The organism is Sneathia sanguinegens (assembly GCF_001517935.1).
GTDB lineage: Bacteria > Fusobacteriota > Fusobacteriia > Fusobacteriales > Leptotrichiaceae > Sneathia > Sneathia sanguinegens.
Map to the genome: position 1 here is coordinate 57,672 of NZ_LOQF01000001.1, position 115,343 is coordinate 173,014.

At 27.4% G+C, this 115,343-nt stretch carries 91 protein-coding genes, 2 tRNA genes and 1 riboswitch (2 of these 94 cut by a window edge); of the genes, 56 read left to right on the plus strand and 37 right to left on the minus strand.

What is annotated here, in order from left to right:
• The 16 genes from AWT65_RS00275 to AWT65_RS00350 form a co-directional block, all read left to right on the plus strand.
• A protein-coding gene (locus AWT65_RS00275; RefSeq protein ID WP_066728143.1) for an Mbeg1-like protein crosses the window boundary here: on the plus strand, positions 1-398 show its 3' portion. 589 nt of this gene lie to the left of the window's left edge; 398 of the gene's 987 nt are visible here — the last part of the coding sequence; its start codon lies beyond the left edge, outside the window; its stop codon occupies positions 396-398.
• 11 nt (positions 399-409) lie between these two features.
• Positions 410-1,627 (plus strand): UDP-N-acetylmuramoyl-tripeptide--D-alanyl-D-alanine ligase, encoded by a 1,218-nt coding sequence (locus AWT65_RS00280; protein WP_066728146.1) that lies wholly within the window; start codon positions 410-412, stop codon positions 1,625-1,627.
• A complete protein-coding gene (gene mraY, locus AWT65_RS00285) occupies positions 1,627-2,715 on the plus strand; it encodes a phospho-N-acetylmuramoyl-pentapeptide-transferase (RefSeq protein WP_066728148.1) in 1,089 nt (362 codons plus the stop codon). Before AWT65_RS00280 ends, mraY begins: the two co-directional genes overlap by 1 nt.
• A gap of 11 nt (positions 2,716-2,726) precedes the next feature.
• Complete coding sequence (gene murD, locus AWT65_RS00290) at positions 2,727-3,977, plus strand: UDP-N-acetylmuramoyl-L-alanine--D-glutamate ligase (protein ID WP_066728150.1); 1,251 nt, start codon at positions 2,727-2,729, stop codon at positions 3,975-3,977.
• On the plus strand, positions 3,970-5,115 hold the full coding sequence (locus tag AWT65_RS00295; RefSeq protein ID WP_066728152.1) for an FtsW/RodA/SpoVE family cell cycle protein: 1,146 nt from the start codon (positions 3,970-3,972) through the stop codon (positions 5,113-5,115). The genes murD and AWT65_RS00295 overlap by 8 nt, the downstream gene beginning before the upstream one ends.
• Positions 5,112-6,164 (plus strand): undecaprenyldiphospho-muramoylpentapeptide beta-N-acetylglucosaminyltransferase, encoded by a 1,053-nt coding sequence (gene murG, locus AWT65_RS00300; RefSeq protein WP_066728154.1) that lies wholly within the window; start codon positions 5,112-5,114, stop codon positions 6,162-6,164. The genes AWT65_RS00295 and murG overlap by 4 nt, the downstream gene beginning before the upstream one ends.
• Positions 6,161-7,516 (plus strand): UDP-N-acetylmuramate--L-alanine ligase, encoded by a 1,356-nt coding sequence (murC, locus tag AWT65_RS00305; RefSeq protein WP_198142921.1) that lies wholly within the window; start codon positions 6,161-6,163, stop codon positions 7,514-7,516. The genes murG and murC overlap by 4 nt, the downstream gene beginning before the upstream one ends.
• 4 nt (positions 7,517-7,520) lie before the next feature.
• Positions 7,521-8,357 carry a UDP-N-acetylmuramate dehydrogenase gene (gene murB / locus AWT65_RS00310; RefSeq protein WP_232292767.1) on the plus strand — a complete coding sequence of 279 codons (837 nt, stop codon included), beginning with the start codon at positions 7,521-7,523 and terminating at the stop codon, positions 8,355-8,357.
• Between the two features lie 12 nt (positions 8,358-8,369).
• Entirely contained in the window at positions 8,370-8,816 is a 447-nt protein-coding gene (locus AWT65_RS06785) for a DnaJ domain-containing protein (RefSeq protein WP_066728156.1), read from the plus strand.
• 52 nt (positions 8,817-8,868) lie between these two features.
• On the plus strand, positions 8,869-9,534 hold the full coding sequence (locus AWT65_RS00320) for a cell division protein FtsQ/DivIB (protein WP_066728158.1): 666 nt from the start codon (positions 8,869-8,871) through the stop codon (positions 9,532-9,534).
• An 11-nt stretch (positions 9,535-9,545) separates the two neighbouring features.
• Entirely contained in the window at positions 9,546-10,607 is a 1,062-nt protein-coding gene (gene ftsZ, locus AWT65_RS00325; RefSeq protein WP_066728160.1) for a cell division protein FtsZ, read from the plus strand.
• A 16-nt stretch (positions 10,608-10,623) separates the two neighbouring features.
• Positions 10,624-11,253, plus strand: coding sequence for an adenylate kinase (locus AWT65_RS00330; RefSeq protein ID WP_066728163.1), 630 nt, complete (start codon positions 10,624-10,626; stop codon positions 11,251-11,253).
• 3 nt (positions 11,254-11,256) lie between these two features.
• Complete coding sequence (gene map, locus AWT65_RS00335) at positions 11,257-12,027, plus strand: type I methionyl aminopeptidase (protein ID WP_066728165.1); 771 nt, start codon at positions 11,257-11,259, stop codon at positions 12,025-12,027.
• A gap of 11 nt (positions 12,028-12,038) precedes the next feature.
• Entirely contained in the window at positions 12,039-13,433 is a 1,395-nt protein-coding gene (locus AWT65_RS00340) for a C69 family dipeptidase (RefSeq protein ID WP_066728167.1), read from the plus strand.
• A gap of 84 nt (positions 13,434-13,517) precedes the next feature.
• Positions 13,518-15,119 carry a glycoside hydrolase family 13 protein gene (locus AWT65_RS00345; RefSeq protein WP_066728169.1) on the plus strand — a complete coding sequence of 534 codons (1,602 nt, stop codon included), beginning with the start codon at positions 13,518-13,520 and terminating at the stop codon, positions 15,117-15,119.
• Positions 15,120-15,126: 7 nt separating this feature from the next.
• Entirely contained in the window at positions 15,127-18,153 is a 3,027-nt protein-coding gene (locus tag AWT65_RS00350) for a pullulanase (RefSeq protein ID WP_066728171.1), read from the plus strand.
• A gap of 40 nt (positions 18,154-18,193) precedes the next feature.
• On the opposite strand, the gene AWT65_RS00355 is transcribed toward AWT65_RS00350, so the two are convergent.
• The 9 genes from AWT65_RS00355 to AWT65_RS00395 all read right to left on the minus strand — a co-directional run bounded on the left by AWT65_RS00355 (position 18,194) and on the right by AWT65_RS00395 (position 27,483).
• Entirely contained in the window at positions 18,194-18,985 is a 792-nt protein-coding gene (locus AWT65_RS00355) for a Cof-type HAD-IIB family hydrolase (RefSeq protein WP_066728173.1), read from the minus strand.
• The gene (locus AWT65_RS00360) at positions 18,986-20,578 is read right to left on the minus strand and encodes a peptide ABC transporter substrate-binding protein (RefSeq protein ID WP_066728175.1); all 1,593 of its coding nucleotides are present in this window, start codon (positions 20,576-20,578) and stop codon (positions 18,986-18,988) included.
• Positions 20,579-20,589: 11 nt separating this feature from the next.
• On the minus strand, positions 20,590-22,185 hold the full coding sequence (locus AWT65_RS00365; RefSeq protein ID WP_066728177.1) for a peptide ABC transporter substrate-binding protein: 1,596 nt from the start codon (positions 22,183-22,185) through the stop codon (positions 20,590-20,592).
• Positions 22,182-23,114, minus strand: coding sequence for an ABC transporter ATP-binding protein (locus AWT65_RS00370; RefSeq protein ID WP_066728179.1), 933 nt, complete (start codon positions 23,112-23,114; stop codon positions 22,182-22,184). The genes AWT65_RS00365 and AWT65_RS00370 overlap by 4 nt, the downstream gene beginning before the upstream one ends.
• A complete protein-coding gene (locus AWT65_RS00375; RefSeq protein WP_066728181.1) occupies positions 23,114-24,211 on the minus strand; it encodes an ABC transporter ATP-binding protein in 1,098 nt (365 codons plus the stop codon). Before AWT65_RS00375 ends, AWT65_RS00370 begins: the two co-directional genes overlap by 1 nt.
• 11 nt (positions 24,212-24,222) lie before the next feature.
• Positions 24,223-25,173: an ABC transporter permease gene (locus tag AWT65_RS00380; RefSeq protein WP_066728183.1), complete on the minus strand. Its 951-nt coding sequence runs from the start codon at positions 25,171-25,173 to the stop codon at positions 24,223-24,225.
• Positions 25,173-26,144: an ABC transporter permease gene (locus AWT65_RS00385; protein ID WP_066728185.1), complete on the minus strand. Its 972-nt coding sequence runs from the start codon at positions 26,142-26,144 to the stop codon at positions 25,173-25,175. Before AWT65_RS00385 ends, AWT65_RS00380 begins: the two co-directional genes overlap by 1 nt.
• Positions 26,145-26,426: 282 nt before the next feature.
• The gene (locus tag AWT65_RS00390; protein ID WP_066728187.1) at positions 26,427-26,924 is read right to left on the minus strand and encodes a DUF1439 domain-containing protein; all 498 of its coding nucleotides are present in this window, start codon (positions 26,922-26,924) and stop codon (positions 26,427-26,429) included.
• Positions 26,925-26,961: 37 nt separating this feature from the next.
• Positions 26,962-27,483, minus strand: coding sequence for an HXXEE domain-containing protein (locus AWT65_RS00395; protein ID WP_066728189.1), 522 nt, complete (start codon positions 27,481-27,483; stop codon positions 26,962-26,964).
• Positions 27,484-27,692: 209 nt separating this feature from the next.
• On the opposite strand from AWT65_RS00395, the gene AWT65_RS00400 reads away from it, so the two are divergent.
• From AWT65_RS00400 to cdd, 10 genes are all read left to right on the plus strand, one after another.
• Entirely contained in the window at positions 27,693-28,049 is a 357-nt protein-coding gene (locus AWT65_RS00400; protein ID WP_066728191.1) for an OsmC family protein, read from the plus strand.
• A 1-nt stretch (position 28,050) separates the two neighbouring features.
• Positions 28,051-29,796 carry an excinuclease ABC subunit UvrC gene (gene uvrC / locus AWT65_RS00405; RefSeq protein WP_066728194.1) on the plus strand — a complete coding sequence of 582 codons (1,746 nt, stop codon included), beginning with the start codon at positions 28,051-28,053 and terminating at the stop codon, positions 29,794-29,796.
• A 66-nt stretch (positions 29,797-29,862) separates the two neighbouring features.
• On the plus strand, positions 29,863-31,380 hold the full coding sequence (locus tag AWT65_RS00410) for an ABC transporter ATP-binding protein (protein WP_066728361.1): 1,518 nt from the start codon (positions 29,863-29,865) through the stop codon (positions 31,378-31,380).
• Positions 31,377-32,456 carry an ABC transporter permease gene (locus AWT65_RS00415; protein ID WP_083497771.1) on the plus strand — a complete coding sequence of 360 codons (1,080 nt, stop codon included), beginning with the start codon at positions 31,377-31,379 and terminating at the stop codon, positions 32,454-32,456. Before AWT65_RS00410 ends, AWT65_RS00415 begins: the two co-directional genes overlap by 4 nt.
• Positions 32,456-33,316 (plus strand): ABC transporter permease, encoded by an 861-nt coding sequence (locus AWT65_RS00420; protein WP_066728363.1) that lies wholly within the window; start codon positions 32,456-32,458, stop codon positions 33,314-33,316. The genes AWT65_RS00415 and AWT65_RS00420 overlap by 1 nt, the downstream gene beginning before the upstream one ends.
• 68 nt (positions 33,317-33,384) lie before the next feature.
• A complete protein-coding gene (locus AWT65_RS00425) occupies positions 33,385-34,413 on the plus strand; it encodes a BMP family lipoprotein (RefSeq protein ID WP_066728195.1) in 1,029 nt (342 codons plus the stop codon).
• Positions 34,414-34,468: 55 nt separating this feature from the next.
• Complete coding sequence (locus tag AWT65_RS00430; protein ID WP_066728197.1) at positions 34,469-35,773, plus strand: thymidine phosphorylase; 1,305 nt, start codon at positions 34,469-34,471, stop codon at positions 35,771-35,773.
• A gap of 16 nt (positions 35,774-35,789) precedes the next feature.
• Positions 35,790-36,434: a deoxyribose-phosphate aldolase gene (gene deoC, locus AWT65_RS00435; protein WP_066728199.1), complete on the plus strand. Its 645-nt coding sequence runs from the start codon at positions 35,790-35,792 to the stop codon at positions 36,432-36,434.
• A gap of 9 nt (positions 36,435-36,443) precedes the next feature.
• Entirely contained in the window at positions 36,444-37,154 is a 711-nt protein-coding gene (deoD, locus tag AWT65_RS00440) for a purine-nucleoside phosphorylase (protein WP_066728201.1), read from the plus strand.
• A gap of 18 nt (positions 37,155-37,172) precedes the next feature.
• The gene (gene cdd / locus AWT65_RS00445; protein WP_066728204.1) at positions 37,173-37,577 is read left to right on the plus strand and encodes a cytidine deaminase; all 405 of its coding nucleotides are present in this window, start codon (positions 37,173-37,175) and stop codon (positions 37,575-37,577) included.
• A 19-nt stretch (positions 37,578-37,596) separates the two neighbouring features.
• Here cdd and lysS read toward each other — a convergent pair whose 3' ends face one another.
• The 18 genes from lysS to AWT65_RS00535 form a co-directional block, all read right to left on the minus strand.
• Complete coding sequence (gene lysS / locus AWT65_RS00450) at positions 37,597-39,075, minus strand: lysine--tRNA ligase (RefSeq protein ID WP_066728206.1); 1,479 nt, start codon at positions 39,073-39,075, stop codon at positions 37,597-37,599.
• A complete protein-coding gene (locus AWT65_RS00455) occupies positions 39,068-39,451 on the minus strand; it encodes a hypothetical protein (RefSeq protein ID WP_066728207.1) in 384 nt (127 codons plus the stop codon). The genes lysS and AWT65_RS00455 overlap by 8 nt, the downstream gene beginning before the upstream one ends.
• 3 nt (positions 39,452-39,454) lie before the next feature.
• A complete protein-coding gene (locus AWT65_RS00460; RefSeq protein ID WP_066728210.1) occupies positions 39,455-39,901 on the minus strand; it encodes a hypothetical protein in 447 nt (148 codons plus the stop codon).
• Between the two features lie 11 nt (positions 39,902-39,912).
• Positions 39,913-40,368, minus strand: a complete 456-nt coding sequence (locus tag AWT65_RS00465; RefSeq protein ID WP_066728367.1) for a 23S rRNA (pseudouridine(1915)-N(3))-methyltransferase RlmH — start codon at positions 40,366-40,368, stop codon at positions 39,913-39,915.
• Positions 40,369-40,426: 58 nt separating this feature from the next.
• Positions 40,427-42,085: a DNA mismatch repair endonuclease MutL gene (gene mutL, locus AWT65_RS00470; protein WP_066728212.1), complete on the minus strand. Its 1,659-nt coding sequence runs from the start codon at positions 42,083-42,085 to the stop codon at positions 40,427-40,429.
• 237 nt (positions 42,086-42,322) lie between these two features.
• Positions 42,323-44,050, minus strand: coding sequence for an aspartate--tRNA ligase (gene aspS, locus AWT65_RS00475; RefSeq protein ID WP_066728214.1), 1,728 nt, complete (start codon positions 44,048-44,050; stop codon positions 42,323-42,325).
• A complete protein-coding gene (gene hisS / locus AWT65_RS00480; protein WP_066728216.1) occupies positions 44,043-45,278 on the minus strand; it encodes a histidine--tRNA ligase in 1,236 nt (411 codons plus the stop codon). Before hisS ends, aspS begins: the two co-directional genes overlap by 8 nt.
• Positions 45,275-45,955: a dTMP kinase gene (locus tag AWT65_RS00485; RefSeq protein ID WP_066728218.1), complete on the minus strand. Its 681-nt coding sequence runs from the start codon at positions 45,953-45,955 to the stop codon at positions 45,275-45,277. The genes hisS and AWT65_RS00485 overlap by 4 nt, the downstream gene beginning before the upstream one ends.
• The gene (gene asnA / locus AWT65_RS00490) at positions 45,952-46,956 is read right to left on the minus strand and encodes an aspartate--ammonia ligase (RefSeq protein WP_066728220.1); all 1,005 of its coding nucleotides are present in this window, start codon (positions 46,954-46,956) and stop codon (positions 45,952-45,954) included. The genes AWT65_RS00485 and asnA overlap by 4 nt, the downstream gene beginning before the upstream one ends.
• Before the next feature lie 10 nt (positions 46,957-46,966).
• A complete protein-coding gene (gene ligA, locus AWT65_RS00495) occupies positions 46,967-48,958 on the minus strand; it encodes an NAD-dependent DNA ligase LigA (RefSeq protein ID WP_066728222.1) in 1,992 nt (663 codons plus the stop codon).
• Positions 48,958-50,418: an IMP dehydrogenase gene (guaB, locus tag AWT65_RS00500; RefSeq protein WP_066728223.1), complete on the minus strand. Its 1,461-nt coding sequence runs from the start codon at positions 50,416-50,418 to the stop codon at positions 48,958-48,960. The genes ligA and guaB overlap by 1 nt, the downstream gene beginning before the upstream one ends.
• Entirely contained in the window at positions 50,411-52,036 is a 1,626-nt protein-coding gene (locus AWT65_RS00505; RefSeq protein ID WP_066728225.1) for a uracil-DNA glycosylase, read from the minus strand. Before AWT65_RS00505 ends, guaB begins: the two co-directional genes overlap by 8 nt.
• A gap of 2 nt (positions 52,037-52,038) precedes the next feature.
• Positions 52,039-52,740 carry a tRNA (guanosine(46)-N7)-methyltransferase TrmB gene (gene trmB, locus AWT65_RS00510; RefSeq protein ID WP_232292768.1) on the minus strand — a complete coding sequence of 234 codons (702 nt, stop codon included), beginning with the start codon at positions 52,738-52,740 and terminating at the stop codon, positions 52,039-52,041.
• Complete coding sequence (locus AWT65_RS00515) at positions 52,740-53,531, minus strand: hypothetical protein (protein ID WP_066728227.1); 792 nt, start codon at positions 53,529-53,531, stop codon at positions 52,740-52,742. Before AWT65_RS00515 ends, trmB begins: the two co-directional genes overlap by 1 nt.
• A 26-nt stretch (positions 53,532-53,557) precedes the next feature.
• Positions 53,558-53,641: transfer RNA gene (locus tag AWT65_RS00520), tRNA-Leu, on the minus strand.
• Positions 53,642-53,676: 35 nt separating this feature from the next.
• The gene (locus tag AWT65_RS00525) at positions 53,677-54,441 is read right to left on the minus strand and encodes an exodeoxyribonuclease III (protein WP_066728229.1); all 765 of its coding nucleotides are present in this window, start codon (positions 54,439-54,441) and stop codon (positions 53,677-53,679) included.
• Complete coding sequence (locus AWT65_RS00530) at positions 54,435-55,148, minus strand: queuosine precursor transporter (protein WP_066728231.1); 714 nt, start codon at positions 55,146-55,148, stop codon at positions 54,435-54,437. Before AWT65_RS00530 ends, AWT65_RS00525 begins: the two co-directional genes overlap by 7 nt.
• A gap of 123 nt (positions 55,149-55,271) precedes the next feature.
• Positions 55,272-65,558: an autotransporter domain-containing protein gene (locus AWT65_RS00535; protein ID WP_066728233.1), complete on the minus strand. Its 10,287-nt coding sequence runs from the start codon at positions 65,556-65,558 to the stop codon at positions 55,272-55,274.
• A gap of 217 nt (positions 65,559-65,775) precedes the next feature.
• Here AWT65_RS00535 and mnmG (AWT65_RS00540) point away from each other — a divergent pair, with 217 nt between their 5' ends.
• The 20 genes from mnmG (AWT65_RS00540) (at position 65,776) to AWT65_RS00635 (ending at position 93,032) form a co-directional block, all read left to right on the plus strand.
• Complete coding sequence (mnmG, locus tag AWT65_RS00540) at positions 65,776-67,632, plus strand: tRNA uridine-5-carboxymethylaminomethyl(34) synthesis enzyme MnmG (protein ID WP_066728235.1); 1,857 nt, start codon at positions 65,776-65,778, stop codon at positions 67,630-67,632.
• Positions 67,633-67,963: 331 nt separating this feature from the next.
• Positions 67,964-69,292 carry a glucose-6-phosphate isomerase gene (locus tag AWT65_RS00545; RefSeq protein ID WP_066728373.1) on the plus strand — a complete coding sequence of 443 codons (1,329 nt, stop codon included), beginning with the start codon at positions 67,964-67,966 and terminating at the stop codon, positions 69,290-69,292.
• Position 69,293: 1 nt separating this feature from the next.
• Positions 69,294-72,275, plus strand: a complete 2,982-nt coding sequence (locus AWT65_RS00550; protein ID WP_066728241.1) for an alpha-amylase family glycosyl hydrolase — start codon at positions 69,294-69,296, stop codon at positions 72,273-72,275.
• On the plus strand, positions 72,272-74,161 hold the full coding sequence (locus AWT65_RS00555; RefSeq protein WP_066728243.1) for a M13 family metallopeptidase: 1,890 nt from the start codon (positions 72,272-72,274) through the stop codon (positions 74,159-74,161). The genes AWT65_RS00550 and AWT65_RS00555 overlap by 4 nt, the downstream gene beginning before the upstream one ends.
• 11 nt (positions 74,162-74,172) lie before the next feature.
• Positions 74,173-74,856 (plus strand): nitroreductase family protein, encoded by a 684-nt coding sequence (locus AWT65_RS00560; protein ID WP_066728245.1) that lies wholly within the window; start codon positions 74,173-74,175, stop codon positions 74,854-74,856.
• Between the two features lie 11 nt (positions 74,857-74,867).
• On the plus strand, positions 74,868-75,740 hold the full coding sequence (pdxS, locus tag AWT65_RS00565) for a pyridoxal 5'-phosphate synthase lyase subunit PdxS (protein ID WP_066728247.1): 873 nt from the start codon (positions 74,868-74,870) through the stop codon (positions 75,738-75,740).
• A 2-nt stretch (positions 75,741-75,742) separates the two neighbouring features.
• Entirely contained in the window at positions 75,743-76,306 is a 564-nt protein-coding gene (gene pdxT / locus AWT65_RS00570) for a pyridoxal 5'-phosphate synthase glutaminase subunit PdxT (protein WP_066728249.1), read from the plus strand.
• Between the two features lie 100 nt (positions 76,307-76,406).
• Complete coding sequence (locus tag AWT65_RS00575; protein ID WP_066728251.1) at positions 76,407-77,132, plus strand: endonuclease/exonuclease/phosphatase family protein; 726 nt, start codon at positions 76,407-76,409, stop codon at positions 77,130-77,132.
• A 12-nt stretch (positions 77,133-77,144) separates the two neighbouring features.
• Positions 77,145-78,935, plus strand: a complete 1,791-nt coding sequence (locus AWT65_RS00580; RefSeq protein WP_066728253.1) for an oligopeptide ABC transporter substrate-binding protein — start codon at positions 77,145-77,147, stop codon at positions 78,933-78,935.
• A 208-nt stretch (positions 78,936-79,143) separates the two neighbouring features.
• Positions 79,144-81,360, plus strand: a complete 2,217-nt coding sequence (locus AWT65_RS06445; RefSeq protein ID WP_066728255.1) for a hypothetical protein — start codon at positions 79,144-79,146, stop codon at positions 81,358-81,360.
• Between the two features lie 77 nt (positions 81,361-81,437).
• Complete coding sequence (rpe, locus tag AWT65_RS00590; RefSeq protein WP_066728257.1) at positions 81,438-82,076, plus strand: ribulose-phosphate 3-epimerase; 639 nt, start codon at positions 81,438-81,440, stop codon at positions 82,074-82,076.
• The gene (locus AWT65_RS00595; protein ID WP_066728259.1) at positions 82,069-82,734 is read left to right on the plus strand and encodes a MarR family winged helix-turn-helix transcriptional regulator; all 666 of its coding nucleotides are present in this window, start codon (positions 82,069-82,071) and stop codon (positions 82,732-82,734) included. The genes rpe and AWT65_RS00595 overlap by 8 nt, the downstream gene beginning before the upstream one ends.
• Positions 82,731-84,191 (plus strand): Rqc2 family fibronectin-binding protein, encoded by a 1,461-nt coding sequence (locus tag AWT65_RS00600; RefSeq protein WP_066728261.1) that lies wholly within the window; start codon positions 82,731-82,733, stop codon positions 84,189-84,191. The genes AWT65_RS00595 and AWT65_RS00600 overlap by 4 nt, the downstream gene beginning before the upstream one ends.
• A gap of 3 nt (positions 84,192-84,194) precedes the next feature.
• Positions 84,195-85,529, plus strand: coding sequence for a TrkH family potassium uptake protein (locus AWT65_RS00605; RefSeq protein ID WP_066728263.1), 1,335 nt, complete (start codon positions 84,195-84,197; stop codon positions 85,527-85,529).
• Between the two features lie 8 nt (positions 85,530-85,537).
• A complete protein-coding gene (locus tag AWT65_RS00610; protein ID WP_066728265.1) occupies positions 85,538-86,185 on the plus strand; it encodes a potassium channel family protein in 648 nt (215 codons plus the stop codon).
• Positions 86,182-88,071, plus strand: a complete 1,890-nt coding sequence (gene mnmG / locus AWT65_RS00615) for a tRNA uridine-5-carboxymethylaminomethyl(34) synthesis enzyme MnmG (RefSeq protein WP_066728267.1) — start codon at positions 86,182-86,184, stop codon at positions 88,069-88,071. Before AWT65_RS00610 ends, mnmG (AWT65_RS00615) begins: the two co-directional genes overlap by 4 nt.
• Positions 88,065-88,706 carry a 16S rRNA (guanine(527)-N(7))-methyltransferase RsmG gene (gene rsmG / locus AWT65_RS00620; RefSeq protein WP_066728269.1) on the plus strand — a complete coding sequence of 214 codons (642 nt, stop codon included), beginning with the start codon at positions 88,065-88,067 and terminating at the stop codon, positions 88,704-88,706. The genes mnmG (AWT65_RS00615) and rsmG overlap by 7 nt, the downstream gene beginning before the upstream one ends.
• Before the next feature lie 116 nt (positions 88,707-88,822).
• The gene (locus AWT65_RS00625) at positions 88,823-90,601 is read left to right on the plus strand and encodes an oligopeptide ABC transporter substrate-binding protein (RefSeq protein WP_083497773.1); all 1,779 of its coding nucleotides are present in this window, start codon (positions 88,823-88,825) and stop codon (positions 90,599-90,601) included.
• 24 nt (positions 90,602-90,625) lie between these two features.
• Positions 90,626-90,789: riboswitch (Lysine riboswitch) on the plus strand.
• A 54-nt stretch (positions 90,790-90,843) separates the two neighbouring features.
• The gene (locus tag AWT65_RS00630) at positions 90,844-92,328 is read left to right on the plus strand and encodes an ABC transporter substrate-binding protein/permease (RefSeq protein WP_232292769.1); all 1,485 of its coding nucleotides are present in this window, start codon (positions 90,844-90,846) and stop codon (positions 92,326-92,328) included.
• Between the two features lie 5 nt (positions 92,329-92,333).
• The gene (locus tag AWT65_RS00635) at positions 92,334-93,032 is read left to right on the plus strand and encodes an amino acid ABC transporter ATP-binding protein (protein ID WP_157055031.1); all 699 of its coding nucleotides are present in this window, start codon (positions 92,334-92,336) and stop codon (positions 93,030-93,032) included.
• A 35-nt stretch (positions 93,033-93,067) separates the two neighbouring features.
• Here AWT65_RS00635 and AWT65_RS00640 read toward each other — a convergent pair whose 3' ends face one another.
• The 7 genes from AWT65_RS00640 to AWT65_RS00670 form a co-directional block, all read right to left on the minus strand.
• Positions 93,068-93,997: a dihydrodipicolinate synthase family protein gene (locus AWT65_RS00640; RefSeq protein ID WP_066728275.1), complete on the minus strand. Its 930-nt coding sequence runs from the start codon at positions 93,995-93,997 to the stop codon at positions 93,068-93,070.
• Positions 93,994-94,836: an ROK family protein gene (locus AWT65_RS00645; RefSeq protein ID WP_066728277.1), complete on the minus strand. Its 843-nt coding sequence runs from the start codon at positions 94,834-94,836 to the stop codon at positions 93,994-93,996. Before AWT65_RS00645 ends, AWT65_RS00640 begins: the two co-directional genes overlap by 4 nt.
• Positions 94,833-95,531, minus strand: a complete 699-nt coding sequence (locus AWT65_RS00650; RefSeq protein WP_066728279.1) for an N-acetylmannosamine-6-phosphate 2-epimerase — start codon at positions 95,529-95,531, stop codon at positions 94,833-94,835. Before AWT65_RS00650 ends, AWT65_RS00645 begins: the two co-directional genes overlap by 4 nt.
• Positions 95,532-95,542: 11 nt before the next feature.
• Entirely contained in the window at positions 95,543-97,141 is a 1,599-nt protein-coding gene (locus AWT65_RS00655; protein ID WP_066728281.1) for a PTS transporter subunit EIIC, read from the minus strand.
• A gap of 12 nt (positions 97,142-97,153) precedes the next feature.
• A complete protein-coding gene (locus AWT65_RS00660) occupies positions 97,154-97,969 on the minus strand; it encodes a MurR/RpiR family transcriptional regulator (protein WP_066728283.1) in 816 nt (271 codons plus the stop codon).
• Positions 97,970-98,099: 130 nt separating this feature from the next.
• On the minus strand, positions 98,100-99,626 hold the full coding sequence (locus tag AWT65_RS00665; RefSeq protein ID WP_066728286.1) for a S1 RNA-binding domain-containing protein: 1,527 nt from the start codon (positions 99,624-99,626) through the stop codon (positions 98,100-98,102).
• A gap of 14 nt (positions 99,627-99,640) precedes the next feature.
• Positions 99,641-99,922 (minus strand): HPr family phosphocarrier protein, encoded by a 282-nt coding sequence (locus AWT65_RS00670; protein ID WP_066728288.1) that lies wholly within the window; start codon positions 99,920-99,922, stop codon positions 99,641-99,643.
• 111 nt (positions 99,923-100,033) lie between these two features.
• On the opposite strand from AWT65_RS00670, the gene AWT65_RS00675 reads away from it, so the two are divergent.
• Positions 100,034-100,108 (plus strand) — tRNA-Cys (locus AWT65_RS00675).
• Here AWT65_RS00675 and AWT65_RS00680 read toward each other — a convergent pair.
• Together AWT65_RS00680 and AWT65_RS00685 are read right to left on the minus strand one after the other, a co-directional pair.
• On the minus strand, positions 100,100-100,921 hold the full coding sequence (locus AWT65_RS00680) for a tRNA 2-thiocytidine biosynthesis TtcA family protein (protein WP_066728290.1): 822 nt from the start codon (positions 100,919-100,921) through the stop codon (positions 100,100-100,102). The two genes, AWT65_RS00675 and AWT65_RS00680, sit on opposite strands and share 9 nt — an antisense overlap.
• Positions 100,918-101,904, minus strand: coding sequence for a histidine-type phosphatase (locus tag AWT65_RS00685; protein ID WP_066728292.1), 987 nt, complete (start codon positions 101,902-101,904; stop codon positions 100,918-100,920). Before AWT65_RS00685 ends, AWT65_RS00680 begins: the two co-directional genes overlap by 4 nt.
• A 242-nt stretch (positions 101,905-102,146) precedes the next feature.
• Here AWT65_RS00685 and AWT65_RS00690 point away from each other — a divergent pair, with 242 nt between their 5' ends.
• The 6 genes from AWT65_RS00690 to AWT65_RS00715 all read left to right on the plus strand — a co-directional run bounded on the left by AWT65_RS00690 (position 102,147) and on the right by AWT65_RS00715 (position 109,484).
• The gene (locus tag AWT65_RS00690; RefSeq protein WP_066728294.1) at positions 102,147-103,241 is read left to right on the plus strand and encodes an ABC transporter substrate-binding protein; all 1,095 of its coding nucleotides are present in this window, start codon (positions 102,147-102,149) and stop codon (positions 103,239-103,241) included.
• Position 103,242: 1 nt separating this feature from the next.
• Positions 103,243-104,139: a branched-chain amino acid ABC transporter permease gene (locus AWT65_RS00695; RefSeq protein WP_066728297.1), complete on the plus strand. Its 897-nt coding sequence runs from the start codon at positions 103,243-103,245 to the stop codon at positions 104,137-104,139.
• A complete protein-coding gene (locus AWT65_RS00700; RefSeq protein WP_374041700.1) occupies positions 104,136-105,116 on the plus strand; it encodes a branched-chain amino acid ABC transporter permease in 981 nt (326 codons plus the stop codon). Before AWT65_RS00695 ends, AWT65_RS00700 begins: the two co-directional genes overlap by 4 nt.
• A complete protein-coding gene (locus AWT65_RS00705) occupies positions 105,085-105,840 on the plus strand; it encodes an ABC transporter ATP-binding protein (protein ID WP_066728304.1) in 756 nt (251 codons plus the stop codon). The genes AWT65_RS00700 and AWT65_RS00705 overlap by 32 nt, the downstream gene beginning before the upstream one ends.
• Positions 105,841-105,842: 2 nt before the next feature.
• A complete protein-coding gene (locus AWT65_RS00710; protein WP_066728307.1) occupies positions 105,843-106,553 on the plus strand; it encodes an ABC transporter ATP-binding protein in 711 nt (236 codons plus the stop codon).
• 120 nt (positions 106,554-106,673) lie between these two features.
• On the plus strand, positions 106,674-109,484 hold the full coding sequence (locus tag AWT65_RS00715) for a hypothetical protein (protein ID WP_066728310.1): 2,811 nt from the start codon (positions 106,674-106,676) through the stop codon (positions 109,482-109,484).
• 64 nt (positions 109,485-109,548) lie between these two features.
• On the opposite strand, the gene AWT65_RS00720 is transcribed toward AWT65_RS00715, so the two are convergent.
• Positions 109,549-111,045, minus strand: coding sequence for a hypothetical protein (locus AWT65_RS00720; protein ID WP_066728311.1), 1,497 nt, complete (start codon positions 111,043-111,045; stop codon positions 109,549-109,551).
• A gap of 480 nt (positions 111,046-111,525) precedes the next feature.
• Between AWT65_RS00720 and glmS the strand changes: the two genes are divergently transcribed.
• The 3 genes in view from glmS to AWT65_RS00735 are tightly spaced (at most 12 nt apart) and all read left to right on the plus strand, a layout consistent with a single transcriptional unit that may run on beyond the window.
• A complete protein-coding gene (gene glmS / locus AWT65_RS00725) occupies positions 111,526-113,286 on the plus strand; it encodes a glutamine--fructose-6-phosphate transaminase (isomerizing) (protein ID WP_066728312.1) in 1,761 nt (586 codons plus the stop codon).
• A 1-nt stretch (position 113,287) separates the two neighbouring features.
• A complete protein-coding gene (locus AWT65_RS00730; RefSeq protein ID WP_066728313.1) occupies positions 113,288-113,932 on the plus strand; it encodes a uracil-DNA glycosylase in 645 nt (214 codons plus the stop codon).
• Between the two features lie 12 nt (positions 113,933-113,944).
• Positions 113,945-115,343, plus strand: partial view of a UDP-N-acetylmuramoyl-L-alanyl-D-glutamate--2,6-diaminopimelate ligase gene (locus AWT65_RS00735; RefSeq protein WP_066728315.1) — the 5' portion only. The gene runs 29 nt beyond the window's last position; 1,399 of the gene's 1,428 nt are visible here — the first part of the coding sequence; the start codon lies at positions 113,945-113,947; its stop codon lies beyond the right edge, outside the window.

Here is a 115,343-nt window from a genome sequence, read left to right on the forward strand (position 1 = left end):
TACAAACAGTGCTAGATGAAGAAGGGTATATAGAAATATTAGATAAAATAGAAACAATTTTACCAACTTCAGCTTTTATAGGTTTGCTTTTAGAAAGAAAAGAAAAAGTAAAAATAGTTAATAGTGATAGTTTCTTTGTAATGCAACATGATATTTATTCATGGGAAGTTAAGGGAAAAGATTTTGCCTATTTGAAATCATTGACTAATATAAGTAAAACAATGAATAAGTCTATAGATATTTGGCTAAAAGAAATAAGCAAAGAAGAAAGAATGGAATTTATAGATAAACTATATGCTTTGGCTAAAGAAAAAAAGATAAAGAATATAAAAGAATTAGATTTAAGATTAGTATCAAAATTATTTAATACAGTTATAAAAAATATAAAATTTAGATAGGAATAGAAGACATGAAAAAAAGCGAGATATTTCAAGAACTTCTTGAAAGTAATTTTAATTTTAGTGGAACAGTATGTATAGATTCAAGATTACTAAAAAAAGGAGATATATTTTTTGCAATAAGAAAGGGTAATGCTTATGTAGAAAGTGCAATACAAAAAGGTTGCTATCCAATTTATGATGAGGGCGAATATATACAAGGTAAAAAAGTTGATGACACAGTAGCATATATGCAAAAGTTAGCTAGTGAATATAGAAATAGATTGAAAGCAACAGTTATAGGAATTACAGGTAGTAATGGTAAGACAACTGTTAAAGATGTTGTGGCATATTTACTAGAAAATTCATACAAAACTGAGGGAAATCATAATAATTTAATAGGTGAACCTTTGACTATACTTAATTGCCCAATAGAAGCAAAATATTTAGTTCTTGAAATGGGAATGAGTGCTATTAATGAAATAGATAGGCTAGCAAGTATAGCAAAGCCTGATTATAGTATAATAACAAATATAGGGGATTCACATTTAGAATTTTTAAAGACTCATGAAAATGTATTTCGTGCAAAATGTGAAATAATACCACACACAAAAAAAAGTGTAGTTGTTAGTGGAGAAGATAAGTATTTAAAGACTTTAGATATGAAAAATATTATAAAAGTAAAACTTGGAGAGTATAAAATAAGTGACTATGGTTCAGAATTTATTTTTTCTAATATAAAATATAAGACTAATTTATATGGTAGACATAATGCTTTAGATATTTGTTTGGCATTGGCACTTCTTAAAGAAATGAATGAAAAAATTGATAAGAAAAAAATAGAAAATTTAAAAATAACAGATATGCGATTTCAGATAATAGAAAAAAATGCTAAAACATATATTAATGATGCGTACAATGCTGCACCTAAATCAATGGAAAGTTCTCTTTTAACACTTAATGAAATATTCAAAGATAAGAAAAAATATTTAGTTCTAGGGGATATGTTGGAATTAGGTGAAAATGAAATTAAATATCATGAAGATTTAGCAAAAGTATTAGATAAAATAAATTATGAGAAAGTATATCTTTATGGACCTTTAATGAAACATCTTAAAGCAAAAAATTGTGTTTATGTAGCTGATAAAAAACAAATAAAAGACGAACTTGATAAATTAAGCAATATAATTGTATTTTTAAAGGGGTCAAGAGGTATGAGATTAGAAGAAATAATAGGAGATGATGATTAGTGCTATATTTTATACAACTTTTTTTCATAAATAATCTATCAATATTAAGAATATTTAAATCAATAGCAATAAGAGGAGCAGTAGCATTTTTTATCTCCCTTTTTATAATGCTGATTTTCGGACAAACATTTATTAATTATTTAAGAAAGAAAAAGATGGGTGATACCATTAGAGAAGAAGGACCTAGTACACATTTTAGTAAGGCTGGAACTCCAACAATGGGTGGTATAATGATAATTTTTTCAATAATAGTATCAATGTTAATAAGTGGGAATTTTACAAATAAATTTACAATCTTTTTGGTACTTATGACAATTCTATTTACTACAATAGGAGCTTATGATGATTATTTGAAGTTAACAAAGAGTAAAAATGGTTTATCAGGTAGAAAAAAACTTATAGGTCAATTGATTATGACTCTTATAACATATATCTTTATATATCATTTTGGTTTAGTTAATAAGACAATAGATTTTGCTATTATAAATCCCTTTATTAAATTATCATATTTGTACATAGGGCCTATAGTTTTCTTGATATTTATGGCAATTGTAATATTAGGTTCATCAAATGCAGTTAATTTGACAGATGGTTTAGATGGCTTAGTTAGTGGACCTATAATGATAGTTAGTATAATATTTTTAATGGTTTCATATTTTACAGGCCATAAAGAATTAGCACAGTATCTAAATATTTACTATATTGAAGGAGCTGGTGAAATAGCAGTATATTTATCTTCTGTAATAGGTGCAGTTATTGGCTTTCTTTGGTATAATTTTTATCCAGCTCAAGTATTTATGGGAGATACAGGTTCTCTAACCTTGGGTGGAATACTTGGAATGATAGCTATATTTGTAAAACAAGAGTTATTACTACCAATAGCAGGTTTTGTATTTATTATGGAAGCTTTGTCTGTAATTATACAAGTTGGATATTATAAGAAATATAAGAAAAGAATTTTTAGAATGGCACCAATACATCACCATTTTGAAATGGGAGGTCTAGCAGAAACTAAGGTAACTATTAGATTCTGGATAGTTACTATAATTACATGTATAATAGCATTTATGATACTTAAAATTAGATAGGAAGTAAGAAAATGAAGTATATAGTATTTGGTTTAGGAATTAGTGGTAAGGGAGCAATACAATTATTAGAAAAAAAGAAATTAGAATATATAGTTGTAGATGATAAATTAGGAATAAGTAGTGAAGAAGCAAAAAAATTAACAGCTAAGACTGATATTGTGATTAAAAGTCCCGGTATTTCATGGAAAAATACCTATTTACAATATTGTTTAGAAAATAAAATTAAGATTATATCTGAAATAGATCTAGCATTAAAATATATAAATCCGAATACAAAAATTATAGCAGTTACTGGTACAAATGGTAAAACAACAGTGGTTACTAAAATATATGAATTACTAAAATATGTAGGATATAAAGCAAGTTTGGGTGGAAATGAAGGACATTCATTAGCTAAAATTGTAGCAGATGGAAAAGATCAAGACTTTGTTGTGTTAGAGATGAGCAGTTATCAATTAGAAAATAAACCTACAATAAAGCCATATATTGCCTTGGTAACTAATTTAACACCAGACCATTTATTAAGATATGATAGTGTAGACGAATACTATAATACAAAGATGAATATATTTTCAAATCAAGATGAAAAAGATTATGCTATTATAAATCAAGAAGATAAAGAATTTAAAAGAATATTTAAAGGAACTCGTGCAAAAATAGTTGCAATGAATGCTAATAAGGACTTTTTAAACTTTGATACAGTATTAAAGGGAAAACATAATATTCAAAATATGTTAAATATTGTAACTGTAGCTAAGATATTAAATATAGATGAAAGTAAAATAAAAGAATTTTTACAAAAAACTAAACCTTTGGAACATAGAATGGAAGTATTTTTTAAGGTTAAAAATACTAGTTTCATAAATGATTCTAAGGGAACAAATGTAGAATCAACACTTTTTGCAATAGATGCATACAAGAATAAAAAGCTTTATTTAATTTGTGGAGGACAGGATAAAAAAATAGATAACTCAAAATTATTTGAAGCTATATATAAATATTGCAATTTTGTCTATTTGATAGGAGAAAATGCACACTTATATGAGGAAGATTTTAAGAAAAATTCATATAAAAACTATATTAATCTAAATAATTTAGAAAATGTGGTTAAATATATAAAAGAAAAAGTTGATTTAGATGAAGAAAAATATATACTTTTAAGTCCTGCTACAGCAAGTTTTGATCAATATAAAAGTTTTGAAAAAAGAGGAGAACATTTTAAAGAATTAGTTAAAAAATATTTTGGAGGAATAAATGAATGATATAGAAAAAAGAAAAAGGAAAATATTAATTTGCTTATTTCTTCTAACACTTATTGGCTTGATATTTGTTGGTAGTTTATCGCAACCAGATGCAGAGTACAATAGTGGAAATAAATTAAAATATTTTTATGCATATATTGCCTACATAGTTATAGGAGTAGGTATGGGTAGTATAACTTATGTTTTTAATTTTATTGTTGAAATTGTTGTAAAAAATAAATTTAAAAGAATTATTATATCAGGTCTATTTGGAGTTATTATAGTAGGTTTATCAATTTGGGTTTTATGGAAGGGAGTCAGTATTAACGGAGCAACTAGATGGATAAGAATTGGAAGCTTTACTATACAGCCTTCTGAATTAATGAAACCTTTAGTAATATATATTTTTGCTACCCTATTTTCTGAAACAAAATTATTAATAGATTGGGGCATTATTACTTTTAAGGAAGAAACAAAATTATTAATAGGTTGGGGCATTATTACTTTTTTTGTAGTTGGTATTGTAGTTTTACAAAAATCAAAGACTTCGGCTATTCAATTGGCTCTAATATCTTATCTTATGCTTTGTATTTGCAGTAAGGTGAAAGAAATAAAAAAATTTATATTTGGAGCTGTAGGTCTATTCGGCGGTATAATTGGTATAATGATTATAAAAGATTATAGTACAAATAGGTTGAATAATTTTTTAAATGGTAGCTCTGTTCAAGTAAATGCTGCTATTTTAGCAATAAAAAGTGGTGGTATTTTTGGTCGAGGTATAGGAAATGGACTTCAAAAATATTTCTATTTACCAGAAGCACATAATGACTATGTATTTGCTTCAATTTGCGAAGAAGGGGGCTTGATATTTGCTGCATTAATAATAATAATATTTGTAGTTTTAATATTTAATATGTTAGTAATAGCATTTAAAATGAAAGAATCTTTTAATAAATATTTGATTTATGGGGTTATATTTTCAATATTAAATCAAGCAATTTTAAATATTGGAATTAATCTTAATTGCCTACCATCAACAGGAATTACTTTACCCTTTATAAGTTATGGAGGAAGTTCTTATGTTTCTAATATGATTTGTATGGGTTTACTGTTTTCGGCAATAAATATAGCCCAAGCTAAGAAAGGAATGTATCAATGAAAAGGATAGCATTAACTACTGGAGGTACTGGAGGACATATTTATCCAGCACTTGCACTTGCTAAAGAAATGAGAAAAAAAGGTTATGAAGTAATCTTTATAGGAACTTCACATAGAATGGAAAAAGAAATAGTTCCTAAAGAAAAATTTAAATTTTATGGCTTAGATATTTTACCATTTAGTAGTATTAAAGCAGTAATTAAAGGTATAAAGGCTGTATTTGAAATTAAAAAAATTTTGAAAAATGAAAAAATTGATACAGTAGTAGGTTTTGGAAACTATATTTCTATACCTACAATACTTTCAGCAAAGTTACTAGGTTTAAATATTTATTTACAAGAACAAAATATAGTTATGGGAAAGGCAAATAAATATTGTTTACCTTTTGCTAAAAAAATATTTTTGGCTTTTGGTCAAAGTCTTGAACAAATAAAGAATAAGAAAAAATGTGTAGTAACAGGGAACCCTTTAAGACAAGAATTCTATAATATCACAAAAGAGGATGCAAGAGAAATTTTAGGTATACCTAAAAAAAATAAGGTAGTTTTAGTTATGGGTGGAAGTTTGGGAGCAAAAGTCCTTAATGAAGCTATTATAGCTAATATTGAATATATAAATAAAAAGAAAGATTTTAATTTATATTGGTCTACAGGTGAGAGCCTATATAAAGAAAGTATGCTTAGAATAAAGGATTTTAAAAATATAATAGTGATGCCATATTTTGAAAATGTTTATGAAATAATGGCAGCATCAGATTTAGTAATTTGTAGATCTGGAGCTTCAACAATATCAGAGCTATTACAATTAGAAAAACCAGCAATATTTATACCTTATGATTTTGTTGGGCAAAAAGAAAATGCAGAAATGCTAGAATATGCAAATGCTGCAAAAAGTTATTCAAATGAAGAAGCCAAAAATGCTGTAAAGGAAGCTTTAGCTCTTTGTGAACAACAAGAAATGCTTGATTTTATGAAAGGGAATATAAAAGAGTTGAATCCTGGAAATGCAATAAATAATATATTAAAAGAAATGGAAGATGATGCAAAGTGAGAAGAATATATTTTAGTGGGATAAATGGAATAGGAATGAGTGGAATAGCAAAAATACTTAAGCAACAAGGTAATATTGTTGAAGGATCAGACTTAGAATATAAAGATATTACAAAATCTTTGGAAGATTTGGGTATAAAGGTACATATAGGTCAAAGAGTGGAAAATATAGAAAATTTCAACGCTGATCTTTATGTTTATTCTACAGCAATAAAGACTACTAATCCAGAATATATTTATGCTAAAAGTAAAGGTATAAAGATGGAAAGAAGAGGACAAGTTTTAGCAGATATAGCGAATAAATTTGAAAATAGTATAGCTGTAGCTGGAACACATGGAAAAACAACAACTTCATCAATGCTATCTTTGTGTTTTTTACCTAAAGACCCTTATGTTGTTGTAGGAGGTATAGTTCCTAAGTTAAATAGTAATAGTAGACTTGGAAATAGTTCATATTTTGTAATGGAGGCAGATGAAAGCGATAATTCTTTCCTTTATCTTTATCCAAGCTATTCAGTAATTACAAATATAGAACCAGATCATTTGGAACATCATGGAAATTTTGAAAATTTAGAAGGTTCTTTTATTAAATTTATAGAACAAACAAAGAATAAGGTTCTTTTATCAGCAGATTGCCCTAATATAAAGAAACTTGATTTGGAAAAATATAAAGAAAAATTAATATATTATAGTATCGAAAAAGAAGCACAAATATATGCTAAAAATATTAGAGTTGTAGATGGTTTGACAAAATATGATGTAGTTATTGATGGTGAAAACTTGGGAGAATTTAGTTTGAAAGTTCCAGGTTTACATAATGTTAAGAATAGTTTACCAGTAATATATTTATCAAAACTTTATGGTATTGATATTGATTATATAAAAGAAAGTTTGAAAACATTTACTGGAGCTAAAAGAAGATATCAAGTTATTTATGATGAAGAAATTAAAGTTATAGATGATTATGCACATCATCCTACAGAAATTAAGGCTACTATAAAAGCAGCTAGATCAAATGAAGAAGGAGAATTAACAGTAGTTTTTGAACCACATAGATATACAAGAACACACTTCTTTATGAATGATTTTGCAAAAGCTTTATCGCTTGCAGATAAAATTATTCTACTTCCTATATACGCAGCTAGTGAAGATAATGTTCTTGGAATAAGTTCTGAAGATTTATGTGAAAAAATAAAGGAAATTGATAAAAATAAGGAAGTTTATGTTATGCTACCTAATGAAGTTATGGAATATATTTATTCAAATAGCAAGAAAAAAGATGTATATATCTTCATGGGTGCAGGGACAGTTTCAAAATTTGCTTATAGATTAGTTAATAAGATTAAGGAGTAGTAAGTTGATAGAAAAAGAAAATATTTCTATGAAAGAATTTTCAAATATGAAAATTGGAGGAATAGCAAAAAAATTAATTGAAATAGAAGATGAAAAAGAATTAATAAATTTATTTAAACCTAATGAAAGATACTATTTATTAGGAAATGGTACTAATACCTTAATATATGATGGATACTTAGATATTATTTTTGTTAGCCTAAAGAAACTTAATAAAATAAAGAGATTAGATGAAACTAGAGTATATGTTGAAGCTGGAGTTAATTTGACAGAATTTATGGCATATATGAGAGAAAATGATTTAGGAGGACTTGAAAATATTTCAGGTATACCTGGTTGTATAGGTGGCTTAGTTAATATGAATGCTGGAGCTTATGGTACAACAATATTTGATAGAATAGAAGCTGTAAAGGTATTGAAAGATAATGAAATAGTAACTCTTAATAAGGAAGAATTAGATTATAGATATAGAAGTACAAAAATTAAGGATAATAAATGGATAGTTATAGCAGCAATATTTAATCTAAAAAAAGGGTTTGATGTAGAAGCTAGTGAAGATAAATTGAATAAAAGACAACATAATCATCCCTTAGATTTTCCTAATTTAGGTTCAACTTTTAAAAATCCCGAAGGGCAATTTGCTGCTCAATTAATTTCTGACTGCGGTTTAAAGAATTTTAGAATAGGAGATATGGAAGTATCTTCAAAACATCCGAATTTTTTAATAAATCATGGAAAAGGTAAATTTTCAGAAGTTATAGAACTTATAGAGCATATAAAAAAAGTTGTTTATGAAAAAAAAGGGATACAATTAAATACTGAAATAATAATTCTTAAATAAGGAGATTAACTTATGAGTTTTTTTCTAATAATTCCATTTATACTGTTAATTTTATTCATGGTATTGATAAGCATAATTCCTTATTGGGTATATTTTTTACTAGCTATATTTTCTGTGATTTCAACAGGTAAAATTTTTAATATTTGGACAATTATATATTTTATAATAGGTGTGTGGCTATATTCTAGAAGAAATGTGTATCATAGAACTTTTTATTATAGAACAAATTATAATTTTGATGATAATTTTTCTTTTAATACAGTTAACAAAACTGAAAATGAATATGAAAAAGCTTGTGAGTATTTCGGCTTTAGTCCTGATACTCCTTATGAACAAAAAAAGAAAATATATAGAGAATTTGCTAAAAAGTATCATCCAGATATAAATAAGGATCCAGGAGCAGAAGAAAAATTCAAAGAGATTAATAATTACTGGGATATAATAGAAAAGTATGCTTGAATAGCATAAAAATATATGTTAAAATATATAAAATGTACAAAAAAGAGGGAATATGAAAGAAAGATTAAAAAAAGATTTAATGCTTTTAATATTTTTTTTAATAGTAATTTTTGGTTTGACATTAGTTCAATCTAAATTCTTTTATGTTACACAAATAGAAGTAGAAGGTAAAAATGAAATTTTGCAAAGAGATATAATTAGTAAATTATCTGAATTTAATAATAAGTCTATTGTGTATATTAATACTAATTTACTAGAGGAAGAAATATCAAAAGATGCAAGAGTAAAAACTGTTATAATAAAAAAAAGGTATCCTAATAAATTAATAGTAGAATTAAATGAAAGGGAACCAGTTGCATATATAAGTAAAAATAATGAACTTTATGTTGTAGATTCTGATTTAAATATATTTAGTAATTATAATGAAATGGTTAATAAGGCTTTACCACTTGTGTACTATGATGAAAAATCAGAAAAAGATATAACAAATATATTAAAAGTTTTAATCAAAAGTAATCTTTATTCTCTATCTTCTGAAATTTATAAAGAAGATAATAAATATGTTATCATTTTAAATGATGGTGTAAAAATATATATAAATAATTTAGTAGATACTAAAAAATTAAATCAAGGCTACATAGTTTATAACAAAGAAAAAGAGCTTAACAACACTATGGATTATATTGATTTAAGATTTGAATTTATAAGTGTTAAATAGTAGGAGGAACTATGAACGAAGAAAATGAAGTTTATGAAACAAAAGGGACTAAAATTAAAATCATCGGTATTGGTGGTGCAGGAGGAAATGCAATAAATGATATGATTTCTTCTAATATTATAGGTGTTGATTATGTTGCTATAAACACAGATGAACAAGATTTAAAAGGTTCAAAAGCAAAAACAAAAATAGCTTTGGGTCACTTAGGTGCAGGAGGTAATCCTGAAGTATCAAGAGCAGCTGCAGAAGATAATGCCCAAGACATAAAGAAAGTTATAAAAGGTCAAGATATGGTCTTTATTACAGCTGGTATGGGAGGCGGAACTGGTACAGGTGCTGCACCAGTAGTTGCAAAATTAGCAAAAGAAGAAGGAATTTTGACAGTTGCGATAGTAACAAAACCTTTCAGATTTGAAGGAAAGAAAAGAATACAAAGTGCAGAAAAAGGTTTAGATGAATTGAAAAAATATGTAGATACTTTAATAGTAATTCCTAATCAAAAATTGCTTGATTTGGAAGGAGCTAAACAAAAACCTTTTAAAGAACATTTAAAGACATCAAATAATATATTAACTTATGGAGTAAAAGGTATTTCTGAATTAATAACAAAAGAAGGAATAATAAACTTAGACTTTTCAGATGTTAAATCAATAATGGAAGATTCTGGAGTTGCTTTATTTGGCTTTGTAGAATCAAATGAAGGAGAATCTGTAGAAGATATAGTAGAAAGAACTGTAACTAATCCATTGCTTGAAAAAGATATTAAAGGAGCAACTAAGATACTTGTTAATGTTACTTCAGGAGATAATGTTACAATGGATGATGTTATTAAGATACAAGAATTAATTTCACAAAAGGCTTGTGGAACAGATTCAGATGTTGAAAATTTAATCTTTGGTGCTATTTATGAACAAGATAGAACTAATATAGTATTATCAGTTATAGCTACAGGTTTTGATGCTGAAAATAATGAAGAAGAAAAAAAAGAAGAAGAAACAATGAATAATTTGTTTAATACTGAAAATAGTGATGAAAATAGTTTTTTACCAAATTTTGATGGATATAAATTGTAATAGGAGTTAATTAAAGATGAACATAGTATTATTTGGAGCACCAGGTGCAGGTAAGGGAACACAAGCCAAGAAAATGGTTGAAAAATATAATATACCTCAAATATCAACAGGAGATATTTTAAGAGAAGCTATAAAACAAGAAACAAAATTAGGTTTAGAAGCAAAAGAATACATGAATAAGGGTAACTTAGTTCCAGATGAAGTAGTTAATGGCTTAGTAAAAGAAAGATTAGCACAAGCAGATTGTAATAAAGGCTTTATCTTAGACGGTTATCCAAGAACTCTTGAACAAGCTAAAAAATTAGACGAAATTTTAAAAGATTTAAATAAAAAAATAGATAAGGTTTTAGCTTTAGTTGTAGAAGATAAAGATATTATAGAAAGAATAACAGGAAGAAGAACTTCTAGAAAAACAGGTAAAATTTATCACATTAAATTTAATCCACCTGTTGACGAAAAGGAAGAAGATTTATTCCAAAGACCAGATGATGCAAAGGAAGTTGTAATTAAGAGAATAGAAAATTATAACTTGCAAACAGCACCAGTTTTAGATTATTATAAACAACAAAATAAAGTAATAGAAATAGATGGTTCAAAGAAACCTGATGAAATAACAGAGGAAATAATTAGAATACTAGGTGAATAATAAATGTTTAAATTAAAAACATTAGAAGATATAAAAAAAATAAAGAAAGCAAATGAAATAATAGCAAGAATTTTTAGAGATGTAATACCCCAATATATTAAACCGGGTATTAGTACATGGGAAATAGATCAAATTTGTGAAGACTATATTTTATCTCAAGGAGCAATCTGTGCAACTAAGGGTTATGATATAGGTTGGCCATATCCTCCTTATCCTGCAGCAACTTGTATATCAGTTAATGAAGAAGTAGTACATGGTATACCTAAAAAAACTAAGATATTAAAAGAAGGAGATATAGTTAGTTTAGATATAGTTACAAAATTAGATGGCTATTATGGAGATTCAGCTTTTACTTTTCCAGTTGGAAAAATAGAAAAGAAATATCAAAATTTAATAGATGTTACAAGAAAAAGTAGAGATTTAGGAATTATGCAAGCTATAGCAGGCAATAGACTTGGAGATATAGGTCATGCAATACAAAGTTTTTGTGAACCTAAAGGTTATTCTATAGTTAGAGATTTCTGTGGACATGGTGTAGGCTTTGAATTACATGAAGATCCTTATGTTATGAATTATGGAGTAAAAGGACAAGGACTATTAATTCAAGAAGGTTTAGTTATAGCTATAGAACCTATGGTTAATATGGGAACACATAAGGTTAAAATACAAAAAGATGGATGGACAGTTAAAACTTTGGATAAAAAAAGATCGGCACATTTTGAACATAGTATAGCTATAGTTGATGGTAAACCTTTAATTTTATCTGAGTTATAGAAAGGATAAATATGTGTACAACAGTTATAGTTGGAAAAAAAGCTAGCTTGAGTGGAAAAAATATTATAGCAAGAAATGAAGATTCTCATGAAACTACTAATCCAAAAAGATTTGAGTTTGTGAAAAATACACTTGCAAAAGATGGAATTTATGATTCTTATCTTACAAAGGTTAAAATAGCTTTGCCTAAAAGTGGAATGAAATATACTGCTATGCCAGATGTTACATCAGATACATATAATAGAGGAAGATTTGGAGAAGCAAGTATAAATGAAGCTAATGTTGCTATTAGTTCAACTGAAAGTTTATATGGTAATGAAAGAGTATTAGCTTATGATCCTTTAGTTAAAGAGGGAATAGCAGAAGATGCAATAAATGATATATTGGCACCCTATGTTAAAACAGCTAGAGAAGCTGTTGAAATGTTAGGTTCTTTAATAGAAAAATATGGTTCAGCTGAAGGAAATGGAATACTTTTTGCAGATGAAGATGAAGTGTGGTATATGGAAATACCAACAGGGCATCATTATGTAGCAATTAGATTGCCAGAAGATATGTACGGCGTTGCACCTAATTGTGTTTGTATAGAAGAAATAGATTTTTCAGATAAAGAAAATTTTATTTGGTCAAAAAATATTCAAGAATTTGTTGAAAAATATAGACTTAATGTTGATAGGGAAGGTTTTAATTTCAGACATATATTTGGAACATATTCAGAATTGGATAGAGTGTATAATACTTCAAGGGCTTGGTATGCACATAGATACTTAGATAAAACTTTTAAAATGGGGCCTACTGATAAGGATATACCATTTTTAAATAAGGCAGATAGATTGATTTCTATTGAAGATGTTCAATTTATATTAAGCTCACATTATAATGAAACTGAATTTGATCCTATAGGTAAGGGAACTGAAGAGGAAAAAACAAGATTCAGAGCTATTTCTTTGTCTAGAACTCAACAATCACATGTTTTGGAAGTAGATACATATTCAGTACAATGGATAGCTTTTGCAACAACAGCATTTACACCTTATGTTCCATTCTTTGTGGATATTAATGATACACCTGAAGAATATAGAGATACAAGTTTTGAATTAGATATGAAATATGCTTATTGGTTATTTAAGGTATTTTCATATTATGTAGAAACACATTATGGAGCATTTTCAAAAGAAAATACTCAATATCTTGAAGAACTTCGTTCATATGGAAGAAAAAGAGTATGTGAAATAAAAGAAAAGTTAAAGGGATATACTAAGCAAAATTGTAGAGAATTTTTGACAAAAGAAAATGAAAAAACGGCTAAATTTGTTTTAGAAAAAACAAGAAGATTATTAAATAATTTTATGACAAGAGCCTTATCAGCTTCAAAAATGTCATTTACTATGGATGAAAATCTGTAATTTATTAAGAAAAATATAGAAATAATTAACATCAGTTTGACTGATGTTTTTTTTATGGTATACTAAAGTGGAAAGGTGGCGAATATGAAAAAAATAGCAATACAGCATATACCAGATTCTAATTATGCATATGCAATAAGTGAAGATAAGTTTGTTATTCGTTTAAGAGTAGCTAGAAATGATGATATATCAGAAATATTTGTAGAATATGGATGTAAATATAGTTTTTATACAAAGGAAAATAGAAAATTAAAACAAATGAGTATAAAATATGAAGATGATCTATATTCATATTATGAGGTAGAACTAGAATTGGAAGATCCTAGGTTAGGATATATTTTTGTAATAGTATCAAATGGTAAAAAATATTTTTATTCAGAGCAAGGAATAGAAGAAAAATTTGATTATGAAAAAGCATTTTATACATATTTTCAATATGCTCATATCAATAAAATTGATATAATAAAGGAAGTTGAATGGTTTAAAAAAGCAGTATTTTATCAAATATTTATAGATAGATTTAATAGAGGTTCATATAAAAAAGATACAAGCTATATTGATATGAAATCTACAGATTTACCTACACCAACATCATTTTATGGAGGAGATTTACAAGGTATAGTTGAAAAATTAGACTATTTAAAAAATATAGGCATATCAGCCCTATATTTAACACCAATATTTAAGTCTATAAGTAATCATAAATATGATATTATAGATTATAATCTTATAGATCCACAATTTGGTACGGAGGACATTTTTAAAGACTTAGTAAAGAGAGCTCATGAAAGAGGAATAAAGATAGTTATTGATGTTGTTTTTAACCATTGCAGTAATAAGCATGAATTTGTGCAAGATGTATTGAAAAATGGGAAAAATTCAAAATACTATGATTATTTCAGAAGAAAAAATGGAAAATTTATGAATTTTGCAGACTGTGAATATATGATAGAATGGGATGCTAATAATCCTAAAGTTATGGAATATTTAATAGATTTAACTTTGAATTGGATAAAAAAATATGATATTGATGGTTTAAGATTAGATGTAGCAGATGAATTACCTCATGAATTTTGGAGAAGATATAGAAAGGCAGTTAGAGGACTTAAAGAAGACTGTGTAATAATAGCAGAAGATTGGCATATATCAAATTCATATTTAGGTGGAGATCAATATGATAGTGTTATGAATTATGCCTTTACAAAGGCTTGCTTTGACTATTTTTCAAAAGAAGAAATAGATGAAAAAGGTTTAGCAAATAGGTTGAATTCTTTATTAGTTAGATATAGAGGACAAGTAAATAATACATTATTTAATTTATTAGATTCTCATGATAAACCTAGATTTATAACAGAAGTTAAGGATAATAAAAAGAAATTTTTAGCTGGTCTATATCTATTATTCTTCTATGCAGGAACACCATGTATTTATTATGGTACAGAAATAGCATTACAAGGTGAAGGGGATCCAGATTCAAGAAGAGTTTTTGACTGGTCTAAAGAACCAATTAAAGAAGTTTTAGATATATTAAAATATAGAACTAATGAAGATTTCATAAATGCAGATTTAAGAATTTATGAAAAGGATTCTAGGGTATATCTTGAAAGAAGAGGTAAGAAAAATCAATATATCTTAATATTAAGCGATAAGGGTAATAAATATGAAGTTTTAATCAAGGAGGCTTAGTGTAAATATGAAAAAGGTTATTGGAATATTTTCAATTTTAATTGTAAGTAATTTAATGTTTGCTCTTCCAACAATTGAACAAACAAAGGCTAATGTTCAAAATATTACGCAACAAGAAAAAGATAAAATAGAAAAAGGCTATATTAGAGTTCATTTGAAAAATATAGGTTCAGATAAGATAGAAAATAATGGTTTATGGCTTTGGGGTGGAGTAGAAAAAGCTAGTACAAATTGGCCTACTGGTGCAACAAAAATCACAAAAAAAGATGCCTATGGTTGGTATGTAGATATTAAAAAATCAAAAAAAATTGAAGATATAGGATTTTTAGTACTTAATGGTGATAAAAAAATTACAGAAAAGGATCAAAAAATTCCTGTAAAAAATGAAAAGATAAATGAAGTTTGGTTAGATGAAGATTTTAATGTAAATATGGTAGAGCCACTAAAAGAAAAAAATGTAATGAGGGTCTATTATTATAGATCAGATAATGATTACAAGAATAAGTCTTTATGGTTTTGGAATGATACTGAAGAAAGTTTAACTAAGTGGCCAGATGGTAAAGATTTTGATCAAATAGGTAAATATGGGCATTATGTAGATATAAAACTTAAACCTAACGCAAGTAAATTAGGGCTTCTTTTGCTTGATGAAAGTAAAAAAGGGGATGATGTAAAAATAGTAAAAAAAGATATCATCTTTGATAATGTTAAAAACTATAAGCAAATTTTTTTAAGAGATGATGATGCAAGCGTTTACACAAACCCATATTTCATAAGTGATGTTAGAATGATAGGTGCAAATCATATAAGTGAAAATGAAATGCAATTAAAATTTACAAGTTTAAAAGCTGTACAAAAAGAAGAAATATTAAAAAATTTACTTATTAAAGATAAAAATAACAATACTATTAGTATAGAAGATATAATAATAGAACCAGAAACTAAGCTTGTAAAGGTTAGGGCAAAATTCCCAATAAGTGAAAGTCCTTATCAAGTGAAATATGCTAATGATGAAATTGATACAATAATAGGATGGCAATTAAAGGATTCCTTATATAGCTATGACGGAGTATTAGGTTCTGAAATTTTAAAACAAGGGAAAGAAGTTAAATTACATTTATGGGCACCAAGTGCTGAAAATGTTAATGTTTTAATTTTTGATAAAAATAATCAAGATAAATTAGTAGCTAAATTTAAGTTAGAAAAAAAACAAAGAGGTGTATTTGAAACAACTTTAAAAGCAAATAAGCTAATAAAAAATTACACAGATTATTACTATCAATATGAAGTAGAACGAAATAATGATAAATTTATTTGTTTAGATCCTTATGCAAAAGCACTAGGTTTGTGGGATAAATCAAAAAATGAACCTATAGCTAAGGGAGTATTTTTAGATCCAAATAAAATAGGCTTACAAAATTTAAATTTTGCAAAAATAAAAAATTATGATAAAAGAGAAGATGCGATTATTTATGAAGTACATGTTAGAGATTTTACTTCAGACAAAAATCTTAAATTAAAAGCTCCATATGGTACTTTCAAGGCTTTTATTGAAAAATTAGATTATATCAAAAGTTTGGGTGTAACTCATATACAATTACTACCAATATTAAGTTATTATAACATAGATGAATCAAAAAGAAATTTAAGATCATATGATTATTTACAAAAAGATACAAACTATAATTGGGGTTATGATCCACAAAATTATTTCTCATTAACAGGTATGTATTCAATTAATCCAAAAAATCCTGAAGAAAGAATCAAAGAATTTAAAGAGTTAGTCAATGAAATACATAAAAGAGGTATGGGAGTAATATTAGATGTAGTGTATAACCATACAGCAAAAGCCTCTATATTTGATGATATAGAACCAAATTATTATTACTTCATGGATGAAAATGGAAATACAAAAACAAATTTTGGTGGAGGAAGATTAGGAACTACACACTATATGTCAAGAAGAATTTTACTAGATTCAATTAAATATCTTATGAATGAATATAAGGTAGATGGATTTAGATTTGATATGATGGGTGACCATGATGCAAAAACCATAGAAATGGCATATAATGAAGCAAAAAAGATAAATAAAAATGTATTGATGTTAGGTGAAGGATGGAGAACTTATGAAGGAGATACTAATATTAAAGTTCAACCAGCTGATCAAACTTGGATGAAAGACACAAATTCAGTTGCAGTATTTTCTGATGATATTAGAAATAAGCTTAAATCAGGTTTCCCTAATGAAGGTACACCTGCCTTTTTGACAGGTAAAAAATCTAATATTCAAGAATTATTTAGTAATATTAAGGCACAACCAACAAACTTTGTTGCTGATGAACCTGGAGATGTAATTCAATATGCTGAAGCACATGATAATTTAACTTTATTTGATGTTATAGTTAAATCAACTAAACTTGATCCAAGTATAGCTAAAGATTATAAGGAAATAATTAAGAGAGTTAAATTAGGAAATTTCATAATTCTAACATCACAAGGTACACCATTTTTACATGCTGGGCAAGAATTTGGTAGAACAAAACAAATTATGGTAGATGTTCCAAAAGATAAAGTTCCTGAAAAGGCAACATTTGTAGAAGGTATAAAATATCCATATTTCATACATGATTCATACAACGCACCAGATGCTATTAATAAATTTGACTGGGAAAGAATGAAAAATAGCGAAATTGTGCCATATACAAGAGGCTTGATACAACTTCGTAGAAATATAGAAAGCTTTAGATTAAAATCAAAAGAAGAAATAGATAAAAAACTTAAATTATTGACAGAAAATAAGGAAGATCTTTTATTGGCTTATGAAATTAATGATGGTAAAGCTCATTATCTTGTAATAGTAAATGCTGATTCAAAGGATAGATTGGTATATTATTCTAATGTTGATAAGGCAAAAGTATTAGTTGATGCTAACAAGGTAGACATTAATGGAATAAAAAATGTTGAAGGTTTAAAGATAAATAAAAATTCTATATTAATAAAACCTTTAACTGCAACAATTTTGAAATTCTAATAAAAAAATGGAATTATACAAAAGTATAGTTCCATTTTTGTTAATCTAATATTTTTAATTCTTTTAATATTTCATAAAAACCATCATCATATACTGATTTTGTTACATATTTTGCATGACTTTTTACAATTTCACTAGCATTGCCCATTGCAACAGAATTTGTAACAATATCCAACATAGAGATGTCATTATTACCGTCACCTATAGCCAAAATTTCATCTTTATTTAAGCCATAATAAGACATTATAAATTTCAAACCATTAGCTTTACTAGAATTTTTTGAAAGTAATTCTAAGCTTGTAGGTATATTGCTAATTGCATAATAATCTTTTTCAAATGTACTTAGATATTTTTCCTTAAATTTATTAAGTTCCTCTTCTTTTCCCATAAAATTAATTCTACAGATATTACCTATAAAATTTTGATCCGTTATAGCTTTTATAGGATCTTTAAGAGCAGAAGCATCACTTAAAAATTCATCACTAAGTAGAGAATAGTATAAAAATTCAGTAGTATAAACATAGATATGAATATTTTCTGTTTCATATTTTTTTAATTTTATAAAATCTGCTACTGTTAAAAAATTTCCATTTAAAATCTGCTTAGTATTTAAATTTTGTACAAGAGCTCCAGTAGTTAAAACTGTTAAATCTCTATTTTGTATATTAGCCATATCTAATATTTCAAGAGTAGATTTCAATGATCTTCCAGTTATTGGAAGTAATTTAATATTCTTTTTTTGTAATTCAGAAAAAGCTAATTTTACTTTTTCTGAAACTTTGTTTGTAAAGATTGTGCCATCTAAATCAAAGGCTATAAGTTTAATTTTCATCTATTTTATCACCGTTTCAGCAAACATGTCACTATTAACAGGAGAGAAAGCATAGTTTGAAATTCTATCATTTACAACATAGTATTTATTTACTTGATAAAGTACAGTAATTGGTACATCATTTGCTATTATTTCTTCTACTTTCTTCAAGTATTCAAATCTCTTAGCCTTGTCTGGTTCAGATTTAGCTAATTGAACATATTTGTCATATTCTGGATTAGAATATTTACCATTGTTATTACCATTTTTAGTCATGAATAAATCAAGGAATGTCATAGCATCTTGATAGTCAGCACCCCAACGAGTAAGAGCTATATCAAAGTCACCACTAGTTTGTCTTGATAATCTTTCCTTATATGTCATAACTTGGATATCAAATTCTATACCAAGATTTGTTCTAAGTTGTTCTTGTATATTTTCAGCAACTTTCTTGTTGTTGTCCATATCATTAACTATTATAGATAATTTAGGAAATTCAGTTAAACCAAGTTCTTTCATACCTTCTTTAAATAGTTCTTTAGCTTTATCTGCATTGTATTTTTCTATAATATCTCCAACTTCACTACCAAAGTCATTTGTCTTATTACCTGGCATACCAACTTTGTGTGGAGTAAAATTGTATATAACAGTATTTAAACTATTGAATGCAGATTTGTTTATATCATCCTTATTTAATGCAAGATCAAATGCTTTTCTTATCTTCAAGTTAGTTAATACTTTGTTTTGGAAGTTGTACATTAAGAAGTACATTTGAGCTTGAGGAAGAACTTTTAATCTCTTATCATCTTTAAATTCGTCATATTGTTCAGAACTTATATTAGTAAAATCAATTTCATCATTCTTAAATGCATTTAATGCAGCAGCATTATCCATTATGAATTTAATCTTAACACCATCAAGTGAGATTTTATCTTTAGCATAGTAGTTAGGATTTTTTTCTAGATACATTTCAGAGTTATGTGTCCATTTTTTTAATATGAATGGACCAGAAGATAAAATATCTTCAGGTTCTAATGCATACTTTTCACCTTTTTCTTCTACGAATTTTTCATTTGCAGGTAAGTAAGTTACAAATGCAGTTAATGATGGGAAGTAAGGTGTAACATTTTCAAGTTTAACTTCTAATGTTTTATCGTCTAATACATTTATTCCTACTTCATCTTTACTACATTTTCCGTCATTGAATTTTTCAGCATTTTTTATTGGGAAAAGTATGAATGCATATTCTGAAGCAGTTTTAGGATCTAATGCACGCAACCATGCATATTTGAAATCATTTGCAGTTAATTTATCACCATTTGACCATTTAAGATTATCTCTTAAGTGGAAAGTCCATGTTAAACCATCAGCACTAACTTCATATTTTTCTGCTAAACCTGGTTTAGGTTGCTTTGTTTCCATATCAAGTTTAGTTAAACCTTCACTAAGTAATTGGTGTATGTTACAACCAGTGTGATCAGTTAATAATTGCGGGTCTAAACTTTTACCTTCTTCAGGAAGTCTGTAATTTAATACTTTTCCTGTGGAAGTAGAACTCCCACAAGAAAACAGGGTAATAAAAAGAAATAGTGATAATAAAAATTTCTTAATCATAAAATTCACCTCTATTTAATGTCAGCATAATTCATAAAGAAATCAGGACCTACTGCTGAGAAAGTAAAGTTAGATAGTTTTTCATTTACTATATAATTTTTCTTTGCTTGGAATAATAAAGCAATAGGTACATCAGAAGCTATTATTTCTTCTGCTTTTTTCATAGCTGCATATCTTTCTTCTTTATTTGAAGTTGATTTTGCAAGTCTTATACACTTGTCATATTCAGTATTTGAATATTTACCATGGTTATTACCATTAGTTGATTCTAATAAGTCTAAGAAAGTCATAGCATCTTGATAATCTGCACCCCAACCAGCTAATACTACATCAAATTGTCCACTTTCCATTCTTGAAAGTCTTTCTTTAAATGCCATTGTTTCTATATTAAGGGTAATACCTAAATTAACTCTTAAATATTCTTGTATAGATTCACCAATTTTCTTGTTTAAACCAGAATCATTAAGAATTATTGAAAGAGTTGGAGCCTTATCAAGACCTAGTTCTTTTAATCCTTTTTCAAGATAAGCTTTTGCTTCAGTAGCATTGAATTTTGGAGCACTTACTCCTATTTCTGTTGCAAAATCATTTGTTTTAAGACCAGGCATACCAACACCTTTAGGAGTAAATGTATAAGCAGGATCATTTATTCCATTGAAAACAGTTTTAGTTAATTCTTCTTTATTAATAGCCATAAGTATAGCTTTTCTTACATTGCTATTAGCTAAGAATTTATTTTTGTGATTAAATTCTAAATACCAATTTGTAGCCATTAAAACCTTATGTAAGTTAGGATTATCTTTGTATTCTTCATATTGTTCAGCAGTTAATGAAGTAAAATCAATTTCATCATTTTTAAATGCATTTAATGCAGCAGCAGGATTAGCTATGAATTTTATATTAACACCATCTAAGTTAATTTTGTCTTTGTCATAATAATTTTCATTTTTAACTAATTTTATTTCAGAGTTATGTGTCCATGATACCATTTTGAATGGACCTGAATAAAGTAATTTGTCAGGTTCTAATGCAAATTTATCTCCACATTCAGTTACAAATTTTTCATTTAATGGCATATATGTAACAAAGGCTGTTAGTGATAAGAAATATGGTGTAGAAGCTTCTAGTTTAACTTCTAATGTTTTATCATCTAAAACTTTTATTCCTACTTCATCTTTAGTAGCTTTTCCAGTGTTAAATTTTTCAGCATTTTTAATAGGATATAGCATATATGCATAAGGAGCTGCTGTATTAGGATCTAAAGCACGAAGCCAAGCAAATTTAAAGTCATTTGCTGTAATTTTTTCTCCATTAGACCATTTTATTCCATCTCTTAAATGGAAAGTATATGTAAGTCCATCTTCAGATATGTCATATTTTTCAGCTAAACCAGGTATAGGTTGTTTAGTTTTAGTATCAATTTTTGTTAAACCTTCACTTAAAAAAGTGTGTAAATCACCAGATGAAACATCAGTTTGTAGAGCAGTATCTATTGTTTTACCTTCTTCATTTAAGTTAATGGTTAAATATTTTCCGTTAGATGAAGAATTAGATCCGCAACTAAATAAGGCTAAAAAGCAAACAAATATTGCTAATAATTTTTTCATAAGTTACCTCCGTTATTTTCTATATATTCTTTTTCTACATAATGATCTTTTTTATATTCAACAAGACCAGAGTTTGGCATAATATTTTTTACTTCACTCATGCTTCCTACTGGACTTCTCAAATATGATTCATCCATTTGTATACGATGAGTTTTATTATGATGAGGATCAGGTATAGGTACAGCTGATATTAATGATTTTGTATAAATATGTATAGGATTATTATACACTTCATCAGGTGAACCTAATTCGACGATTCTTCCTCTGAACATAACAGCTACTCTATCTGATATATATTTAACCATTGATAGATCGTGAGCTATAAAAATTAAAGTTAGTTGTCTTTCTTTTTGTAATTTTTTTAAAAGATTTACAACTTGTGCTTGTATAGAAACATCTAAGGCTGAAATAGGCTCATCACAAATTAAAACTTTAGGATTTACTGCTAAAGCACGAGCTATACCAATTCTTTGTCTTTGCCCTCCAGAAAATTCATGTGGGAATCTATTAGCATGTTCTCTACTTAAACCTACTAATTCAAGTAAGGAATATATTTTATCTTGTCTTTCACTTTTTGATTTGTACAATTTATGTATATCCATGCCTTCAGCTACTATATCTCCCACAGTCATTCTTGGATTTAGTGAAGCTTGAGGGTCTTGAAAAATCATTTGTACATTTTTTGTAAAATCTTTTTTTGAATATTTTTCAATAGGTTTTCCAAAAAATTCTACAGTACCAAAAGTTTTTTCATATAATTTGCAGATAGTTCTACCAAAGGTAGTTTTACCACTACCAGATTCACCAACTAAACTTAATACTTCTCCTTTATATATATCTATGCTAACATCATCAACAGCTTTTAAGACTTCTTTGCCTTCTAAGGGGAAATATTTTTTTAAATTTTTAATTTCAAATACTTTTTCCATTATTTCCCTCCCTTTATATTAGCCATTTTTAAATTTGAAAAGCTTGTTTTAATAATATATGAATCTCCTACTTTTGGTTGCATTAGTATATTTCCATCTTGTAAAAAAGTCATTGTAGGAGCACCATCTGTATAATGCCAACATTTAACAAAGTGATTTTTTGTAACTTCAACTAAAGGTGGTTTTCTTTCATAATCAATTTTTAATGAAAATTCAGATCTTGCTGCAAAAGGATCACCTTTAGGTGGATTTAATAAATCTGGTGGAGTACCATTTATTGAAAATAGTTCGGTACTTGAATCAGTATCTAATCTAGGTAAAGATTTTAATAAGCCCCAAGTATATGAGTGTAAAGGATTATTAAATAGGTCTTCAACACTAGCTTCTTCTAATTTTTCACCAGCATACATAACAATTACCTTATCAGCAGTTTCAGCTACAACTCCCAAATCATGTGTTATTAGTATAACAGCTATATTTAATGATTTTTTAAGTTCATTAATTAAGTCTAATATTTGAGCTTGTATAGTGACATCTAGTGCTGTTGTAGGTTCGTCACAAATAAGTAAATCAGGTTCACAAGCAAGAGCTATAGCAATTACGACTCTTTGTCTCATACCTCCAGAAAATTGGTGAGGATATTGATCAAATCTTTCTTCAGGTTTAGGTATTCCAACCTTTCTTAACATTTCAATAGCTAATTTCTTTGCTTCTGCTTTTGATACTTTTTTATGTATTAAGATACCTTCCATTATTTGTTTACCAATTTTTATAACGGGATTTAAAGAAGTCATAGGATCTTGAAATATCATTCCTATTCTTCCACCACGATATTTTCTCATTTCTTTTGAGTTTAATTTTAATAAATCAACACCATCAAAAATAATTTGCCCATTTTTAATTTCACAGGGTGGAGTTGGAAGCAATCTCATTATTGTTTGTACAGTGACAGATTTTCCACTACCAGATTCTCCAACTATTGCAAGTGTTTCACCTCTTTTAACAGAAAAGCTAATATCTCTTAATGCTTTTACTTCACCAGCATAGGTGTTGAATGACACACTTAAATTTTTAACTTCTAAAATATTTTCTTCCATTTTGTTCCTTTCTAATCTCTAAGTTTTGGATTCAAAGCATCACTTAAGGCATCACCAATAATATTAAAAGATAAAGTAATTAGTGATATTGCAACTGAAGGTATTAAGAATAAGTAAACATGTGAATTTATTTCTTTAAAACCATCTGCGGCAAGATTACCTAGTGAAGCCTGAGGTATTGGGACTCCTAAACCAATGAAACTTAAGAAAGCTTCAGAGAAAATTATTGAGGGTATATCCATTGTTAATTTTACTATAATAACACTTAGAGTATTGGGTATTAGATGTTTAAACATTATTCTTGTAAAACTTGCACCTAGTGCAGTTGAAGCCATAACATATTCATTTTCTTTTAATTTTAATACTTCACCTCTAACAAGTAGGGCATAACCTAGCCATCTTGTTAGTGAAAGAGCAATTACAATAGTTTTAACACTATTTCCCATAACTACCATTAAAAGTATTATATATATCATTGAAGGTACAGCAATTACAATTTCTATAAATCTTACCATCAACATATCAATTATTCCACCAAAATATGCAGCTATTGAACCATAAATTGTACCTATAACTACACAAACAGTGGCAACTATAATAGCAAGCTCCATAGATACTCTAATACCTTGAGATATACGAGCAAATAAGTCACGACCTAAAGTATCTGTTCCAAGATAATGACCTAGTGAAAAACCTTTAAAAGGTGTTAAAAATCTTAATTTTGTATTTTGTTCAAAATATGAATATTTTGTAATTTGTTGTCCAAATATAGCTAGAAAAAGTACAAAGCCTAGGAAAATTAAGAATGACATTGCTAATTTATTTTTCTTAAATCTTCTCCATGCATCTTGCCAATAAGTAAGGCTTGGTTTAGTTATTTCTTCTCTTTTATTTTTGTCAGGACCAACGAAGGTAAAATCTTCAGGTGTAGTTTTATATTTTTCTCTATCGTATTTAACCATTATTTACCTCCTTCAATTTTAATTTTAGGATCAACTAAAGCATAAACTAAATCCATTATTATCATCATAAGGATTAAAAATGCTGCGTAGAAGATTGTAACTCCTAAAACCATAGTATAATCTCTATCTATGATACTACCTATATAGTATTTACCAAGACCTGGTATACCAAACATTGTTTCTATAACAAATGATCCTGTTAGAACTCCTGCGATAGTTGGAGATATTATTGTTATTATTGGAAGCAAGGCATTTCTAAGTGCATGTGTTAAAACTATTTTTAAAGGACTTACTCCTTTAGCTATAGCTAGTTTAATATAATCTTGTTCCATTATTTCTATCATTTTACTTCTCATAAGTCTTGCAATTTCTGCTACTATGAATAAGCCTAAGGCAATGACTGGTAATATTTTTTTAGCGGGGCTATCCCAACCAGTTAATAGAATTCTACCTAAGGGTAAATGTAATTTGTTTATTAAAATTTCTTTATGAATATTTACTGCATATAATTGTAATAAACCAGCTATTATAAAGCTAGGTACGGAAATACCAATTACAGCAATTATCATTGAAAATCTATCTATTAATTTATTTCTAAATAAGGCTGAAAAAATACCTAAAGGTATACCTACAATTAGTCCAAATAAGATAGCTCTTAATCCTAAATCAGCTGATACAGGAAAACTATTTTTTATAACGGAATTAACACTTCTTCCTCTTTCTTTCATTGATAAACCTAAATCACCCTTGCTTAATTGTTTTAAATAAGTTAAATATTGAATAGATAAAGGTTTATCTAAATCATATTTAGCCATTAAATTAGCTTTAATTTGTGGCGGAATCGCTTTCTCCCCTTGAAAAGGATCCCCTGGCAATTGATGTAATAGTACAAATGTAATACTAATTATTAAAAGTAAAGTAACAAAGCTTGCCAAAATTCTTTTAATTATGAATTTAGAAATATTCTTCATTTTTATCCTTTCTATTGCTATGCAATTTATATGTATGAAATATAGTTTATTATATATTAATTGATATTTTAAGACAATAAGGTAAAAAAGTGAAAAAATAAAAAAAAATAAAAATATATTTTACAATATATATACAAAATAGAGTTAAGTAAATAAAAATGGAAAGAGTTAGGTATATTTTTTTATTTAAGTATAAATAAAATTAATGCTTCTATAAATATTTTGAATAAATATTTAATATAGTTAAAAAAGTAAAATATAAAAAAAAAGAGCTTACACTCTTTAAAATTCAATGTGTAAGCCGTCATTTTCTATAAGAATATTTTTAATAGGTAATAAGTTGGTTAACTTATTCTCCTTAGTATTATAAATACTTTTGCTTTCTGCCATTTTATACATAGCTTGAACTAAGGTATTAGTTGCAAATTTCTCTGTTGGTACATAGGTTTCACCACGATCTGTTAATTCAATAAGTTTTACATTACTTAAATATATATCAGAGGTATTATTATCAAATCTAATATCTGATTCAAAAAGCATAGTTCCAGAAAAATCTTTGAATAAAGTATCAATAACATAGTCTGTTTTTATTAAAAACTTGTTATTATATATAGCTAGACTAGGATTAGATATAGTTAATTTACCTCCCAATTTTTCTTTTTCTATTGGAAAAATTTTTGAAATTCCTGAATAAACAACAGAAATGGGTACTTTAACTGTTGAAGATAAAGAAATTATTGGTAAAAATAAAAAAACTAATAGTATTTTTTTAATTTTCATTTTTTAACCTCCTTGAAAATTTGCGATTTGTTAGTAATTAAATTTCCCACTTCTTGATAAAAGTTTCAAACGATTTCATACATCTATGCAAAACAGCCACCATTAAGAGCATCAAAATAGCGCCTACTACACAACTAATCCATAATTGAGCTGTGGTAAAAGAAAGTAATTTATTTGAAACCCAAAGGATATAAAAGCATAACGGAATGAACGGGATTGCGGTGACCGCTCCGGGTACATAGCCATTAAATTGTAACGCCAACATACAATGCACAATCAGGTGAATGGTAAATCCAAAAAATAATCCCATCCACAAAAAGTACCAATCAAAGATACAAGCAGAGAGGGATAAAGCTGAAATAATTAAAAATTCAATCAATACACCAATGGAAAATGACGGTGTGCTTCCCAAATCGGCAAATGGAATCTTCTTCATTTTTGTTGTTTGTATTTTTCTTTTATATTTCCGTTTCCATGCCTCCACAAAAATAATCTCCTCGAAGTCATGTAGCATAAAAATAACCGGGAACAGCCAAACAATCGTATTTATTGTATTCATAAAATTGAACCTCCTTTATCTGTCTGGTACTGTAAAGTATACAGCACCTTCTTTATTTATATAATTTAATTTATATATTTTTTTTATTTGCTAATTTTTAAGTGTATTTTCATATGTTTTTTCATTCATTACTTTCCATTGCCTGTATTATAACACATACTTGCATATATGTGAAAAATATGCAAAAATATAATCGGAGGTTGATTTTTATGTATAAAGTAAAAGGAATTACAAAAAAAGATTTTGTTGTTAAAGCAAATACTGAAGATTTTTCATATTTGTTGGATAAGGATAAATTCTTTGGAACAACACCAGTTGGCTATGTTGTAGTAGGTATGACAAGTTGTGCTTTAATGTGTGTTAGAGGATATTATCTAAAACAAAAATTAGCTAATATATATGTAGAAGCTGATGTAGTATATGATGGGAAATTTGTATTAAATATTAAAGTAGATAAAAAACTTGTAGAAGGTGAAAAAGAAGAAATTGTAGAATATATAAAGAAATATTGTACTGTATCAAAAATGTTAGCTACGGAGATAGAATATAATATCGAAGGAAAATAAAATGGATATTAAAAAAATTAATATCCCATTAAATCCCGGTGTATATTTAATGAAGGATATTGAAGGAAAGATAATATATATAGGTAAAGCAAAAAATTTGAAAAATAGAGTTAGTTCATATTTCGTTGGTGCACATAATATAAAAACAATGGAATTAGTTAAAAACATAGAAAGTATAGATTTTTTTATATGTACCTCAGAAGTAGAAGCCTTTATATTAGAAAATAATTTAATAAAAAAACATAAACCAAAATATAATATCTTATTAAAAGATCAAAAGACTTATCCATATATTAAAATAACAAAGGAAGAGTATCCAAGAATATTGGTAGTTAGAAAGGTAACAGATGATGCCTATTATTTTGGACCTTTTCCTAATGTTAATATGAAGGAAGTAGTTAATAATATAATGAAGGTATTTAAGATAAGAGATTGTAAGATAGATATGAGAAAAAATACAAAGGTCTGCCTTAAATATTATATGAAATTATGCAATGGACCTTGTTATTATAAGCTACCAGAAATTAAAGAAGAGTATCTAGAAAATGTTAAACATCTCTTAGATTTTTTAGAAAATAAAGATATAGAGGTTTTAAAATATTTAGAAAAAAGAATGGAAACTTTTAGTCAAAATTTGGAATATGAAAGAGCTATTATAGAAAGAGAAAGAATAAAATCTTTGAAAAAATTATTGTCATATCAAATAACAGAAACTAATACAAAAAATGATGAAGATATTTTCTCTATTAAAAAAAATAAAGATGATATATTTATTTGTGTTTTAAGTATTAGAGCTGGAAAATTAATAGCAAAAGATTCGAAGCGAATTGATAATATGATAGATAATGATATAATTGACAGTATTATTCCACAATATTACGATAAAAAATTATTACCTAGTAAAATAGTACTTTCTTCTAATTTTGAGGATAAAAAGGAAGTTTTGAGTGCTTGGTTTAAAGAAGAAAAGAAAAAAAATGTTAAAATAGTTTTTCCAAAAAGGGGTAGGCTTGCAAAACTTTTAAATTTGGCTGAGGTAAATTTGATTAATGAACAAGAAAGATACTATAATGAAAAGCAAAATCTAACGAAAGACTTAGAGGAATTAAAAAAATTATTAAATTTGGATAAATATCCTAGATTTATAGAATGTTATGATATGTCTAATATACAAGGAAGCGATAATGTTGGCGTTGGAGTAGCTTTTATTAATGGAAAAAGAGCTACAAAACTTTATAGAAAATATAAAATAAAGACTGTAGTTGGGGCAAATGATTATGATTCTATGAAAGAAGTAATTCTAAGAAGAATGGAACATAATCCATATCCAGACTTAATTTTATTAGATGGCGGTAAAGCACATGTTAGTGTAATAAAAAGGGCTTTGAAAGAAAATGATATAGATCTTCCTGTCTTTGGAATGTATAAGGATGATCATCATAAAACTTATGGTATTTGTGATGAAAAAAAAGTGTTTGATTTACAAAGTAAAGAAGAATTATTTAAATTAATTACTAGATTTCAAGACGAAGTTCATAGATTTGCTATAAACTATCATAAAGTTTTAAGAGAGAAAAGAGTGCTTCATAGTAAATTAGATGAAATAAAGGGAATAGGAAAAAAGAGAAAAAAAGAACTATTAGAAAAATTTGGTACTGTAAAGGCAGTTTTAGAAGCTGATTTAGAAGAATTAGAAAAGATTTTACCCAAAAATATTGCAAAAGAAATAAATAAAATAAATGATTGATTATGGTTGTTTTTTATGAAAAAATGGGTATAATAATAGGAGTAAATGATGGGAGGATCAGAAATAATGAGTGACTATATTTTGGAAATGAGAAATATACGAAAAGAATTTTTTGGCGGTAAAATAGTCGCAAATGATGATATAAACCTTAAAATTCGTCAAGGCGAAATACATGCCATTGTTGGAGAAAATGGTGCAGGTAAATCAACTTTGATGAAAATATTAAATGGCTTGTATGATTTGACATCAGGTGAAATATTCTACAAGGGTAAAAAAGTAGATATTGCAACACCTACAATAGCAGCTCATTTGGGCATAGGTATGGTATATCAACATTTTATGTTAGTTGAAACCTTAACAGTTGCAGAAAATATGGTTTTAGGATTTGAACCTAAAAAAGCTGGAATATTTTTTGATTTAGATAGAGCAAGAAAAAAAGTAAAGGAAGTTTCAGAAAGATATGGTTTAAATATTGACCCAGATGCAAAAGTTGGAGATTTATCAGTAGGTATACAACAAAGAGTAGAAATACTTAAAATCTTATTCAAAGGAGCAGAATTATTAGTTTTTGATGAACCTAGTGCAGTTTTGACACCACAAGAAGTAATAGAACTATATGGAATTATGAGAAATTTAATAAAAGAAGGTAAAACTATTATTTTTATAACTCATAAATTACAAGAAGTTTTAGATTTGTCAGATAATATTACTGTTATAAGAAGAGGAAAAGATGTTGGTGAACTTAAAACAAGTGAAGCAACAAAAGAAACTATAGCTAATATGATGGTTGGAAGACAAGTACTATTTAATATTAAAAAAGAAGAAGTTAAAATAGGTGATACTTTAGTAAAAGTAGAAAATCTTAGAGCAAAAAATGATTTAGGTATTGAAAAAGTTAAGGGTATTAGCTTTGAAATAAGAGAAGGTGAAGTTTTTGGAATTGCCGGAGTTGAAGGTAATGGACAAACAGAGTTAATTGAAGTTTTGGCAGGACTTAGAAAGGCTTTGTCAGGATCATATACAATAGATGGAGTAAGTGCAGTAAATAAATCACCTAAATTTATAAGACATAATGGGCTAGCACATATACCTGAAGATAGACATAAAAGAGCAACAATAGATGAATTTACAGTTAAAGAAAATTTAATTTTAGGAGTTTTAGATCCTTATGTAAATTGTGGAATTTTAAATCAAAGTAAAATTGATAGCAAGGTAAACGAATATATTAAAACTTTTGATATAAGACCAACAGATCCTAATGTAATATATGGTGGTCTATCAGGTGGAAATCAACAAAAAGTAGTTGTAGCAAGAGAACTTGAAAAAGAAAATAAATTTATAATAGCAGCTCAACCAACAAGAGGGGTTGATATAGGAGCTATTGAAATGATACATAATACTATTTTACATGAAAGAACAAAGGGTAAAGCTATTTTAGTTGTTTCAGCTGAATTATCAGAAATTATGGCTTTAAGTGATAGAATAGGAGTTATGTATTCAGGAGAAATTATAGGTGTTCTAAATAGAGAAGATGCTACAATTGAAAAGCTAGGAATACTTATGGCAGGAGGAAAAATTCAATGAATAAAAAAATAAATAATATGATATATTCATTACTTCCATCACTATTAGCAGTATTGGTAGCCTTGATTATAGGTGCTATGATTATAATTGCAAGAGGGGTCAATCCTTTGGTAGCATATGGAAGTATGATAAAAGCAGCTTTTTATCAAACATCAAGAGTATTTAAATTTAATGGGTTAGCTAAGACATTAGTTTATGCAACACCACTATTATTCTCATCTTTGGCAGTTCTATTTTCATTCAAAGGTGGAATGTTTAATATCGGTGTTCAAGGGCAAATGATGGCAGGAGGAATAGGAGCAACTTTAATAGGTTTATACTGTGGAAATATGTTTGGTAGTATGTTACTAGCTCTTATAGTTGCAGCACTTTTTGGTTTTATATGGGCAGGTATAGCAGGTTTATTAAAATCAATTTTTGGAATAAATGAAGTAATTAGTACAATAATGTTGAACTATATTATAGCGCCTTTCCAAAATTTCCTATTAACAGGGCCTATAAAAGATCCAAATTCAGGAAATACTCAATCAGCACCAATATTAGAACATGCTAGACTTACATCATTATTCGGTTTAGAAAAAATAACTAAGCAATCACTTAATATTGGTTTGTTAATAGCAGTAGCACTATGTATTTTAACTTACTATTTCTTTAAGAAAACATCATTAGGATATAAGATAAGAGCAGTGGGATATAATACAACATCAGCAGAAAATGCAGGAATAAGTCCTAAATTAATTTCATTCATATCAATAGGAATAGCAGGTGCAATAGCAGGTCTAGGAGGAGCAGAAAGAATATTAGGAGGATCAACTTTCTATATTTATACTGATGGAATCATGGGTGATTTTGGATTTACAGGTATAGCAGTTTCACTATTAGGTAAAAATAATCCAATAGGTATTATCTTTGCTTCAATTTTCTATGCATCACTAGAAATAGGTGGTCAAACATTACAAATAGATTATAAATTAGATAAAGAAATAGTTTATATAATGCAAGCATTAATAGTTATCTTGGTAGCAGCTGAAAATCTGTTCTATTACATGTTGAAAAAGAAAGAAGGTAAGTTATGATGGGAACACTATTATTTATATTAAAACAAACAATAATTATAGCTCCACCTATTCTAATAACAGCAGTAGGAGCATGTTTATGTGAATTATCAGGAGTAGTTAATATAGGACTAGAAGGTATGATGTTAGCTGGGGCCTATGCGGCAACTTGTGTAAATCTATATACAGGTAATCCATATTTAGGAATTTTAGCAGGGATAATAATTGGTGGTTTAGTATCATTGATACATGCTGTTATAAGCATACACCTTAAGGGAAATCAAATAGTTAGTGGAGTAGCAATAAACTTATTTGCTGTTTCAACAACAAGCTTCCTTATAAAAGTAATGTTCCATGCAGCGGGGTCAACAGAAAAAGCTAAACATGGAGCCAATAGTTTGATAGTTTTATCAGTAGTATATATTCTAGCAATATTAACATATTTCATAGTATATAAGACAGTATTTGGATTAAGATTAAGAACAGTAGGAGAACATCCATTAGCAGCCGATACAGTAGGTATAAATGTATATAAATATAGATATATAGGAGTTCTTTTATCAGGTATGTATGCAGGACTTGGTGGAGCATATATGTCAACAGTTATTTTGCAACATTTTGTTCAAAATATGACAGCAGGTAGAGGATTTATGGCTTTGGCAGCTATGATATTTGGTAAATGGAATCCATTAGGAGCTATTATAGCATCGCTATTATTCTCATTTGGGCAATCATTTGCATATAATGCAAAAGCTTTAGAATTACCTATACCTCAACAATTCTTAGAAATGATACCATATATTTTAACAATATTTGTATTAATTGGTTTCGTCGGAAAGGCAAGAGCACCTAAGGCTGATGGAAAACCATATGAAAAATAATAATTTGCAATTGTACTTGTTTCAAGGTATAATTTACTAGCTATGATTAAATATAGGAGGGAAAGTTAATGAAAAAAATTTTAGCTTTTATGGGAACTGTGTTAACATTGATAACATTAGTTTCATGTAAACCTAAAGAAGAAGCAAAGGCAGCTGATACTAAAGCTCCAGCAAATGCTAAGAAAGTTGCTATTGTTTATTCAACAGGTGGTAAAGGAGATAAATCATTCAATGATTCAGCATATCGTGGATTACAAATGGCAAAAGACAAATTAGGTATTGAATTTAGTGAATACGAACCTAAAGATCCTTCAGCTGAAGCACAAAATCAATTATTCCAATATGCTGAAAAAGGTGAATATGAATTAATAATTGGTGTTGGATTTACAATGAAAGATGCTGTAGTAGCAGCAGCAAAAGCATTTCCAGATCAAAAATTTGCATTAGTAGATGACGAAATATCAGATTTACCAAATGTAGTTTCTCTATTATTTAAAGAACAAGAAGGATCATTCTTACTTGGTGCAATGTCAGCAATGGTTACAAAGACAAATACTTTAGGATTTGTTGGTGGAGTTGAAGCCCCAGTTATTTGGAGATTCCAAGCTGGATTTGAACAAGGTGCAAAATATGTTAATCCAAATATTAAAATCTTACCAGTATTCATAAATGGTAATAATCCATTTAATGATCCACAAACTGCTAAGACTTTAACAGAAACTTTAATTGGTAAAAATGCAGATATAGTATTCCAAGTAGCAGGAGCATCTGGTTCAGGAGTATTCCAAGCAGCTAAAGAAAAGGGAGTTTATGCTTTAGGTGTTGACTCAAATCAAGATGGTGAAGAACCAGGAGTTATCTTAACATCAATGGTTAAAAGAGTTGACAATGCTGTATTTAATCAAATTAAAGACACTTTAGATGGTAATTTCAAATCTGGAATTAAATACTTTGGATTAAAAGAAGATGGTGTTGGAACTACAGACTTTGAATTTAGTAAGAAAGTTGTTACAGAAGAAATAAGAAATAAGATTAAAGAAATAGCTGAAAAGATTAAATCAGGAGAAATAAAAGTTTCAGACAAAGTTCAAAAATAGAACCTAAATGGAAAAAACAGCTTATGCTGTTTTTTCTTTTCTTGAAAGGATAGACATGAGAATCGTTGATATTATTCAAAATAAAAGAGACAATATTGAATTAACAAAAGAAGAAATAGATTTTTTACTTGATGAATGTCAAGCACAAAGAGTACCAGATTACCAATTATCTGCATTCTTGATGGCTACATATTTTAATGGAATGACAGATAAAGAATTAATAGAATTTACATTGAAAATGCGTGATTCAGGAGATATCATTAAATTTGATAAAATAAATAAATTTTTAGTTGATAAACATAGTACTGGAGGGGTTGGAGATAAAGTTACAGTAGTTATAGCTCCAATAATAGCAGCATTAGGTATGGCAACAGCAAAATTATCTGGTAAGGGCTTAGGTCATACTGGAGGTACAATAGACAAATTTGAATCTATAAAGAATTTTAAGTTCTCTAGTACAAAAGAAGAATTAATGGATATAGCAAATAAAACAGGTATAGGACTTATGGGATATAGTGATAAAATAGTTCCACTTGATAAAAAAATATATTCATTAAGAGATGTTAGTGCAACAGTGCCATCTATCCCACTTATAGCAAGTAGTATAATGAGTAAGAAACTAGCAGTAGAAGCTAATATAATAATATTAGATGTTAAAGTTGGTGATGGAGCTTTTATGAAAGATATAGAACATGCAAAAGAACTTGCTAGAAGAATGATAACAATAGGAAAAGGAGCAAAAAGACATACCAATGTAGTTTTATCTAATATGGATGAACCTTTAGGAAGAAATATAGGTAATGCCAATGAAATAATAGAAGGTATTGAAGCTTTAAAAGGTAATATAATGCCAGATTTAAAAGAAGTAGTTTATACTATAGTTGGTCTTGCATTAAAGGCATATGGTAAGGTTAAATCTATTAAAGAGGCTGAACCTTTAATAGATGAAGTTATAAGCTCAGGAAAGGCTTTAGAAAAATTAGCTGATTTTATTGAACAAAGTGGTGGAGATAGAAATTTAGTTAATGATTATAGTCTATTACCAAAAGCAAAAAATTTATATCAAGTTAGAGCTCAAAAATCTGGTTATGTAAAGAAGATAAAGACAGAAGAAATAGGTAAGGCAGCTATGGTAATAGGTGCAGGAAGAGCAACAAAGGAATCTATAATTGATCATAGTGTTGGATTAAAGGTAATAAAAAAGGTTGCAGATAAAGTAGAAAAGGGAGAAGTTATCTGCGAAATAGAATATAATTCAGATGAATTCTTAAAAGAATCTGAAAATTTAATCCAAGATTCTTATGTTATATCAGAAGAAAAGGTTAATGAACCTAAAACAATATTAGAAATAATAGAATAGAAAGAGACAAGATAAAATGGAAATAAACAAATATATTGATCATACAGTATTAAAAGCTACAACAACACCTAAGGATATAGAAAAACTTTGTAATGAAGCAAAGGAATATAAATTTTATTCTGTGTGTGTTAATGGTTGTTATGTGTCATTATGTAAAAAATTATTAGTTAATACAGAAGTTAAGGTAGCAGCTGTTATAGGTTTTCCTTTAGGAGCAATGTCTACAGAAGCAAAAGTATATGAAGCAAAGAAATGTATAGAAGATGGTGCAAATGAAATAGACATGGTTATAAATGTTGGAATGTTAAAAGCAAAAGAATATGACTATGTAAGAGAAGAAATAAGACAAATAAAAGAAGCTATAGGGACTAATGTATTAAAAGTAATAATAGAAACTTGTTATTTGACAGATGATGAAAAGGTAAAAGCTTGCGAATTAGCAGTAGAAGCTAAGGCAGACTTTGTAAAGACTTCAACTGGCTTTGGAACAAATGGTGCAACATTTGAAGATGTTACTTTAATGAAAAAAACTGTAGGAAATAGAGCAAAGGTCAAGGCATCTGGGGGAGTAAAAACTTATGAAACAGCTGTTAAATATATTGAATTAGGAGCTGAAAGATTAGGAACTTCATCAGGTATACAAATTATGAATAAAAAGTAGGAGGATAAAATGGCAACACCACATTTAGGAGCAAATAAAGGAGATATTGCAGAAATAGTCTTATTACCAGGAGATCCATTAAGAGCAAAATATATAGCTGAAACATTTTTGGAAGATGTACATCAATATACAAATGTAAGAGGAATGTTAGGATTTACAGGTACATATAAGGGAAAAAGAGTATCTGTTCAAGGAACAGGTATGGGAGTACCTTCAATAGGAATTTATGTAAATGAATTAATTATAGAATATGGTTGTAAAATTTTAATGAGAATAGGGACAGCTGGTTCTACTCATGAAAGTGTAAAAATTAGAGATGTAGTTTTAGCAATGTCAAGTTCAACAGATTCAGCTATTAATAAATTAAGATTTAATGGAGCAGATTATGCACCTTGTGCAGATTCAGATTTATTTATTACTGCATATAATATTGCAAAAGAAAAAGGTATTAATGTTAAAGCAGGTAATATCTTAACAAGTGATACTTTCTACAATGATAAGCCAGATTCATGGAAGCATTGGTCAGAATTTGGAGTTTTATGTGTTGAAATGGAAACAGCTCAATTATATACTTTAGCTGCTAAATATAATGTTAAGGCATTGACTTTACTAACAATAAGTGATTCATTGGTTACAGGTGAAAGTACTACAGCAGAAGAAAGACAATTAACATTTAATGATATGATAATTACAGCATTGGAGACAGCACGAAAATTTTAATAAAGAGGGTAGATAAACATGGTACATGAAAAATATATAGAAAAAGCCAATAAATTATTGGAAAAGGCTTATGTTCCTTATTCAAAGTTTTCAGTTGCAGCTATTGTTATAGATCAAGATGGAAATGAGTATGAAGGAGTAAATGTTGAAAATGCAGCATATGGACTATGTTTGTGTGCAGAAAGAAATGCTATAACTACAGGAGTTACAAAAAATTTAAAAAAGATTAAGGCAATTTATATAACTGGAAAGACACAAGAACCTATTAGTCCTTGTGGTTCATGTAGACAGGTTATAGCAGAATTTGGAGATGAAAATACTAGGATAATTTTAGGAACTTCAAATAATAAAAAGTATAGTGAATATACATTAGAAGGAATAATACCTTATTATTTTTCTTCTCATTCAATGACAAAAAAATAGTAGCATTTGCTACTATTTTTTAGTCTATATTTTTTTCTTTTTTTAATGTTGGGAAGAGAATAACATCTCTTATTGACATAGAATTAGTTAATAACATAGTTAATCTATCTATACCTATACCAAGTCCACCAGCAGGAGGCATTCCATATTCTAAAGCTCTAATATAGTCTAAATCCATATCACAAGCTTCGTCATCTCCTTGTTGTTTTTTCTTAACTTGATCTTCAAATCTAGCTTTTTGTTCAATAGGATCATTTAATTCTGAATAAGCATTACCATATTCACGACCTGTTATAAATAATTCAAATCTATCTACCCAATCTTCACTTTTATATGAATTCTTTGAAAGTGGAGAAATTTCCTTTGGATAAGTTGTAATAAAAGTAGGATTAATAAGGGTTTCTTCTACTTTTTCTTCAAATAAAAGATTTAATATACCATATTTAGTGTATTTAACTTTTTCGTCTAATTCTATACCTAAATTTTTTGCAAAATCTACAGCTTCTTCATCATTTGAAATAGCATTTATATCAAAACCAGTTTTTTCTTTAACAATATCGCTCATGGTAACACGACGCCAAGGTTTAGCTAAATTTATACTTTTTCCTTCATATTCAATTTCATATTTACCATATAATTTAAAGGTAAGTGATGAGATTAAATCTTCAGCAAGATTCATCATAGTATTAAAATCAGCATAAGCTTGATATAGTTCCATCATTGTAAACTCAGGATTATGTTTGATTGAGATACCCTCATTTCTGAAAGAACGATTTATTTCAAATATTTTTTCAAAGCCTCCTACAAGTAATCTTTTAAGATAAAGTTCTGGAGCTATTCTTAGATACATTTCTTGATCTAAGGCATTATGATATGTAATAAAAGGTTTAGCAGCAGCTCCACCAGCAATAGGATGTAACATTGGTGTTTCTACTTCATAAAAACCTTTTGAACTAAGATAATTTCTAATAAATTTAATTATCTCAAATCTTTTTTTCATAGTATCCATTACTTCATCATTCATTATTAAATCTACATATCTTTGTCTATATCTTAATTCAACATCAGAAAGACCATGGAATTTGTCAGGAAGAGGTCTAGTATTTTTAGATAAAATAACATATTTTATAGCTCTTAAAGTTAATTCTCCTGTTTGAGTATAAAAAAGTTTACCTTCGATACCTATAAAATCTCCAACACTCATATTTTTGAAAATTTCATATTCGCTTTCTCCAACTTCAGCCTTATTAACATAAATTTGTATTTTACCACTATCGTCTTTTAAATGAGCAAAGCCATTTTTACCTATTCTTCTATAAGAAACTAGTCTACCGGCAGTAATAAAGATTCTATTTTCATCATCTTTATTAGAAATAATATCTTTAATAGTATCCTTTTTATCAAAAAATCTACCATAGGGTTCTAAGCCCATATCACGCAATTCTTTAACTTTTTTTAATTTTTCACCCATGATATAGCTTGTTTTTTGTTCAGCCATTATTATTTTTCTCCTTTAATAATAATTTTATAGAAATAAAGCAAAGAAATTCATCGGACATTGAATATTCTTTTGCCCTGATTTCAATAAAATTATTGTATTTTTTTAAAAATGTTGTTATTATTTTTGTTTCAATTAGAGTAGAATTTAATTTTAAACTTGATTTTGTAGAGTTATTTAATGAAAAAATTTTTTTATAACTTATGTCTGCAAGTTTTTCTATAATCAATTCTTGTTCATTTAGGCAAAGTTTTAAATTTTCATTCTTACAAATATATGTGTTTTCACTTATTTTTTCAAAAAATAAATCAGTTAATTCAACATTTTCTTTTGCTTTATTGTAATAGATAAAAGAACTTTTAATAGAAATAAGCATAAATTATTCACTATCTAATAGATCGTTGATGAAATTATCATCATCTTCAAAATCATTTGCTTTATTATCAACATTTGAATTATTATCATCTTCATAATCATAAGTAAAATCTGGTTTATCGTCTTCAACGAAATTATCAAATTCATCATTATCATTATTATTACCTTCTATGAATTTTGTTTCATATTCATAATCATCATCGATTTCACCAAAATCTGTATCTTCATCTAAGGCCATTCTTTGATAATAGTCAAATACTAATTCTTCATTGTCTTCATCTAGTAAATAAAGTTCTTCTTCATCTTCATCCACTCTAAATGCTCTTTTTTGTCCATATTCACTTTCTGCTATAATATATTCAGTATCTTTTATTTTAACAGTTCCTATGCAAGTAAAATATTCTAATTCTCCATTAATAGTGTAAGTAAACTCATCATCGTATGAGTACATTGTAACCTCCATTATTTGTGATATTTTATATTTTTAGATATACAAATAGCTCTATATATCTGTTCTAATAGGATGAGTCTAAATAATTGATGTGGGAAGGTTAATTTTGAAAAAGCTAATAAGTAGTCCGCCTTCTCTTTTACTTCTCTACTAACGCCCCTAGAACCTCCTATTATAAAGGATATTTCACTGTAATTTAATGTTAAATCAAATAATTTATTAGATAATTCTATTGAATCTATAAATTTACCTTTTAGATCTAAAAGAATATTATATGATTTAGTTTTAGAAAGATATGCTAAAATCTTGTCAGATTCTTTTTTTATAGCAGTAGAATTATCTACTTCTTCCTGTAATTCAATAATATTTAAATTAATATATTTAGATAAGCGTTTAGAAAATTCAGCTATTCCATCTATAATATATTTTTCTTTAATTTTGCCAATGGCAATAATATTAATTTTCAACATAAAAATATCCTACTTTAATTATTATACATATTTTAAAAAAAAATACAAGTAAAATTTATATTTTTCTTTTTGATAATTTATCTAAATAATTTTTTGTAATACTTGATATAATAGGTCTACCATGAGGACAGTTAAATTTATTAATTTCATGTATCCTTTTTACGAGATCTTTCATTTCTGGCATTGATAATTTTTGACCTGCCATAATAGAATAACGACAAGCCATAGAAATTATTACTTTTTCTCTAATATCGGTTAAAGTTTTATTGGACATTAAACATTCTATTATACTTTTTATTATCTTTTCATTTGTAGTACGAAGTTCAAAATCAGGAACAGCTCGTAATACAATTTCATTTTCAGATAATTCATCAATTTCAAAACAAAAATCAGAAAAAATTTGTATATTATTAAATAATATATTTTTTTCAGTTAATGATAATTCAAATACTTCAGGTATCAATAATTGTTTTTTTGTCATTGTTTGATTATAATATTTTTCTTTTAAGGCTTCATAATTAAGTCTTTCATGTAAGGCGTGTTGATCATAAAAATCAATACTATCTTTTTTTTGAACAACAATATATGTATCAAAGACTTGAGCTAAAATATTATATGATTTGTTTTCTTCAATAGTATCAGTATAAGAAAATAGTTCTTGAACTTTAGCTTCACTATGTTTAAAAGTATTTTCTTCTAAGACCTGTGAAACCTGTGTTGTTTTAGGTATAGAAGAAATAGTATAATTTTTTCTATCGTCTTCATAGAAAAAATCTTCTATAGCCTTTCTAATTTGTCTGTAGACTATTTTATCATCTGAAAATTTAATAATCTTTTTTGAAGGATGTACATTTACATCAATTTCCGAAGGATTAATATCATATAAGATTATTGCAAAAGGGTATTTATGTTTCATAAGTTTTGTATAATAACCATCAATTACACTTCTTTCTATAATATTAGATTTACAATATCTCTTATTTATAAAGGTATAAATATAATTTTTAGAACCTCTATATATTTCTTGATTACCTAAATAACCATATTTGAATTTTTTTAAATTTCTATAAATATTTTTTCCTAATAATTCTATTATTGCATTATCAAGAGAAGTACCTGAACTTGAAAAAATAACTTTATCATCTATTATTAATTTTGTAGCTATTTCAAAATTAGCTAGGGCAAGTTTAAGTAAAATATCTTTTATAGCAGTTAATTCAGTTTGTTCTTTTCTTAAAAATTTTTTTCTTGCAGGGGTATTATAGAACAAATCTCTTATTTCAATAATAGTACCAGTCTTCATTGCAACATCTGAAGAATTTACAATATTTCCCCCAAATATTGATATTTTTAAACCTAATTTGTTAGTTTCAGTTTTGGAAGAAATATTCATTTTTGAAACTGCAGCTATAGATGCTAAAGCCTCACCACGAAAGCCATAGGTATTTAGATTGAAAATATCTTCTTTTGTATGTAATTTTGAAGTAGCATGTCGCTCTATACATAAGAAAAGGTCTTCTTTTACCATTCCTATACCATCATCTAGTATTTTAAAATAACTAAGATCAGATTTAATATGAATTTCTATATTCTTTGCCTGTGCATCTATACTATTTTCATAAAGTTCTTTTATCATAGAAGCTGGATTGTCAACTACTTCACCAGCAGCTATAATATTTGAAACATTTTCATCAAGTATTTTTATAATACTCATAATTCACCTCAAAAAAAAACTAGAGCTAGTACAAAATTTTTGGCTGCCTTTTACAATAAGACAAGTGGCAGGTATTTAATAGATATGTACAGAATCCGTTTAAGCTCATTGTCTTTCGTGATTAACCTGAGGCATATCTATCAGGGATCCCTCCAGTAAATATGAGTAAAGCCCAAAAATTAGTAGTACTCTTAGCTCTAGCTTATAATTAATTATAACAATTAAAAATAAAATTGTCTATAATTTTTTTAATTGTAAGTCTTTTTCTAATTGTGTAAGATCTACATCAGCTGGAGCACCAGTTAATAAATCTTGTCCCTTATTTGTTTTAGGGAAAGGAATAACTTCCTTTATTGAATTTTCTTTTAGCATAACCATTAGCCATCTATCCAAACCGAAGGCTATACCACCATGAGGTGGAACTCCATATTTTAAGGCTTCTAATAAGAAACCGAATTTATCAATTTGTTGTTCTTTTGAAATTAGTAGTCTATCAAATACAAGAGATTGTAATTTAGAATCATGTATTCTAATACCTCCTCCACCAATTTCAAAACCATTTAAGACAAGGTCATAGGTATCAGATTTAATATTTGCTAAGTCATTTTTTTCAAGTAAGTCTATATCAGCTTTTTTTAACATAGTGAAAGGATGATGACAAGCCTTATATCTATTTTCTTCTTCACTAAATTCAAACATAGGGAAGTCTACTATCCATAAGAAATTAAATTTGTTTTTATCAATTAAATTAAGTTCTTCAGCAATTTTAAGTCTTAGTGCTGAAAGAGAACTAAGAACTATTTCTTTTTTACCTGAAATAATTAGGGCTGTTTGATTATTTTTTAAATTCAATTTTTTTTCTAAATTTTTAATAGTATCTTCATCAAAAAATTTAAGTATAGAAGAATTTAATTCATCATTTTCTTTTTTTATAAAGGCAAGACCTTTAGCTTTGAAATATGTTTTTACATAATCTTCATAGTCTTTTATATTTTTTCTTGAAAATATTTTATCGCAAACTATAGCTTTTATATATTCAGCTTCATCAAAGATAGAAAAGCCTTTATTTTTTACACAATCTTTTATATCAATTAATTTCATATCAAATCTTGTATCAGGTTTGTCACAACCATAAAATTCCATTGCATCATCATAAGACATTTTAGGGAAGTCATAATTTGCTTCAAGACCTGTCACATCATGAAAAACTTTTTTAGCTAATTTTTCAATAATATTCATAATATCTTCTTGTTCTACAAAAGACATTTCTATATCTACTTGAGTAAATTCAGGTTGTCTATCAGCTCTTAAATCTTCATCTCTAAAACATTTTGCAAGTTGATAATACTTATCAAGACCAGCTATCATAAGAGTTTGTTTAAATAATTGTGGAGATTGAGGAAGAGCATAAAAACTACCTTTTTGTATTCTTGATGGAACAATAAAATCACGAGCACCTTCTGGGGTAGCCTTAGCAAGAACAGGTGTATCTAAGTCCAAAAAGCCATTATTATTTAAAAATTCTCTTATAGAAAAAAGCATAGTATTTCTTTTTATTAAATTATTTAACATACGAGGTTTTCTTAAATCAAGATATCTATATTTTAATCTAAGATTTTCATTGCTTGTTTCAGTATCATTAATTTCAAAAGGTAAAGCTTTAGCCTCACTTAAAATATTAATATTAGTTGCAAGAACTTCTATATCACCAGTAGCCAATTTTGGGTTTTTTGAAGTTCTTTCTTGAACCAAACCTGTAATTTGTAAAACAAATTCATTTTTAATATTCTTAACTTTTTCAATTAAATCTTCTTTTATTAAAATTTGTGTTATGCCATATCTATCACGAAGATCTATAAAGGCAAAAGCACCTAAATTTCTGATTGTATTAACCCAACCAGCTAAGGTTACTGTAGAACCACAATCTTTTAGTCTTAATTCATTTAATTTATGTGTTCTATACATTTTCCAAAACTCCTTTCAATTCAGTTAATGGAACTGTTATTTGTTGACCATCTTTAAAGTTTTTAATAGATATTTCCCTATTTTTTTGTTCATTTTCTCCAAGTATAAGAACAATATCAGCATTTAACTTGTTAGCTTTTTTCATTTGAGAACTGAAATTCTTAATAGAGTATTCATAACAAATTTCGTAATTAATATTCTTTAATTCTTCTAAAATATCAAATAAATAGTCCTTAGTTTCTTCAAAATATGCTATAAATATTTTATGCTTAGGCTTAGGTAATAATGTTTCATCAAGTAAAAGCATTATTCTTTCGATACCTGCTGCAAAACCTATAGCTGGTACAGATTTATTTGATAGATATTCTATTAATTTATCATATCTACCTCCACCTAAGACAGTTGCTTGAGCACCAAGTAAATTAGATTTAATTTCAAATACTGTATCAGAGTAATAATCAAGACCTCTAACTAATTTATCATTTATGATATAATTAATTTTAAATTTATTAAGATAATTTAAAACTTTGTCAAAATATTCTTTGCTTTCTTCGTCAAAATAATCATGAAGTTTTGGGGCATTAGCTACAATTTCATCATCTTCCTTTGAATCAAGGACTCTTAATGGATTTTTATAGCATCTAACTTTTGAATTTTCAGATAAAGCTTCATAATTAGCTATTAAATATTTTTGAAGGTCAGCAATATATTTTTTACGAGATTCGATATTTCCTAAGCTATTTATTTCTACAGTTAAATTTTTAATACCTAATTTTTCTAAAAATTCACAAGCAATAGAAATTATTTGTGCATCAAGAAAAGGATCTCTTACTCCAAAACATTCAAGACCTGTTTGGTAAAATTCTCTATAACGACCTTTTTGAGGTGCTTCATAACGGTACATTGGACCATAATAATACCATTTAGTAATATTTTGAACATTATATAATTTTGCTTCAAGAAAAGCACGAACTGAACTTGCAGTTCCTTCTGGTCTTAGGGCAACTTCACGCCCTCCTTTATCAGTGAAAGAATACATTTCCTTAGAAACAACATCTGTTTCATCTCCAACACTTCTTTTGAATAGTGCTAATTCTTCAAGTATAGGAGTTATAAGGCGAGAATAACCATATTTTTTAAAGACACTATCTGCAGTATTAGTTATAAATTCAAATTTTTGCATATCTAAATAGTGAATATCCTTCATACCTTTTAAAATTTGTATCATACCAATATCTCCTCTTTTACAAATTTCATTATATCTTTTTGAATATCATCAATACTTCTTAAAGAAGAAGCATCAATGCAATTTACAATTTTCATATCATATAGTTTTGCAATTTTAATTGCAACGGTATATGCACGCTTTTTTTGTTCTTCATCAGCTTCTAAAATATCTTTTGTTGAAGAACCATCTATTTTATTTTTTCTATTTTTTAAGATTTTATTAGAAAATTCATAAGGCATATCTAATAAAATCATTAAATCAGGTTTTGGAAGAGCAAATTTATTCCACTCTAAATCAATTAACCAATTATTATATTCCATGAATTTATTTTCATCATCTATTCTATTAGCCTGATGAATAATATTTGAAATTGTATATCTATCAGCTATAATAATATAGCCTTCATTATATAGCTTTTCCCAATCAGACTTAAATGAGGCGTATCTATCTATGGCGAAGAAGCTAGAAGATGCAAAAATATTTACATCTTCATTTTTACCAAATTCTCCATTTAGATACATTTTGACTGGTTCACAAGCAGGACTGTTATAATTAGGGAAGCTAATTTTAGCTACTTTTAGCCCTAAATTAATTAGATTTTTGTATAAATAATCAGTTTGAGTTTGCTTACCACAACCATCAGTACCTTCTATAACTATTAATTTTCCTTTTATCATAATAAATTTATACCTGCTTTTTCACAATTATCTTCAATATCTTTAGTCCATATTGAAGCTTGAACTTCACCAATGTGTGCAGCTTTTAAGAAGAGCATACATATTCTTGATTGACCTATACCTCCACCAATAGTTAAAGGTAGTTGATCAGAAAGTAACATTTCATGGAATTTTGATAGAGTAGTTATGCCAGCCTTAGCTAATTGTTCTTTTAAGGCAGTCTTATCAACTCTTATACCCATAGAAGACAATTCAAAAGCAATATCAAGAACTTCATTGTAGACAATAATATCTCCATTCAATTTCCAATCGTCATAATCTGGAGCACGACCATCGTGTTTTTCACCATTAGTCAATAAATCTCCAATTTGCATTATAAATACAGAACCGTATTTTTTAACAATTTCTTTTTCTCTTTCTTTAGGATCTAAAGTAGGATATAGATCAAGTAATTCTTGTGAAGTAATAAAATGTATTTCATCTGTTAAAAAAGGCTTGTAGTTAGGAATTTTTTTACAAAGCATTTCTTGAGTACGAAGAAAAACAGAATATATTTTTTTAACCATGTGTTGTAAAAATTCAATATTTCTATTTTCTTTTGTAATTATAGCTTCCCAATCCCATTGATCTACATAAATAGAATGAAGATTGTCTAGTTCTTCATCACGACGAATAGCATTCATATCTGTATAAATACCATAACCAGTTTTAACACCATATCTTTTTAAAGCATATCTTTTCCATTTTGCAAGAGAATGTACAATTTCTATTTCCTTTGCAGGATCTTCTAACATTTCAAAACGAACAGGTCTTTCAACACCATTTAAATTATCATTTAAACCTGTATCAGTTCTTACAAAAAGTGGGGCTGAAATTCTTGTTAATTTAAGTTCTTTTGCTAATTCAATTTCAAAAAAATCTTTTATAATTTTAATTAATATTTCAGTTTCAAGTATAGTTCTTTTTGATTTGTATCCAGCGGGTATTAATGTTTTTGACATAAGTTCTCCTTTATTTTTTATTTTCTAAAATGTTTATAAAATCTGTTTCATTTAAAATTTGTATGTTTAATTTTTTAGCTTTTTCTAATTTAGAACCAGCCTTGGCACCAACTATTAAATAGTTTAAATTTTTTGAAATGGTAGTTAAATATTTACCGCCATATGTTTCAATAATATCCTTAATTTCTTCTCTTTTGAAATTTTCAAGAGTTCCTGTTGCAAGGAAAGTTTTTCCACTAATATATTTATTATATTTTGTTATTTTTTCCTGAGTTTCTAAGATAAAACCTATTTCTTTTAAGCCTTTTATTAATCTTAAATTATTTTTATCTTTAAAAAATTCTATAATAGAAGAGGCTACTTTTTCTCCAACTCCTTTAATTTGAGCTAATTTTTCATAATCAGCTTGTATAAGTTCATCAATATTTGAAATATTATTACAAATAAGGTTTGCTGTTGTTTTACCAACATAAGGTATTCCAAGAGAGTAAAGAACTTGATTAAAGCTATTATTTTTAGATTTTTCAATATTTTCAATTAAGTTATCGACATTTTTTTGACCTAACTTATCAAAAGTAATTAGATCATTTTTAAAATTCTTTAAATTATATATATCAAGTATATTGGTTATAAAGCCTAGTTTAATAAGTTTTTTTACTATTTTTTCTCCTAAGCCCTTTATATTCATACATTCTCTTGAAACAAAATATTCAATAGAACGCATAATTTTTTCTGGGCAAAAGGCATTCAAACATTTTATTGCTACCAAATTATCAAAAGTATGTAAGATTTCATTACAACTAGGACAATGTGTAGGTATTTTTACTTCAACTTGACTCTTATCTCTTTTTGAAAAGACAACATTTATAACTTGTGGGATAATTTCAGCAGCTTTTTCTACAACAACAATATCATTTATTCTTATATCTTTTTTTCTAAGTTCATCAAAATTATGTAAAGATGCTCTTTTTACAATAGAACCAGATAAGTCAATAGGTTCAAAATTTGCTACAGGAGTAATAACTCCAGTACGACCTACTTGAAAATCAATAGATAAAATTCTTGTTTCCTTTTGATCAGGTTTAAATTTATATGCTATTGCCCATCTAGGACTTTTTGCTGTATAACCAAGAGTTTCATAAGTTGATAAATCATTGACTTTCAGTACTAAACCATCAGTTTCAAAATTTAATTTTTTTCTTGCAACATTCCAATAATCAATAGATTTTTTTAAAGAATCAAAATCATTATGTAATTCGAAGACATTTGCTGTATCAAAGCCTAAATCCTTTAAAAGTTTAATACTATCAAGATGAGTTGAAAGTCCAAAATCTTCTGTATTTATTACATAGTAAAGAAAACAAGCTAAATTTCTATTAGCTACTATTTTTGAGTCTAGTTGTCTTATTGTACCACTAGCAGCATTTCTAGGATTTGAAAAAACTTCTTCTCCATTAGCCTCTCTATCTTTATTTATTCTATTAAATTCAGAAATTGGAAAAATAATTTCTCCACGAACTTCTATATCGATATCTTTTTTTAATATCTTAGGTATATTTTTTATTTGATAAATATTATCAGTAACATCTTCACCATAAATACCGTCTCCTCTAGTTAAAGCTTGAACTAATCTTCCATTTTTATATTGTAAATCAATGCTTAAACCATCTAATTTTAATTCTAAGACATAACTAATAGGGCTATTTAGAATTTTTCTTACTCTTAAATCAAAGTCTTTAATATCATCAATACTATAAGTATTAGCTAAACTTAACATAGGTCTTTTATGTTTTACCTTATGAAATTTTGTATTAATAGAACCACCAACTTTTTGGCTAGGTGAATATTCATTTTTAAATTGAGGATATTCTTTTTCAATTTGTTCTAATTCTTTGAGTAAAAGATCGAATTCTTTATCAGAAATTAAACTTTCATTTTTTTCATAATAATAATATGAGTATTTTTCTATTAAATCTTTTAATTCTTTATATCTTTCTAACATTAATTTGCTCCAGAATAATTAGGTGCTTCCTTTGTTATAATAACATCATGAGGGTGAGATTCTTTAAGACCAGCATTAGTAATTTTTACAAAAACACCATTTTCTTTTAATTCTTGGATAGTCTTAGAACCACAGTAACCCATACCAGCACGAAGACCACCACATAATTGAAATACTGTATCTTTTAATTTACCTTTAGCAGGAACCATAGATTCTATTCCTTCAGGTACAAGTTTATCTGTTGCAGCTTCTAATTGGAAATATCTATCTTTACTTCCTCTTTTCATTGCTATAAGTGAACCCATACCTACATAGCTTTTATAGCTTCTACCATTATATAAGATTTCTTCACCTGGGGCTTCTTTTGTACCTGCAAGTAAACCACCAAGCATTACACAATCAGCTCCAGCTGCAATGGCTTTTACAATATCACCAGATAATTTTATACCACCATCAGCAATAACACCTATTCCTAATGGATTACAATATTCACTAACTTCCATAACAGCACTTAGTTGAGGCATACCAACACCAGCTACTACCCGAGTAGTACAAATAGATCCAGGACCTATACCAACTTTTACAGCATTACAACCAGCTTCAACAAGGGCTTGTGCAGCTTCTTTAGTTACTATATTACCTCCAATAATTTGTAAATTAGGGAATTTTTGTCTTATTTCTTTAATTTTTTCTAGGACTCCTTTAGAATGTCCATGTGCAGAGTCAACAGTAATTATATCAACACCAGCTTCAACAAGGGCAGTAACCCTCTTAAGTGTATCTGTACCTATACCAACAGCAGCACCAACACGAAGTCTTCCTTTTTTATCCTTACAAGCGTTAGGATAGTTTACTATATTATCAATATCTTTTATAGTAATTAAACCTTTTAAAATCTTCCCTTCAACTATAGGTAATTTTTCAATTCTATTTTCCAATAGTATTTTTTTAGCTTCTTCAAAAGTAATATTTGGATTAGCAGTTATTAAATTTTCCTTTGTCATAACATCAGTAACTTTAAGAGATAAATCTTCACGATATTTTAAATCACGATTAGTAATAATACCTAATAATTCATTTTTATCATTTATTACAGGTAAACCAGAGATTCTATATTTTCTCATAAGATCATCAGCATCTTTTAGTATAGAATTAACATTAAGTGTAATAGGATTTGTAATCATACCACTTTCAGAACGCTTAACTTTATGAACTTCTTCAGCCTGTCTATCTATAGTCATATTCTTGTGTATAAAACCTATACCACCAACTCTAGCTAAGGCAATTGCAAGATTAGATTCTGTTACAGTATCCATAGCAGCACTAAGAATAGGCACATTAAGTGTAATTTCTTTTGTTAATTTAGTTTTTAAAATAACTTCACTAGGAATAACATTTGAAGCTTGTGGTATTAAAAGTACATCATCAAAGGTCAAACCTTCTTTAATAATTTTATTCAATTTTAGTCCCTCCTAACCAATTTATTATATTTTTTGTTTCAATAAAAGATTTACCATAAAAGAAATCTTTAGGATTATCTAACATTCCAGCATTAGCTGGATGATTGTGTATTATTTTTTTACCAGATAGTATATATTTTCCAAATTGAGCTGCATCTTTTCCCCAAATAAGATAAGTTATATTTGGATTTTTAAGAGAAATATATTTTATTAAATCTTTAAAAATATTATCCCAAAATTTATGGTGAGAGCCAGACTCTCCAATTTCAACAGTTAAGGCAGAATTTAAGAGTAGAGCTCCTTGACTTTCCCAAGATTTAAATAATTTATCTGGAGGTAAAATTTTAAATTTACCTACTTCTATGTCGAGTAAAATATCAGCAATATCCTTATATTCATTATTGTATGAAAAATAAAGTAATTTTAATATATTTTTAAGTGTTTTATTAACTAATTTGGTACCCCAAGATTTTGTCTTTATTTCAAAGGCAAGACCAGTAGCTATATTATATTGATAATAGGGATCTTTACCTATGATACATATCTTTTTATCAAAAAGACTGGTTTCAAAAGCTTTGAATATATTACTTTCATGTGGAGCATAATTTTTATTATTCATATTTAATTTTTTTATGAAGTTTTCAATAGTCGAGACCCTTTCTGTTGTGAAAAATTCTGTATAATCTGGATGAATATTGTACATTTTCATAAATTTACCTATAACAGAAGTATTGTCGTCATCAACTATTAATAAGGTTGCAATTTCTCCATCCTCACTTAGAGCATAAAGAGTATCTTCTTGATAAATTAATTTTTTTACTTCACTTTTGAAAATTTGAATTTTATTAATAACTTTGAATTTGTCGTTAGTAACTATAATTTCTCCCATAGAATTACCAAAATAGAACCATTCATCATCATTGGTTAAATAGGTTATTTTATAATCTGAAATGTGCTTATAATCATAAATTTCGCTAGTAGAAGCATCCCATATTTCAAGATAACCATTAAATTTTGTAGTTAATAAATTGATACCAACTAATTTCATAAATATATTGTTATCCAATGAAGTAATATTACTTATTTCTTCTAAGTCAGAAGTAAATATTTTAATATTATTTGAATTTTCATCAGTTTTTCTATTTTTTAGTATAATATTTTCATTATAGATACAAACAGAATAATTGTTTGAATATTCTTGTGAAAGTTTAAGGCTTAATCTTTTATTTGATAAAGTATCTATTAAATAAAGTGTTGAATCACTAGAGTTAATATATACAATTTTACCTAAAGGGCTAATAGCCATCGAGAGAATAGTGGCACTAGGTTTAAAAATACAAGCCATTATCTTTTTTGTAGAACTATCACATTTGTACACTTCATTTTTATTATTTGTTATATAAAAAGTAGAAGAAGCAAATAATTGATTCTCCTCTTTTATATAATTTATACTATCACAAAAACTTATTTTTCTTTTTAAGCACTTTGTTTCTTTATATTCATCATTGTAGAATATTAATTTTTCTCCTACGGTAATTAGATTATTCGTAAGAGGGTTTATTTCAAAATCTTTTGTTTTACAACTTGGTTTTATATAACATTTTAAGATAAGTTTCATAGTTAATTCCCACACTTAGATATTTCTATATATTTAATTTTAATTTTTAATTTATTAGTAAATAAATGTTCAAATTCTGTCATAATATTTTCATTTACTAAATCTGTACTATGTAAATCAGCTGTATGATAAGCAACTTTAAAATTTTTATGTTTATCTACAAGTTCAAGTACGGAATTATAATAAGCTAAATGGTCTGTTTTAAAGTATATTTTACCCCCAGCTTTTAGCAGAGGGTAAATTTTATCTAACAAATCATTTGAAATTATTCTCTTTTTTTCATTTTTTTCCCAAGGATCTGGAAAATTTATATAAAGACCAGCCAATTCATTTTCTGAAAATAGTTTATCTAATTGACTTGCATCAAAGCGAATAAATTTAATATTTTTAAGTTCTTTATTTTTAGCCTTTCTAGCTGAAAAGATAAGGCGTTTAAATCTTAATTCATCACCTATATAATTACAATTTGGTCTTCTTGTAGCTAGTTCTAATAAGAAATTAGCACTACCAGAACCTATTTCAAAATAAATATCATTTGTATTAGCAAAAATACTAGACCATTTGCCTTTGAATGAAAGTATTTCTTCTTGTGAGAAATATAGTAAATCTTCATAATTAGGCATTTGAAACATATAGGGATTATAATTAATCTTTTGTTTATTGAAAAAATATGTCCAAAGTTCTTTTCCCTTATATTCTATCATTAGTTTGCAACAGCTCCATCATCTACATATTTTTTTACTTCAGCATCCAAATTATATTTTTCTTTAATATCTTCTAAATATTTAGCAGTTTTTTCATTTAATTCTTTTTGGAATAAGTAACTTGAAATACGATTATATGCTTCTTGCATATCCATATTTTCAAAATCCTTTGTGTTGTCTACATAGTATCTACTAACTTTTTCTTCATTTATAACGATATCTTTTGAACAAATAACATTAACAAAGAATTTTAATCTGACTTCCTTTTTTAAAATATCAATATCATTTGCATTTTTATTATAAAAATCAGATTTTTTAGCTTCTTTATCTAGTAATTCAAAAAGAAGCATAGTTTTAATTAAATTAGGATCACCCTTTGTAAATACAATGTCTTCTTTCTTTAAAGTAACTGTATCTTCCATATTATGTACTAAAGAACTAACTAAGTCTTGTTCCAAACCGTAGTTAACTTCATTATTTAATTCATTTTTTATAATATCATGAGCCTTAGAAAAAGGTATTTTACTCTTTTCAAAGAATTCTTTATTTTCATTATATTTGTCAATAATAGCATTTTCAGTAACAATTACACGGGGTTCTACAGTTTTATGCATATAGAAATGGATAAGTTCATTTTTTTCAAGATATTTTAAATCTCTAAGTTCTGTTTCAGAAAAGTTGTAATTGTAACTTTCATTATATATAGCTCTTGAAACTAATAGATTAGTAATAGCCTCTTTGTTGTATTTCATGGCTTTTAATTCATCTTCAGTTAGTTCAAGTGTTAACATAAATATTCCTCCTTTATATATAAAAATGGTACCTAGGAAGGGACTTGAACCCTTATGGATTTCTCCGTCAGATTTTGAGTCTGATGCGTCTACCATTTCGCCACCCAGGCACCTAAAATTTATATCTTATTTTATAAGATTTTAATTAAAAAGTCAAGTCCATATTTAATTCAATTGGGCAGTGATCTGAGCCTAAAATATCTGAATGTATTTTAGAATCTATAAGTAAGGGTTTTAAATTGTCAGAGATTAAGAAATAGTCTATTCTCCAACCTGTATTTTTCGCTCTAGCATTTGCTCTATAAGACCACCAAGTATAAGCAAATTCCTTTGTTGGATAAAGATATCTAAAAGTATCTATATAAGCATTAGATATTAAATTATCAAATTTATTTCTTTCTTCTTTTGTGAAACCTGCATTTTTTGTATTGCTTTTTGGATTTTTAAGGTCAATTTCATTGTGAGCTACATTAAGATCACCACAAATAATAACTGCTTTTTTTTCTTTTAAGCTATTTAAATAGTCAAGAAATGCATCTTCCCAAGTCATTCTGTAATCTAATCTTAATAAACCATCTTTTGAATTAGGTGTATAAACAGTGACAAAGAAAAAAGTGTCATACTCAAGTGTTATAACCCGACCTTCTTTATCGTGTTCTTCTATTCCAATTCCATAGGTTATTGATAAGGGTTTTTTCTTTGTAAATATTGCTGTTCCTGAATAACCCTTTCTTTCTGCATAATTCCAATATATATAATAGTCATCTAGTGAAAAGTCAATTTGATTTGCAGAAAGTTTAATTTCTTGTAAGGCAATAATATCTGGCTTACTTTCAGCTAAAAAATCTAAAAAGCCTTTTTTTAAAACAGCTCTAAAACCATTCACATTCCATGAAATACATTTTAACATGTAGGATCACTATCCAATTCATGTATTAAATTATTTTTCTTCCAATATGCTGCTATGTATACAAAGGGTGTATCAGCAAGGGATACAATAAATTTAAGAGCATAAGTTGAAAAGATAAATTGAAGTAGAGTAGGTGTATCTACGACTCCAATAAAGGCTATAAGTGTAAAAGTAACACTATCTATAATTTGGCTGAAAATGGTACTAAAATTATTTCTTATCCAAATAGATCCAAAACTAGGAAATAGTTTTCTAATTGCTTGGTATGAGTACACATCTAAAAAGCTTGATATACCATAGGCAACAAGAGAGGCGAATGTTAGTCTATATAGAGGTGTAAATAGTACTTCTAAGTGAGGTTGTAATGTATCTATAGGAGTAGGTGAAATTTTAAGTGCGATATTCATTATAATAGTAACAAAAATCATTGTTAAAAAGCCCATCCCTACAATATGTTGTGCATATTTTTTACCATAATTTTCTGATAAAATATCAGCCACTAGGAATATACCACCATAGGCAATATTTCCCATTGTTGCATTTATTCCAAATAGACATATAAATTTATTAACTTGTATATTTGCAATAACAATTGAAAGAGGAATAAATAGCATAAGACCAATTTTCCCCCATTTTTTATAAGCATATAGTATGAAGCCATAATTAACAACTATGTATCCAAACCAAATAAGTTCATTTTTACCCATCAAAGTCTCCTTTTTTTTCTTTTGGTTAAATAATATCATAAAAGGTATGTAATTACAATATGATATATTAGTATAAATATAAAGGATTAACCCTTATTTATTTGAGTTAATCCTTCTTTTTTTTTAAAATTTATAATTAAATCTTAAACTATATTTTAGTTCTCTTTCATATGTAACACCAAATGTTGCTCCATATTTGTCTTTTTTATCTATTCCAACTTCTCCACCAACTTTTAAACTGTGTCTTCTATACCCAGGGATAGATAAATCATAATAATTATCTACACTAGAGAATTTCACTTTATTGGCTGTTGGATATAAGCTATTAATATCATAATGATATTCTAGATTTCCTTTAAGTGATAGGCATAAATTATTTTTTAATTTAATATCATACTTAGTATCTATTCCTATTTTAGGTGTTATGAAAAAGTATGAATGTTGCTTAGCACTTAGTTTAAGTGTAGGATCTGTTAAAGCAGTTTCATTAATATCAAGTATTTTATTATAACTAAGATTTACATTAATATAAGGTGTTAGTGTAAAGTTTTTTAATATGTCAATGTTATAACTTAATTTATTCTTAAAATCTATGTTATAACTCCAATAGTTTGCGTTATATTTATATTCTTTACCATTGATATTACTTACTCTATTAGTAATATGCTTGTTAATACCTAATTCTAATCTTGCTAAATATTTAGCCTTATATTCAGTTATTTCATGGTGTAGTCCGAATTTACCTGAACGGATTTCTTCATTTGAACCTAGTGAAGTAGGACCTGTAAATTTAAATTTAGAACAAATTAATCCAGCTGAGAAACCATATTTAGTAATTTTTGCTTCTCTATCATGTAAGTAAAGGAAACCATATGTAGTTTTATCATATGAAGATACACCAAAAGTTTCATCAATATGTTTATTCTTAGAATATATTATACTGAATTTATGAACTAAATCTGTAGCATTGTGAGAATTTAAAACTTCTTTATATGAATTATTAAATGTATCATCAACATCTAGCATTCTTTCTTGTATATTAGAGTATATGTCACCTCTTATATTAGCTATTGCATTTGTAAGTTCTTTTTTATTAGATATATTATCTAGATTTTTGAATATATCTGATTGCTTATATTTAGGTATATTAGCTCTTACTTTTTCTAAACTTTCACCTAATTTAATATTTTTTTCACCCTTAAGCATAATTGTATATGGTATACGAACCATCATAATATCATATGTCTTTGTATCAGGTTCAGTTTTACTAATTTTTGCTACCCATGAAGCAGATTGTGATGTAACATCACCAGAGAATTTACCAAAACCATTTTCAGTTCTAGGTCTGAATACATCTTTATAAACCAGCTTATTAACACTATTTCCCATAGAGAAATTAGAAGTTACAATAGCAGTACCAGCTATTGATTTTGCATCTATTATTGGTTTATTATCATGTTCAAAATCTAGGTACATATTGTTAATATCAACAGTTCCATTAACCTTTATTGTACCACCATTAACAACTTTAATATTGTTAGGGAATTTAACACTACCATTAAATTTAATATTTATATCCGCAATATTGGCTTTTTTATTCATTGTCTTTATTTTATCACTTGGAATATTACCAGCCCCACTTATAGTAGAGTCAAATGAGTGGAATATACCTGTAGAATTAGCATCAATATTAAATGTTCCTCTGTTAATTATTGTATTTTTACCATAAGCTGATATACCATATGATGATAGATTACTAATATTAAATGTAGCACCTTGTTCTATGGTAATATTACCAGTTGAGTCTTCATTAGTCATAATACCATAACTTCCATTTGAAACATTTATTGTACTACCATTTTTTATAGTTACATTTGAATGTCCCTTAGCAAAGATACCTATAGTTTCAGGTTTAGAAACATTTAAGGTACCTTTGAATGTAACATCTGAATTATCAGCATAAATACCTGCAGAATTTTTCTTTTCTCCAACAGTAATGTTACCGTTGTATGTTAAGTTACCATTTTTAGTATATATTCCTATGGCTTCACTACCAAGGTTCATATTTTCTATATTAGCAGTAATATTTCCTCTATTATTAGAGTCGTTTATATAATAAAGGGCATAACCTTTATTATCAACCTTAATATTTTTAGAAGTTATATTAACATTACCATTACCTTCTTTAAATATTCCAACAGCATCTTGACTAACAGTAATATCTCCACTTTGAGTAATATCTTTAGTACCTTTAGAATATATTCCTATACTATTAGAAGTAATATTACCATTAGATACTATTTCTGCTTCTTCAGAGTAGATTCCAACTGCATCTTTACCTGTAACACTAATATCACCTGTAGAATTTATTTCACCATTTTTACCTGCTAGACCTATAGCATTTTCTCCATTAATAGTTACCTTTCCAGTTGAAATAAGTTTATTATTTTCAACATAGATACCCTTAGCATTTTTACTAGTTACATTTAAACTTCCAGCATTTTTTACTTCTGCACCCTTACTATATACTCCTATACCATTTTCCAAGATAGTGGTACTAGAACCATTAAGACTAATTGTGCCTGTTCCATTCTTGTATACTCCAATAATATCCTTATTAACTACTAAGTTGTTGTTAAAAGTAATATCTCCAGTTTCTTTAGAATATATTCCAGCAGCACCTTCTTTTCCATCACTTATTGTCATAGCATTAGAAATAGTTACATTAGAATTTTTAGCCTTAACACCTATACCATCATTATTATCCAATGAAATCTTAGAACCATTAAGTGTTACAGTACCATCTTCAGAGTATATTCCTAGTCCTTTACTTGTAATATCACCAGTTTGTGTGATAGTAGCATGTTTTGAGTAAATACCGGCACTATTTTCACCACTAACACTAATATTATTTACATTAATTTTTCCTGTACCAGTAGAATATATACCAAATGATGTAGAACCAGATATATTAAGATCTTTTGCAAGAATATCTTGATTAGCTAAGTTATATATTCCATAATTATCCAAGCCTTTAATTTCTAAATTAGAAGCCTTAATTCCCTTACCTGTTCCTTTTGAATAAATATATATTTGGTTTGTTTTGTCAAGAGCAATATTGTTAACTTCAAATTCCTTATTTAAACTTTCTAGAACATAAGCTTTAGAGTTATTACCAATTAGGCTTACAGTAGGTAAAGTACCATTATAGTCATTTTGTATGTATAGACCTAAACCATTTTGAACATCTATTTTAAATTTGTCTATCTTACCTTCATTAATATATGCACCAGTTCCACTCGTTACATTAATTGTTGTTTCTTTATCTGCAGTAATAGTTGCCTTATCAGCTCCTAAACCTAGACCACCATTTACAGTTAAATTATCAAAATTATTTAAGGTTATAGTAGCCTTTTCTTTTGCATACACTAATTTTGAGTCTGTATCAGCTTTAATTTCACCTTCAAAAGTTACATTTTTTTCTCCTTGTGCATAAAGGGCAAGAGAGTTTTTACCTACAGTAATATTAGCTTTAACAGTAGCATCAGCATTTTTAAATGCTAAACCTGTACTCTTATCACCTACAGATATTTTAGAGCCTTCATTTATTGTATAATGAGCATTTTGAAGTCCAACACCCTTAGAATTATTAGCTAAATGAATATCTAAATTTGAAAGAGTAATATTTTTATTTTCTTCATAAGTATCATTAAGGATAAATAAACCAGTTTGATTATCTTTTTCGCTTGTAATCTTACCTACTGAATAGTTTGAATCACCAGAAATATTTTCTGAATAAATACCAACAGAATGTTCGCCATTTAAAGTAATTTCTGTATTTTTAAGATCTACTTTTTTAGTTAAGTAGATACCAACACCATTTTCTCCTATACTAATCTTATTACTTTCAACATTTACATTATCAGCATAAATACCTATAGTAGATTTCATACCATCTGAAGTAATGATTTCTCCGTTATTTTTTAATGTATTAGTACCAGTTCCAGTTGATTGTGCATATATTCCAGTAGCATTATCACTACATAGAGTTATTTTACCACTAGAAGAAAAATTATGATTTTTAGCATCTGTGTAATATAGCCCAATACCTAAAGAGTCTGTCTTAACAGAATATGAAATATCTGAAATAGCTTCTGCATTTCTAGAAATTAGCAGAGTACCCATACTATTTTCATCAAAGGTTAGTTTAGGGCCTAAAGTAAGCTTACCACCATTTTGATATATTGCAGTCGCTCTATTTGATAGGTGCATCTTAGTATTTTCAGTACCTATTTTTACATCTGCAGTACTATCAACAAAAATACCTGTACCTCCATCTATATTAAAGGAACTATCTTTAGTAACCAAATTACCTTTTGCTAAAATACCTATAGAATCTTTGCTTGTTTTAATAGTACCTGAATAATTAACTGTTGAATTTTCACTTACAGCAATACCAATAGTATGTTTAGCCTTATTTTCAATATTAACTTTTAAATCACCATTATATGTACTATCTGCATAAACACCTGTATTGTAATTAACACCATTTTCATCTTTATGACCTTCAGTTACTTCTACACTAGCACCATCTTTAAATGAAACTTTATTGTCTTTTAGATAAACACCTATAGAAGTTCTACCATTTGCTGTAGAAATTTTACTACTTATTTCTGTATTACCTGTAGCATAAAGGGATACTAGGTTATTAGGTAATTCTCCTTCTTTAACAGTTGGTTTTATTTCAAAATCAACTTTAGAATTATTTGCATAAACGGCAACAGCATTGTCATTTGTTAGATTTATAGACCCTCCTGTAACCATGTCTTTTCCGGCTTCTTTTAAATATATTCCTATATTATCAGCACTAATCTTACCAGTATTAGCAAATTTTGTTTCATTTCCATTAACATAAACACCTACTGAATTTTTCTTTTGTGAGACAATTTCTTTCGTATTAGTTCCTATAGAACCTTTATCTAAATACATTCCTATACTATTGTTAGATACACTAATTTTACCATTATTAGTTAAATTAACATTTTTACCAGTTTTCATACCTGTCATTGCTACAGAAGGTTTATTATCAACTTCATTATCTACAGTAATATTTCCTGTGTTTTCTACACTTCCATCATTTGCATAGATAGCATGGCTATCAGAACTAGTTAAGGTTAAATTGCCACTATTTGTAAAAGTAGATTCATTAGCTACAAAGGCTAGAGTATTAGATGAACCTAAAGTTGCCTTAATTTCACCTGTATTTGAAACTTTAGCTTTATTTAAATAAAGTCCTATTAGTTTTGTATCATTATCTATTGATATGTTAGAAGTATTTTTACTAGATTTAGAATCTTTAAAATATACACCAACAAGGCTATCTTTTTTATCAGTATCCTTATTTACAAGTTTAATATTACCTTCATTAAGGTTAGCTTCTTCTATATATATACCAGTACCTTTAGTAGATAAATTTAGTGAGTTATCACCTGAAAAAGTGATGTCTCCTGCTATACCATAAATACCTACAGCACTATTATTACTAAATATGTTGACATTATTTAATTTTGTACTTTTTTCGTTATATATTCCAATAGTATCTTGATTTTTAACTTCTATATTCTTAATTTCTACTGTATTATTATTCTTTGAATAAATACCTGTAGCCTTATCTGAAACTGTAATTTTGTCACCAGTTAATTTATTTTTTTCTTCTAAATAGATACCGGTAAATCCTTTTTTGCCATCTTCAGATTTAATTGAAATTTCATTAGTACCTAAATTAATTTCATTTTCACTAAGTGCAAAAATATATGTATTATTTTGTGAACCCTTAGATTTAAGTTCAGTAAAACTAGCATTATTAAATTTAGAATTCTTAAATAGGTATGCAATACTATGGTCTGAATTTTCTCCAAAAGTAATAGGTGTAGTTAATTTCAATTTAGTTGAATCTGTAATATTAGCTATATATGAACCTATTACATTTTTTGCATTTACATTAATATTTCCAGAAATATTTAAGTTTTTTTCACTAGAATCAAAGTATATACCTTTTCCTAATTCACCATCTAGTTGTATATTTCCATTAAGTGTAACATCACTATTACTACTTAAAATACCAAAAGATTTTTCAGAAACTTTTATTGTTTTATCTTTTCCATAAGTAATGCTACCATTATCACCATTAATACCTACACCATCTTCACTTGTAGTTATATCGGCATTAACAGTTAATGCTTTGGACTTAGTATAGTATGAGGTTATCTTTTTACCTTTTGCATCTATAACAAGGTCAGTTTCTAAGTCATTTTCAGAATAAAGACCTACATTATCAATAAGCTCGCCATTATTTTCGATTTTAAGGGTTTTACCACTTTCTATTTTCGAAGAACCTTTTACAAATATTGCTGTACTATTATTACTATTAAATTTTATAGTACCCGGGTCTTTTATAATAGATGAATCAGAATATATTCCAACATTTTTGTTACTAAGTTCTATAGTACCAGTATTAGAAACAGTTCCTTTATGTGAATAAATACCATTAGAATGTTCACCTGATGCTATGATCTTACCAGAGTTTACAACATTGTTATCAGTAGTTTCTTTATCAATATTGTTCGCATATATACCTGTAGAATTAGCTTTTTTAATTTGTATAGTTCCCTCATTGGTTATATTTATCTTTCCATCACCGAATTTATCATTTTCAATACTATTTGTAGCTTTTCTATAATTTTCACCTAATATACCTACAGAATTAGAACTTCCGACAGTTATCTCACCTTTATTATTAACTTCTGAACCATTTACAGCATATATACCAACTGCTTGTTTATTATCAAACTTTTCTTCATTTTCAACTAAAATTTTAGATTCTTTATCTACATTTATTTTTCCATAATCGATAAATAGACCTATTGCACCATTACCTTCTTCAGTTCTATCAGCACTTATATTAGATTTAACTATATTAATTTGAGTTTCATCATTAGATTGTGCAGAAGGTGATGAACTTAATTCAAGAGCAACTACTTGATTATTGAATTTACTAGCTTCGCTATTATTTAAAATAGCAGAAATCTTACTATTTTCATGTGTAGTAGCTTTTAATTTTTGTATAAGTAGACGATTATAGAATTGGAAACCATCTTTTTTAGCTTTCTTTTCGTCTGTATCAGGAACACCATTTATGTCATCAGAAGAAATAGCAGACTTATCAAGACTACCTATTTGAATACTACCACCTTCTATAGCTGAAATCTTGTAAAATTCTCCAGGTTTTCCAACTCCAGGTTGAGTAATAAGTTGAGTTAAGTCTACATTTGGATTAGTTTTTTTAAGTTTTTCCTTTATGAGATTTATGATATATTCTCTTATTCCACCTTTAGTATCTAAATTATTTGAATTTTTTAGATTAAATAGAATTACATCATCAGATTCAGGTTTAATTCTTGTTTTATTATTTAATATTACATTTTGTTCGTTATTTTCATTTTGGTCTACATCAAAACCTAGAGCTTCTCCTTTTAGTGTAATAGTTGCATCAGATAAATCAATTTTACCCTTTCCATCGGTATAAACAGAGTAACCTTTACCCTCATAAGTTAGTTGTCCACCATTAAAATTGATTTTAGAATTATCATCATTAGCAGAAAGCCCAGCCATTATATTTTTGGCAGTTATATTTGTCTTTTTAGCATCTATAATTCCACCTTTTTTAGCTTCAAGAGCAGTGCCATTAGAAAGAGTATCGTTATTTATTGCAATATTAGCCCCTTCTTTTAAGTTAATATGTCCATTATTTATAGCATAACCAGCAGCAACATCATCACCACTTATATTAATATTCAAATCAGCATTTGTTAAATCAATAGTACCAGTATCAGCATAAATAGAAATAGAGCCCTTTGATGTACTTGAAACTTTACCCTTAATTGAAATATTCTTGTTATCAGTATATACTAATTTATTTCTCTTACCAGAAGCTGTAATATCACCAACATAATCAATACTTCCACTTTTATTATCCTTCTTTTGAGAAAGAAGACCAATATTATCTTCCCCATCAATATCTATTTTACCTTCTGATATATGAAGTTCTCCATCAGAAGCAAATATTGCCGTACTATTTTTAGCAAATTTGCCCAACTTAATATCTGCAATTTTTATTTTAGCCGTATTAGAGTTTGCATAAAATAGACCAATACTGTTGTCGACATTGTCTTCACTATAGTCTTTATTTTTGTCTTCATCATTATCTTCAGTATTTTCTTCACTATTGTCTTCGTTATTTTTCCCTATATTTCCCACATTAGGTATTTCCTTGACTTCTGGTTTGGCTTTTTCAGATTCATAATCTTCACCTTCTTCATTACCTGGAAATTCATCAGTCCAAGTTACTTTCTCCTTATTATTCCCTTTTTCTCCAATATTAACTCTTAATTGTAGATTTTCTTCAGGAACTTTTGAAACATCACCAGGTAGAAAAACCCCAACAGCTTCATCACCAAAAATATTTATGGGTTTAAGTAAATATATACCACTTTTTTCACCTAGAGCTGCAGGTCGTTTAAGACTTACACCAGTACTATGGGCACCATAAATATTAAATTCACCGTTGTTAATAAAGGCAGTGGAAATCTTATTTTGAAATCCATCTATTCCTGATTCAGTAAAATACATTCCAATAGCGTTTTTACTATATATATTTATTTTACCTTTTTGTCCATTTGCATATATATATCTTTGAAAATCACTGTATTCAGGAGTACTATCAGGAGTACTATAAAATATTATTTGATTTTTAATGTCTGGATCATAATCTTCATCATTTGTTGTATAATTTAGGGCTGAAATATTTCCGTTATTATTAAAAACACTTAGTCTTTTATTAGAGTGCTCATAATTCCGTTGAGTAGTTATTGTGATAAATTTAGCATAAGACCCTAATAGTTTTACAGTAGCTTCAGAATTAAATAGAGTTATTCCAGTTGGAAAAATTTCACTTTCTTTTATTTTCCCATTTTTGTCTTTTTTTTCAAATTTAAAAGTATCATCATCTTTTAACTTACTAAGGTCTTTATATCCCTTAATTTCTTTATATAGATCATCTGGTACAACCTTATACTTATGCAAATTTTCTAAAGTTTGTGATGAGTTACTATCTGTTTCCATATATATGACGGTATTAGGGTTTATATTTTCAAAACGATTTTGACTGTTAGGATCACTAGTGGTTTTATTTTCTGCATTAGATATATATGATATATCAACATCTTTACTCAAATATCCATAAGCAGAACTATTTAATCCATAAAAAGTTTTGTAAGCATAATATTTAATAGTTCCTATATCTTTAGGTTCTAAAAAATCACTATTTTTTTCTTTTGGATCTTTTAATGTAAATTGTTTAGGTTCTTTTAAATAGTTAGCATCATTTAGTTTTATAGGATTGCTGTAGGAAAGATCATTAGGATTAGCATAATAGTTAGGTTTACTATCATAATTCTTATATGAAAAATATGTTTCGTCAGAATCAGCATAATTATTAATTTTAAATGTCCCCTTAGTTATACTAACTTGTCCAACTATACCTCTGTTATAGTTATGATTTGGAGAACTATTAGCCTCATTACTTAAAAGTTTGTATGCTGTATTATTTATTACACTTTCAAATCCAGTATCCCCTATTTCTACTGGAGTTTCTGGTTCTTGTAGGACTAATTCTTCAAAATGTGGGGGTGTTACTATTCTTTTATCAAATTTGATGTCAATGTTTTGTGGTTGTATATCGTTTTGTATTTTTGTTGCTGAAATATTTGTGTATGTAAGCTTTTTTGGTTGAATTTGATCGATTTTTTCAATATGTATATCTACGTTATTTTGTAAAGTTATTGGAGTAATAGGGTTTATATCTATTTTTTGTATCTTAATAGGATCTTTTGTTTCTGGCTTGTTTTGTGGTTTATTAATTTTTTCGTCCTTTATTTCAGGATTATCAAAATTAATATTATCTAAAGCTTTAATTTTTAAAGTACTATTTTTAGGTTCTATTAAAGAAATATTAGGTGCTTTTTTTGGAACTAAACCAGCTGAAAAACTTACAAAATCCGTATATTTTGTATTAATCTTTTTTACTCCATATGAACCAAAGCTAGAGTAATTTTGTTTTGTGCTTAAAGTCTTTGGATAGTCAGGATAAGAAAAATTTTTAAGAGTATTATCAAAATTCGCATTTCTATTAAAATTACCATTAAAAAATATTTGATATGAAGTTTCATTTGCATAAGAGCATACTCCACCGGTAATTAAAAAAGAAATGAGCAAGCCCATTGAAAAACTGATTTTTCTATTATTTTTCATACATCTTTTGAGATTTTTTTGTATATTAGATATTTTATCCATAAATTCTCCTTTTTTTAAAATAACATTAATATATGTACAATATTAGCATTATATAGTACAAAAAGTCAATTATGTAGAGGAGTGGAAAATATAGTTTTAAAAAATTTTTTTAATATTTTATCAGCTAAGTTAGCATACCATATTATGGATTTATGCTAAGGTTGATTTTTAAATGAAAAAATAGTAAAATTTAAGGGTAAAATGGAAAGGAATATTTATGAATAAATATGATGTAATTGTTGTAGGAGCAGGACATGCAGGTGTGGAAGCAGCTCTTGCTAGTGCAAGGTTAGGTTTAAAAACAGGTTTGTTTACTATATATCTAAATACAATAGCACTTATGAGTTGTAATCCTTCTATTGGAGGACCTGGTAAAAGTCATTTGGTGTCTGAATTAGGTATGCTAGGTGGACAAATGGCAAAGCACATAGATAAGTATAACCTACAATTAAAAAAATTAAATCATACAAAGGGGCTTGCAGCTAGGATAATTAGAGCTCAGGCTGATAAGTATGAGTATAGAATTAAGATGAGAGAAGTTGTTGAAAAACAAAAAAATTTATCTGTAGTTCAAGCTCATGTGAATGAATTAATAATAGAAGATGGCAAGATAAAAGGACTTATAGATAATTTAGGAATAAAATATGAAGCAAAGGCTGTTATTTTATGCACAGGGACTTTTCTAGAAGGTAAGTATATTATAGGGGATGTTAAATATAGTTCAGGGCGAGCAGGTGAAGTAGCATCAAATAGTTTAGCTAACTCTTTAAGAAAAGCTGGAATAGAATTAGATAGATACCAAACAGCAACTCCACCTAGACTTTTAAAAAGTTCTATTGATTTTAGTTCAATGGAAAGATTAGAAGGTGAAAAAGAACCAGAATATTTTTCTTATGAAACTGAAAAGAAAAATGAGGATATGCGGGCAACATATTTAACTTATACTACAAAAGAAACTATAGAAGTGGCAAAAGAATTACTTAAATATTCACCTATAGTTACGGGAATTGTTAGTACAAAGGGACCAAGACATTGTCCTTCATTAGATAGAAAAGTTTTAAATTTCCCTGATAAATACGATCATCAAATATTTCTTGAAGAAGAATCAAGAGAAAGTGATGAAATATACATAAATGGATTTACTACAGCTATGCCACCTTTTGCTCAAGAAAAAATGTTGAAGACTATAAAGGGATTAGAAAATGCAAAAATAGTTAGATATGGATATGCAGTTGAGTATGACTATATACCAGCACATCAAATAAAGTACACTTTAGAATCAAAAATAGTTGATGGTCTATATACTGCAGGTACATTAAATGGTACAAGTGGTTATGAGGAAGCAGCAGCACAGGGCTTTTTAGCTGGAGTTAATGCAAGTAGAAAAATATTAGGTAAAAGTCCAATTATTTTAGATAGAAATGAAGCATATATTGGAGTTATGATAGATGATCTTATTACCAAAAACACTCCAGAACCTTATAGGGTATTGCCATCAAGAGCAGAATATAGGCTAACTTTAAGACAGGATAATACTTTTTTAAGATTATTAGAAATTTCAAAAGAAATAGGAATATTTCCTAAAGAAAAAATAGCTTATTTGGAAAAATGCAAAAAAGAAATAGAAGAAGAAATTTCAAGATTAAAGTCTATAAAAATATATCCTAGCAAAGAAACTAATGAAAAATTAAAAAAGATAGATGAAAAGGTTTCAATGTCAAGTCCTATGACTGCCTTTGATTTTTTAGGAAGACAAGAAATTAACTACACTAATCTAGCGAATTTTGTGGAAATTAAAAATTTAGATAAAATAGTTATAGAGCAGGTAGTTATAAACGCAAAGTATTTTAATTTTATTGAAAGAGAAAAAAAACAAATAGAGGAATATAGGAAATTAGAAAATATGAAGATACCAGAAGATATAGTTTATGATGAAATAAAAGGTATTAGTAATATAGCAAAATCTAGTTTGAAATACTATAGACCTGAGAGTATAGCTAAGGCTAGTCGTATAAGTGGGGTAACACATAATGATATAGCTTTATTGATAGGATATATAAATGGAATATGCTAAATTTGATTATACCTTGAAGTATAATAAAGAGGAAATATATAAGGCGATAATAAAGACAAGAAGAAAAGTTGTTTTTAGAAATGAAAAACTTATAGAAGTTTGGTTGAAAGAAAAAAAATATGAAAAAATTTCAATTTTTATGGAAGATAAGACTAAGAAAATAGGTGTAGATTTTGAAATAAAAGAAATAACAGCTGGAAAATGCAAATTGTATATAACTTATGAGTATAAGAAAAGATCAGTTGTATTAGATGTTTTTTCATATTTGATTGTTAATATAAAAAGGGAAATTGAAGATTATATAAAAATTTTAGAAAAGGAGCTAGAAAAGATGAGATTTGATTACAAGTACACAAAAAATGCAATAAAAGAAAGTGAATTAGAAGCATTGAAACCTTTTGCATATACTGCAAAAGAAATTTTAGAAGAGGCTAAGGGACAAGGTAATGATTTTCTTGGTTGGATAGATTTACCAAGAGATTATGATAAAGAAGAATTTGAAAGAATAAAGAAAGCAGCTGCAAAAATTAGAAAAGATAGCGAAGCATTAGTGGTAATAGGTATAGGAGGGTCTTATTTAGGAGCTAGAGCAGCAATAGAATTTTTATTACCAACTTACTATAATCAAACTAAAAAACCTGAAATATATTTTGTAGGAACAAGTATAAGCTCTAATTATTTACATGACATAATAGAATTAGTAAAAGATAAAGATTTTTCTATAAATGTAATTTCAAAATCAGGAACTACTACAGAACCAGCAATAGCATTTAGAATATTTAAGAAAATATTAGAAGAAAAATATGGTAAAGAACAAGCTGCAAAAAGAATATATGCAACAACTGATAAGGAAAAAGGAGCATTGAAAGTTTTAGCAGATAAGGAAGGTTATGAAACTTTTGTTGTGCCAGATAATGTTGGTGGAAGATTTTCAGTATTAACAGCAGTTGGACTTTTACCTATAGCAGCAGCTGGTATAAATATAGATGAATTAATGAGGGGAGCTTATGAAGCAAGTTTAGACTTCAAAAAACCTTATGAAGAAAATTCAGCAATGAAATATACAATTTTAAGAAATATTCTTTATAGAAAAGGTAAAATGATGGAAATATTTGTAAATTATGAACCTAGATTACACTATATTTCTGAATGGTTAAAACAACTATTTGCTGAATCAGAAGGTAAGGATTTTAAAGGTATTTATCCAACATCAGCTGATTTTTCTACAGATTTACATTCAATAGGTCAATCTATTCAAGAAGGTAGAAGAATGATGTTTGAAACAGTAATTAGTATAAAAGAACCTGAACATGATATATATATTGAAAAAGATGAACAAAACTTGGATGGTTTAAACTTTATAGCAGGTAAGAGCCTTGATTATGTAAATAAGATGGCTTGTAAAGGGGTTACTTTAGCACATTATGATGGACAAGTGCCTATTATGGAAATAGAAATTGAAAAAGCTAATGAATATAATTTGGGATATTTATTCTATTTCTTTGAAAAGGCTGTAGGAATATCTGGATATATGAATGGAATTAATCCATTTGACCAACCTGGAGTAGAAGCATATAAGAGAAATATGTTTGCCCTACTTAAAAAACCTGGATATGAAAAAGAAACTGAAGCTATATTCAAGAGATTGGAAGAGGAATAGTATGCAATTATATATTCTGAAAGAAAATAAACCATATAAGGAAGTTAAGCTTGAAGGAATAAATGGTATATATAAATATAAAAGTGAAAGAATAGAAAGTGGTTCTTATTCTTTTTATGTAGTAACAGAAGGGAAAAATTTTAGTGTAGTATATTCACATACTGCACCTTTTGTTAATATATTTGAGGCATATTTAGAAGAAAATTCACGACCTAAACCTATAACAGGTTTTCAAAAAAATATAGATATTTCTATTGAAATAGACATGAATCAAAGAAAATTTCGTATAACTAAAACAAAATTTACAAAATTTGTGACCAAATTTTCTAAAAAAATAGATAAAATTGCTGTAGCAGGAACTTTCAATAATTGGCAAGCAGATTATTCATCATGCACAATAAAAAGTGATACTGAGGTTGAAACTGTACTAGACTTACATAATGGATATTATGAGTATAAATATATAATAAATGGTGTATGGGAAGAAGGAAATAATAGAAGATTAACTGTTGGTGAAAATGGTAGATTATTTGAAGAAGGTAAACTTGGGACAGGGAAATTTGTTTATGAACCTTTAGATAAAGCAGATAATATTAGAGCTATAGCTTATGATATTAATAAGATATCAGATATTGAATATGAATTCACTCTAAGAACACAATTACATGATGTACAAAGAGTATATATTTGTTTAAAAAATAAGAAAACAAAATTAGAAATAATAAAAGAGCTAGAAAGATTCAGTGATTATACAAATCATTTTGATTATTTTAAAAGAATAGTATCTTTTGATAATGAAAATTTTGAAGAAGATTTAGTTTTTATTTTGGAAGATGCGAATAAAAAGGCATATTTTGATGGAAATGATTTATTTTTTGAAAAAAAAGAAGAAAATATAAGCCTAAATAAGGACACAATAACTAATTTTTTCTATATTCCAGCTTGGACGAAAGAAGCTATATGGTATAATATTTTTCCAGATAGATATTACAATGCAGATCCATATAATGATCCCATTTTTAATGAATTGGGACCTGAAAGTTTTAGCATAAATAGATTGCATGAATATAAATTTATAAATTCATATAAGTGGAAATTAAATAATATACAATTAGCAAAATTTGATAGAAATAGATGGACTTCTGATTTCAGCGATAAAACTAATTGGGAAAAAATAGCAGAACAAGATCAAGCTTATGAATTTAAATATGCAAGAATGTATGGAGGAGATTTACTTGGAATAAAGGAAAAAATCCCCTATATGAAAGAATTAGGAATAAATGCAGTATGGCTAAATCCAGTATTTTTTTCTTATCAAAATCATAAGTATGGATCAAATGATTTTAGACATATATCGCCTGATTTTGGTACTATAAGAACCACAGGTGAAAAACATGGAGTATATATTTGCGATACACAAAAAACATATATTGATGTTTTAGGTAAAAATGCGAAGCATAACTCAGAATTAAAACTACTAGATGTTCAATTAGTTGGTAAAAATAAAGGGAAAAATGGATATTTGGAAACAGAAGATCCTAAAACTTGGGTTTGGACTGAGTCTGATTTGATAATGGTAGATCTAATAAAAGAATTTCATAAAAATGGAATTCGTGTAATTTTTGATGGAGTATTCAATCATAGTAGTGAAAGACATTGGAGTTTTGAATTGGCATTGGCACAAGGAAAAGATTCAAAATATGCAAAGTGGTATAGACATATAGATTTTACGAATTATAAGCCGATAACTGATGATATGACAGAAGAAGAAGCATACAAAACTCTTATATACAACAAAAATAATATAGATTATACTTGTTGGGCAGGGTTTAGAACTTTACCAGAGTTTGATACATTTAATATAGATTACAAAGAATATATATTTAATATAGTAACAAAGTGGATGTTAGGACCAGATGGAGTCGCTAGTGATGATTATAGTTATGATGATGGTATAGATGGTTGGAGATTAGATGTACCTAACTGTTTAGAAAATCAAGACTTTTGGAAAGAATTCAGACAAGTAGTAAAAGGCTGCAAAAAAGATTCATATATTACTGGAGAAATATGGGTTAATGCAGGAGAAGATGTTTCAAAAGGTGAAAAATTTGACGCAGTAATGAATTATGAATGGCTAAAAGCCGTTATAGGATATTTCATTAATCAATCAAAATTTGGTGGTGTTTGCTACAAATTGAAAGCTAGTGATTTTTTCAATGAGTTAAGAGAAAAAAGAACTTGGTATCCTTATCAAGCTATACAAGCTATGCAAAATTTGAATGGTTCACATGATACAGATAGACTTTATTCAAGAATAGTAAATGATAGAATTGGTAGAGATATTGAAGAAGGAAAACAATTAGAAAAGGGATATAATGGTATAAGACCAGATCTTGCTTCTAATTATCATCCAAATACAACCATAGATTGGTTGCATTCAGAAATTAAGCCAAAGCAAATACTTAAATTAATTTCAGTATTTCAAATGACTTATATAGGTGCACCTATGCTTTATTATGGAGACGAAGTAGGAATGTGGGGAGCAACAGATCCTTATTGCAGAAAACCTATGCTATGGGACGAATATATGTATGATGATGAAAAAAATCCGTCATATATTAATAAGGGTGAAATATATAAACAAGAACCAGATCTTGAATTATTAGCTTGGTATAAAAAGATAATAGCAATAAGAAAAAATAATAAGGTTTTAGTTTATGGTAAGTTCAAAGAAATTTTAGCAGATGATGAAAAAGATATAATAATTTATGAAAGATATGATAAGAAAACTTCAATAATTTGTGTAATTAATAATTCATTTGAAAGTCAAAAAGTTACATTTAAAACTTATCATATGAATAAAGAATTTCTTGATTTATTAACTAATAATAAGATAAAAACAAAAATAGAGGGTGAAATGTGCATACAAATTAATCCTAAATCAGCAATGATACTAAAATTGAATAAGGAGATGAATATATGATACAAAAAGATTTAATAAAAGATGATTTATATGCAGCAGTTAATGGAGAATGGTTAAAAAAAGCAGTTATACCTGAGGATAGACCAAGAATAGGTGGATTTACAGACTTAGTTATAGGTGTAGAAGATACTTTAATAAAGGATTTTAATGAATTAAAAGATCCTAAAGATGTTCAAATGAAAGAATTTTTGAAATATTATAATATGACAAAAGATTTCAAAACAAGAAATAAAGATGGTCTTAAGGATATAAAGAAATATATAGAAAAAATTGAAAAATTAAAAGATTTTTCAGATTTACAAGAACTTAATAAAGAATGGACTTTAAAAGGTTTTGACTTACTTTATGATTTTTCAGTATATCCAGATATGTCAGATGCAACTACAAATGTATTATATTTAGGAATACCTTCAATTATTTTACCAGAAAAAGGTTACTATGATGAAAATAATGAAGATGGAAAAAGATTAATAGAAGTCTATAAGGGAATGTTAGATAAGATTTTAGACATTTACTCTTATTCAAAAGAAGAAAAAGAAAAATTAATTAATAATACTATAACTTTCGATAAAATGATGGCAAAATATATCAAGACTTCAGTAGAATTAGCAGATTATCCAAAATTAAATAATCCTAGAACTATGGAAGAAGTAAATAAATATTCTAAAGTTTTAAATTTTGAAAAAATAGTTTTTGAATTAATAGAAGCTAAACCAGAAAAAATAATAGTTGAACAACCTGTATTTTATGAAGCATATAATGAATTTGTTAATGAAAATAATTTTGAATTAATCAAAAGTTGGCTTATAATTAAATTGATACTAGGTGAAAGTTCAAATCTAACAAGTGAACTAAAACAATTAGGAGGAATCTATGGTAGAGCCTTGTCTGGAACAAGCAAGGAATTGCCTATAGAAAAATATGCATACTATCATGCAACTTCTATGTTCTCTGAAGTAATAAGTGTATATTATGGGGAAAAATATTTTGGAAAATTAGCAAAAAAAGATGTAAAAGAAATGGTTGAAAGTATGATAAAAGTCTATGAAAAAAGACTTAATGAAAATACTTGGTTGAAGGAAGAAACTAGAAAATATGCTATTAAAAAATTAGAAACTTTAGAAATTTTAGTTGGATATCCTGAAATATATGATGAAGTATATAATAAGTTAAAAGTAGATGAAAATGATACTTTCTTTAATAACACAATAAAAATGACAGAAATATTTGTGAAACATGCTCTTGAAAAATGGAATAAGCCAGTAAAGAGATTAGAATGGGGAATGAGTTCAAATACAGTTAATGCATACTATAATCCTTCATTAAATCATATATGTTTCCCAGCTGCGATATTACAAAAGCCATTCTATAGTCTAGACCAAAGTAAGAGTGAAAATTATGGAGGTATAGGGGCAGTAATAGGACATGAAATTTCACATGCTTTTGATAATAATGGAAGCCAATTTGATGCTGAAGGTAACATGAAGAATTGGTGGACAAAGGAAGATTATGAAATCTTTGATAATAAGGCAAAAGCAATGATAGAATTGTTCGATGGAATAGCTTTTGGAAAAGGAAAGATAAATGGTAAATTGACAGTATCTGAAAATATAGCAGATGCTGGTGGATTAAGTTGTGCCTTAGAAGCATTGAAAAATAGTGGTGAAAATAATTATCAAGACTTTTTCATAAATTGGGCAAGAATATGGAGAATAAAAGCAAGACCAGAATATATGGACATGATTATTAAAATAGATGTACATGCACCAGGAGAATTAAGAGCCAATATACAACCAAGAAATTTAGATGAATTTTATAAGGCCTTTGATATAAAAGAAACAGATAAAATGTATTTAGAACCTAAAAAAAGAGTTAATATTTGGTAAGGGGTAAGTGAATGAATATAATAGAAGCTATAAAACAAAGAAAATCTATTAGACAATTTACAAAGCAAGAAGTTAGAGATGAAGATTTAGAAGAAATAATTGAATTGGCAAGAAGAGCACCTAGTTCAGTTAATGGGCAACAAATAAGTTTGATTTATACAAAAGATAGGGATATTATTGAAAAAATTGCTCATTTAAGTGGAGGACAAGCACAAATTTCAGATTGTTCAGTTTTTGTATCAATAATTGGTGATTTTTATAGAGATAGAGTTTATCTTGAAAGTGTTGGAGAAAAATTAACCGATGATGTACAAAGATTGAGAGATGTTATAGCTACAGATGCTGGTATAATGGCAATGGTGCTTAATTATGCGGCAATGGAAAAGGGCTATGGTTGTACCATAATAGGAGGAGTTAAACAAGCAACAGAGGAGATTGCAGAAATACTTGGTTTACCAAAAGATACATATATTGCTTTAGGATTAACAATAGGTGTACCTACATCTGAAGCAAAAGCTGGTACAATGAAACCTAGAATAGAAAAAAAAGCTTTTGCAATGCAAGATAGATACAATAAAGAAGTGCAAACTATGGCAGTAAAAGAGTATGAAAAAGAATTAGATAATTGGTTTAAATCAATAAATGTTAACCAACCTTTATATGGTGAGGTTATAAAAAGATTTTATTCTAAGTAGGGGGTTTTCTAATGGAAGAAAGATATGAGTTAAACAAGAATTTAGCTCAAATGTTAAAAGGTGGAGTTATAATGGATGTTTCTACACCAGAACAAGCTAAAATTGCAGAAGAAGCAGGGGCCTGTGCAGTAATGGCCTTAGAAAGAATACCAGCTGATATTAGAGCGGCTGGAGGAGTTTCTCGTATGAGTGATCCAGCAATGATAAAGGGTATACAAAAAGCTGTTTCTATACCAGTTATGGCTAAAGCAAGAATAGGGCATTTTGTAGAAGCACAAATATTAGAAGCAATAGAAATAGATTATATAGATGAAAGTGAAGTGTTATCTCCAGCAGATGACAAGTTGCATATAAATAAAAGAAAATTTAAAGTACCTTTTGTTTGTGGAGCAAGAGATTTATCAGAAGCATTAAGAAGAATAAATGAAGGAGCTTCAATGATAAGAACAAAGGGAGAACCAGGAACTGGAGATATTATTCAAGCAGTAAGACATATGAGAAAAATGACAGAACAAATAAGAACAGTACAAAATATGGATGAAGATGAACTATATTTCTATGCAAAAGAATTACAAGTTCCATATGATTTATTAGTTTATGTACATAAAAATGGTAAGTTACCAGTTGTCAATTTTGCAGCTGGTGGTATAGCAACTCCAGCAGATGCAGCACTTATGATGCAATTAGGAGCAGAAGGAGTATTTGTTGGATCAGGAATATTTAAATCAGGAAATCCAGCTATAAGAGCAAAAGCAATAGTAGAAGCAGTAACAAATTATAACAAACCTGAAATTCTTGCAAAAATATCAGAAAATTTAGGAGAAGCTATGGTAGGTATTAATGAAAATGAAATAAAAATACTTATGGCTGAAAGAGGTATATAAAAATGGTGATTGCAATTTTAAGTTTGCAAGGGGCTTTTTTAGAACATGAAAAAATATTAGATAAATTAGGTGTAAAATATTTTGAAATAAGAAATAAAAAAGATTTGGAAAAACATTTTGATGGTTTGATATTACCTGGTGGCGAAAGTACAACAATGGGTAAATTATTACATGATTTGGATTTATTTACAGAATTAAAGCAAAGAATAGAAAAAGGACTTTGTGTATTTGGAACTTGTGCTGGAATGATACTTTTGGCAAAGAAAATATCTAATGATAAAAGAGTTCATTTTGGATTGATGGATATAGAAGTAAAAAGAAATGCATATGGAAGACAATTAGGAAGTTTTAGAACAGTGGAAGAATTCAAAGGTATAGGTGAAGTTCCAATGGTATTTATAAGAGGACCCTATGTTGAAAAAGTAGCAGATAATGTGCAAATTTTATCAAAGGTTGATGGTAATATAGTTGCAGTTAGACAAAAAAATATGCTTGCAACAGCTTATCATCCAGAATTAACAGAAAATACTAAGGTTCATGAGTATTTTATTTCTATGATAAAATAAATTAAATAAATAATGAATTTATAGGTGGTAAGTTTAAACTTGCTACCTTTATTTTTTTATTAAAATGTGCTATCATGTTAATTAAAAGGAGATGGGAGAGTTGAAAAAAATCCTTATATTATTCTTATTACTCGTATCATTATTGACTTATACAAAAGAATTCAGAGTTATAAGCTATAATCTATATGGAGGAAGACTTACTGATCCGATTGAATTAGCAGATAGTTTAAAAAAATATAGCCCAGATTTTTTGGCATTTCAAGAAGTTGATAAAGAAACTTTTAGAAGTAATTTCTTAGATTTTACCAAAGAAGTTGCAGATAGATTAGGATATAAGTATTACTATTTTAAAAAAGCTTTAGATTTTCAAGCTGGAGAGTTCGGGATATCTTTTATATCAAAATATCCTGTAGACGAAATCTATACTAAAGAATTGATAAATTCAGAAACAGCTAAAGAAAAAAGACAGCTTATAGTAGCTAAATTTAATAAATCTATTTTTTCAAAAAATTTATGCATATTTAATACGCATTTAACCTATGATATAGAAGATAATGCAAAGCAAGTAGATGATTTATTAACTGTAGCTACATATATTAATGGGGATATGAAAATTATATGTGGAGATTTTAATTTATTACCTAGTACAAAAGAATATAAGAAAATAGTAGAAAAATTTAATGATACCTATAATAATAAAGATGAAAAAAGAATAGACTATATTTTTACTAGCAAAGACCCTGATATTAAGGTGTTAGATGCTAGATTTTTAGACTTAAACTTATCTGATCATAAGCCGTACGAAGTCATACTTGATATAAAATAGAGGAGGAAATGTATGAAGAATAAAAGAATATGGACAAAATTAGCAACAGTACTTTTGCTTGGGTCTTTAGTAGCATGTCAACCAGGTAAAAGAAGATCAGAAATGGGAAGTAAAAATTTAAAATTATTATTCCCACAAATTTATGAATCAAAAGAAAAAGAAATTAAGGGTGGAACTTTTAAGGTAGGTGTTACAAGCTCAACATCATTTAGTGGTTTACTTAGTCCTTTAATTCAAACTACTGCATTAGATGGAGAATTTAGCGGACCAATAGACGCTCCACTTTTTGTGCCAGGAAAGGATTTCAAGGTTAGTGATAAAGGACTTGCTAAAATTGATGTAGATGTCGATAATAAAGTAGTTACAGTGACATTAAGACCTAATTTGAAGTGGGATGACGGTCAACCTATGACTATAGATGACTATATCTTCACTTATGAAGTAGTAGCACACCCTGATTATACAGGTGTTAGATATGATGAAAGTGTTCAACAAGTAAATGGTATAAAAGATTATCATGAAGGTAAGGCAAAAACTATTAGTGGTTTAGAAAAAGTAAATGATACAACTGTTAAAATACACTTTAATAAATTAAGTCCTGCTGTATATAATGGTGGTGGAGGTCTATTATCTTTCATAGCACCTAAGCACGATTTAAAAGATGTGCCAGTTAAAGATTTAGAAAAATCTGAAAAGACAAGATTAAAAGTTGTTGGTGCAGGACAATATAAGATAAAACAAATAGTTCCTGGTGAAAGTATAGAATATGTACCAAATGAATATTACTATAAGAAAGATGAAATACCAAAAGTTGATAGCTTAATTAAAAAAATATTGCCAGATAATGCATTATTATCATCAATGAAAAATGGTGAATATGATGAATATTCTAGTGTTCCTTCAGATCTATATCAAGAATATAAAGACTTTAATAATTTGGTTGTTTTAGGAAGACCACAATTAGGATACTCATATTTAGGTTTCGATTTAGGACATTGGGATGCTAAAAAAGGAGAAAATGTAACAGATCCAGATAAAAAGATGGCAGATATTAATTTAAGAAAAGCTATGGGATATGCTTTGAATGTAGAAGAAGTAATAAATAGTTTCTATAGTGGTCTAAAGACAAGAGCAACTGGAGTTATACCACCTGTATTTGAAAGTATATATAATTCAAAACCAAGCATAACATACAATGTTAAAAAGGCTAATGAATTATTAGACAAGGCTGGATATAAAGATGTAAATGGAGATGGAATAAGAGAAGATAAGAATGGAAAACCATTAGAAATAATATTTGGTATGACAGCAAGTGGAGATATTGCAGAACCATTAACACAAAAATTCATACAAGACTGGAGAAAAGTAGGATTGAAGGTTAGCCTTGCAGGAGGTCGTTTACTTGAATCTAATAGTTTCTTTGAAAAATTACAATCAAATAATAAAGGCTTCGATATTTGGATGGCAGGTTGGTCAGTAGCAAGTTCTCTAGATTTAAATGGAATATATGGAAATCATTCTAAGTTCAATATTGCTAATCTTGCATCAGCAAGAAATAATGAATTAATTGATAAAGTAAATTCATTAGAAGCATTAAAAGATCCTGAATATAGATTAAATGCTATTAAGGAATGGGAAAATAACTACATGGAAAATGAATTAGGATTCTTACCACTATGGTTTAGTTATGAATTATTCCCAATTAATAAGAGAGTTAAATTTGAAACTTGTAAGTATGATAATACTGATTTGGGTCCACATCCAACAGCAGTAACTTCACAACAAACTTTGATGGCTAAATAGTAAATATAACGGTAGTTCGAAAGAACTACCTTTTATTTGAATTATAGTTAAAAAAGTAAAGTTTAAATTAATTCAATAGATATTGTTATAATTTAATAAATATATCCCTTAGGTTAAATAAAGGGATATTATTTTTTTGTAAAAAAAACAAAATTAAATAAAAAAATTGATATAATTTGTTGATTTTCACAAAAAAAGGAGAACTATGATGAAAAAAACTATGATATTATCAATTTTTATAGCTTCTACACTATATGCAAGTACAGAAGGAATGGTAGAAGCGTTTAATATTAATGAATACAACATAAACACGAATACATTTAAGTCTAAGAAAACTGGAATTAATGCAGAGTTTGGTGCTGCAGGTTTTAGAATAGGAACTAATTTAGTAGCTAAAAATAATTTTACAGAATTCAAATCGAGTACAGCCTATGTTCAATATACAACACCAAGATATATGGGTGTTAATGCGAGGATAAGAAGTAAATATTCATTTGAAACTCAATTAGAACTAAATACAAAATTAAGCTATATGCCTAAAAATGACTTGGAAATAAGTTTAGAAAGTACGATAAATCCTACAGTTAATGGTAAGGACTTAAAATATAAAAATATACTTACTGAAAAATCAGAAAGTATAGATTATAAGGCAATATCACATGCATATAAATTAGAAACAAAATATAAGAATGAAAATGTTGAATTCATAGCAGACCTTCTATTTCAACACATATACTCAAAACACACTGAAGAAAAAACAGATAAAATAAAGCAATTAGAAGATAGAATAAATATGCTAGAAAAAGTTGTTCCTTTACTAGAAAAAAAGAAAGAGTTAAGCGATAAAGTAACTGAATTAGAAAATAAATTGAAGATTGCAAATAATGCTTCGCAAGCAAAAAAAGATATAGATGACAAAATTAATAAAATTAATACTGAATATGAAAAACAAAAACAAGATCAAGAATCTCAAGTAAATGAAATAAAGCAAAAATTACAACAAGCAGAAACTGAAAAAAAAGAAAAAGAAACTAAACAAGAACAAGCAGAAAAAGAATTAGATAAGAAAAAGCAAGAATTAAATATAAATAAATTAGAACAAGATTTAGCTAATGCACAAAGAGAAGAAACAGAAGCAAAAACTGCAAAAGAACAAGCAGAACAAGAATATAGTTCTTTAGAAAAAGAAAAAGAAAATATTGAAAATCAAAAACAAGAAATAGAAGAAAAAATACAAGCTAATGAAACAGAAAAGAAAAAAATAGAAGAAGCAAAAAAAGCTTTAGATGAAATAAATAGAAAATTTGATGAAGAAGAAAAAAGGCTTAATGACATATCCGAAGATAATAATAGAAGTAAAGAAGAAAGAGAAAAAGCAAATAGGGATAGATATAAATTGATAGGAAAACACCATGAAGATTTAGCAAAAATTGGAGAAATTGACGGAAAATTAATGAGAAACGAAGAAACATCTAAATCATTAAAAAAAGATCAAGAACAAATAGTAAGACAGATAGAAGAAAAAAAAGAACAATTAAAAATTAAATTGCAAAATAAAGAGCAAAAAGAACAAGAGCATGAAGATAAAGAAAAAGAAAAAATAAAAAAACAACAAGAAATTCAAACTAAAAGACAAGAACTAACAGAAAAACAAAATGAATATGAAACTGCAAAACAACAGTTTGAACAAGCTGAAGAGAACTATGATTCTAAAAATAATGAGTTGAATGCTTTACAACAAGATATGGAAGTTAAAGAAAGAGAACATGAAGCTCAAATACAAAAATTAAATAAAGATAAAGCAGATGTAGAAGAGGATTTCAATAAAAAAGATCAACTTAGTTCTGAACTTGCTGAAAAGAAAAAAGAAGTTGAAGTTAATAAGGCAGAAATTGAAAAGGTGGATAAAAATAACTTGACTTTAGAAAAAGCTAAAGCTGAGAAAGAAGATAAATTGAAAAATAAGGATAAAATTATAGAACATCATAAGGTAAATCCTTATAAAGTTGTTTCTAATGAATTTTATTTTGGAACTAAATTGGGACTTAAGTATAAAAAGAATGATTTTGGATTTGAAGGTAATTTAATTGCTGGTGGTGCATATAAGGAAAAAGAAAAGGATGATGAGAGAGTTATTGAAATGTATGCTCTTTCTAAACTTGAATTAGCGATGAATTATAGAGTTGCTGTTGCACCTTTCCTATACTTAATACCCGAAGTTGGCGGAATGGTTAAGGTTGATGAGGTAGACTTTAAGAAAATTCCTGAAATTGAGTATAATATAAGTCCTAAGGTTGCTATTGAATACAAGCCTATAGATAAGTTTACATTTAGGGTAGAAGCTGATGTTAAAAATAGCTTTAAAAATAAAAACTATATTGACAGTGTAGTTAATACAAATTTAAATATTAAATATGTTTGGTAGAAAGAAGATGCCTTTGGCATCTTTTTTAGTTAGTACATTTATGATATAATTAGTCTATGAAACAAGGAGGAATATATATGAAAAGTCTTAGTATAGCACCATCTTTATTATCAGCAGATTTTAGTGATTTAAAAAATGAAGTAATAGCAATAGAAAAGGCAGGAGCAACACATTTACATCTTGATGTAATGGATGGTGATTTTGTTCCTAATATTACCTTTGGTGCAGGGCTTATAGCTGCAATAAGAAAACATACAAAATTAATATTTGATATACATATGATGGTAACTAATCCAGAAAGATATATAGAAGATATGGTTAAAGCAGGGGCAGATAGTATAACTATTCATGCAGAGGCTACTAAACATTTGGATAGGGTTGTTAATTTGATTAAGTCTTATGGAGTGAAAGCTTGTGTAGCTCTTAATCCATCAACACCAATATCAACAGTAGAAAATATTGCTTATGCCTTGGATATGATATTAGTTATGTCTGTTAATCCTGGATTTGGTGGTCAAAAGTTTATACCTCAAGCTTTAACTAAGATAGAAAAATTAAGAGAATTATATCCTAATATTGATATAGAAGTTGATGGTGGAATAAATGACAAAACAGTTAAATTAGTAAGAAAGGCTGGAGCTAATGTCATAGTTGCAGGTTCATATGTATTTTCAGGAGATTATAAGCAAAGAATAGAAAGTTTAAAAGATGAGTAAAAATATAGAAGAGTATATAAAGGATTTCTATAATCTATATCACAAAGTTGAAAAAGCTAATGTGGATAAGGGTATAAGATGTTTGACAGCTAATGAAGTTCATATTATTTGCTTAGTAGGTGAAAAGGATACAACTGTTAATGATTTGGCAGATCAATTGGATATTACAATTGGTAGTTTATCAAAAGCACTGAGTAAATTAGAAATGAAAAAATTTATTTTTCGTGAAAAACTTGAAAATGATAGAAGAAAAGTAAGGGTTAATTTGACTACCAAAGGAGAGTTAGCCTTTAAATATTACACAAAGAGTGATAAAAATGTATTGACTAATATTCTAGAAGATGTCGACAAAAAAAAATTAAAAGTATTTTCTGAAGTCTTACAAAAATTAATAACTAATCTATATTTTTTGAAAAAAGATATAGAACCTACTATGCTTAGTCAATGTAAGTTGAATAATAAGCTTATTATATATGACATTAAGGCTACGGATGAACTTTTAAATTCCTTTATAACTCAAAAAATTACAATAGGTAGAGAAATAAAGCTTATAGAAAAAAATGAAAATACTTTAACTATTTTAATAGATAAAAAGAAAAAAGTTTTGACAAAAGAAGAAGGACAATATATTTTTTGCATTAAAAAGGAAAAAAGATGATATATTTAGATACAGTTGGAATAAAATTTTTGGCTAATGAATTGAATGAGAATTTGAAGGGAAATAGGATAAATAAGATAAATGCATATGACAAAAATTCTTTTTCTATTTTTTGTGGCAAAAAAAACATATATTTTGATAATAGCTTAACAGCTATAGTTTTTTTGAGTAGTAATAAATTAAGAAATACAGAATATACAAGTTCTTTTATACTTAAATTAAAAAAATATTTAATTGGGGGATATATAAGGGAAGTATATGCAAAAAAAGATGATAGAATAATTTGTTTTAAGCTTGAAAAAATGGATATAGTTGGAAAGTTAGAAAAATATGAATTAATTTATGAATTATTAGGTAAAGAAGTAAATGTTTTATTGGTAGATAAAAATAGAATGATTTTGGCAAATATGTATGTACATTTGAAAACAAAAAGAAAAAATATAGCAAATTCTAATTATATTTTTCCAGAGCCTGTAAATAAATATGGGAAATATATGGCAAAATTACCCAATGAACAACTAGAAAAGTTTGAAAAAACTTATGAAGCCTTAATATTTTCAAATGGACTTTTGACATATAATAAATTTTTAGATATGCCTTATGAAAAATTTTCTAGTTTAAATGAAGCTTTAACTGAATATTTTTTAAGAAATAGTAGTATAAGTAGTGTAGAGAATAAGAAAAGAAAAATATTGAAATTTGTTTTGGGGAATATAAAGAGAATAAAGAGTATACAAAATAAGATAGATAAAGATATAACTAAAAATTTAAATTATGAAATATATAAGCAAAAGGCTGATATTCTTTTAGCCAATTTATATAAAATAAAGTCAAATACTCAAGAAATTACTTTGTTGAATTATTATACAAATGAGAATATAACAATTAAATTAGATAATAGTTTGAGCCCTTCAAAAAATGTAGAAAAATTTTATCAAAAATATGCAAAAGGTAAAAGAACGATTGAAATATTAAATAAAAGAAAAGAAGAGCTAAAAAAAGAGTTAGAATATTTTATTGAACAACAACATTATGTTGAAATAGAAAATGATATTTTAGGTTTGGAAGAAATAGAAAAAGAACTAGGTATAATAAAGAAAGATAAAATAAGAAGTACAAAACAAAGTAAAAGAGAGCTATATTCTGTGGAATATAAGGATGCAATAATTTATGTTGGTAGAAATAGTTTTGAAAATGATAAACTAACATTTGAAATTGCTAAATATAATGATCTCTGGTTACATATTAAAGATGTACCAGGACCGCATGTTATAATAAAAGCTACTAATATTACAGACGATATTATAGAATATGCAGCAAAATTAGCAGTTAAAAATTCAAAGAATAAGACTTATGGTCTTGTTGACTATTGCCTAAAAAAATATGTAAAAAAAATACATGGAGCAAAAAAAGGGCAAGTTATTTATACAAATTATAAGACTATAATGGTGGAGTAAAATATGAAAAAAATTAAATTAAGCCCATATATTTTAATACTATTATCATTTGCAATAATGATGTTTTTAGGAGCATTGTTACTTTGCTTACCTTTGGCACAAATTAGTGGTAAGAGTGGTAATTTTTTAGAAAATTTATTTACTGCTACTTCTGCACTTTGTGTTACTGGTTTGGTTGTTAATGATATAAGTATAACATATACTATTTTTGGTAAAATAGTGATACTTATTTTGATTCAATTAGGGGGCTTGGGAGTCTTGACAGTATCATCAATGGTAATACTGAGCATTTCAAGAAAAATGGGTTATTATACGAAAAAGATAGTAAGTGAAGATATAAATTATAATATATTAACAGAAATACCAAGATATTTAAAAAATGTATCTATAGTGGTTTTTGGGATAGAATTTGTTGGAGCAGTATTGCTATTTTTTGAATTTTCAAAAAAATTACCTTTTATACAAGCAGTGGGATATTCAATTTTTCATTCAGTATCAGCTTTTTGTAATGCTGGTTTTGCACTATTTTCTAATAATATGGAAAATTATACTGGGAATATTCTAATTAATTTTGTAATTACCTCATTAATAATTTTAGGTGGTTTAGGTTTTGCAGCAATACTTGATGTATATAATGTTATTAAAAAAACAAGAAGAAAATTATCAACAAGTACATATCTTGCAATAGCAATGACAATATTTTTAATTTGCTTCGGTGCTATTATGACCTTTATATTAGAATATTCAAATAAAGGAACAATAGGTAATCTTAGTTTGCATGACAAATTATTAAGTTCATATTTCCAAAGTGTAACTTTGAGAACAGCAGGGTTTCAAACTGTAGATTTAGCTACTTTGACAACACCAACAATAATTATTTACCTATTTTTAATGTTTATAGGTGCATCACCAGGTTCAACAGGTGGGGGTCTTAAAACAACAACTTTAGGTATTTTGCTCTTAGGGGTTATGAATGCTATAACAGGTAGGGAAGATATAGAGTATAGAAGAAGAAGATTATCTTGGCAAACTTTTAATAAGGCTTGTGCTATATTAATGCTTTCATTATTCTATCTTTTTGTAATGATAATAATTATGAGTATATTTGATAGTTCAAAAGGATTTTTACCTTTACTATTTGAATTAATATCTGCCTTTGGAACAGTAGGGCTTAGTATGGGCGTAACAGCTAAATTATCAATAATTAGTAAATTAATAATAATATTGACTATGTACATAGGTAGGGTAGGACCTTTAACAATAATGTATGCCTTATCAAAAAAGAAATATAGAGAAGGGAAATATAAATATCCAGAAGAAACAATATTAATAGGTTAGGAGAGAAAATGAAAAATTATTTGGTCATTGGTTTAGGTAAATTTGGAAGAGCTATAGCTAAAACTTTATATGAAAATGGTAATGTTGTATTAGCATTAGATTCTAATGAAGAATTAGTACAAAAAATATTAGATGAGGGTATAGTAGAAGATGCTATAACTCTTAATGCAACTGATGAAAATGCATTGAAAAATATAGTAAAAGATAGTTTTGATGGAGCTTTTGTTTGTATAGGGAATAATATACAAGATAGTATTTTGGTAACTTTGATGTTAAAAGAATTAAATATGAAAAATATTATTTGTAAGGCTGAAACAAAAATCCAAGGAAAGGTTTTGGAAAAATTAGGTGCTGATAGGGTAGTTTATCCAGAAGAGCTAATAGGTGAAAAAATTGCATATTCAATTATGAGACCATCAGTAATAGAATATTTTAAATTTTCTGATGAATATTCTATTGTAGAAATAAAAGTTCCTAAGAACTTTGTTGGAAAAACATTGGTTGAATTGAATTTAAGACATAGATTTTCAGCTAATGTTATAGCTATAAAGAATGCAGATGAAATGAAAACACCTAGTCCAGAATATGTATTCAAAGAAAGTGATACTGTTCTAGTTCTAGGGAAATTAAATGATATGGGAGAATTAGTAAAATGAAAGAATATGATGTAATTGTTGTTGGTGCAGGACATGCTGGTATAGAAGCAGCTCTTGCTTGTGCAAGATTAGGTCAAAAAACAGCAATGTTTACAATAAGATTAGATAATATTGGAGAAATGTCTTGTAATCCATCTATAGGGGGACCTGCTAAAAGTCATTTGGTAAAAGAAATAGATGCTCTTGGTGGAGAAATGGCTAAGAATATGGATAAAAGTTTTATTCAAATGAGAATATTAAATACTAAAAAAGGACCAGCAGTTAGATCACTTAGAGCACAAACAGATAGAAAAGTTTATGCTAATAATATGAAAAAAACGGTAGAAAAGCAAGAAAATTTGGATATAATTCAGGATATAGTTACAAAAATTCTAACTGAAAATAAAGTGATAAAGGGTATAGAAACTAAAAATGGTTTAATATTTAAGACAAAGAAATTAATTTTATCAACAGGGACCTTTTTAAATGGTTTGCTATATGTTGGAGATAAAATTTTAGAAGGTGGAAGAATGGGTGAACTTAGTGCTAAAGATTTAACTAAGTCATTAATAGAATTAGGTCTTGAAGTTAGAAGATTTAAAACTGGAACTTCACCTCGTATTGATGGTAGAACAATAAACTTTGATATTCTTGAAGAACAACCTGGAGAAAAAGGAAAGGCACTAAAATTCTCTTTTTCATCAAAAGATGAAGATATTTTAGAAAGAAAACAATTATCTTGCTATATTACAAGAACAAGTGAAAAAACACATGAGGTAATATTAAATAATCTTGATAAAGCACCTATGTATAATGGAACTATACATAGTACAGGACCTAGATATTGCCCATCAATAGAAGATAAAGTTGTTAGATTCAGTGACAAGGACTCACATCACCTATTTTTAGAACCAGAAGGTTTTGATACAACAGAAGTATATATCAGTGGTTTATCAACAAGTTTTCCAGCAAGTTACCAACAAGATATGGTTAATTCTATAAAAGGAATGGAAAACGCTAAAATAATGAGATATGGTTATGCAGTAGAATATGACTTTGTATCAGCCCAAGAATTAGACTATACCTTAGAAACAAGAAAGGTTAAGGGTCTATATTTAGCAGGGCAAATAAATGGTACCAGTGGATATGAAGAAGCTGCAGCCCAAGGTTTAATGGCTGGAATTAATGCAAGTTTAGCTTTAATGAATAGAGAACCTTTGATACTTTATCGTAATAGTTCATATATTGCAACTATGATAGATGATTTGATTAATAAAAGAATAGAAGAACCTTATAGAATGTTTACAGCTAGATCAGAGTATAGATTGATACTAAGAGAAGATAATGCAGATTTAAGACTTTCAAAATATGGATATGAAGTAGGTTTAGTGGATGAAAAAACTTATGCAAAAGTATTAGAAAAGGAAAAAATTGTAAAAGAAGTAATAGAATTTTTAGATAAAACAAATGTAGGTATAAGTAATATAACCTTTGCTAAATTACTGGAAAAATATGAAGAAAGTTCTAAAAGTGGTGTAACATTAAAAGAATTTTTAAGAAGACCTAAGGTTAGCTATCAAGATATAAAGGATATAGTAAAAGAAATGAATGTAGACTATAACCTAGATTTTCGTGATGATATAGAATATCAAATTGAAGTTACTGTAAAATATGAAGGATATATAAAAAAAGCAGCTCAAATGATAGAAAAGGCTAAAAAATTTGATGAATGGAAAATACCAAAAGATTTCAATTATGATGCAATGAAGGGAATAACAGGAGAAGCCAAGCAAAAATTAAAAGAAAAGAAACCATATAATTTGGGACAAGCAGCTAATATTTTAGGTGTAACACCAGCAGATATAGCAGTATTGATAATGTATTTAGATGGTAGGTTAAAATGTTAAATGAGAAATTAGAAAAATATCTTGAACTATTAATTGAAAAAAATAAAGTAATGAATCTGACAGCTATTAGAGAAAGAGAAGAAATTATAGACAAACATTTTTATGATTCTATGCTTTTAAATGATTTACTTAAAGAAGATGATAAAAAAATAATTGACATAGGAACTGGGGCAGGCTTTCCAGGCTTAGTACTAGCAATATTAAATGAAGATAAAAAATTTCTATTAGTAGACTCAGTTAAAAAAAAGATAGATTTTATTAACGAAGTTATAGAAAGTTTAGAATTGAAAAATGTTGAAACTTCTAGTGAAAGAGCAGAAGAATTAATAAAAAATATGAGAGAAAAATTTGATGTTGGTTTATGTAGAGGAGTAGCAAATTTAGCTGTTATATTAGAATATGAAATTCCTTTTTTAAAAGTTAATGGAAGATTTTTAGCACAAAAACAAAATATATGCGAAGTAGAACAAGCAAGAAATGCACTTAGTATTTTAAAATCAGAAATAAAGGCTATACATAAATTTAATTTACCACTTTCAAAGGATGAAAGAGTTGTAATAGAAATACAAAAAAAGGGTAAAACAGATAAAAAATATCCTAGAAAAGTAGGAATACCAAAGAAAAAACCATTATGAGAATAAAAAAGTAAGTATAAATAAAATTAATGATTACATAAAAAAAATATATTTTACATTTCACATTTTTTTGGGTATAATAACTTAACAGTTATGAAAGTAGGAGGGAAATTCATATGAAGGTATCCAAAATAATTATGAGTATAATGTGTATTTCAGCTTTTTTTTCTTGTCAACCAGGGCAAAAAAAATCTGCTAAAGCTGAAAAGGTAAATTTACTATTTCCACAAACATGGGAATCTAAAGAAAAAGCAATTAAAGGAGGAACATATAAGGTAGCGGTAGTTAGTCAATCACCTTTTATGGGACTTTTTAATGAAATTTTAGCTAATTCAGTAGTAGATACTGCATTTTTAGACCCTATAAGTGCACCTTTATTTACAACAGGTAAGGATTTTATAGCAGATGATAGAGGACTTGCAAAAATAGATATAGATGTAGATAATAAAATAGTTACTGTAACTTTAAGAAATAATTTGAAATGGGAAGATGGTCAACCAATGACTATAGATGACTATATATTTACTTATGAATGTATAGGAAATCCTGATTATACAGGTGTTAGATATGATTCAGGTTTAGAACAAATCAAAGGTATGAAAGAATTTCATGAAGGTAAGGCAAAAACTATAAGTGGATTGGAAAAAGTAAATGACAATGTAGTTAAGATACATTTCTATGAATTAAGTCCAACTATTCGTACTTTAGGTGGAGGTATTTTTACTTCAATAATTCCAAAACATTATTTAGCAGATGTTCCGGTTAAGGATTTAGAAAAATCTGATAAAGTAAGATTACATCCAATTGGAGCAGGGCCTTGGAAGATTAAACAAATAATACCAGGTGAAAGTGTTGAATATGTACCAAACGAAAATTATTATAAACCAAATAATATACCTAAGGTAGACAAAATGATAATGAAGATATTACCAGACAATTCATTATTATCATCAATGAAAAATGGAGAATTTGATTATTATAAACAAGCAGGTACAGCACTTTATAGTGAATATAAAGATTTGAATAATTTGGTTGTTTTAGGAAGACCTCAATTATCATATTCATATTTAGGATTCAATTTAGGACATTGGGATGCTAAAAAAGGAGAAAATGTAACAGATCCTAATAAGAAAATGGCAGATATTAATTTAAGAAAAGCAATGGGTTATGCAGTTAATTTAGAAGAAATTGCAACAAGCTTTTTCAATGGATTACAAACTAGAGCTACAGGTGTAATACCACCAGCTTTTGAAACTCTATATACACCTAAGGAAAGATTTAAATATAGTCCTGAAAAAGCTAATGAATTATTGGATAAAGCAGGATATAAAGATGTAGATGGAGATGGAATAAGAGAAGATAAAAATGGAAAACCACTTGAAATATTCTTAGCTTTCCCTGCAAGTGGTGATATTGCAGAACCATTATCACAAAAATATATACAAGATTGGAGAAAAGTAGGTTTAAAGGTTTCACTTACAGGTGGAAGATTAATTGAAGGTAATTCATTCTTTGATTTACTTGATAGTAATTCAGATAGTTATGATATTTGGTTAGCAGGTTGGTCAGTTGGAACTTCAATGGATATTAATGGATTATACGCAAGAAATGCAAAATTCAATATGTCTAGAATAACTTCAAAAAGAAATGATGAATTAATGGCAAAAGTTAATTCAACACAAAGTTTGAAAGATCCTGAATATAAAGCAAAAGCTTTAAGGGAATGGGAAGATAATTATATGGAAAATGAACTAGGATTTTTACCATTATTATTTAGATATGAATTATTCCCAGTTAATAAGAGGGTAAAATTTAGTAGTATTGTCTATGATGATTCAAATATTAAGGATGTACCATTAGAATTAACATCACCAGAACCTTATAGACAAAAATAAAATAAAATGATAATATATATACAAGTTTTAGATAGAGGAGCATTAAATAATAGTACAGTAGGGAGATGGCAATCTATGAACTATTGGAAAGGAGATAATGCCGAAACACTAACAAGGCATTGTTAGTAGTTGGGAATATGGGAAATACCCATATAACTGCCATTGAAAATGGGTGAGCTATCAAGTGTATATTCCTATATACTGATAGCTAGTCTATCAGTTTTTTTATAGGAGGGATTAGCTTGAAAAAAATTATTGCAATATTATTTATGTTATTGAGTTTGATAGCATGTAATGTTGAAAAAAAACAAGTTTTAAGAGTTGGTATGGAAGTAGGTTATGCACCATTTAACTGGTTTCAAGAAACAGGTGAAAATGGAGCAGTTAAAATATCAACTGGATATGCAAATGGTTATGATGTTAAAATAGCCAAAATAATAGCAGAAAAGTTAAATATGAAATTGGAAATAGTTCCAAGTGATTGGGATTCATTATTAGGACCAGCTGTTAATTCAAATAAAATTGATTTGGTAATAGCAGGTATGTCACCAACAGAGGAAAGAAAAAAAAGCTTAGATTTTACGAAGGCTTATTATAATTCTGATATAGTTATTGTAGTGAAAAAAAATGGAAATTATACTAAGGTAAAAAAATTAGAAGACTTATCTACTGCAAGATTAACAGGTCAATTAAACACTATACACTATAGTCTATTAAGTCAAATAAAAGGCTTAAAAAAATTACCGGCTATGGAAAATTTTCCTAGTATGATAGTTGCACTTAATTCAAATAAAATAGATGGCTATATAGCTGAAAAGCCAAGTGCCTTATCTGCAAAATTTTCAGATCCTAATATAGATTTTATAGAATTTAAACAAAATGAAGGTTTTAAATATAACAAGGAAGAAATAAATGTTGCTATAGGTTTGAAAAAAGGCAATAAGACCCTATTAAATAAGGTGAATAAAGCTTTGAGTGAAATAAGTGATGAAAAAAAAGATAGTTTAATGGAAGAAGCGATAGCACAACAACCATTAAGTGGACAAAAAAATATGAATTTTTTACAATGGACAAAACAAATATTACAAACATATTGGAAAAAATATTTAGTTGGTACTCTTATAACTCTTTTTCTAGCAAGTTTTGGTACAGTAGTTGGAACCTTAATAGGAATGGTAGTAGCCTTAGTTAATACAAGCAGGGGCAATAAAGTATTAAAATTTATAAATTGGTTATACATTTTAATTTTTAGGGGTACACCAATGATAGTTCAAGCAATGATACTTTATTATGGACTTGGACAAATTTTAGGCATAAATCTAAAACCATTAACAGCAGCCTTGATTATAATATCTATTAATACAGGTGCATATATTTCTGAAATACTAAGAGGAGGAATTACTTCAATAGATAAGGGACAATATGAAGCTAGTACATCTTTAGGTTTTACACATAAGCAAACTATGATGTATATAATATTACCTCAGGCATTTAGAAATTCTTTACCTGCAATAGGGAATGAATTTATTGTGAATATTAAAGATTCATCTGTATTATTTGCAATAGGAGTTACAGAATTATATACAATATCTAAACAAGTGGCAGGAACTAATTTTAGATATTATGAAGTATTTTTAATAACTTGTTTAATATATTTTGTATTGACTACAATATTTAGTAAATTAGTAAATTATTTAGAAAAAAGATTGGATGGAGATACTTTATGAAAAATATATTAAGAGTTGAAAAAATAAAAAAGGTATATGGAACAAAAGAAATATTAAAAGATATTTCATTTTCTATTGATGAAGGAGAGGTAATATCAATAATAGGACCATCAGGTAGTGGTAAATCGACTTTACTTCGATGTATTAATTTATTAGAAGATATTACTTCTGGTCAAATACTATTTCATGGTGAAAAGATAAAAGCAAATGAAGAATATAGACAAAAAGTAGGTATGGTTTTTCAAAATTTTAATTTATTTGAAAATATGAATGTAATACAAAATTGTATGTTAGCTCAGAGAAAGGTTTTACATAAAAGCGAAAAAGAAGCAAAAGAAATAGCACTGAAATATCTTGAGAAAGTTGGAATGAAAGATTTTATAAATGCTAGACCAAAGCAATTATCTGGTGGGCAAAAACAAAGAGTTGCTATTGCAAGGGCCTTATGTATGAAACCTGAAATATTATTATTTGATGAACCAACTTCGGCACTCGATCCAGAAATGGTTACTGAAATTTTAAAAATTATGATAGAGCTTGCAAAAGAAGGTATGACAATGATAGTTGTAACACATGAAATGAATTTTGCAAAGAATGTATCAGATAGAATAATTTTCATGGAACATGGCTATATTGAAGTTGATGATAGTCCTGAAAATATATTAAAAGGAAATAATCAAAGAATAAAAGAATTTTTATCATAATAAAGGCTAAGGATTTTATCTCCTTAGCCTTAAATTTAATTACAATATTTATTTATAGTAGACTTGATTAAAGAATCAATTTTTTTACATAAGTCCTTGTCTTCGTTACTTTCTATAGGTAACATAGGTAATCTTGGTTGTCCTGTTTTAATTCCATTCATAGCTAATATATACTTACATACAGCATATAGTGAAGGACCAGAAAGAAGTAAAGAAATAATTTCATTTACAGAATTTTGAACTTCTCTAGCCTTTTCTATTTCATTTTTCTTAATTAAGTCATCCATTTTCATAAATAATTCTGGCATTACACCATAAGTTCCACCTATACCAGAATCAGCACCTATCATACGACCAGCAATGAATTGTTCATCGGGACCATTAAATACAATAAATTCATGATTTTTTACTAAAGTTCCATGATATTTAAATTGTTGTAATTCATAAGTACTTTCACTAGAACATTTTATACCTATAACTTTTTCATTTTTTGCTAATTCTTTGAATAATGATAAAGGCATATTGAATCTAGTTGTTTGTGGTATGTGGTAAATTATAAAGGGGAGACTAGTTGCATTTATCATAGTTTCATAATGTTTTTTTATTGCTTTAGGAGAAAAGCCATAATATACACAAGGTATAGAAGATATAGCATCTACTCCTAATTTTTCAGCATGTTTTGCAAGTCTAACAGATTCTATTGTGGAATTTGCTCCAATATGTGCAATTATAGTTAATTTTCCTTTTGCAACACTCATAACAGCTTCCAACATTTTTTTTCTTTCTTCTTCATTTTGTAAAATACCTTCTCCAGAAGAACCACCTACATAAAGTCCCTTAACTCCTTTATCAATATAATATTGAGTTAAAAGTTTGGCTCGTTCTATTGAAACATTTCCTTCATCATCATATGCTGAATAAAGAGCCATAAAAACACCTTTAAATTTTTCTAAATTAAAATTCATTGTATTTCCTTTCTAGTAAGGCAATAAATGCCATAAAGACCTGCCTTATTTTCTAATTTTGCTAAGTTTATTTGCGTAATAAATTTTTTATCTATTAATTTTTCATTAACTTTTTTTCTAATTAAAGGTTCTAATATTTCTTTTTGAGCTGTTATGCCACCGCCAATAATTATTTTATTAGGATTGAACATATATATTATATTAACGATACCATATGATAAATTATCAACCATTTTTTCTATAGCTTCTTGACAAAGTTTAGAACCTTTTTTTGCTTCTTCAAAAATGTATAGTCCATCAACTTTTTTATTTAATTTTTTACTTACTAAATCAACTAAATATTTTGTAGAAGAAATATCTTGAAAATATGAAGATTGAATTGGTAAATAGCCTATTTCACAAGCTGAAAAATTAGCTCCAGTATAAATTTCATCATTAATTATTATAGCACCACCTACACCAGTACCTATAGTTAAACAAAATACAGGTGATTTTTCTTTATTATAGATATATTCTCCATAAGCAGCACTATTAACATCATTTTCAACTATACAAGGGACATTAAATTTAGCTTCTATATTCTTTTTTAATTCAGTGCCAATATAGTTTGGGATAGTAGGTCCAGCATAAATAACTTTTCCTTGTTTATTATCTATGACTCCAGCACTAGAAATTCCTACCGCTGAAATAGAAGGATATTTTTCTATAATATTCAAAATTTGTTCTAGTATATTTGAACTTGTTTTTTCAGATAAAATTGTTAAATTATCTATATTATCTTGAGTAAAAAGTGTGTATTTTATGCTTGTACCACCAATGTCAAAGCAAAGAATATTCATTTTAATCCCATTCCTTCTAAAAATCTATTTGTTATTTCAAGAGGTCTTGTTATTGCACCTCCTACTACAACTGAATATGCACCAAGTTCAAGCATTTTTTTAGCTTGTTCTGGTGTATGTATTCGTCCTTCGGCAATTACTGGAATTGGTATATTAGCAACTAAATTTTTTATTAATTCAAAGTTTGGAGCTTTATCATTTTTTGTATATTCAGTATAACCATTCAATGTAGTTCCAACAAAGTCAACCCCAGCTTTGTATGCATTTATCCCTTCTTCAAGATTTGAAATATCTGCCATTAATAAAATATTAGGATATTTTTTCTTGATATTTTTAAGATGTTCATTAATAGTTAAGCCATCAGGTCTTTCTCTTAAAGTACAATCAAGTGCAATTATATCCGAACCTGCTTTAACTAAGGCATCTATTTCATCCATAGTAACTGTAATATATGGGCTAAATGAAGGATATGCCTTTTTTATTATACCTATAACAGGAAGAGAAGTTTCTTTCTTTATAGCAACAACGTCACGAATACTGCTAGTTCTAATTAATTTTACTCCAGCTCTTTTAGCTGCCTTTGCCATGAAAGGCATAATAGATCTTTTTTCATCATATAGTGGTTCATCAGCTAATGCTTGACAAGAAACTATAAGTTGTTTTTTCATAATTTGTAAAAGTTCATTTTTTGTCATTTTTAACCTTCTTATTTTATATTATAATGTTCTCTTATCATATTTTTATAAATTTCTGCTTGAGTTCCATAAATAATTTGTACACCTTGACCTGAACGAATTACTCCTTTAGCTTTCAAAGCCTTCCAAGTTTCATCATCTGCTACAAGAGAAGGATTATCAACTGTTACTCTAAGTCTTGTAATACAAGCATCAATATTTGTAATATTCTTTTCTCCACCTAAAGCATCTACAATACTTTCTATAAATTCATTAGTGCTTTTCTTTGTATATAGAGTATTTTCAGAATTTTTTCTACCTGGTGTTGGGAGATCAAGTTTTATTATTAAAAATTTAAAGATATAGTAATATACAATTGCATAAATAGGTCCTAAAATTAATATCCATTGATATGAAGTTTTAGACATACCTTGTAATAATCCAAAGAAAGTAAAGTCAATAATACCTCTTGAGAAAGTAATACCTACAGCAACATTAAGCATATACATTAACATATATGATAAACCTTCCAATATTGCATGAACGAAATATAGTATTGGTGCTACAAATAGGAAAGTAAATTCAATAGGTTCAGTTATACCTGTTATAAATGAAGTTAAGGCAGCAGAAAGTAAAATTCCTTTTATTTTAACTCTATTTTCTTTGTCTGCAGTTCTATACATAGCTAAAGTCGCAGCAGGTAAACCAAACATCATAGGTAAAAATCCACCAGTCATAGTTTTAGTTGCTAAAGCACTGAAATGTTTTACGCTATTGTCAGCAAGTTGTGCAAAGAATATATTTTGACCACCTGCTACCATTTTTCCTGCAACTTCTTGATAACCACCAAGTTGTGTATACCAGAATAAAGGATAAATAGCATGATGTAGCCCGAAGACATTTAACAATCTCATACAGAAACCGTAGAAGAATGTACCAATTGCACCAGTAGCGGCGAATAATTCTCCAGCTTTTACTATAGTTAAGAAAATACTAGGCCAGATAAATGTTAAAATAATACCAATAGGTATAAAGGTTAGGATAGTAACAATAGGAACAAATCTATTACCACTAAAGAAAGCTAAGTAATCTGGTAAAACTCTATCAGAAAATTTGTTTGTGATTATAGAAGAAATAATTCCTACGATAATACCACCAAAAACACCTAATTGTAAAGTAAAGATACCTAATTCTTTTGTATATAGGGCAGCTTTTCCTCTTGCTAAACTTTCAGTTAAACCTTGAGCTATTAAAGCATCATAACTAACAGAATCTGGTGTGATATTATAAAATGATAACATAGTACCTATAACTGTATGTAGTAAAAGAAATCCTAATACAGCAGATAAAGCAGCAACTTCTTTATTTTTATTTGCAAGACCAATAGCAACACCGACTGCGAAAATTATAGGTAAATTAGCGAATACGAAGACACCAACATTAGTAAATAGTACGAGTATATTATGTAATAGACCAGCTTCTAAAAATGTTAGGTTATATGTTTTTATAAGTACTGGATTTGTAAATGAAGCACCAATACCTAACAAAATTCCTGCCATAGGTAAAACAGCTATTGGTAACATAAAGGCTCTACCTATTTTTTGTAATGTAGCAAATAAATTATTTTTCATTTATCCTCCTTGTTAAAATGTATTTTTACTTGCAATGGATAAGGCTATTTTTTCTTTATTGGCTAAGGCTTTTTTTCTATTCTTTATTGCATAACCAGTTGTTAATATGTCAATAATATAAAGTTGAGAAATTTTAGCAGTTAATGAACCACCATCAAGAGGAGTTTCTTTACCAGCAGTTAAAATAGTTAAATCAGCTAGTTTCGAAAGTGATGATAGTGCATGATTAGTTATAGCTAAAATCTTACAATTATTCTCTTTTGCAATTTTTAAAGAATAAATTAAATCACGAGTTTCGCCAGATAAAGAAATAGCGATTATTAAATCATTTTTTGTTGTAGTAGCTGCATGCATGGTTTGAAAATGGTCATCAGTAATTGCAGTTACTAAAAGTCCATATCTTAGAAATTTATTTTCCATTTCAGTAGCGGCAACACCAGAAGCACCAAGTCCGAAAATATATATGTGCTTAGCTTCTTCTAAGTATGAAATAGCTGTGTCAATATTTTCTTTAGTAATAAGTTCTTTTGTATCAGAAACTGTTTTAAAAATATTATTCATAATATTTTCAATATAGCAATCTGAATTATTAAGAAACATACTTGAATTATTTTTTGCAATATCTAGTTTAAAATCTATAAAGCCCTTATAACCCATTTTTCTTACAAAACGAACAATGGTTGCTTCAGACACTTTTATATTTTTTGTTATTTCTTGTAGGGACATATAACTAATATTGCCTTCTTCTTTTAAAAAATAGTCAGCTATTTTTTTTTCACTTTTACTGAAATTAGGGTAAAATGAATTTATTATAGAAATATATTTCATGCATTTCAACTCCTTTATATGTATATTATAGCTTATTTATTTCAAAATACTAGACTAAAAATGAAAAAAAATTTCATAAATTTTATAAAAAAAACCTATAAGCCAGTAAAATCTAGCTTATAGGCACTAATTATTCAGCTCCATATTTTTTCATTAATTCATCCATTTCAGCTTTTTGCTTGTTATTTACAACTTTTTTTTCTGAAAGAATTATTGAAGATTTCTTTTCATTTGAATCTATTATAGCAGCAGTAATTTCATCACCTACATTATGTTCAGAAACTATTTCTCTTGCAGGTATTAAACCTTTGAATCTATTAGTTAGTTGAACTAATAAACCACTTTCAATTTTATCAGTTATAGGTACAGTAACAACTTGTCCCATTCTGAATTGATCCATAGCTTCTACCCAAGGTGAAATGTACATTTCTTTAATAGATCCTGTAATCTTTTTATTTTCTTTATCAATTGCAATTACTCTGAATTCTATTTCATCATTTTCATTGAATTCTGTTAATTCGCTCTTAGTCCAAGCATATTCATTTCTACGAATGAAGGCTTCAAGCTTATTATCTAATTCAACGAACATACCATAATCTTGTGTGAATAACACTTTACCTTTTATAATATCACCAACGGCAATAATATTATCAATATTTTCCCATAATTCATCTAAAATTGCTTTAGAACTTAAAGATATTCTTTGTTTTTCATCATTAAGATTTGTAATAACAAAAGTAACCTTATCTCCAACTTTGAAATTCTTATCTAATTTAAAGAATTTTCTATAATTTATGTCTGAAATATGCATGAAACCTTCGTCATTAGTTCCATCAATATTAATAATCAAACCAAAGTCAAGTATTTCTTTAACAACTCCAGTTCTTTTTTCACCTATAGTATATTTTTGTTTTGTTGCTAACCAAGGATTTTCAGTTAATTGTTTAATACTGAATTTAATTTTAGCTTTTTCTTTATTTAATTCAATTATTTTAACATCAATTACGTCACCAATTTTAAGAACAGAATTAATGTCATTTGTTTGTTCCCAACTTAATTCAGATATATGTAATAAACCTGTAGTAGGACCTAATTCAAGGACAGCACCAAAATCAAGTATTTCTTTAACAGTTGCACTAACAACAGCACCTAATTCTAAAGTTTCAATAAAATCAGATATTTCTTTTCTAGTTAAATCTGTTTTAGAAAGAGTGATTCCTTTCTTATTTTTTTCCTTGATTAAGAAATCAAAAGTTTTACCAACAATTTCATTTCCCTTTGCACCAGAAAGTGAAAGTGGTAAAAAGGCATTTATATTTTTGATTTTAACATTATATCCACCTTTAATTTGTTTTACAACAGTTCCAGAAACGACATCTGAAACATTATAACTTTCTAATTCACGTAATCTATCTAATGCTAATTTAGATACTATTACGAAATCTTCTTCAGTTCTTATGACTTGAACAGAAACTTTATCTCCAACATTTAAGTCTTTTATCTCAAATGATCGTACTCTCCCTTCTAATTTGCTACTAATATCCAAGAAAGAATATTCAAGTTCCTTTCTTGTAATAGTTGCTTCAATTACTGCTCCTGGTTTGTAATCTCCTGGAAGGTAATCAGCTAAAAGTTGTTCAAAATTCATATCGCTCATAAAAATATTTCTCCTTACTCATCAAATTTCAAGACTTCAACTAAATTTTTCAATTTTTCTAAAATTCTGATTTCATCAGCACTATTGCCTATTCTTGAATTGGCAACGACAGTAAATTCATCATTAAGACCTAAGGATAAGAGCATAAGTCCCATGACATTCTTTCCATCGACTTCTTCATTGTTAGCAATAACTTTTATTGTTCCATCAAAGCCATCGGTAAAATTTACAAACTTAGTTGAGGGTCTAGCGTGAAGACCTTGTTCATTTTTAATTTTTAATTTAATACTTTTCATAACTTCACCTTATTTTGTATTATATACTATATTAACAAAAAATGCAAAAGATACAGTTAAAAAATATTTTTTCTTGACAATTGAAGGTTGAATCTGTATAATTATTTTTGTGGTAGCATGGTCGAGGGGCTTAGGCAGAGGTCTGCAAAACCTTTTACATCAGTTCGAATCTGATTGCTACCTCCATTTTTTTATTATAATATCATCATATACTGAAAATTTTTCTTTTCTATATTTATATCCCAAAATTTTTTCAATATTAACATTAAAAACGCTTTGCATAATTCTTTTTTTTATATCCTTATCTTTAAGGACTAATTGATTCAATAATTCTTTTGTGTCCCTTCTTTTACTATCGAATAAGCCACTTGCTACTTCACAACCACAAGACATAGGTGTTAAGCCAATATATTTTACAAATCTTTTTATATCTTTTTCTTCAACATAGAATAAAGGTCTAATTAATTCTATATCGAAATTATCTGAATGTAATTTAGGAAGCATAGTTTCAATTTTTCCCATATAAAACATGCTCATAACGGTAGTTTCTATAACATCATCCATATGATGACCAAGAGCTAATTTGTTACAACCTAATTCTGTTGCCTTTGCATAAAGACTACCTCTTCTCATTTTTGCACACATATAACAAGGCTTTTTAGGGCTCATTTTTTGAGCAATCCTAAAAATATTTTCTGAATATATCTGACAAGGAATATTTAGATTTTTCAAATTTTCCTTTAGCATATTAAGATTGTATTCAGAAAAACCAGGATTCATACAGATAAAATATAGCTCAAAATTAACTTGACTAACTCTTTTTAATTCTTGAAATAATTTTGAAAGTATAAGTGAATCTTTACCCCCTGATATAGCAACAGCTATTTTATCTCCTTCTTGAACTAGGTTAAAATCTTTTAGAGCATGAATAAAAGGTGACCAAAGATAGCGTTTGAAATTTTTTTGAAGGGCTCTTTCAACTTGATTAAGTTCTATCATAATTTTCCTCTTTTTAAGAATTCCATTATAGGTTTTTTATTACCAAAATTTCTAATGGTTTCATAGTCATAATATGTATAATAAAGATCGTAAGAATTATCTTCAAAAATATAGAAAATTAATTTTGCACCAACGGGGTATTTTTCAATACTTTTTTCATTAGTTTGATATGAATCTATTCCTAATTTAGAAAAAATTAAAGATAGATTTGAATCGTGACCAACAATTAATGAAAGTTTATTAGAACTATATAGTTCTTTTTTTAATATGTTATCATAGACATTTGCTCTAGCATAATTTTGATAAAGTTTATCAGAAAAAATACAATCTAAGAATACATCTTTTGCTTTAGCCATAAATTTCAAATCTTCAATGAAATTTGGACTTTCAAAAATATCTTCTTCTTTGAAACCTTGATAATATTTTAAAATGAATAAATCACAAATATCTGTAGCTAATTTTAAAGCACCTCTAACATGTAAAAAGCCAGTATCATCTATATAAAAAGTAGTTTTTTTACTTGAAATTGAGCCTTTTTCAACTTTTAGCAATTCTTCCATTCTTGTGTAAAGTGGATAAAGATTCTTATCTATAGTTTCAGCTTTTTCATGCTTTGCAATATCAGTAGCTTTTAAAACAAGGCAGAAATTTGTGTCCATTTCTGAAAAATCTTCTATTTTTGTATTGATTTTAGTAGTTTTATACGGAGTAAGCCCCAGTGCTATAGCCTTTGCTGTTAGATAAGTTCTTCTCATAGAATTGCAAAAAATATAGTCAATTTTTTTAAATTCTATTTTATCTTGCAAGTCTATTCCAAATTTATGCTCTAAAAGCACACCTTTTTCTGTTAAATCGCCCATATCTTCATCAGAAAAATCCCAATTTGTTAGGTCATAACCGAAATTTTCTATAAATTGTTTTTTATAAATTAATGGATATCTAAGACCATGTCTTGAAAATATTACAATTTTTTTTAAATTCATTTGTGTTCCTTTCTTTTTTTCAAGTATATTCTACTAGATAAAGAGGGGAATTACAAGACAATTTTAAGTTTTACAAGATTAAAAAATAAAAAGTCAATAAGTAAATAAAAGATTGTTAAAATGATAATTTATCTTATTTTAATCATAAATAAAATTAATAGTAGTATAAAAAAAATATATTTTACACTGAGAAATAATAATAGTATAATTGAAAAAAATAAAATATGAAAGGAAGTAAACACATGAAAAAGTTTCTAACTTTAGCAATAATGCTAATAATATCTCTTACCAGTTGTAAATCAAAGGCAGATAGTAATGAAATTATTATTGGCGTGCCTGAGCCTCTAACTGGTGAATATGCCCAATATGGTACATCAATTAAAGAAGGAATAGAATTAAAGATTGCTGAAATTAATGAAAACGGTGGAATTAATGGTAAAAAAGTAAAAGCTGTATATCAAGATACAAAGGGTGATGTACAAGAATTAGTAAATATATTTAAGCAAATGGTTAATAATGGTATTGATGCAGTATTAGGAGAATCAATTTCAGCAAATTCAGCTGCTTTAGCAGAATTAGCACAAAAGGCAAAAATACCTATGATAACACCTGCAGGGACTGCTTTAGATATTACACAAGATAGAGATTATGTATTTAGAACAACATTTACAGATCCATATCAAGGACAAGTATTAGCAAAATATTTGAAAAAAGAAGGTGTACAAGATGTTGCCTTATTAGTCAATAAGGGAAGTGATTATTCAGTAGGTGTAGCAGAAGCCTTTAAAAAAGAAGCAGCTAAGGATGCTATTAAAGTTTATGAAGAAAATTACACTAATACAGATAAAGATTTTAAAACAATATTAACTAAGATTAAAAATGAAGGATATAAGACAGTTGTAATACCTGATTATTATAATACTATTGGGTTGATATTATCTCAAGCTAAAGAAATAGGACTAGAAGCTCAATATTATGGAGCAGATGGTTGGGATGGTATACAAGATAGCTTCGCTAAATTAGCTGAAGGAGCTATATTTTCATCACAATTTACTTCAGATGATACAACACCAAAAGTTCAAGAATTTATTTCTAATTATAGAAAGAAATTTTCAAAAGAACCATTAATTTTTGCAGCTCTAGGTTATGATGCAATGACAACATTAGAAAGTGCCTTTAAAAAAGGTGGAGATCTAAAGGAAGCATTGAAAAACACAGATTTAGATTTATTAACAGGTCATGTTAAATATGATGAAAATGGAAATCCTAAAAAGAAAGTAACCTTTGTACAAATAAAGAATGGTAAACAAGTATTAAAAGAAAAATTTGGTGAATAAAATGTTAAAGAATTTTATAGATCAAAGTATTATAGGAATACAAATAGGAAGTATTTATGCACTAATAGCCTTAGGCTATACAATGGTGTATGGAATAGTAAAGTTAATTAATTTTGCACATGGAGATCTACTTATGGTAGGTGCCTATGTAACATATTATGGGGTAGAGAAAGGTTTGCCTTTTTCTACCTCTATAATAGTTGCAATTATATTTTGTGCAATTTTAGGTATCTTAATTGATGCCTTAGCATATAAGCCACTTAGAAGTGCACCGAGAATGTCGGTGTTAATTACAGCAATAGGTGTTAGTTTTTTATTAGAAAGTTTAGCTCTTATAATTTTTGGAGCTGCACCGAAGATAATAAAAAGTGACTTTGTTCCAAAATATTTTAGTACAGCAAATAGTGTGAAAATATTTGGATTTTCAATAAGTTACTTATCATGCTTTGTAATAATATGTTCAATTTTATGTATGGTACTCTTACATTATTTCATAAATTATACAAAAATTGGTAAGGCAACAAAGGCAGTTTCTCAGGATGCAGATGCAGCAGCTCTTATGGGAATAAATTCTAATTTTGCAATATCACTAACATTTGCAATAGGGTCAGCTTTAGGTGGTTTAGGTGGAGTAATGTATGCTTTAATGTATCCAAGAATAACACCATATATGGGAATGATGCCAGGGCTTAAAGCCTTTATAGCTGCAGTTTTTGGAGGTATAGGAAGTATACCGGGAGCTATGCTAGGTGGTTATGTATTAGGTTTAATTGAAACATATACAAAGGCATATATTTCAACAAGTTGGGCAAATCCAATAGTATTTCTTTTATTAATTTTAATATTAATAATAAAACCAAGTGGAATTTTAGTAAAAAATACAAAGGAGAAGGTATAATGAAGAATAAAAATGGAATAATAGTAGCACTTGCTCTTATAATATTATATCTTATCCTATATTTATCAAAGATTAATGAAGGAATATTCAGTTATAAAGCAGGGGTATATATCAGTATATTAATAGCAATATTATTTGCAGTAAGTTTAAATGTTACAGTTGGAGTTATGGGACAACTAAATTTGGGTTTTGCTGGATTCATTTCTATAGGAGCCTATACAGGAGCTGTAATTACAAGAAGCTTAGCAAAAATTAATTTTAATGATAATATAAAATTAGTTATTGCAATTCTAGTTGCAGGTCTTGTTTCAGGAATATTTGGAATACTTGTTTCTATAATTTCCTTAAGATTAAGGGGAGATTATTTAGCTATAATAACCTTAGCTTTTGGAGAAATTATTCAATATATTATTCAAAATATAGATTATTTAGGAGGAGCAGCAGGTTTTAAAAATATACCTATATATACTAATTTTACTAATACATATATAATTGTTGCAATAAGTTTGGTAATTATTATTCAACTTATGACATCTAAGTATGGAAGAGCAGTATTGTCAGTAAGAGAAGATGAAATTGCTAGTGAAAATTTAGGAATTAATATAAACAAGGTAAAAGTTTATGGCTTTTTTGTTTCATCATTCTTTGCAGGTGTTGGAGGAGTATTATTTGCACATAATTTAGGTATATTAACTCCAGATAAATTTTCTTTTGTATATTCAATAGATATATTAGTTATGGTTGTTTTTGGTGGAATAGGAAGTATTACAGGTTCTATTTTATCAGCAAGTTTTATAACACTAATAAATGAAGTTCTAAGATCTCTATCTGAATATAGGGTTCTTATATATTCATTAGTATTAATTATGATAATGATATTTAAACCATCAGGCTTACTTGGTACAAATGAATTAAGTTTTAAGAGTATAAGGAGAAAATTGAAAAATGTTATTAGAAACAAAAAATATGGGGATTAGTTTTGGTGGATTACAAGCTGTATCTTCTGTGAATCTTTATATAAATAAAAATGAATTAGTAGGTTTAATAGGTCCTAATGGTGCAGGTAAAACTACTATATTTAATCTTTTAACTGGAGTGTATACAGCAGACCAAGGACAAATATTTTTAGAAGATGAAGATATTACAAAGAAAAAAACATATGAAATAGTTAATAAAGGACTTGTTAGAACTTTTCAAAATATTAGATTATTTAAAAATTTAACAGTGCTTGAAAATATAAAAATAGCATATCAAAATGAAATCAAATATTCAAATATTGATGCTATATTTAGAACAAAAAAATATAAGGTTCAAGAGGAGAAAAAAACACAAAAAGCTTTGGAATTGTTAGGAATTTTTGATATGCAAGAATTAGCAGAGTATAAGGCTGATAGTTTGTCATATGGACAACAAAGAAAGCTTGAAATTGCTAGAGCTTTAGCAACAGAACCTAAAATTTTACTTTTAGATGAACCAGCAGCAGGGATGAATCCACAAGAAACTATAGAATTAATGAAGATAATAAAATTTATAAAAGATAAATTTAAAATTTCTATACTATTAATTGAACATGATATGAAATTAGTTATGGGAATTTGTGAAAGATTATATGTTTTAAATTTTGGACAAATAATCGCGAGTGGTACGGCTCATGAAATTCAAAATAATAAAAAAGTAATTAGTGCATATTTAGGAGAATAGTTATGAAATTATTAGAAGTAGAAGCAATGAATGTATATTATGGAGGTATACATGCAGTAAAAAATGTTTCTTTTTATATAAAAAAAGGGGAAATAGTTGCTTTAATAGGAGCAAATGGTGCAGGTAAAACTACTACTTTACAGACTATTTCAGGTTTAATACAAGCAAAATCTGGACAGATTGAATTTAAAGGTATAGATGTTACGAAGATAAAGGCACATAAATTAGTAGAAATGGGTCTAGCACATACACCTGAAGGAAGAAGAGTATTTACAGAATTGACTGTATTAGAAAATCTTGAATTAGGAGCTTATACAAGAAACTATAATGAAGCAAAAGAAAGTTTAAAACAGATGTTTGAACTTTTTCCAAGATTATATGAAAGAAAAAATCAATTAGCAGGAACAATGAGTGGTGGGGAACAGCAAATGCTAGCTATAGCAAGATCACTTATGTCAAAACCAGAGTTATTATTATTAGATGAGCCTTCAATGGGTTTAGCACCTTTGATGGTTGAAGAAATATTTAAAATAATAAAAAAAATTAATCAGTTGGGGGTAACTGTTCTATTAGTTGAACAAAATGCAAATCAATCACTAGCAATAGCTAATAGAGCTTATGTACTTGAAACTGGTGAAATAATATTAGAAGGAACAGGACAAGAGCTTTTGGAAAATGAAAATGTAAGAAAAGCCTATCTTGGAGTAGAATGAGAAATATCTTAAAAAAAGATGTTTCTTTTTTTTTAATGTCATAATGTGTCAAAAAAATATATTTACAAATAAGTAAAAATTTGCTAATATAAAAAGAACACAAGTTATATTAGGAGGCGTATGAAAAGAAAAATGTTACTTATGCTTCTTTTGGCAACATTTAATAATTTTGCTAAAGAAGTTGATGTGAAAATAAGAATAGGGACACAAGCGAGTTTTGGAATAGAAGGTTTAGATATTAATGTAGACAAAGAAAAGACTTTTAAAATGTTTTTACCTAGAGAAAATATATATGGAGAAGAAAAAAGTGATAATATAAATAAATTTGCAAGAAAGATACAAAATTTGACTGTAGAAGAGCCAAAAGCTCAGGCAACAAGTTTTAGTAATGAAGGTAAAGCAAAAGATTTAATGAAGGAAATAGTTAAAAGAGGAGCTATTATAGATGTGCCATCTGTAGATATTGAATTTGATATTCATAGGATAAAAACAAAGCTTGGGGCAAAATTAAGAGCTAATAGTTTAACATTCCGTAATAAAAAATATGAGCCAGGAATTCAAAAGGCTTTTATTTATTCAAATACAGATACAGAACATTTTAAAATGTTAAATAAGCTATATATTAAAGGTTATGATAAGAAAAGTATAGGTTTTGATAAATATAGAGAACTTGAAGATATAAGTGGCAAAGATGTTATGGAATTTGAAAGTGCTGGTAAAGTAAGAGCAACAAAAGGCTATATAAGACCAGAATTAGCATATGTTACGAGTTTATCAAATAAAAAAAGAGAAATCTTTATAGCGCCTAGCTTGGAAGTGGATGTTATAAATAATAAAGATAGACAATTAACTGTAAGTGCTAATTATCATTTTTCTAATCAAGCAAAAGATAAATTTAATATGGAAGAAATAAGAAAAGATGTTGAAGATTTTGCACCAGGAAATACGGAAGTTGACTATTTTAAAAAATGGGAGCTTGGAAAAATAAGAGATATAGAAAAAGGAGAGTTAAATGGTAAAAAAGGTTCTATTAGATCAATTAATTTACCAACTGGAACTCTTTATGGAAAAAATTTGATGGAATATTCAATTAATTTAGCCTATAAATCACTTATTCAAGAATTAGGTGAAGCTGGAACTAAAATGGAGAAGTTACTTAATAAAATACAGGATAATAAACAAAATGGCAAATTAACTTTAGATGATATTAAAGAACTGTCAGTATATAAGGATCAATATAGTATGTTAAGTTCTAAGTTTAAAGATAATGAAAGCGTCATTAAATTTATATCTCCTTTTGTTGAAAAAGCTCTATATGAATTTGGTATGAAAAAGGAAGAAGAAGTTTCTAATTTCCATATTTCAAACTATATCCCAGATAATTATATGGAATATTTAAAATTTCTAAAAAAAGAAGTTAAAAATCAAGTTGCTAAACCACAAAATGTAACTATGGAACAATTAACTATAAAGAAAAAAATGACAATAGCAGATGATATAGATTTCATTTTCCCAGAAAAAGAATTAGAAGATGTAGGGAAGATAATAGGGTCAACAAAAATTCTAAAAAGTGTAGATAAAATAGGTGGACTTATAGAAAAATTTAAAACTCCTTTAGAAAAATTATCAGAAGCAAAAAATAATTATGATAAAGTTAAGGCTGAATATGATAGTAAAAAATGTAGCAGTTTTTGGGATTGGGGTTGTAAAATTGATAAGGGTTTTCTTTTCGCAAAATTAGGTATAGAAGCTTTAGAAGTTGGAAATAAATTACTTGATGTTAGAAAAATTGTAGATGATAATAAGAAAGAAATACTTGAAGTATTAGATGATGGTATAGCTACTTTAAAAAAATTCGATGATAATAGTGAAAAAGTAAAAAAATCTATAAAAAATCTAGAAGATAGAAAAAAAGATATAGAAAATCTTGTGCATCTTGCTGCTCTAGAATGGTCTAAAATAAGATTTACAGAATTATATTCAAATTTTAATAATTTAAAAAATATGGATGAAACATATATTAAGCCAATAAATGAAATAGTTCAAGAAAGAGGAACAAATATAGTTAAAAAAGCCTCTAATATAGTTATTCATCCAGAAAAAGTAGAAAATTTTGATATGTTTTCTGGTATTCAAATTTTAAAAACAGAGCATGATGTTAAGAAAAAAGAATATTATGAAAAAATGAATAAAGAGGTTTTATCTAAAATTGATAAGGACTTCAGCGGTATAGTTCATGGTATGAATTTAAATTTTTTCTATAATGACAACATAGCTGAATTTTATACAAATTTGAATATAGATATTAATTCATTTAAGAAAAATATTAATAGTTTGAATAAATATTCAATTGTAGCAGATTTTGCATATGAACCTAGTTCACTTGATTTTAAAGCAAAAACAGCATTATCATATAAAGATTTTAAACTTGCTGAATTGAAATATGGTAAATTAAATATAGAAACTAATGTGCTAGCAAAATTAAAGTTAATAAGTAATAATAAAAAGTGGTTATTTAAACCAGGTATAGAATATATTGGTGAATTTGAGTATTTAAATTTAGAAAATTCACCTGTAGAAGTTGAAATATATAAGAGAAAAGATAATAAATTAGTAAAAAAAGCTAATTCAGAACTTACAAGCTCTGAAGAATTTAATAAATTGGAAAAAGGAGCAGCTGTAGATATTAATAAATATTCAAAATACTTATTTAAAGAAGGTTTTGATAAATACTTTGAAATGGAAAAATCTAAAGGTCAAAGTAGATGGTTGACACCTATACATACTTTTATACCTACAGTTGAAATATTATATAGCCCTACAAAAAATGTAGAAATAGACTATAATTTTATCTTACCTATAAGAATAAAAAAAGAAAAGATAGAAGGAGTTATGGTCAAAAATGGCTTAGGAATAACTTTGAAATTTTAAAATAAAGCCTCTCATTTTCTTGAGAGGCTAAAGACATTATTTTATAAATAGAAAAAATCACTAACTACCATTTGTATTCTATATTTAATTTTGCTTTTACTGAAGTTGATTTGTAACCTAATTTTTGTCCATTTTCTTTGATTGTATTATTTTCTTCTACATAATTATTAATTTTACCAAGTTCTACTGGAAATTCAACAGAACCTTTAAGAGTTAAATCTGATGTTGCTGCATACTCAGAACTTATTTTTGGTGTTAAAGTTAATTGTTCTAAATTAACTACTTCATTTGTTTTAACTATAGCTTTGAATTCAGGAGTTACAGTTAAATTATTTGTTACAAATAATTTTGCTTCAGAACCTAAAGCATAATATTCTGAATTTGTGTATTTCTTTTTATCATTTTCATTTTCTTTTTCTTCATCTATATCTATTTTTGTTTGTCTTGCAATTTTAGCAGTAGCTGTTAATTCAAAAATATCACTTACATAACCTACAGCAACTTTAGTACCATAAATGATTGCATCTGAAGATTTTCTAAAGTCTTTCTTTTCTTTAGGGTCATTAGAATTTCCTAAAATATTCCAAATATTACTAAGTAAATTATTTTGAGCCACTGGAACAGGTAATCCTAAATGTGCAAAGAATGGACTAAATACAAATTTTGCATTTTTTAAACCTGTATATGTAGCATTAAAGTTGTAATCATGCATGAAATTACCATTGAATTCTTGGAATAATTTTTCATCTTCATGTTTGAATTCTAATTTAGTATCAGAAAAATTAAATTTGAAATTAGCATTAGCATTCAAATCAAGACCTTCAACCTTGTTGTATTTTACCTTAGCACTACCTGAAACAAATTTGATTCCTTTTTTTAAGACTTCTTTAACATCTACTGTTCCATCTTGAGCAACATTAATTTTATTGTAAGTATTAGCTATCTTTACTTCTGCATTAACATCATTTAGTACTGATATTTCATTTGAAGTTACATATACCTTATGTTCAGATTCTATAGTTGAACCAAAATCATTAGTTTCTGTATAAACTACAGGTAAAGTAGTGTTAGAAGTTAAACCTATTTTAACACCATTAACATTATAATTTATATCTCCTTCAAAATTAACTTTATTTAAATTTTTATAAGTAAGTTTAAGGTAAGAATTTACATCATTCATTTGTGGTAATTCATATTTAGCCCAAGCATTTACATCGTTTAATATTTCAGTTAATTTCTTATTTTCAGGTTCTAGTTGACCATTACTATTTTTCTTATCAGTGAATATAACTAAATCTTTAGCCTTAAAAGTTCCACCAAAACTAAGACCAGTATCCTTAAGAGTTATTTCAGTTGAAACTGAAACATTTTCTATTGTTGCAGTATGAGTGTTTGTAGTTTTTAAAGTGCCATTACTAAATAATGAAATAGTAGGCTTATTTAATTCAGTTTTTGTTGAAAAGTCTGCCTTAGCATTAGATTCAAATGTAAGCTTTCCTGTAGTACCAGCTGCAATTGCTGTAGCTGTTATTAAGCTAGCTAATAAAAATGATTTTTTCATAAATTTCTCCTTTTTTTCTTAAAATTACTATTTTTGTCAATATTATTATACGATAGTATAAAAATAAATAAAAGCTATAATCTTGTTTGTTTTTTAACTTTGAAATATTAAGTATTTAAAAATAACAATTATTATTTTTTTATTTTATTTTGAACTTTTTTAACTTAAAAATTGAAGTATTAAAAAATAATTAACTTTTATATTTCAATTTTTCTTAAAATTAATGAAATTTAAAAAAATCGTTGGTTGATAGCTATTTTTTATTTTTTTTGGTATAATAAGTAGGATTGATTAAAATAATGAAAAAAGAGAAATCTTTTAGCGCCAGGGCTTTTTTAAGTCGACGAGGACAAAAGTTATCGAATTTTCGGCGGATGCTTTTGCGGAAGGTCTATTTCGAGAGAGAGTATAAAATTTAAAAGTAATTTTAAATACAAAATACAATCATAGATATCAATCCTAAAAAAAGGAGGAATATATATGTGCGGAATAGTAGGTTATTTCGGAGAAAAAAAAGCAAGTTCAGTTATACTGGATGGATTAGCAAAGTTAGAATATAGAGGTTATGATTCTGCTGGTTTAGCAATTTCTAATTCTCATGGAATAGAAATAAGAAAGCATAAAGGAAAATTAGAAATTTTAAGAAAAAGTTTAGAAGAAAAAGACATAGAAGGAAATTTAGGAATAGGGCATACTCGTTGGGCAACACATGGAGAACCTTCAGATATTAATTCGCATCCACATTGTGATAATAATATGAACATTGCTGTGGTGCATAATGGAATTATAGAAAATTATCAAGAATTAAAAAAAGAATTGGAAGAAAAAGGAAGTCATTTTGTATCTAGTACAGATACAGAAGTAATAGCTCATTTAATTTCATATTACTATAAAGGCTCATTAAAAGATGCTGTTTTTAAAGCAATTCAAAGATTAGAAGGAAGCTTTGCACTAGGTGTAATAGCAAAAGATAGTCCAAATGAACTAGTAGCAGTTAGAAAATCATCACCATTAATAGTAGGTGTAGGTAATAATGAGTACTTTATAGCTTCAGATATACCTGCAATTTTAAAATATACAAGAGAAGTTTACTATTTAGATGATTATGATATGGTAGATATAAAGAATAATGAATTAAAAATATATGATAAAAGTGGAAAAGAAATACATAAAAAATTAAATCATGTTGAATGGGATATGGCTGCTGCAACAAAAGGTGGTTATGACTTTTTCATGAATAAAGAAATACATGAACAAAGAGAAGCAATAGAAAAAACAGTTGAAAGTAGTTTGTTAAATTTGAAAAATATAGATTTAGATTTTTCAAAAATAGATAAAATATATATAGTGGCTTGTGGAACTGCATATAATGCAGGAACTATAGGTAAATATTATTTCCAAGAATATTTAGATATACCAGTATATACAGATATTGCTTCAGAATTTAGATATAATAAGCAATATATAGATGAAAAAACACTTGTAATTTTTGTCAGTCAATCAGGAGAAACAGCAGATACATTAGCAGCATTAAAATTAGCAAAAGAACATAATTGTATGATACTTGCAATAACTAATGTAGTTGGTTCTACTTTGGCAAGAGAAGCAAAAAATGTATTCTATACTTTTGCAGGACCAGAAATTGCAGTTGCTTCAACAAAGGCTTATACAACACAAATTATTTCTTTATACATAATAGCTACATACTTTGCTAATATTAAAACAGATTATACTGAACTATATGATGCAATATCTAAGGTTTTAGAAAAAGAAGAAGAAATAAAAGAAATCGCTAAAACTTTAATTAATACAAAAAGTATATTTTATTTAGGTCGTGCAATGGATTATACTTTGGCAAAAGAAGGAGCTTTAAAATTAAAGGAAATTTCATACATACATGCTGAAGCTTTTGCAGCTGGAGAATTAAAGCATGGAACTATAGCTTTGATAGAAAAAGATACTCCAGTAATATCAATAATGACTCAAAGTTATCTATATGATAAAATGTTATCTAATATACAAGAAGTTAAGGCAAGGGGAGCAAAGGTTATTACAATAAGCAATAAAGAAGGTGTAGAACAATATTCAGATTATGTAATAAATATACCTAAAATTAATGAAATGTTGACTCCAATAATAGCTGTTATACCTTTACAAATACTTGCATATTACACTTCATATTTAAAAGGTTATGATGTAGATAAACCTAGAAATTTAGCAAAATCAGTTACGGTAGAATAAAATGACTTGGAAAGATATTTTAATTAATGAAGAAAAAAAAGAATATTTTAAAAATTTAGAAAAATTTTTAAAGGAAGAATATACAAATAAGGTTATATATCCAAAAAAAGAAGAGATATATAGAGCATTTGACTTGGTTTCCTATGAAAATGTTAAGGTTGTTATTCTTGGACAAGATCCTTATCATAATGTAGGACAAGCAAATGGCTTAGCATTTTCAGTTAATGAAAATATAGAATTGCCAGCTTCTTTGAAGAATATATATAAAGAAATTGAAAATGAATATGGTTATAGGATGCAAAAAAATGGAGATTTAACTAATTGGGCAAAGCAGGGGGTTCTTTTACTTAATACAGTTTTAACAGTTGAAGAACATAAACCAAACTCTCATAAAAACAAAGGTTGGGAACAATTTACAGATGCAATTATTAAATATTTAAGTTCAAGAGAAAAACCTTTAATTTTTGTTTTATGGGGTTCGAATGCAAGGTCTAAGAAAAAATATATAGCGACTAGACACTATGTATTAGAAGCTCCACATCCAAGTCCTTTATCATGCTATAGAGGTTTTTTTGGCTGTAACCATTTTAAAAAAATAAATGAAATATTACAATATTTACACGAAAAAGAAATTAATTGGTATTAGAAAGGTGTTTTTATGTTTGAAAATGTTGAATATGAAATATTACAAAAAGGTAAAGACTTTGTATTTAATTCTATAGAATATGATTCAAGAAAAATACAAAAGGGAGATATTTTCGTTGCAATGAAAGGCTTTAGTACAGATGGCAATAACTATATAGATAAAGCAATAAAAAATGGAGCTGTTTGTATTTTGACCGATGAAAAAGAACATAATTTTTCTGCGTATAAGGATATAAGTTTTTACTATATTAAAGATTTAAGAAAACATCTTGGTGTAATTTGTGCTAATCTATATGGACATCCTGAAAAAAAATTAAAGATAATAGGTGTTACTGGAACTAATGGTAAGACTACAAGTACATATATTTTAGAAAATATTTTGGAAAATAGTTCAAGAGTGGGAACAACTAATTATAGGGTTAAAGATAAGTTTTATGAAGCACATAATACTACACCAGAATCTATGGATATAATAAAATTAATGGCTGAAAGTGTAGAAAAAGGTGTTGAATATTTCATAATGGAAGTTAGCTCACATGCACTAGCTTTGGGAAGAGTTGACATGCTTGAATTTGATGGGGCTATATTCACAAATTTAACACAAGATCACTTAGATTACCATAAAACTTTTGAGGCATATTTTAAGGCTAAATGTCATTTAATGGATTTGCTTAAAAAGGATGCTAAAATTAGTTTGAATGTAGATGACAAATACATAAAGACTATTCACTCTAAAAAAGCTGTTAGCTTTGGAATAAAAAATGGAGAAATAAGAGGAGAAGTCCTAGAATATACAAATAAGGGTATGAATATTCTAATTAAGGTGAAAGATGAAATAAAAAAATTCCATACAAGTCTTATTGGAGAATATAATCTATATAATATTTTAGGTGTTGTATCAGTCCTTATTAATCTTGGAATAGATCTTAATGAAATAGTTGATAAAATATCAAAAATGAAACCTGTTGTTGGAAGATTTGAACTAATAGAAAATAATCTAAATGCAAGAATAGTTGTTGATTATGCACATACACCAGATGGTCTTGAAAATGTACTTAATACTTTGAAAAATATAACAAAGGGAAAAGTATATTGTGTATTTGGTGCAGGTGGAGATAGAGATAAAACAAAAAGACCAATTATGGGAAAAATAGCTACAAAATATTGTGATTATTTAATATTAACATCTGATAATCCTAGAACAGAAGATCCCTTAGCAATATTAAGTGATATAGAAGAAGGAATAAAGGAACAAAATTATACTAAATATATAAAAATAGAAAAAAGAGAAGAAGCAATTAAATATGCAATTTCTTTGTTGAAAGAAAATGATGGTTTAATGATAGCAGGAAAAGGTCATGAAACTTATCAAATAATAGGAACAAAGACTAGGTATTTTTCAGATCAAGAAG

What these genes read in the sequence shown, in the direction of transcription:
- AWT65_RS00280 (WP_066728146.1), top strand. Translation starts at nt 410, where the DNA reads ATGAAAAAAAGCGAGATATTTCAAGAACTTCTTGAAAGTAATTTTAAT.
- murD (WP_066728150.1), top strand. Translation starts at nt 2,727, where the DNA reads ATGAAGTATATAGTATTTGGTTTAGGAATTAGTGGTAAGGGAGCAATA.
- AWT65_RS00295 (WP_066728152.1), top strand. Translation starts at nt 3,970, where the DNA reads ATGAATGATATAGAAAAAAGAAAAAGGAAAATATTAATTTGCTTATTT.
- murG (WP_066728154.1), top strand. Translation starts at nt 5,112, where the DNA reads ATGAAAAGGATAGCATTAACTACTGGAGGTACTGGAGGACATATTTAT.
- AWT65_RS06785 (WP_066728156.1), top strand. Translation starts at nt 8,370, where the DNA reads ATGAGTTTTTTTCTAATAATTCCATTTATACTGTTAATTTTATTCATG.
- AWT65_RS00320 (WP_066728158.1), top strand. Translation starts at nt 8,869, where the DNA reads ATGAAAGAAAGATTAAAAAAAGATTTAATGCTTTTAATATTTTTTTTA.
- ftsZ (WP_066728160.1), top strand. Translation starts at nt 9,546, where the DNA reads ATGAACGAAGAAAATGAAGTTTATGAAACAAAAGGGACTAAAATTAAA.
- AWT65_RS00330 (WP_066728163.1), top strand. Translation starts at nt 10,624, where the DNA reads ATGAACATAGTATTATTTGGAGCACCAGGTGCAGGTAAGGGAACACAA.
- map (WP_066728165.1), top strand. Translation starts at nt 11,257, where the DNA reads ATGTTTAAATTAAAAACATTAGAAGATATAAAAAAAATAAAGAAAGCA.
- AWT65_RS00340 (WP_066728167.1), top strand. Translation starts at nt 12,039, where the DNA reads ATGTGTACAACAGTTATAGTTGGAAAAAAAGCTAGCTTGAGTGGAAAA.
- AWT65_RS00345 (WP_066728169.1), top strand. Translation starts at nt 13,518, where the DNA reads ATGAAAAAAATAGCAATACAGCATATACCAGATTCTAATTATGCATAT.
- AWT65_RS00350 (WP_066728171.1), top strand. Translation starts at nt 15,127, where the DNA reads ATGAAAAAGGTTATTGGAATATTTTCAATTTTAATTGTAAGTAATTTA.
- AWT65_RS00355 (WP_066728173.1), bottom strand. Translation starts at nt 18,985, where the DNA reads ATGAAAATTAAACTTATAGCCTTTGATTTAGATGGCACAATCTTTACA.
- AWT65_RS00360 (WP_066728175.1), bottom strand. Translation starts at nt 20,578, where the DNA reads ATGATTAAGAAATTTTTATTATCACTATTTCTTTTTATTACCCTGTTT.
- AWT65_RS00365 (WP_066728177.1), bottom strand. Translation starts at nt 22,185, where the DNA reads ATGAAAAAATTATTAGCAATATTTGTTTGCTTTTTAGCCTTATTTAGT.
- AWT65_RS00370 (WP_066728179.1), bottom strand. Translation starts at nt 23,114, where the DNA reads ATGGAAAAAGTATTTGAAATTAAAAATTTAAAAAAATATTTCCCCTTA.
- AWT65_RS00375 (WP_066728181.1), bottom strand. Translation starts at nt 24,211, where the DNA reads ATGGAAGAAAATATTTTAGAAGTTAAAAATTTAAGTGTGTCATTCAAC.
- AWT65_RS00380 (WP_066728183.1), bottom strand. Translation starts at nt 25,173, where the DNA reads ATGGTTAAATACGATAGAGAAAAATATAAAACTACACCTGAAGATTTT.
- AWT65_RS00385 (WP_066728185.1), bottom strand. Translation starts at nt 26,144, where the DNA reads ATGAAGAATATTTCTAAATTCATAATTAAAAGAATTTTGGCAAGCTTT.
- AWT65_RS00390 (WP_066728187.1), bottom strand. Translation starts at nt 26,924, where the DNA reads ATGAAAATTAAAAAAATACTATTAGTTTTTTTATTTTTACCAATAATT.
- AWT65_RS00395 (WP_066728189.1), bottom strand. Translation starts at nt 27,483, where the DNA reads ATGAATACAATAAATACGATTGTTTGGCTGTTCCCGGTTATTTTTATG.
- AWT65_RS00400 (WP_066728191.1), top strand. Translation starts at nt 27,693, where the DNA reads ATGTATAAAGTAAAAGGAATTACAAAAAAAGATTTTGTTGTTAAAGCA.
- uvrC (WP_066728194.1), top strand. Translation starts at nt 28,051, where the DNA reads ATGGATATTAAAAAAATTAATATCCCATTAAATCCCGGTGTATATTTA.
- AWT65_RS00410 (WP_066728361.1), top strand. Translation starts at nt 29,863, where the DNA reads ATGAGTGACTATATTTTGGAAATGAGAAATATACGAAAAGAATTTTTT.
- AWT65_RS00415 (WP_083497771.1), top strand. Translation starts at nt 31,377, where the DNA reads ATGAATAAAAAAATAAATAATATGATATATTCATTACTTCCATCACTA.
- AWT65_RS00420 (WP_066728363.1), top strand. Translation starts at nt 32,456, where the DNA reads ATGGGAACACTATTATTTATATTAAAACAAACAATAATTATAGCTCCA.
- AWT65_RS00425 (WP_066728195.1), top strand. Translation starts at nt 33,385, where the DNA reads ATGAAAAAAATTTTAGCTTTTATGGGAACTGTGTTAACATTGATAACA.
- AWT65_RS00430 (WP_066728197.1), top strand. Translation starts at nt 34,469, where the DNA reads ATGAGAATCGTTGATATTATTCAAAATAAAAGAGACAATATTGAATTA.
- deoC (WP_066728199.1), top strand. Translation starts at nt 35,790, where the DNA reads ATGGAAATAAACAAATATATTGATCATACAGTATTAAAAGCTACAACA.
- deoD (WP_066728201.1), top strand. Translation starts at nt 36,444, where the DNA reads ATGGCAACACCACATTTAGGAGCAAATAAAGGAGATATTGCAGAAATA.
- cdd (WP_066728204.1), top strand. Translation starts at nt 37,173, where the DNA reads ATGGTACATGAAAAATATATAGAAAAAGCCAATAAATTATTGGAAAAG.
- lysS (WP_066728206.1), bottom strand. Translation starts at nt 39,075, where the DNA reads ATGGCTGAACAAAAAACAAGCTATATCATGGGTGAAAAATTAAAAAAA.
- AWT65_RS00455 (WP_066728207.1), bottom strand. Translation starts at nt 39,451, where the DNA reads ATGCTTATTTCTATTAAAAGTTCTTTTATCTATTACAATAAAGCAAAA.
- AWT65_RS00460 (WP_066728210.1), bottom strand. Translation starts at nt 39,901, where the DNA reads ATGTACTCATACGATGATGAGTTTACTTACACTATTAATGGAGAATTA.
- mutL (WP_066728212.1), bottom strand. Translation starts at nt 42,085, where the DNA reads ATGAGTATTATAAAAATACTTGATGAAAATGTTTCAAATATTATAGCT.
- aspS (WP_066728214.1), bottom strand. Translation starts at nt 44,050, where the DNA reads ATGTATAGAACACATAAATTAAATGAATTAAGACTAAAAGATTGTGGT.
- hisS (WP_066728216.1), bottom strand. Translation starts at nt 45,278, where the DNA reads ATGATACAAATTTTAAAAGGTATGAAGGATATTCACTATTTAGATATG.
- AWT65_RS00485 (WP_066728218.1), bottom strand. Translation starts at nt 45,955, where the DNA reads ATGATAAAAGGAAAATTAATAGTTATAGAAGGTACTGATGGTTGTGGT.
- asnA (WP_066728220.1), bottom strand. Translation starts at nt 46,956, where the DNA reads ATGTCAAAAACATTAATACCCGCTGGATACAAATCAAAAAGAACTATA.
- ligA (WP_066728222.1), bottom strand. Translation starts at nt 48,958, where the DNA reads ATGTTAGAAAGATATAAAGAATTAAAAGATTTAATAGAAAAATACTCA.
- AWT65_RS00505 (WP_066728225.1), bottom strand. Translation starts at nt 52,036, where the DNA reads ATGAAACTTATCTTAAAATGTTATATAAAACCAAGTTGTAAAACAAAA.
- trmB (WP_232292768.1), bottom strand. Translation starts at nt 52,740, where the DNA reads ATGATAGAATATAAGGGAAAAGAACTTTGGACATATTTTTTCAATAAA.
- AWT65_RS00515 (WP_066728227.1), bottom strand. Translation starts at nt 53,531, where the DNA reads ATGTTAACACTTGAACTAACTGAAGATGAATTAAAAGCCATGAAATAC.
- AWT65_RS00525 (WP_066728229.1), bottom strand. Translation starts at nt 54,441, where the DNA reads ATGTTAAAATGTATTTCATGGAATGTGAATGGTTTTAGAGCTGTTTTA.
- AWT65_RS00530 (WP_066728231.1), bottom strand. Translation starts at nt 55,148, where the DNA reads ATGGGTAAAAATGAACTTATTTGGTTTGGATACATAGTTGTTAATTAT.
- AWT65_RS00535 (WP_066728233.1), bottom strand. Translation starts at nt 65,558, where the DNA reads ATGGATAAAATATCTAATATACAAAAAAATCTCAAAAGATGTATGAAA.
- mnmG (WP_066728235.1), top strand. Translation starts at nt 65,776, where the DNA reads ATGAATAAATATGATGTAATTGTTGTAGGAGCAGGACATGCAGGTGTG.
- AWT65_RS00545 (WP_066728373.1), top strand. Translation starts at nt 67,964, where the DNA reads ATGAGATTTGATTACAAGTACACAAAAAATGCAATAAAAGAAAGTGAA.
- AWT65_RS00550 (WP_066728241.1), top strand. Translation starts at nt 69,294, where the DNA reads ATGCAATTATATATTCTGAAAGAAAATAAACCATATAAGGAAGTTAAG.
- AWT65_RS00555 (WP_066728243.1), top strand. Translation starts at nt 72,272, where the DNA reads ATGATACAAAAAGATTTAATAAAAGATGATTTATATGCAGCAGTTAAT.
- AWT65_RS00560 (WP_066728245.1), top strand. Translation starts at nt 74,173, where the DNA reads ATGAATATAATAGAAGCTATAAAACAAAGAAAATCTATTAGACAATTT.
- pdxS (WP_066728247.1), top strand. Translation starts at nt 74,868, where the DNA reads ATGGAAGAAAGATATGAGTTAAACAAGAATTTAGCTCAAATGTTAAAA.
- pdxT (WP_066728249.1), top strand. Translation starts at nt 75,743, where the DNA reads ATGGTGATTGCAATTTTAAGTTTGCAAGGGGCTTTTTTAGAACATGAA.
- AWT65_RS00580 (WP_066728253.1), top strand. Translation starts at nt 77,145, where the DNA reads ATGAAGAATAAAAGAATATGGACAAAATTAGCAACAGTACTTTTGCTT.
- AWT65_RS06445 (WP_066728255.1), top strand. Translation starts at nt 79,144, where the DNA reads ATGAAAAAAACTATGATATTATCAATTTTTATAGCTTCTACACTATAT.
- rpe (WP_066728257.1), top strand. Translation starts at nt 81,438, where the DNA reads ATGAAAAGTCTTAGTATAGCACCATCTTTATTATCAGCAGATTTTAGT.
- AWT65_RS00595 (WP_066728259.1), top strand. Translation starts at nt 82,069, where the DNA reads ATGAGTAAAAATATAGAAGAGTATATAAAGGATTTCTATAATCTATAT.
- AWT65_RS00600 (WP_066728261.1), top strand. Translation starts at nt 82,731, where the DNA reads ATGATATATTTAGATACAGTTGGAATAAAATTTTTGGCTAATGAATTG.
- AWT65_RS00605 (WP_066728263.1), top strand. Translation starts at nt 84,195, where the DNA reads ATGAAAAAAATTAAATTAAGCCCATATATTTTAATACTATTATCATTT.
- AWT65_RS00610 (WP_066728265.1), top strand. Translation starts at nt 85,538, where the DNA reads ATGAAAAATTATTTGGTCATTGGTTTAGGTAAATTTGGAAGAGCTATA.
- mnmG (WP_066728267.1), top strand. Translation starts at nt 86,182, where the DNA reads ATGAAAGAATATGATGTAATTGTTGTTGGTGCAGGACATGCTGGTATA.
- rsmG (WP_066728269.1), top strand. Translation starts at nt 88,065, where the DNA reads ATGTTAAATGAGAAATTAGAAAAATATCTTGAACTATTAATTGAAAAA.
- AWT65_RS00625 (WP_083497773.1), top strand. Translation starts at nt 88,823, where the DNA reads ATGAAGGTATCCAAAATAATTATGAGTATAATGTGTATTTCAGCTTTT.
- AWT65_RS00640 (WP_066728275.1), bottom strand. Translation starts at nt 93,997, where the DNA reads ATGAATTTTAATTTAGAAAAATTTAAAGGTGTTTTTATGGCTCTTTAT.
- AWT65_RS00645 (WP_066728277.1), bottom strand. Translation starts at nt 94,836, where the DNA reads ATGAATATTCTTTGCTTTGACATTGGTGGTACAAGCATAAAATACACA.
- AWT65_RS00650 (WP_066728279.1), bottom strand. Translation starts at nt 95,531, where the DNA reads ATGACAAAAAATGAACTTTTACAAATTATGAAAAAACAACTTATAGTT.
- AWT65_RS00655 (WP_066728281.1), bottom strand. Translation starts at nt 97,141, where the DNA reads ATGAAAAATAATTTATTTGCTACATTACAAAAAATAGGTAGAGCCTTT.
- AWT65_RS00660 (WP_066728283.1), bottom strand. Translation starts at nt 97,969, where the DNA reads ATGAAATATATTTCTATAATAAATTCATTTTACCCTAATTTCAGTAAA.
- AWT65_RS00665 (WP_066728286.1), bottom strand. Translation starts at nt 99,626, where the DNA reads ATGAGCGATATGAATTTTGAACAACTTTTAGCTGATTACCTTCCAGGA.
- AWT65_RS00670 (WP_066728288.1), bottom strand. Translation starts at nt 99,922, where the DNA reads ATGAAAAGTATTAAATTAAAAATTAAAAATGAACAAGGTCTTCACGCT.
- AWT65_RS00680 (WP_066728290.1), bottom strand. Translation starts at nt 100,921, where the DNA reads ATGATAGAACTTAATCAAGTTGAAAGAGCCCTTCAAAAAAATTTCAAA.
- AWT65_RS00685 (WP_066728292.1), bottom strand. Translation starts at nt 101,904, where the DNA reads ATGAATTTAAAAAAAATTGTAATATTTTCAAGACATGGTCTTAGATAT.
- AWT65_RS00690 (WP_066728294.1), top strand. Translation starts at nt 102,147, where the DNA reads ATGAAAAAGTTTCTAACTTTAGCAATAATGCTAATAATATCTCTTACC.
- AWT65_RS00695 (WP_066728297.1), top strand. Translation starts at nt 103,243, where the DNA reads ATGTTAAAGAATTTTATAGATCAAAGTATTATAGGAATACAAATAGGA.
- AWT65_RS00705 (WP_066728304.1), top strand. Translation starts at nt 105,085, where the DNA reads ATGTTATTAGAAACAAAAAATATGGGGATTAGTTTTGGTGGATTACAA.
- AWT65_RS00710 (WP_066728307.1), top strand. Translation starts at nt 105,843, where the DNA reads ATGAAATTATTAGAAGTAGAAGCAATGAATGTATATTATGGAGGTATA.
- AWT65_RS00715 (WP_066728310.1), top strand. Translation starts at nt 106,674, where the DNA reads ATGAAAAGAAAAATGTTACTTATGCTTCTTTTGGCAACATTTAATAAT.
- AWT65_RS00720 (WP_066728311.1), bottom strand. Translation starts at nt 111,045, where the DNA reads ATGAAAAAATCATTTTTATTAGCTAGCTTAATAACAGCTACAGCAATT.
- glmS (WP_066728312.1), top strand. Translation starts at nt 111,526, where the DNA reads ATGTGCGGAATAGTAGGTTATTTCGGAGAAAAAAAAGCAAGTTCAGTT.
- AWT65_RS00730 (WP_066728313.1), top strand. Translation starts at nt 113,288, where the DNA reads ATGACTTGGAAAGATATTTTAATTAATGAAGAAAAAAAAGAATATTTT.